This is a genomic window from Paraburkholderia sp. SUR17 (genome assembly GCF_029536165.1).
In the GTDB taxonomy this organism is placed as follows: domain Bacteria; phylum Pseudomonadota; class Gammaproteobacteria; order Burkholderiales; family Burkholderiaceae; genus Paraburkholderia; species Paraburkholderia kururiensis.
Genome location: NZ_CP120508.1, coordinates 3,712,466 through 3,827,808, shown reverse-complemented (window position 1 = coordinate 3,827,808; position 115,343 = coordinate 3,712,466). Strand labels below are relative to the sequence as shown.

The following is a 115,343-nucleotide window of genomic DNA, read 5'->3' as shown; positions in this document are numbered from 1 at the left end:
AGTGAATCTTGCCGCGAGCCTCGCAGCGCAGGGACAGCGGGTTCTGCTCATCGACCTGGACCCGCAGGGCAACGCCACCATGGGTAGCGGCATCGACAAGGCCGCCTGCGAAAACACGGTGTACGAGGTGCTGGTTGATGGCGTTTCGGTGGCCGACGCCCGTGTGCGTCCCGCGGCGGTTACGTACGACGTGTTGCCCGCCAACCGCGAGCTGGCCGGTGCGGAAGTGGAGCTCGTGACGGTCGAAAACCGTGAACGTCAGTTGAAGCAGGCACTCGCGAACGTCGAGCACGAGTACGACTTCGTGCTCATCGATTGCCCGCCTGCGCTCTCGCTGCTGACGCTGAACGGACTGTGCGCAGCGCACGGCGTGGTCATCCCCATGCAGTGCGAGTACTTCGCGCTGGAAGGCCTCTCCGACCTCGTCAACACCATCAAACAGGTTCACGCGAACCTGAATCGGGACTTGAAGGTCATCGGCTTGCTGCGCGTGATGTTCGATCCTCGCATCACGTTGCAGCAGCAGGTTTCCGACCAGTTGAAGGAACACTTCGGCGACAAGGTGTTCGACGCCGTGATCCCGCGCAACGTGCGGCTTGCCGAGGCGCCCAGCTACGGGCTGCCGGGCGTGGTGTTCGACAGCGCATCGCGCGGCGCGCAGGCGTACGTACAGTTCGGCGCGGAAATGATTGAGCGGGTGCGCGCACTATGACGCGCGGCCTTTCACCCAAAGCGGAGCGGGGAAGCACCATGAACGCAGTAGCAAGGAAGAAGGGACTGGGCCGCGGACTCGAAGCGCTGCTAGGCGGCAGCGCCGACATCACCGAGGCCGTGAAGATCGAGGGCGCGCCGAACACGCTGCCGCTTGCGAAGCTTCAGCCAGGCAAGTACCAGCCGCGCACACGAATGGACGAGGGTGCACTGCAGGAGCTTGCCGCCAGTATCCGCGCGCAGGGCCTGATGCAGCCGATCCTCGTGCGTCCGGTTGCAGCGGACAAGTTCGAGATCATCGCGGGCGAGCGGCGCTTCCGTGCGGCGCGCCTTGCAGGCCTCGACGAAGTGCCGGTGCTCGTGAAGGACGTGCCGGACCAGGCCGCCGCCGCAATGGCGCTGATCGAAAACATCCAGCGTGAAGACCTGAATCCGCTCGAAGAGGCGCAGGGTATCCAGCGCCTGCTCGACGAATTCAATTTCACGCACGAGCAGGCGGCCGAATCGGTGGGACGTTCGCGTAGCGCGGTGTCGAACCTGCTGCGTCTGCTGAATCTCGCCGCGCCTGTGCAGACCATGCTGTTGGCCGGCGATCTCGACATGGGCCACGCGCGCGCGCTGCTTGCCGTGGACGCCGCAACCCAGATCGCGCTCGCCAACCAGGTGGTGAACAAGCGGATGTCCGTGCGCGAGACCGAAAAGCTCGTGACGGCGACCACCAAGGCTGCGCCCGCCGTGAAGGCGCGTGCCAATCATGACGGTGGGCGCGACACGCGGCGTCTCGAGGAAGAGCTGTCTGACCTGCTCGCGTCGACCGTCAAGATCAAGCTGGGACGCCGCGGTCGTGGTCAGGTGACCATCGACTTCGGCGATCTCGACTCGCTCGAAGGCATTCTCGCGCGCCTGCGCGGGAACATGGCCGCCGCTTGAGGCGGTCTCCTGTCCGGCTGTCCAAAACGCCGCCCATCTCAGGTCGTTCCACCGTGCCAGTTTCCGAACCTACCGCGAAGACGCGGGGCGGCCCCGTGGGTGCCGCTCTTGCACTTGCCGCCAAAGAGCCGGTCCTCGCGATCCTCGTGATCGCGCTTGCCGCGCTGCAACTTTTCCATCCTCGTGAATGGGCGTCGCTGCCAGGCCTGATCGACTGGCAGACCGTGCTCACGCTGACGGGGCTGCTGATTCTCACAAAGGCCGTCGAATACTCAGGATTCCTGATGTGGCTCGCGCATCGCGTGGTGCATCACATCCACTCCGAACGCGCGCTCGCGTTTCTGCTGATCGCGCTTGCGGCCGCACTCTCGACGCTGCTCACCAACGACGTCGCCCTTTTCGTCGTCGTGCCGCTCGTGCTGTCGCTGAACCGGCTGACGCCGTTGCCCGTGCGGCGGCTCGTGATCTACATCGCGCTCGCGGTCAATGCAGGGTCGATCCTCACTCCGCTTGGCAATCCGCAGAACCTCTTTCTCTGGCAGACGAGCGGCGTGTCGTTCGGCCGCTTCGTGATTGCGCTCGCGCCACTGTGCGCCGTCCTGATGGCGATGCTCTTTGTGCTCACCGCAGTGGGGTTTCGCGCCAAGCCGCTCGATCTGTCGACGGATGTGGAGCCTCACGCCGTGGACCGGCGCGTCGCCGGCATGGCCGCCGTGCTGTTTGTGGCCTTCGTGCTGCTGGCGGACGCGCATCGCGCCGGCATCGCACTCGCCGGCGTGGCGGCGGGCTTCCTGTTCTGGCGCCCGCGCGTGGTGCTGAAGATCGACTGGCTGTTGCTGCTCATCTTCGTGCTGATGTTCATTGTGCTGCGCAGCGCGGCCGCGCTGCCGTGGGTGCACGACGCGATCGGACGCATCGGGCTTGGCACGCCACTGCGCGCTTATGTCGCAGGGGCGGTGCTGTCGCAGGGAATCAGCAATGTGCCCGCCGCGATCATGCTGGCCGAGTTCACCAAAGATTGGCGCGCGCTCGCGTTCGGTGTGAGCGTGGGCGGTTTCGGCATCGCCATCGGCTCGCTCGCGAATCTGATTGCCGTGCGCCTTTCCGGCGAGCGCGGCATGTGGCTACCGTTTCATCTCGTTTCTGTGCCGTTCTGGCTGGTGAGCGCAGTACTGGGCGGCTGGCTGCTGTTGCAGTTTTGAGGCGAGCAGATTGCCGGGACCGCGCACCGGCGTTGCCTGCGGGCCCGCGAACGTCTCTTATCGAAACGCTGCGACCGCCCCCGACCCATCGCGATTTCCCATGCAGCCAGCATGGGCGACGACGTTGCATAGAGTCCCAGGCAGGCGCCTGGGACGACGTCTTGCTACCGGTTGGCGAGCGGTTGACAGAGTCCCTTACAGTTGCCGCCGAGCCCCTGTTTTGAGGCTGCTTTTTCGCATCATGAAGCCTCGTTTCACGGGTTTATTGAACGACCTAAAATCTTGAATTGGCTGCAACTATCGCTTACAATCGCCCGGATTTATTTGGTAGGCAGCCACGTAAGCGCAGCGTAAGCGGGCGGGCTAAAACTCTGGACTTTTGCGGACATGGCGATGGCGGCTCACAGGCCAGAAGGAAGGCCGGGCCAAGCGTTGAACGGGCCGGGCGGAAAGAATTTTCCTGGCGGCACGCAAGACGGACCAAGCGCAGATTCCGCGTCCGGGCGCACCGATTACAACGCGCAGTGGGATGCCGACCAGCAGGATAACAACAACATCGTTCCGCTCACGCGGATCGAAGCCGAAAAGCTGTTCGGTCCCAATGTGAGTCGCCCATCGCGCGTCACGCCCTTCCGGGTTGTGGCTGCGCAAGTGGTTTTGTCCCTGGTTGCTACGCTGGTGTGGTGGCTGTTCTACAAGCCGCCGGGCGCTGCTGCGCTGTCAGCCTTCCTGGGGGGAGCGATTTGCTGGGTCCCGGGTGCACTGTTCGCCGCGCGGCTGAAGACGCCGGGCGCGGGTGCCACGGTGATGAACTGGATGCTCGGCGAAGCGTTCAAGATGGGCGCGACCATCGCGATGTTCGTTGCCATCGCGTTTTGGTATCGCGACGTGCAGTGGGTTCCGCTGCTCGTGACCTACCTGGTCGCGCTAAAGACGTACTGGATTGCGCTCGCATGGCGTTGAGCGTGAAGCGCACCGTGGCGCGGATAACCGCGACGCAATGCGCAGCAGAAGAGACAACAGGCCGGCGCCTCACGTTGCGGCGGCCATGAGGAGCGCGGGCCGGCCGGTGTGGTCAACATGACCCGCACGGTCCGCGGCGGCGCGCTTTCGTCACACATGTACGGACGAAAGCGGCCGGAAAACGATTTTCGACAATTTGGGTGGCGTTAATAATATGGCAGCTAGCGAAGGCACGCGCGCTCTGGATCCGTCCGAGTACATTGCGCACCACTTGCAGAACTTTTCCACCTCGCACCAGACGTCGATCTTCGACCTTCACGTCTGGAATCTGGACACGCTGTTCTGGTCCATTCTGTGCGGCCTCGTCACGATCCTGATCCTGCGTCTTGCTGCGCGCAAGGCGACGTCCGGCGTTCCGGGCCGCTTCCAGTGCGCCGTCGAAATGCTGGTTGAAATGGTCGAGGATCAATCGAAGGCGATGATCCACGGCAACCGCAAATTCATCGCTCCGCTCGCGCTGACCGTGTTCGTCTGGGTCGCGCTCATGAACTCCCTCGACTTCATTCCCGTCGACCTGCCGGGCCGTGTGATCGGCTGGCTGGGTCTGTCGGACGTCATCACGCACCACCGCATCGTGCCGACCGCCGACCTCAACGGCACCATCGGCATCGCGCTCGGCGTGTTCGTGCTGATGATCTATTACAACCTCAAGATCAAGGGCGCCGGCGGCTTCATCCACGAACTCGTCTCCGCTCCGTTCGGCTCGCATCCGCTGCTGTGGATTCCGAACCTTGCACTGAACATCATCGAGTTCGTCGCGAAGACGGTTTCGCTCGGCATGCGGCTGTTCGGCAACATGTACGCGGGTGAACTGCTGTTCCTGCTGATTGCCCTGCTCGGCAGCATCTGGACCTTCGGCGCGGACACGACGGTGCTTGGCTTCATCGGCCACGTGATCGCCGGCAGCGTGTGGGCCATCTTCCACATCCTGATCGTGCTGCTGCAGGCGTTCATTTTCATGATGCTGACGCTGGTGTACATCGGCCAGGCACACGACTCGCACTAACGCGCGCGTCAGAACCGCTTTGAGTTTCAGTTAATTTCCAAATCCCAGTTCCCAAGAACTTTCAACAAGGAGTGATCATGCAAGCTTTCATCGCCAACATCCAGGGTCTGACCGCCATCGGTATCGGCATCATCATCGGCCTGGGTGCAATCGGCGCCTGTATCGGTATCGGCCTGATGGGCGGCAAGTACATCGAAGCCTGCGCCCGCCAGCCTGAACTGATGAACCCGCTGCAGACGAAGATGTTCCTGCTGGCTGGTCTGATCGACGCGGCGTTCCTGATTGGCGTTGGTGTGGCAATGCTGTTTGCGTTCGCGAACCCCCTGCTCTCGAAGCTCGCAGGCTAAGGTTCCCCGGAAAGTTGCGCCTCGTCTATAACAGGGATGAGGCGCAGGGCGGAACGGGTGCCGGGGCGCTGATCGAGTTCGCATCGATGAGCGCCTTGCCGTTTCAATTCCCTGAAAAACGCAACGTTTAAGGAAACACCGTGAATCTCAACGCAACCTTGTTTGCGCAAATGGTCGTGTTCCTGATCCTCGCGTGGTTCACGATGAAGTTCGTGTGGCCGCCGCTGATCAACGCCCTCGACGAGCGCTCGAAGAAGATCGCCGACGGCCTCGCGGCCGCCGAGAAGGGCAAACACGAACTCGAAGCAGCGCACAAGCGCGTCGGCGAAGAACTCGCTGTGGCGCGCAACGAGGGTCAGCAACGTATCGCCGAAGCGGAAAAGCGCGCTGTCGTGGTCGCCGACGAAATCAAGGCGCAGGCCCAGGCCGAAGCCGCACGCATCGTCGCGCAGGCCAAGGCGGATGCCGAGCAGCAAGTCGTGAAGGCGCGCGAAACGCTGCGTGCCGAAGTGGCCGCACTCGCCGTGAAAGGCGCCGAGCAGATCCTGAAGCGCGAGATCGACCAGACGGCGCACGCCGAACTGCTCAATCAACTCAAAGCCGAGCTCTGATCATGGCCGAACTTGCAACCGTTGCCCGCCCGTATGCGGAAGCGCTGTTCGGCGTGGCCGAAGCTGGTGACATCGCCGCCTGGTCCACGCTCGTAGAGGAGCTGGCACAGGTTGCGCGTCTGCCCGAAGTGCTGTCGATCGCATCGAGCCCGAAAGTTGGCCGTCAGCAGGTGAGCGAGCTGCTGCTCAGCGCAGTGAAGTCGCCGCTGAAGGACAGCCCGCAGGCCAAGAATTTCGTGCAGATGCTCGTCGACAACCATCGGCTGCAGTTGTTACCGGAAATCGCGCAGCAGTTCGAAGAGTTGAAGAACGCCCGTGAAGGCGCGGCGGATGTGCTGATCGTCAGCGCTTTTCCGCTCGAGGGCGAGCCGTTGAACCAGCTGGTCGCCAGCCTCGAACGCAAGTTCCAACGCAAGCTGAAACCCACCGTAGAAGTCGATTCGTCGCTGATCGGCGGCGTGCGCGTTACGGTCGGTGACGAAGTGCTCGATACCTCGGTCCGCGCGCGGCTCGCCCGCATGCAGACGGCTCTTACCGCCTGACGCGCATGCCCGCTGGCACGCAACAGAATTGATTATCAGGAGCGAATAATGCAACTCAATCCCTCTGAGATCAGCGAGCTGATCAAGAGCCGGATCCAGGGCCTTGAAGCGAGCGCGGACGTTCGCAACCAGGGCACCGTGATTTCCGTGACCGACGGTATCGTGCGCATCCACGGCCTGTCGGACGTGATGCAGGGCGAAATGCTCGAATTCCCGGGCAACACCTTCGGCCTCGCACTGAACCTCGAGCGCGACTCGGTCGGCGCGGTGATTCTGGGCGAGTACGAGCACATCTCGGAAGGCGATATCGTCAAGACGACGGGCCGCATTCTCGAAGTGCCGGTGGGTCCGGAGCTGATCGGCCGCGTGGTCGACGCCCTCGGCAACCCCATCGACGGCAAAGGCCCGATCAACGCGAAGCTGACCGACGCGGTCGAAAAGATCGCCCCGGGCGTGATCTGGCGTAAGTCGGTGTCGCAACCGGTGCAAACGGGTCTGAAGTCGATCGACTCGATGGTGCCGATCGGCCGCGGCCAGCGTGAGCTGATCATCGGCGACCGCCAGACCGGCAAGACGGCGGTGGCTGTCGACGCGATCATCAACCAGAAGGGCAAGGACCTGATCTGTATCTACGTCGCGATCGGCCAGAAGGCTTCGTCGATCATGAACGTGGTGCGCAAGCTCGAAGAAACGGGTGCACTCGAATACACGATCGTGGTCGCAGCGTCGGCTTCGGAATCGGCAGCGATGCAATACCTCGCGCCGTACTCGGGCTGCACGATGGGCGAATACTTCCGCGACCGCGGCCAGGACGCGCTGATCATTTACGACGACTTGACCAAGCAAGCCTGGGCATATCGTCAGATCTCGCTGCTGCTGCGCCGCCCGCCGGGCCGTGAAGCTTACCCGGGCGACGTGTTCTATCTGCACTCGCGTCTGCTCGAGCGTGCTGCTCGCGTCTCGGAAGAGTACGTCGAGAAGTTCACGAACGGCGAAGTGAAGGGCAAGAGCGGCTCGCTCACGGCACTGCCCGTGATCGAAACGCAAGCCGGCGACGTGACCGCGTTCGTTCCGACGAACGTGATCTCGATTACGGACGGCCAGATCTTCCTCGAAACCGACCTCTTCAACGCAGGTATCCGCCCCGCCATTAACGCCGGCGTGTCGGTGTCGCGCGTGGGTGGTGCGGCGCAGACGAAGGTCGTGAAGAAGCTCTCCGGCGGTATTCGTACCGACCTCGCGCAGTATCGTGAACTCGCCGCGTTCGCGCAGTTCGCGTCGGACCTCGACGAAGCAACCCGCAAGCAGCTGGAGCGCGGCCGCCGCGTGACGGAACTGCTCAAGCAGCCGCAATACCTGCCGCTGCAGGTGTGGGAACTGGCTGTGTCGCTGTTCGCCGCGAACAACGGCTACCTCGACGACCTCGAAGTGAAGGACGTGCTGGCCTTCGAAAAGGGCCTGCGCGAATTCCTGAAGACGAGCCATGCCGACCTCGTGAAGCGTATCGAGGACACGAAGGACCTGTCGAAGGACGACGAGAGCGCGCTGCATGCCGCGATCAAGGACTTCAAGAAGTCCGGCGCATATTGATCCCCTGTCCGCGAGTCATCAACGATAAACGGACCTGGAGGCGCAGCGGGCGGCACGCAAGTGCACCCGCCGCGCTTCGATCAAGGAGCAAGCAATGGCTGGAATGAAGGAAATTCGCGGCAAGATCAAGAGCGTGCAAAACACGCGCAAGATCACGAAGGCGATGGAGATGGTGGCCGCGTCCAAGATGCGCCGCGCCCAGGAGCGCATGCGCGCTGCTCGCCCGTATGCCGACAAGGTCCGCGACATCGCTGCGCACATGAGCAGCGCGAACCCCGAGTACCGTCATCCGTTCATGGTGGCCAACACCGGGGCGAAGACGGCGGGCGTGATTCTCGTCACGACGGACAAGGGTCTGTGCGGCGGCATGAACACGAACGTGCTGCGTGCCACGCTGAACAAGTTCAAGGAACTCGAAGGCGAAGGCAAGTCGATCGAGGCAACGGCGATCGGTAGCAAGGGTCTCGGTTTTCTGAACCGTATCCGCGCGAAGGTGGTGTCGAACGTCGTGCAGATGGGCGACACGCCGCACCTCGAAAAGCTGATCGGCGCGGTGAAGGTGCAGCTCGACCAGTATTCGGAAGGCAAGATCTCGGCGGTGTATCTCGCGTACACGCGCTTCGTCAACACGATGAAGCAGGAGCCGGTGATCGAGCAACTGCTGCCGTTGTCGGCCGAGCGCTTCGAAAGCAGGGAAGGCGACGGTACGACGCCGAAGACTTCGTGGGACTACATCTACGAGCCGGACCCGCAGGCCGTGGTGGACGAACTGCTGGTGCGCTACGTCGAAGCGCTCGTCTACCAGGCCGTGGCCGAAAACATGGCTTCGGAACAGTCGGCGCGGATGGTGGCGATGAAGGCCGCTTCGGACAACGCGAAGACCGTGATCAACGAACTGCAGCTCTCGTACAACAAGAGCCGTCAGGCCGCGATTACGAAGGAACTGTCGGAAATCGTGAGCGGCGCGGCGGCAGTCTGACCGCGACGGTGCGGCCAGACAGGCGCGAGACGAAACGTCCCCGTAGCCGGGCGCTCGAGATGGCGCCCTAGCGCGAGTGAAGAATCAGGTATCTAAAGGAAAAGCGATGAGTACAACTGCTTTGGTAGAAGGCAAGATCGTACAGTGCATCGGCGCGGTGATCGACGTGGAGTTCCCGCGTGAGCACATGCCGAAGGTCTACGACGCCCTCATTCTGGAAGGCACGGAGCTGACGCTGGAAGTGCAGCAGCAGCTGGGCGACGGCGTTGTGCGTACGATCTGTCTGGGTGCATCGGATGGTCTGCGCCGCGGCATCATGGTCAAGAACACCGGCCACCCGATCTCGGTGCCGGTCGGCAAGCCGACGCTCGGCCGCATCATGGACGTGCTCGGCCGTCCGATCGACGAAGCCGGTCCGATCGAAAGCGAACACAAGCGCTCGATCCACCAGAAGGCTCCGGCGTTCGACGAACTGGCGCCCTCCACGGAACTGCTCGAAACCGGCATCAAGGTTATCGACCTGATCTGCCCGTTCGCGAAGGGCGGCAAGGTGGGTCTGTTCGGCGGTGCGGGTGTGGGCAAGACCGTCAACATGATGGAGCTCATCAACAACATCGCGAAGGAACACGGCGGTTACTCCGTGTTCGCGGGCGTGGGCGAGCGTACCCGTGAAGGGAACGACTTCTACCACGAAATGAAGGACTCCAACGTTCTGGACAAGGTCGCGCTGGTGTACGGCCAGATGAACGAGCCGCCGGGCAACCGTCTGCGTGTGGCGCTGACCGGTCTGACGATGGCCGAGCACTTCCGCGACGAAGGCCGCGACGTGCTGTTCTTCGTCGACAACATCTACCGTTTCACGCTGGCCGGTACGGAAGTGTCGGCACTGCTGGGCCGGATGCCGTCGGCGGTGGGTTATCAGCCGACGCTGGCTGAAGAAATGGGCAAGCTGCAGGAACGCATCACGTCGACCAAGACGGGCTCGATTACCTCGGTGCAAGCCGTGTACGTGCCTGCGGACGACTTGACCGACCCGTCGCCTGCCACGACCTTCGGCCACCTGGACGCAACGGTCGTGCTTTCGCGTGACATCGCGTCGCTCGGTATCTACCCCGCCGTGGACCCGCTCGATTCGACCTCGCGTCAGATCGACCCGAACGTGATCGGCGAAGAGCACTACACGATCACGCGCGGCGTGCAGCAAACGCTGCAGCGCTACAAGGAACTGCGCGACATCATCGCGATTCTGGGCATGGACGAACTGTCGCCGGAAGACAAGCTGTCGGTGGCGCGTGCACGTAAGATCCAGCGTTTCCTGTCGCAGCCGTTCCACGTTGCTGAAGTGTTCACGGGCTCGCCTGGCAAGTACGTGCCGCTGAAGGAAACCATCCGCGGCTTCAAGATGATCGTGGAAGGCGAGTGCGACCACCTGCCGGAGCAGGCGTTCTACATGGTCGGCACGATCGACGAAGCCTTCGAGAAGGCCAAGAAGATCCAGTAACGGTCGGGTGTAACGAAGCAGGGCGCCGCGTGGGTTTTCGTCTCGCCGCAGTCGTACACACGACGCGGCAAAGACGCGGACAACACGTAGCGCCCCGTCCTACGCTCAACCAGCTTTGCATGGACGAGAGTGAGCGCGAGCCGCTCGCACTCGTCGGCAGGAGTCGACACATATGGCAACGATCAAGGTAGACGTCGTCAGCGCGGAAGAGCAGATCTTCTCGGGCCAGGCGAAATTCGTCGCGCTGCCGGGCGAGGCGGGCGAGCTCGGCATTCTGCCGGGCCACACGCCGCTCATCACGCGGATTCGTCCGGGTGCGGTGCGCATCGAGGCTGAGAACGGCGAGGAAGAGTTCGTGTTCGTCGCCGGCGGCATCCTCGAAGTGCAGCCGGGCGCAGTGACGGTGTTGGCCGACACGGCGATTCGCGGCAAGGACCTCGACGAGGCGAAGGCCGAGCAGGCCCGCAAGCGCGCGGAAGAGGCGCTGCAGAACACCGGCTCGAACATCGAGTACGCCACCGCTCAGGCGGAACTTGCGTACGCGACGGCACAGCTCGCTGCGATCCAGCGTCTGCGCAAGCTGCGCGGTCAGCACTGATCGCTCGGCGACGACGGTCAAAGAAAGCAGCCTTCGTGGCTGCTTTTTTTTCGTCCACACTTGACGTTTACGGAAAGGTCAGCAAAATCGAGAGTCCGTCGCCGCTGACTGGCCGTGACCATCGTCATCGACATGGCCAGGCGCGCTGCGGGTAAGACTTGATGCCGTGGCGTCATCGAGCAGTGGCAGAATCGGTTTCAAATTCATTTCAATAGAGAGCTCACCTCTCACGGAGACATCACCATGGCAACGCAAGCTGCGGGCGGCGACGCGTCCGCATGTATTGAACCGAAAGACGGCCTTTCATACGTGCGCGGCGCAACCGATATTCCGCTCAGCGAGGCGACGATCGCGCAGTTCCTGCTCGACACTGTTGAGCGCTTTCCCGACCGGCCAGCCGTGGTGTTTCGCGAGCAGGACATTCGCTGGACGTGGCGCGAGTTCGCCGACGAGGTGGACGTGCTCGCCGCCGGGCTCGCATCGCTTGGCATCGTGAAGGGCGATCGCGTCGGCATCTGGTCGCCGAACCGCGTCGAATGGCTGCTCACGCAATTCGCCACGGCGCGCATCGGCGCCGTGCTCGTGAACATCAATCCGGCCTATCGGCTGCACGAACTCGAATACGCGCTGAACAAGGTGGGCTGCAAGGCCATCATTTCGGCGGAGCGCTTCAAGACGTCGATGTATCTGGAGATGCTGCAGGAGCTTGCCCCCGAACTCGCGAGCGCAACGCCGGGCGACCTGCATGCAGCCCGACTGCCGGATTTGCGCATGGTGATCCGCATGTGCGACACCGAAACGCCGGGCATGCTGACCTTCTCCGATGTGGTGGAGCGCGGCCGCGTGTGGTGCGAGCAGAACAGCAAGGCCACGCTAGACGGTATAGGCGCCACGCTCGACCGGTACGATCCCATCAACATCCAGTTCACCAGCGGCACGACAGGCAACCCGAAAGGCGCCACGCTCACGCATCGCAACGTTGTGAACAATGCGCGTTTTATCGCGATGGCGATGCGGCTCACCGAGCAGGACGCGCTCTGCATTCCGGTGCCGCTTTATCACTGCTTCGGCATGGTGTTGGCCGTGCTCGCGTGTGTTTCGGTGGGCGCCAATATGGTGTTTCCCGGCGAAGCGTTCGATCCGCGTGCCACGCTGGCTGCTGTTGCCGAAGAACGGTGCACGGCGCTGCATGGCGTACCCACCATGTTCATCGCGGAACTGGATCATCCCGATTTCGCGACGTTCGATCTCTCGCGTCTGCGCACCGGCATCATGGCCGGCTCGCCATGTCCTATCGAGACCATGAAGCGTGTGGTCTCGAAGATGCATCTGAGCGAAATCACCATCGCCTATGGCATGACGGAAACGAGCCCTGTGTCGTTCCAGAGTTCTACGCAAGATCCGCTCGACAAGCGCACGACAACGGTAGGCCGCATCCAGCCGCACCTCGAAGTGAAGATCGTCGATCCGCTGGGCAACATCGTGCCGGTTGGCGACACAGGCGAGCTGTGCACGAAGGGCTATTCCGTGATGCTCGGCTACTGGGGCGACGACGCAAAGACGAAGGAAAGCATCGTGGATGGCTGGATGCACACGGGCGATCTCGCAACGATCGACGCCGAAGGCTACTGCAACATCGTGGGTCGCCTGAAGGACATGGTCATTCGTGGCGGCGAGAACATTTACCCGCGCGAAGTGGAGGAGTTTCTGTTCCGCCATCCGAAGATCCAGACCGTGCAGGTGTTCGGTGTGCCGGATCAGAAGTATGGCGAAGAGCTATGCGCGTGGATCGTGCTGCGCTCGGGAGAGCAGGCCACGCCCGACGAGATTCAGGAGTTCTGCCGTGGTCAGATTGCGCACTACAAGATTCCAAAGTACGTGCGCTTCGTCGATGAACTGCCGATGACGGTGACGGGCAAGATTCAGAAGTTCGTGATGCGCGAGCGCATGATCGACGAACTGCATCTCACGGTGCAGAAGACTGCGTGAAGTTTTCCGGGCGAAGGAAGATGTTCTGGAGCCCGAAAAATGGCAAAAAAAAAGCGGGCCTGGAGCCCGCTAAAAACCACACGCTACGGGGTTAGCGCGAGGAGACCAATGAAGGAGCCGCTCGTGAAGGCCTGCAGGCCGTGTCACGGCTCCAGCAAGGATGCCCCTGCGAAGGGCTTCGGCTTACGCCGACCGGCCGATGAATCGTGTCCGCTCACACTTACACCTGGCCACATCCGTGTTGAAACCGTTAAAGCGTTGAAGGGCATTGTGGGCGAATTAACCCGGTAGCGCGGTAACAAAGTGTTTCAGGTTGTAACGCCCGCCAGATAAGGCTCTCCGCGATTTTTTTGCCGTCCTTATGACGTTTTTCGGTCGAATTTACCGGTATTTTTATCTCTTAATTAGAGGCTCAGAAACACTCGCATTCAGAGCGCATCGCACGCTATGCATACCGCAATCATTGCGCACGATGCGTCGTAAGAAACAGTCAGGAATCGCGCATTCGGGGCGCGGTTACGGTTACTTCAGCCACTTGTCCGAGATCGACTGGTACTCGCCCGTCGCACGCAACAGGTGCAGCCATTGATCGACGTACTGCTGGAAGACCACATCGCCGCGAGGCAGCAACCATGCCTTCTCACCGTACTGGAACGGCTTGTCGGGATGAACGGAGCATAGCCCCGGATTCAGCTTCTGCTGCAAAAGCGTTTCGGACGCGTCGGTCACCATCACATCGGCCTTGCCCGCGAGAATTTGCTTGAAGATCGTGACGTTGTCCGGATACACCGTGAGGTTGGCGTGCGGGAAGAACTGTTTCGCGAAACGTTCGTTCGTGCCGCCCGGGTTGACGATGACGCGTGTGGAGGGCCGGTCGATCTGCTCCACCGTCTGGTATCGGCTCACGTCGCTGCATCGCACGATAGGTGCCTTGCCGTCGATCTGATAAGCCTGCGTGAAGAACGCGCGCTTTTGTCTTTCGAGTGTGGTCGAGACGCCGCCCACACCCACATCGCACTTCGCGACGAAGTCGTTCATCAGGTTCGACCACGTTGTCTTCACGAACTCCGCCTTCACGCCAAGCGACTTCGCGAGCGATTGCGTCATGTCGATGTCGATGCCTTCGAACTGGCCGTCCGGCCGGTAGTATGAATAGGGCTTGTAGTCGCCGGTGGTGCAGGCGCGCAGCGTGCCGCGCGCGAGAATTTCATCCAGACGCGACGTGGCCTTCGCTTCGTTCTGCGGCGCTGCGGGATTCTGTGCGCAGCCCACCATGCCGGCGAGCAAGGCGCCGGCCAATGCGCTCGATGCGATGCTTGACGCGATAGCGGTGGTCCGATTTCTTCTCATGAGGTCTCCTCGTTTGTGAATGCCCGATGAATCGATGCGGCCCTTGATGATAGTACGCAGCGAGAGGCCGCAATAGCCAGGCGCCGTACGGGTAAAATGCGGCTTTGCCTTTCACGCGACAGACGCTCCGCAACGTGGCCCATCCCCTTCTGAACGACACTTTCCTGCGCGCGCTGTTGCGACAGCCCACCGAGTACACGCCGGTGTGGCTCATGCGCCAGGCGGGGCGCTATCTGCCCGAGTACAACGCCACGCGCAGCCGCGCCGGCAGCTTTCTCGGGCTTGCCAAGAATCCCGACTACGCGACCGAGGTCACGCTCCAGCCGCTCGACCGCTATCCGCTCGACGCCGCCATTCTGTTCTCGGACATCCTCACCGTTCCCGACGCGATGGGCCTCGGCCTCGACTTCGCCGCGGGCGAGGGACCGAAGTTCGCGCGCCCCGTGCGCACCGAAGAGGACGTGGCGCGGCTCGCCGTACCCGATATCGACGGCACGCTGCGCTATGTGACCGACGCCGTTCGCCAGATCCGCCGCGCGCTCGTCGACGCGCAAGGCCGCCAGCGTGTGCCGCTGATCGGCTTTTCGGGCAGCCCGTGGACGCTTGCGTGCTACATGGTGGAAGGCGGCGGCTCCGACGATTTCCGCACCGTGAAGACGATGCTGTACGCCCGCCCGGACCTGATGCATCGCATTCTCGACATCAACGCGAAGTCCGTGGCCGCGTACCTGAATGCGCAGATCGAAGCCGGCGCGCAAGCCGTGATGATTTTCGACACGTGGGGCGGGGCGCTTGCAGATGGGGTCTATCAGCGCTTCTCGCTGCACTACATCCGCGAGGTCGTGCAGCAGCTCAAGCGCGAGCACGATGGCGCACGCGTGCCCGTCATCACGTTCACGAAGGGCGGCGGGTTGTGGCTGGAAGAAATCGCGGCCACCGGCGTGGACGCCGTCGGGCTCGACTGGACCGTGAATCTGGGTCGTGCGCGCGAACTCGTGGGCGACCGCGTTGCGTTGCAGGGCAACCTGGACCCCACTGTGCTGTTCTCGCCGCCGTCGAGCATCCGCATCGAGGCGCGCGCGCTGCTCGACAGCTTTGGCGACCATCCGGGCCATGTTTTCAACCTGGGGCACGGCATCTCGCAGTTCACGCCGCCGGAGCACGTCGCAGAGCTGGTGGACGAGGTGCATCGGCACAGCCGGGCAATTCGCGGAACGGGGCTAACAGCGGGTCTGACGGCGGGCATGACCCCATCCGGCCCCGTTGTGTGACGGTTTTGTTGCGGTGCGATGAAGTGGGCTCCACGCCTCAGGGTGCCGGGGGACGCAGAAGGCCATCCACAGGCCCTTTTCGCGTTGTCAAGACTTGACTTATGCACACAGGTCACGTTGCGGCGCGGTAGAGCATTTCGTCGCTGCAAAGTCCTTGCCGGATCGCCGCGATTTTGATCAATCCCTTGACAGACAAGGCTTTTCGCGGAGCGGCCGTCAGGCCGGCCTTCCTGGCCGAATAGCGGCCAAACGCCGCGGGGCGGCCTTCCGGGCGAACTTCTTAACAAAGTTATCCACAGGCGCGCCGCGATTCGCGGCGCATTTGTTCAGCCGAATCCTTAACTTAGCGCCGAAAGTGAAGTTTTACTTTAAGTGTGGGCTGGACAACACTCGCCGCGACCGGCCCATGCTAAAGGCAGCCGAATGACGGACCGCTTTGTCCGCGTCGCGCTGGACCATCCGCTGTCCACGCTCTTCGACTATCGCTACCCGGGCGGCGGGCCGGCCCCACTGCCCGGGACGCTGGTCAACGTGCCGTTCGGACGACGCGAAGCGGTGGGGCTCGTATGCGAAGTGACCGCTCACAGCGACGTGCCGCCTGATCGTCTGCGCAACGTCACGAGCGTGTGCGGCGGTTGTCCTCCGCTTTCCGCCGATTGGCTCGCGCTCGCCGCCTTCGCCGCGGACTACTACCAGCGCGGCCTGGGCGAAGTCGCGTTGCCGGCGCTGCCCCAGGCACTGCGCGACGCGTCCCGCTGGGAACGCCTGTTCGCGCACGAGCCGCGCTACCGCGTGCTGCCCGCTGGCCGCGGCGCTCTACCGGACTCCCTGCCCGTGCGCGCCAATGCGCTGCGTCGACTGGCCGCGGCGTTGCTGGCCGAGGATGCGCTTTTCGCCTCCGACGCGCGTTCGGTCCATCCCAAAGCCGTGGCCGTGCTCGATGCCTGGTGCGAAACGGGCTGGCTTCAGCGCGAGGTGGTCGATCCGTTTGCGGCGGGCAATAGCGCGACCCCGCCCGTCACCACGGCCGGCCCCGTATCGCTCCCCGTTCTGACCGACGAGCAAACCATCGCGCTCGCCGCCATCACCGACGCCAGCGGCTTCGCGCCGTTTCTGCTCCACGGCGTGACCGGCAGCGGCAAGACCGAGGTCTATCTGCGCGCGCTCGCTCATCTGCTCGAGCGTCGTCCGGATGCTCAGGCGCTCGTCCTCGTGCCTGAAATCAACCTCACGCCGCAGTTCGAAGCGGCGTTCCGCGCGCGCTTTGCGTCCCTGGCGGAGGGCGCCATCGTCACGCTGCACAGCGGTCTCGCCGAGGGCGAACGCGCGCGCAACTGGCTCGCTGCACACACGGGCCACGCGCGCATCGTGCTCGGCACGCGGCTCGCGGTGCTGGCGTCGTTGCCGAAGCTCGCCATCATCGTGGTCGACGAGGAGCACGACCCCGCCTACAAGCAGCAGGAAGGCTTGCGTTACTCCGCGCGCGACCTCGCCGTGTGGCGCGCGAAGCAGCTCGACGTGCCCGTGGTGCTCGGCTCGGCTACGCCGTCGCTGGAAAGCTGGTGGCTCGCGGAGCAGGGCCGCTATACGCGGCTCACGCTGTCTCGCCGGGCCGTGACCGATGCGGCGTTGCCCGTCGTAAAGCTGATCGATCTCGAAGACGAGCACCGCCGCGGCCGTGCATCGTTCGAGGGGCTCTCCGGGCCACTCGTCGCCGCGATGAAGACGCGCCTCGAACGCGGCGAGCAGAGCCTCGTGTTTCTGAATCGCCGCGGCTACGCGCCCATCCTTTCGTGCGACGCCTGTGGCTGGGTGGCCGGTTGCCCGCGGTGCAGCGCCTACGTCGTGCTCCACAAGCCAGAGCGCGCGCTGCGTTGCCACCATTGCGGCTGGGAGTCACGCATTCCGCGCGCGTGCCCGGACTGCGGCAACGTCGATATCGCGCCGATGGGCCGCGGCACCCAGCGCATCGAGGAAGCGCTCGCCCAGGCCGTGCCCGGCGCCCGCGTGCTGCGCATCGACGCGGACAGCACGCGCCGCAAAGGCAGCGCCGAAGCGCTGTTTTCGGACGTGCACGCGGGCGAGGTGGATATCCTGGTGGGCACGCAGATGATCGCGAAGGGCCACGACTTCCAGCGTGTCTCGCTGGTGGGCGTGCTCAATGCGGATACGGCGCTCTTCTCGCACGACTTTCGCGCCAGCGAGCGTCTGTTCGCGCAACTGATGCAGGTGAGCGGGCGCGCGGGGCGCGCCGGCTTGCCGGGCGAAGTGCTGGTGCAGACGCGCTACGCGCGCCACGCGCTCTATCACGCGCTCACGCGTCACGACTACGTGGGGTTCGCGACAGCGACGCTCGCGGAGCGTCGCGACGCCCATCTGCCGCCTTTCGTCTACCAGGCGCTGCTGCGCGCCGAGGGGCGCACGCTCGATGCCGCACTTGCGTTCCTTCAGCAGGCCGCCGCGGCGCTGCACGAGATTCCGGCCGCGGAGCGCGTCACGGCCTACGACGCCGTGCCCATGACCATCGTGAAAGTGATGCACGTGCATCGCGCCCAGTTGTTGATCGAAAGCGGGTCGCGCGCCGCGCTGCAGGCCACGCTGCGGGCATGGCTGCCGGCGCTGCGTCAGATCAAAGGCGTGCTGCGCTGGAGTGTCGAGGTGGATCCGCTCGATATCTGAGGCTGTTGCCGGTCGAGCGTAGCGAAGGGAAGGCGCCTATCCGCGCGGGTCATATCGACAGCGCGAAAGGCGGGCTCATGAATGCGGGGGTGCGCTGTCGTAACCAATCGCGGTTAATACCGCCAGCGGTTACGCGCTGTCCGCGCACGTGCTCGCACCGTACTGGCATAGCCTCGCGCCGGGAACATGAGTGCCGGCGGACGCGCCGCCGCGCTGGCGCAACTGGACCGCGCGCGCTGCTGCGCGGCCTGCCGGTTGCGTGCGGACGATCGACATTCGATAGAGCAGAGCATTGCGGGTCTCGCTGTATTCGGTTCGGGTTTCGGAGATGCTGTCGCCTTGAAGCCGTCTCTGCACGCTGCACGATTCGCCGGGTCTCGCTTCGCGATACCTGCCCGCAGTTTCAGCCTTGGTTGGCCTCAGCATCGGCGTGACTGCCGCAGCTGCCGGGCGCCGCCTGGATGCCCTGTCCTCGCGCCCTGCTTGAGCGCCCGCTTTGTCAGCGGCCTCTTTGTCAGCGCACCCGCACGTCGCGCGCCTGAACGTGCGACGCGCGCGCCCGGCGAGGGCAACCCCTGTCGAGATCCGGGTTCGCCAGCTTCTCTTCAGCTTTCGTGGCGCTGTGCGTCGATGAGCCCGCGCGCGTCGCGTCCCGACGAATCCTTTACAGGAACGGGGCGGACCGCCGGGGACGAGGCCCCGCGAATAAACAGGATCGCGCACGTCGCGCACATCGCCCACACGCCAGCAATTACCATCCACTTTTCCATTTCGCCAATCCTTTTAGTCGAGCACCGTGCGACAGGGCGCATAGCTGTATAACGGCGGCGTCGGCGTTTCGATAAGGGCGGCGGCACAAAGAATCTCATCAGGGAAAATACCGATTCCGCATAGCGCGCCCCGGTTTGGTGCGATCGACTGAAAACCCTTGTGCCATAAGGCTTCCAAGGCGGTGCAACCCACGTTCCCGTTTGGTTGCACCTTTTTATTGGGAGGCGTACGATTCGGCCAACTTTTTTGGTATTGGCCGGTCGCACCGGCCCGTGAGCGAAATATGGCGAGCACCACCCTCGGCGTCAAAGTCGACGACCTCCTGCGTACCCGGCTGAAAGACGCCGCCGCGCGCCTCGAGCGCACCCCCCACTGGCTCATCAAGCAGGCCATCTTTGCCTACCTCGAGAAGATCGAGCACGGCCAACTGCCCGCCGAACTCACCGGTCACCACGGTGCAACCGACCTCGCCGACGGCGCCGCCGTCGACGCCGAGGAAGACAGCGCCTCGCATCCGTTCCTCGAATTCGCGCAGAACGTGCAGCCGCAGTCGGTGCTGCGCGCGGCGATCACGGCGGCGTACCGCCGGCCCGAGCCGGAGTGCGTGCCGTTCCTGATGGGTCAGGCGCGTCTTTCGCCCAGCCTCGGCGCAGACGTGCAGAAGCTGGCCGCGCGCCTTGTCGAAGCCTTGCGCGCGAAGCGCTCGGGCGGCGGTGTGGAAGGGCTGATTCACGAGTTCTCGCTGTCGAGCCAGGAAGGCGTGGCGCTCATGTGCCTCGCCGAAGCGCTGCTGCGCATTCCCGACCGCGCCACGCGCGACGCCCTGATTCGCGACAAGATCAGCAAGGGCGACTGGAAGTCGCACGTCGGCCACGCGCCGTCGCTGTTCGTGAACGCGGCCACCTGGGGCCTGATGATTACCGGCAAGCTCGTCACGACCAACAGCGAAACGGGCCTCTCGTCGGCGCTGACGCGCCTGATTGGCCGGGGCGGCGAGCCGCTCATCCGCAAGGGCGTGGACATGGCCATGCGCCTGATGGGCGAGCAGTTCGTGACGGGCGAGAACATCAGCGAAGCGCTCGCGAACAGCCGCAAGTTCGAGGCGCGGGGCTTCCGCTATTCGTACGACATGCTGGGCGAAGCCGCCACCACGGAGGCCGACGCGCAGCGCTACTACGCGTCCTACGAGCAGGCCATTCACGCCATCGGCAAGGCGGCGGGCGGGCGCGGCATCTACGAAGGCCCCGGCATCTCCATCAAGCTTTCGGCGCTGCATCCGCGCTACTCGCGTTCGCAGCAGGAACGCACGATGACGGAGCTGCTGCCGCGCGTGCGCTCGCTCGCGATCCTCGCGCGCCGCTACGACATCGGTCTCAACATCGACGCCGAAGAAGCGGACCGCCTCGAAATCTCGCTCGATCTGCTCGAAGCGCTCTGCTTCGACCCCGAGCTGCAAGGCTGGAACGGCATCGGTTTCGTGGTGCAGGCGTACCAGAAGCGCTGCCCGTTCGTGATCGACTACATCGTGGATCTCGCACGCCGCAGCCGTCACCGCATCATGGTGCGGCTCGTGAAGGGCGCCTACTGGGACAGCGAAATCAAGCGCGCCCAGGTGGACGGCCTGGAAGGCTACCCGGTCTACACGCGCAAGATCTACACGGACGTCTCGTACCTTGCGTGCGCGAAGAAGCTGCTCGCGGCGCCGGACGCCGTCTATCCGCAGTTCGCCACGCACAATGCCTATACGCTCTCGGCCATCTATCACCTCGCGGGGCAGAACTACTACCCCGGCCAGTACGAGTTCCAGTGCCTGCACGGCATGGGCGAGCCGCTCTACGAAGAGGTGACGGGGCCGGTCTCCGCAGGCAAGCTGAACCGCCCGTGCCGCGTCTACGCGCCGGTCGGCACGCACGAGACGCTGCTCGCGTACCTCGTGCGGCGCCTGCTCGAAAACGGCGCCAACACGTCGTTCGTGAACCGTATCGCGGACACCTCCGTGCCGGTGGCCGAACTCGTGGCCGATCCGGTCGAGGAAGCCGCGAAGGTTTCACCCGTCGGCGCGCCGCATTCCAAGATTCCGCTGCCGCGCAATCTGTATGGCGCAGAGCGCGTCAATTCGATGGGCCTCGACCTGTCGAACGAACATCGGCTCGCGTCGCTCTCGTCGGCGCTGCTGGCGAGTGCGCATCATCCGTGGCGCGCTGCGCCCATGCTCGACGACACCGAGACGGTGAGCGGCGTGGCACGCGACGTGCGCAACCCGGCCGATCATCGCGACCTCGTGGGCACGGTGGTGGAAGCCACCGCCGCACACGTGAACACAGCGCTCTCGCACGCCGTGGCCACCGCGCCGATCTGGCAGGCCACGCCCGTGGACGCCCGCGCCGATTGCCTCGCGCGTGCCGCAGACCTGCTTGAAGCGCAAATGCACACGCTGATGGGCCTCGTGGTGCGCGAGGCGGGCAAGTCGCTGCCGAACGCAGTGTCCGAAATTCGCGAAGCCATCGACTTCCTGCGCTACTACTCCGCGCAGATTCGCAGCGAGTTCTCGAACGACACGCACCGCCCGCTCGGTCCCGTGGTCTGCATCAGCCCGTGGAACTTCCCGCTCGCCATTTTCATGGGCCAGGTGGCGGCAGCGCTCGCGGCGGGTAACACCGTGCTCGCCAAGCCCGCCGAGCAAACGCCGCTGATCGCCGCGCAAGCCGTGCGCATTCTGCGTGAAGCCGGCGTGCCGGCCGGCGCCGTGCAACTGCTGCCGGGCGACGGCGAGACCGTGGGTGCCGCGCTCGTGGCCGACCCGCGCACGCGCGCCGTGATGTTCACGGGCTCCACCGAAGTGGCGCGGCTCATCAACAAGACGCTCTCGGAACGCCTCGACGCCGAAGGCCGCCCGATTCCGCTGATCGCCGAAACCGGCGGCCAGAACGCGATGATCGTGGATTCGTCGGCGCTCGCGGAGCAGGTGGTGGCCGACGTGCTGCAATCCGCGTTCGATTCGGCGGGTCAACGCTGCTCGGCGCTGCGCGTTCTTTGTCTGCAGGACGACGTCGCGGAACGCACGCTGGAAATGCTCACGGGCGCAATGCGCGAACTCACCATCGGTAACCCGGACCGCCTTTCGGTGGACGTGGGCCCCGTGATCGACGCCGACGCGAAGCGCGGCATCGACGCCCACATTGCCGCGATGCGCGAAAAGGGCCGCAAGGTGGCGCAACTGGACATGCCGGAAGGCTGCGCGCAAGGCACGTTCGTGCCGCCGACGTTGATCGAGATCGATAGCCTCGACGAACTCAAGCGCGAAGTGTTCGGTCCGGTGCTGCACGTGGTACGTTACCGCCGCGCGCAACTCGACCGGCTGCTGGAGCAGATCCGCGCGACGGGATACGGGCTCACGCTCGGCATCCACACGCGTATCGACGAAACCATTGCGCATGTGGTCGGCCGCGCGCACGTGGGCAACATCTACGTGAACCGCAACGTGATCGGCGCAGTGGTGGGCGTGCAGCCGTTCGGCGGCGAGGGTTTGTCGGGCACGGGGCCGAAGGCGGGCGGTCCGCTCTATCTGCAGCGGCTGCTCGCGACGCGGCCCGCGGGCTTGCCCGTGTCGCTCGCGCAGACGCTCGTGGTGGATGCGCCGCAAAGCGGTGACGGCAGCGACGAGGCGCAAGGCGCGGCGGGTTCGCCCGTGCCGCACTCCGCGCAGGCTGCGCTCACCGCGCTGCGCGACTGGCTGATCGCCGAGCGCGAGCCGGCACTGGCTGCTCGCTGCGAAAGCTACCTCGAGCACGTACTCGTGGGCGCCACCGCTGTGCTGCCGGGCCCGACCGGCGAGCGCAACACGTACACGCTCGGCGCGCGCGGCACCGTGCTCTGCGTGCCGGCCACGGCGGGCGGCGCGCGGGCGCAGTTCGCGGCGGCGCTGGCCACCGGCAACCGGGCGCTCTTCGACGGCGCCGCGGGCGAGGCGCTGGTCGGCGCGCTGCCGGCCGCGCTCAAGCCGTATGCGAGCGTGAAGAAGGGTGCGGATGCCGTGTTCAACGCGGTGCTGTTCGAAGGCGACAGCGACGAGCTGCTCGCCCTCGTGAAGGAAGTGGCGAAGCGGCCGGGGCCCATCGTCTCGGTGCAGGGCGTGGCGGCGCATGCGCTCGCGAGCGGCGACGAAGACTACGCGCTCGAACGCCTGCTCACCGAACGCTCGGTCAGCGTGAACACGGCCGCGGCGGGTGGTAACGCGAATTTGATGACGATCGGCTGAGCCATCCCGGACCGGTCGGCGCAAAGAAGGAGGGGCACGGCGATCCCGTAAGCCGCTCCATTCCATACCTGGTATCAAGGAGAAGATATGCAACACACGATGAAACAGCTGGCAGGCGCAACGCTGGTTGCTGCAATGTCGCTGGCGGGGACCGCGCATGCGCAGCAGGCAGACGACGTGAAGATCGGCTTCGCGGGCCCGATGACGGGCGCGCAGGCGCACTACGGCAAAGATTTCCAGAACGGCATCACGCTGGCCGTCGAAGACATGAACGCGACGAAGCCCGTGATCGGCGGCAAGCCGGTTCACTTCGTGCTCGACTCGGCAGACGACCAGGCCGACCCGCGCACGGGCACCACCGTCGCGCAGAAGCTCGTTGACGACGGCATCAAGGGCATGCTCGGCCACTTCAACTCGGGCACGACGATCCCGGCTTCGCGCATCTACGCGAACGCGGGCATTCCCGAGATCGCGATGGCAACGGCGCCGGAATACACGCAGCAAGGTTTCAAGACCACGTTCCGCATGATGACCTCGGACACGCAGCAAGGCTCGGTGGCCGGCGCGTTCGCGGTGAAGAAGCTCGGCATGAAGAAGATTGCGATCGTGGACGATCGCACGGCCTACGGCCAGGGTCTGGCCGACCAGTTCGAGAAGGCCGCGAAGGCGGCGGGCGCGACCATCGTCGATCGTGAATACACGAACGACAAGGCCGTGGACTTCAAGTCGATCCTGACCAAGCTGAAGGCTGCCAATCCGGACCTGATCTACTACGGCGGCGCAGACGCGCAGGCCGCACCGATGGTCAAGCAGATGAAGGCGCTGGGCGTGAAGGCTCCGCTGATGGGCGGCGAAATGGTCCACACGCCGACCTTCCTGCAGCTTGCGGGCGACGCGGCGAACGGCACGGTGGCATCGCTTGCCGGCCTGCCGCTGGACGAAATGCCGGGCGGCAAGACATACGTCGAGAAGTACAAGAAGCGCTTCGGCGAAGACGTGCAGACCTACTCGCCGTACGCGTATGACGGCGCGATGGCGCTCTTCACGGCCATGAAGAAGGCGAACTCGACCGACCCGGCGAAGTACCTGCCGTTCCTCGCGAAGACCGACATGCCGGCTGTGACGACGAAGCAGCTCGCCTACGACTCGAAGGGCGACCTGAAGAACGGTGGCATCACGCTGTACAAGGTTGTCGACGGCAAGTGGACGACGCTGGAAAGCGTGGGCGGCAAGTAAGCTGCGTGGTTGCCCCGCCTGGCTGATCGTTCGGCGAGGCGGCGCGCCAAAGGCAAGCTACCCGCAGGCGTCGCGACGAAGTAGACGCCATGAAAAAGCCCCGCAGGCCAATGCTTGCGGGGCTTTTCTTCGGGGCTCGCGCTATTGGTGGCGCGGTGCGGGCGGTGAATCGGCGCACTCGGCATACCCGGCGCACTCGGCGCACGGCACGCGTACGACGTACGCGGCCTCAGCCACCGCGCGCCTTCAGCGCCTGCTCGCGCAATTGACCGAGCGTAGCGGCGGGTGTGCTGGCGTCCTGCGGCACGCGCAGTTCGAGCAGCGCGGGCAGGCCCGAGTTGAGCGCGCGTTCCAGCGCAGGCAGGAAGTCTGCGGTGCGCTCCACCGTTTCGCCGTGTGCGCCGAATGCGCGCGCGAATGCGGCGAAGTCGGGGTTCGTCAGCCCCGTGCCATGCACGCGGCCCGGATACGTGCGCTCCTGATGCATGCGGATCGTTCCGTAATGGCCGTTGTTTACCACGATGAAGAGCACCCCGAGGCCGTATTGCATCGCGGTGGCCAACTCCTGTGCCGCCATCATGAAACAGCCGTCGCCTGCGAACGCCACGACGGTGCGCTGCGGATACAGCGACTTCGCCGCAATCGCCGCCGGCACGCCGTAGCCCATCGCGCCGCTCGTGGGCGCGAGTTGCGAGCGGAAATGGCGGTACGAGAAGTGCCGATGCAGCCACGTCGCGTAGTTGCCCGCGCCGTTTGTCACGATGGCGTCTTCAGGCAGCCGCGCGCGCAGTTGCTGCATGATCTCGCCCAGCTGGATCTCGCCGGGCATCGGCCGCGGCTTGCGCCATTCGAGGTAGGCGCTGTGTGCTTGTGCTGCGCTGCCCGACCACACGGGCTCCTTCGAAGGCTGCAGTTGCGCGAGCAGTTCGGCGAGTTCCGGCATGCCGGAGACGATGGGCAACTCCGGCGCGTAGACCCGGCCCAGTTCTTCGGCGCCCTGATGGACGTGAACGAGCGTCTGCTTCGTCTTCGGGATGTCGAGCAGCGTGTAGCCGCCCGTGGTGGCTTCGCCAAGACGCGGGCCGAGTGCGAGCAGCAGGTCGGCATCGCGGATGCGTTGCGCGAGCGCCGGATTCACGCCGAGCCCGACGTCGCCCGCGTAGTTCGGATGCTCGTTGTCGAGCGTGTCCTGGTAGCGGAACGCGAGGCCGATGGGCAGGCGCCAGTTTTCGATGAAGCGCTTGAGGTTCTCGCAGGCCGCAGGCGTCCAGCCGCTGCCGCCCGCCACCACGAACGGCCGTTGTGCCGCTTCGAGCAACTCGCGCAGCCGCTCCATCTGCGCACGCGACGGTGAGGCCGCTACGCGCTGATAAGCCGGCGCGGGCGGCTGCGCCGCGCAGATGTCGCTCAGCACGTCTTCGGGCAGCGCGAGCACGACGGGGCCCGGGCGGCCCGACGTCGCCGTGTGAAACGCATGGCTCAGGTACTCGGGAATGCGCCGAGCGTCGTCGATCTGCGCGACCCACTTGGCCATCTGCCCGAACATGCGGCGGTAGTCGATTTCCTGGAAAGCCTCGCGGTCCAGATGTTCGCGCGCCACCTGACCGATCAGCAGGATCATTGGCGTGGAGTCCTGAAACGCCGTGTGAACGCCGATGGACGCGTGCGTCGCGCCCGGCCCGCGCGTGACGATCGCCACGCCCGGCCGCCCCGTCAGCTTGCCGACCGCCTCCGCCATGTTGGCCGCCGCGGCTTCGTGGCGGCAGACCACGGTCTGGATACGCTCCGTCTCGTCGTGCAGCGAATCGAGTACGGCGAGAAAACTCTCGCCGGGCACGCAGAACACGCGGTCAACGCCGTGGCCGAGCAGCGCATCGACGATGAGGCGCGCACCCGTTGTCGTATCGGAGGAAGAAGGGGCGGGAATGTTCGGCTGCGGCATTGCAGTGAAGCCTCCTGGATGGTTGGTCCTGAGTGGGTTCTGATCGCGGACCTGAACAAGAGAACGAGTTCAGCAAATCATCGGACTTCGACAGCTTACGACGGCAAATCGCGCAGCGTCACGACGCGAATCACGCGCTCCCGCAAACGCGGCTCAGCACTCGACGATGTTCACCGCCAGGCCGCCGCGCGAAGTTTCCTTGTACTTCGTCTTCATGTCGGCGCCCGTTTCGCGCATCGTCTTGATGACCGAGTCGAGCGACACGTAGTGGCTGCCGTCGCCGCGCAGCGCCATGCGCGCGGCGTTCACGGCTTTCACGGAAGCCATCGCGTTGCGTTCGATGCAGGGAATCTGCACCATGCCGCCCACCGGGTCACAGGTGAGGCCGAGGTTGTGTTCCATGCCGATCTCGGCGGCGTTTTCCACCTGCTTCGGCGTGCCGCCCATGACGGCTGCGAGCGCGCCGGCCGCCATCGAGCACGCCACGCCCACCTCGCCCTGGCAGCCCACTTCGGCGCCCGAAATCGACGCGTTGAGCTTGTACAGAATGCCGACGGCGGCAGCCGTCATGAGGAAGTCGAGCACGCCTTGTTCGTTCGCGCCTGGCATGAAGCGCGTGTAGTAGTGGAGCACCGCGGGGATGATGCCTGCCGCGCCGTTGGTGGGCGCCGTGACCACGCGTCCGCCCGCGGCGTTCTCCTCGTTCACGGCGATGGCGTAAAGGTTGATCCAGTCCACCATCGAAAGCGGGTCTTGCAGTGCACGTTCGGGGTTGCCCGTGAGCGCGCGGTAAAGCTGCGGCGCGCGGCGCTTCACCTGGAACGGACCTGGCAGCGTGCCGTCCGCATCCGGATTGTTGATGCCGCAGCCGCGCGCCACGCACGACTGCATCACGTTCCAGATCTTCAAGAGGCCGGCGCGCGTTTCTTCGTCGGTGTGCCAGGCGCGCTCGTTTTCCCACATCAGCTGCGCGATGGTCTTGCCCGTGGCCGCACACATGGCGAGCAGTTCGTTGCCGGTGCGAAACGGATGCGGCAACTGGTCGACGGCGGCGAGCACTTTCGTGTTCGGTGCACCCGCTGTCACGACGAAGCCGCCGCCCACGGAGAGATACGTCGATTCGCGTAGCGTCGTGCCTTCGACGTCGAACGCGTGGAGCTTCATGCCGTTGGGATGCTCGGCGAGCGCCTGACGGAAGAAGCCGATGTGGTCCTTCTGCACGAACGGCACGGCGTGCCGGCCCAGCAGCGCAAGCGCGCGCGATTGCTTCACGGCTTCGAGGCGCGAGGCGATCGTATCGGGATCCACGGTATCCGGTGCGTCGCCCATAAGACCGAGCATTACGCCTCGGTCGGTGCCGTGGCCTTTGCCGGTGGCGCCCAGCGACCCGTACAGATCCACCTTCACCGATGCGGTCGCATCGAGCAGACCGTCGCGCTCGAGCCCCTGCGCGAACATCAGCGCCGCGCGCATCGGACCCACCGTGTGCGAGCTGGAGGGACCGATGCCGATTTTGAAGAGGTCGAACACGCTGACTGCCATTACTGCTCCTGGAACGAATGATTGAGTGAAAGTTTTCCGCCGCGACTCAGCGCGCCGGCAACGGCAAGCACACGGCGAGCCACGCGGGCGGCGTGGGCGCGAGCTTCAGCGCGATGGGCGCATAGCGTCCGTCGAGGCGCGCGGCCAGGTGGAACAGTTCGGCCGCGTTCTTCGGGTCCCATTCGCCCGAATAGCCCGGCAGCCCGGCTTCGCGACGCTTCGCATCGAAGGCGACCGTGGAGTGCACGAACTCCTCGTGTGTCTTCTGGCCGAGCGCATACGGCGTGAGCCAGTTAAGCGCGGCAGCGAGCGTCGCGCCGCTGGGCGCGCGCTCGGGTAGCCAGTTGCGGTTGTGCCGGCGTGCCGCAAGCGCGGCCGTGACGAGCGGCTGCAGGTCGTACGTAACGTAGTGCAGCGCGTCGCGCTCGGTGAAATCGACGGTGGAGCCGTCAGGCTCGATGTTGTCGCCGATGTGCTCCACGAAAAGCCGCTGCGCTGCCGCAATCATCTTGCGGTTATCCAGCGTGAACGCTGCCATCGCGATCAGTTTGATGCGGTGGCTTTGCCAGTTGTTCCTGAACGTGCCCGCGAGCGGGCGCGGCTGCGCGTCGATCTGCGCGATGTAGCCGTTGGCGAACTTCGTGAGGAAGGCCATCGTGGCGTTGCGCGTCTTCACGGGCAGCGCGCTCGCGGTCATGTCGTAGGCGAGAATCAGCCCTTCGAAATGCGTTTCGTCGATGGGGTTGAAGCTCGGTTGATACGTGGTGACCCATGCGTAGAGCAGGCGGTCGACAAGCTTGAGGAAGCGGTCGTCCGTGGTGGCGCGCCAGGCGAGCGCGGCGTTGCGCATCAGGTCGAGATCTTTTTCGGCTTCCACGCTCTGGTCGTAGATGCCTTCGTGCGGCAACGTGCCTTCGGTGTGCAGCCGCGGCACCGCGTGTGGTGTTTCGTTCACGCGCGCCTGCACGTCGGCCACCAGTGCTTTGACGCCCGGGTCCGTGCTTGTGCGTTCGCTGCTTTGCAGCGCGGGCGCCGCACAGAAATTCATGGCCGCCAACGCCGCAGCCGCTGGCCATGCGAGCGCGCCACCGGCCACAACCAGCGCGGCGACGCGAATCGCCCATGAGGAAGACGCATGCCGCGAGCCGTGTACGGGCCTTGTTGTTGTCGTTCGCACCTTTCGCACCATGCGGGACTCCCGAGTCGAGCTGACAGGTGTGTGATGTTAACGGTTTGCGAGGCGCGAAGGCGAGTTTCCCGCGTCGCTATTGCGGCTGCTGGGCGCGGGGTGAATCGGAAGCTAGAGCTGAAGCGCTGCGGCGACCCATGAACCGGGCCGCCGCATGCGGGTAGCGATTACGAATCGGCGTAGTCCGAAACCGGCACGCACGAGCAGAACAGATTGCGGTCGCCGTAGACGTTGTCCGCGCGGCCCACCGGCGGCCAGTACTTGTTGGCGAGCAGCGAAGGCAGCGGGTAAGCCGCCGCTTCGCGCGAGTACGCATGCGGCCACTCGTTCGCCGTAACGACGGCTGCCGTGTGCGGCGCGTGCTTGAGCGGGTTGTCCTCGCGGTCGGCGCGGCCTTCTTCCACGGCGCGAATCTCTTCGCGAATCGCAATCATGGCGTCGATGAAGCGGTCGAGTTCTTCCTTCGACTCCGACTCGGTAGGCTCCACCATCAGCGTGCCCGGCACCGGGAAGCTCATGGTGGGTGCGTGGAAGCCGAAGTCGGCGAGGCGCTTGGCCACGTCGTCCACGGTGATGCCGCTGGTTTCCTTGATGGGGCGCAGATCGAGAATGCACTCGTGCGCAACGAGCCCGCCAGGGCCCGAATAGAGCACCGGGTAATGCGGCGCGAGTTTCTTCGCGACGTAGTTCGCGTTGAGGATCGCGGTTTCCGTTGCGGCGGTGAGGTTCTTCGCGCCCATCATCGCGATGTACATCCACGAGATCGGCAGGATCGACGCCGAGCCATACGGCGCGGCCGAGACGGCGCCAATCCCGTGTTCCGCGCGCCGGTAGCCCGACGAAAGCTGGTTCGGCAGGAACTGCGCGAGGTGTGCGCCCACGGCGACCGGACCCACGCCCGGTCCGCCGCCGCCGTGCGGAATGCAGAAGGTCTTGTGCAGGTTCAGGTGCGACACGTCGCCGCCGAACTGGCCCGGCGCCGTGAGGCCGACCATCGCGTTCATGTTGGCGCCGTCCACGTAGACCTGGCCGCCGTGCGCATGCACGATCTCGCAGATCTCGCGCACGTTCTGCTCGAACACGCCGTGCGTGGACGGGTAGGTGATCATGATGGCGGCGAGCTTGTCCGCGTGCTGCGCCGCCTTCGCCTTCAGGTCTTCGATATCGACGTTGCCCTGCGCATCGCACGCCACGACCACGACCTGCATGCCGGCCATGTGCGCCGACGCCGGGTTGGTGCCGTGCGCGGACGCCGGAATCAGGCAGACGTTGCGATGCCCTTCGCCGCGCGACGCGTGATACGCGTGGATGACGAGCAGGCCCGCATACTCGCCCTGCGAGCCCGCGTTCGGTTGCAGCGAGACAGCGGCGTAACCCGTGGCCGCAACGAGCATCTGTTCGAGCTGGTCGATCATTTCGCGATAGCCGACCGTTTGCTCGGCGGGTGCGAACGGGTGAATCTGGCCGAACTCGGGCCACGTGACGGGCAGCATTTCCGAGGTGGCGTTGAGCTTCATCGTGCACGAGCCGAGCGGGATCATCGAGCGGTCGAGCGCGAGGTCCTTGTCGGCGAGGCTGCGCAGGTAGCGCAGCATTTCCGTCTCCGAATGGTGGCGGTTGAACACGTGGTGCGTGAGGTACGCGCTCGTACGTTCGAGGCCGGCCGGCACCGAGCCGAGTGCGCCCGTGGCGCTTGCCGCGAGTTCGGCGTCGAGCGCGTCGACTTGCGGCACGTCGTTCGCGAAGGCGGCTTGCGCGAACACGGCGAGCAGGTCGGCGAGGTCGGCGCGCGTGGTGGTTTCGTCGATGGAGACGCCCACGCGCGTTTCGCTCACGTGGCGCAGATTGATGCGGCGCGCGAGCGCGGCGTCGTGCAGCGCCTGCGTGCGGGCGCCGGTTTCGAACGTGAGCGTGTCGAAGAACGTTTCGTTGACGAGCGTGTAGCCGAGCTTCTTCGCGCCCGCCGCGAGCAGCGACGCGATGCGGTTCACGCGCAGCGCGATGGTCTTGAGACCACGCGGGCCGTGATAGACGGCGTACATGCTGGCCATGATGGCGAGCAGCGCCTGCGCCGTGCAGACGTTCGACGTCGCCTTCTCGCGGCGAATGTGCTGTTCGCGCGTTTGCAGCGCGAGGCGTAGCGCGGGCTTGCCTTGCGCGTCCACCGTCACGCCCACGAGGCGGCCCGGCATCTGACGCTTGAACTCGTCGCGCACGGCGAGGTACGCCGCGTGCGGTCCGCCGAAGCCGACCGGCACGCCGAAGCGTTGCGCGTTGCCCACCGCGACGTCCGCGCCCCATTCGCCAGGCGGCGTGAGCACGGTGAGCGCGAGCAGGTCGGCCGCGGCGACTACGTGGCCGCCCGCGGCGTGGATCGCTTCGGCAAGCGCGCGGTAGTCGCGCACGTCGCCGTTCACGCCGGGGTATTGCAGCAGCACGCCGAACGCGTTGGCGCTCGCGGCGTCGGCGGCGGGACCGACCTTCACCTCGATGCCCACGGGCGTGGCGCGCGTCTTCACGACTTCAATGGTTTGCGGCAGCACGTCGTCGGCCACGTAGAACACGTTCGACTTCGGCTTGCCCACGCGTTGCAGCAGCGTCATGGCTTCGGCGGCGGCCGTGGCTTCGTCGAGCAGCGACGCGTTCGAGATGGCGAGACCCGTGAGGTCCATCACCATCTGCTGGAAATTGAGCAGTGCTTCGAGGCGGCCCTGCGAAATCTCCGGCTGATACGGCGTGTAGGCCGTGTACCAGGCCGGGTTCTCGAGCACGTTGCGCAGGATCACCGGCGGCGTGTGCGCGTTGTAGTAGCCCTGACCAATGTACGTGCGGAACACCTGGTTCTTGTTCGCCAGTTCGCGCAGCGCGGCGAGCGCTTCGGCCTCGGAGAGCGGCTGGGCGAACGGGCCCAGCGGCAGCGGGTCGGCACGCCGGATCGCCTTGGGAATCACCGCGTCGATCAGCGCGGCGCGCGACGCGAAGCCGAGCGCGTCGAGCATCGCCTGCTGGCCGGCTGCGTCCGGGCCAATGTGGCGCTCGGCGAACGCGTCATGCACTTCGAGCGCCGCGAGTGAAAGAGGGGTGCGGTTCATCAGGTGATCCGGGTGGTCGAGCTTCATGAGGGTTCCTGCCGGCGCGGCGTTCCGGGGTCGCTACGTTGCTGCGAGATTGCTGCCACGTCGCTGCAATTTAGCAAAGGGCCGGAGGCGCCGCGCCTGTCGTGGTGACGGCTGTAAAAACTGCGCGAACTGCGCTTTAAGACTGCGCTTGAACTCAGGCGCCGATGGCTTTTTCGTAGCCGGCGGCGTCGAGCAGCTTGTCGGTGGACGCACCGGCAGCCGGCTTGATGCGGAAAAGCCAGCTGGTGTACGGTGCGCCGTTCACCTGGTCGGGCGTGTCGACCAGGCTCGTGTTCGATTCGACGATCTCGCCCGAAACCGGCGCGTAGATGTCCGAGGCGGCCTTCACCGACTCCACCACGGCCACGCCGTCGCCCGCCGAAACGGCCTTGCCGGCTTCGGGCAGTTCGAGGAAGACGATGTCGCCGAGCGCTTCCTGGGCGTGGTCCGTAATGCCGACGGTCAACGTGCCGTCAGCTTCGGTGCGGACCCATTCGTGCGATTCGGTGTATTTCAGTTCGGCCGGGATGCTCATTGGATGCTCCTGTGCTTGATTCGGTAATGGCTAAAAAGAGGGCGGGACGCGCGCCGCCGGTAGCTCGATCCGGCCGCTTCAGCCGGTGAGCACCTTGCCGTTGCGCACGAAGGGCAGTTTTACCACGCTTGCGGGAAACGCCCGGTCGCGAATCTGCACCTGAACGGCGTCGCCGGGCTGCACGCCTTTCGGCACGCGGGCGAACGCGATGGATTCCTGCATGGTCGGGGAGAACGTGCCGCTCGTGATCTCACCCTCGCCGAGCGACGTAATCACTTTCTGATGCGCGCGCAGCACGCCGCCCGCCTTGCCGTTTTCCTTTTGCAGGATCAGACCGACGAAGCCGCAGCGCGAAGCTTGCGCCTCGAGCGCTGTGCGGCCCACGAAGTCGCGCGGCGTGGCAAGGTCGACGGTCCAGGCGAGGCCGGCGTCGAGCGGCGAGACCTGTTCGTCCATGTCCTGGCCGTAAAGATTCATGCCGGCTTCGAGGCGCAGCGTGTCGCGTGCACCGAGCCCGCAGGGGCGCACGCCCTGGCGCACCAGCGCGCCCCAGAATTCGCAGACGAACGTGGCGGGCAGCACGATTTCGAAGCCGTCTTCGCCGGTGTAGCCCGTGCGCGCCACCATCAGCTCGCCGAACGGCGTGTTGTCGATTTTCGCGGCGTTGAAGGGCTTGAGCAGTTCGGTTGCGGTGCGCGTGGACGGCGCGACCTGCCAGACCTTGTCGCGGGCGTTGGGACCCTGCACGGCGACGATGGCGAGATCGCGGCGCGGCGTGATGGTGAGCCCGAAGCCGCGCTCGGCGTTGAGCGCTTCGAGCCAGGCGATGTCCTTGTCCGCCGTGCCCGCGTTGACGACGAGCCGGAAGCCGTCTTCGGCGAAGAAGTAGACGATCAGGTCGTCGATCACGCCGCCGTCGCGATTCAGCATGCACGAGTAGAGCGCGCGGCCCGGCGTTTGCAGCTTGCCGACGTTGTTGGCCAGTGCGTACTCGAAGAAGGCGCGTACGCGCTCGCCGGCAAAGTCGATGACGCACATGTGCGAGACGTCGAACATGCCTGCATCCGTGCGCACGGCACGGTGTTCGTCGATCTGCGAGCCGTAGTTGACGGGCATGTCCCAACCGCCGAAGTCGACCATGCGCGCGTTGAGCGCGCGGTGCGTGGCGTTGAGCGGAGTGCGTTTGAGTTCGGTCATGGGGCCTCAGGCTTGGCTTGTTGAACAAGCGGCAAAAACAAAAAGGGCCATGCAGCGAACCTCACGCGGCGAAATGCCGGCGGACGGTTCGGTGCATGGCCCCTCTGTCCTCGATACCTGAGAGATTGCGCTGCCGTGGCGATCCAGCGATACACGGCGAGGCGCGCGCCCCTTCGGTGGGCAGCCTGCCCGCGAGGCTTGCGCCGGGGCTACTGCCGCTCTCCAGAGTTCGGACGGTGTGCCAGTTTTGCGCCCGTTTCCGGGGGCGGGCTGGCGGTCCGGCGCGCACGGTCCTTTTGCCTGAGAGTTTGCGGGTTGCCCCTTCGGCGGCGCCGGCTCAAAAAACCGGCGCGCTCTCCCGGCGCGCGTGGCGATTGTGAGGGAGCCGCCGGGGTCGTGTCAATTACTCGCCAATTATCCGCGAGGCGCCGTCCAGTTCCTGATTCAGCACGCGCTGTTCGTCAGCGGAAACGCCGCCGCCGTGCTGCGCAGCCATGTCGTGCGCTTCCTCGCGGATCACGTCGAGCCGGTGATGCAGCGAGTCGCCTTGCGGCTGTGGATAGAAGCCCTTGTCGACGCGCGCATCGATGCGGCGATGCAGGATGTCGATGCGGCTATCCACTTGGTCCAGCCGGTCGAGACCGATGTCGCGGGGCGGCGGAGCCGGCGTGGGGGCCGGCGCAGGTCGCGGCTGGGATTGCGAAGGAGGCGGCGGGGGCGGTGCATGGGGTTTGCGCGGCGGCCGGAGCGCGACACAGGCGGCCAGAGCGGAAATCAGCGCGCAGGCGGCAAGCGCGCGGATCATGCGAGGCATTCCAGTTCTCCTTATGGCGATGATGGCGGTGGCTCTTATGGTTCTTCCCCGGAAGACGAACGGCCTTACGTACGTGAGGTGCATTAGGCGCATCACGCGCGTGCAAAGGCGAGCGTGCGGCCTTCTTCGGCGCTGCGATTGGCCAGTTCGATGATGGTCATAACGTCCACCGCGTCCTGCGCGCTGACGGGAAACGGCGCGCCGTCGCGAATCGAGGCCGCCAGCGCCCGATAGAAGCCGATGTAATCGCCGTCGCGCGTGGCGTGCGCGCGCTCCACTTCCTGTTCGCCTTCGATCACGTGCAAGAGCCCCGGTTCGTTGCCGCCGCCGAAGCCGGCGTCGCCGGGACGCAGGCCGGCCTTCAACTGGTCTTCCTGGGTGTCGAGCCCGTTCTTGCGGTAGCTGCCGCGCGTGCCGTGAATCACGAAACGCGGCGCAATGGCGGCGAGCGCGCTGGCGTGCAGCACCACCTGGTGCGCCGCGTAGCCGAGCTGCAGGTGTACGTAGTCGGGCGCGGTGCCGTGATCGCGATGCGTCTTCACGGTCGCGGTGACGGTTTGCGGCGTGCCGAACAGCACGAGCGCCTGGTCGATCAGATGCGGGCCGAGGTCGAACAGCAGACCGCCGCCGCGCGCCGCGTCTTCGCGCCAGCGCTGACGCACGAGCGGACGGAAGCGGTCGAAATGCGATTCGAAGTGCGTGATGCGGCCAAGCTTGCCGCTTTCCACGAGGTCACGAACGGTGAGGAAGTCGCCGTCCCAGCGGCGGTTGTGGAACGGGGCGAAGAGGCGGCCCTGTTTCGCCGCGAGGTCGGCGAGCGTGCGGGCTTCGGCAGCGGTCAGCGTGACCGGCTTGTCGACCACCACGTGCTTGCCGGCTTCCAGCGTGCGCCGTGCGAGGTCGAAGTGCGTGTCGTTGGGGGTGGCGATGACGACGCATTCGATGTCGCCGAGCGCGAGCATCGCGTCGAGGTCGGGCACCACGGTGGCCGAGGGGAAATCGGCGCGGGCACGTTCAGCCTGGCCCGTGGCGATGGCGGCAACGGTCGCGCTGCCGCAATGCGCGATGACCGGCGCGTGAAACGTCTGGCCGGCGAAGCCGTAGCCCATCACACCTGTTTTCAGCGGAGCAGTCATGAAAGCTTCCTGCAAAAAAACGGCGCGCTGTCTTGCCACCATGGCGGCAGCGCGAGACAGCGATTGTGACACGCTGAAAGCGCGGACGTTGCCGTATGACGCTGGGGCGCGGCTGTCTGACGCCGCGGGCGCCGCCGTCTCGGGCCGAAGGCGTCGATGTCCGAAGCCGAAGGCGCCTCCGTGTTAACATCGCGGGTCCAACTTACGCCGCCGCGCGTGACTCGCGCCCGCGGCGGTGCCACCTGTCATTCCCCATTCCAGCAACGATGTCCGCAGGCCTGAATTCCGCCCAAAGCGAAGCGGTGCGCTATCTCGACGGTCCCTGTCTCGTGCTCGCCGGCGCGGGCAGCGGCAAGACGCGCGTGATCACCCAGAAGATCGCGCATCTCATCGAGGCCAAAGGCTTCGAGCCGCGCCACATTGCCGCCGTCACGTTCACGAACAAGGCTGCCGCCGAAATGCGCGAGCGCGTGGGCAAGCTGCTCGAAGGCAAGACGCTCACCACGCCCGGCAAGGAAGGCCGCAAGGTGCCGGTGAACCAGCTCACCGTGTGTACTTTTCACTCGCTGGGCGTGCAGATCCTGCGCCAGGAAGCCGAGCACGTAGGCCTCAAGCCGCAGTTCTCGATCATGGATTCCGACGACTGCTTCGCCATGATCCAGGAGCAGGTGGGATCCACGGACAAGGGCTTCATCCGCAAGATCCAGACCATCATTTCGCTGTGGAAGAACGGCCTCGTCACGCCCGAAGAGGCCATGGCCACGGCGTCGAACGAGGACGAGCACCAGGCGGCTATCGTGTACCGCAATTACGTGACGACGCTGCACGCGTATCAGGCCGTGGATTTCGACGACCTCATCCGCCTGCCGACCGAGCTCTTCGCAAAGAACGAGCCTGTGCGCGACCGCTGGCAGAACCGGCTGCGTTATCTGCTGATCGACGAGTACCAGGACACCAACGCGTGTCAGTACGAACTGCTCAAGCTGCTGGCCGGCCCGCGCGCCGCGTTCACGGCCGTGGGCGACGACGATCAGGCCATCTATGGCTGGCGCGGTGCGACGCTCGAAAATCTCGCGCAGCTCGGCAAGGACTTCCCGAAGCTGCACGTCATCAAGCTCGAACAGAACTATCGGTCCACCGCGCGCATTCTCACGGCGGCGAACAACGTCATCGCGAACAATCCGAAGCTCTTCGAGAAGAAACTGTGGTCCGAGCACGGCATGGGCGATTCGATCACCGTGACCGGCTGCAACGACGAGGAGCACGAGGCCGAGTCCGTGGTGTTCCGGCTCTCGGCGCACAAGTTCGAGCGGCGCGCGCAGTTTCGCGACTACGCGATTCTCTATCGCGGCAACTTCCAGGCGCGCATCTTCGAGCAGGTGCTCAGGCGCGAGCGCATTCCCTACGTGCTCTCGGGCGGCCAGTCGTTCTTCGACAAGGCCGAGATTAAAGACCTCTGCGCCTACTTGCGCCTGATTGCCAATCCCGACGACGATCCCGCCTTCATCCGCGCCATCACCACGCCGCGGCGCGGCGTAGGCAACACCACGCTCGAAGCGCTGGGCGCATTCGCGGGGCAGGCGAAGGTGTCGCTGTTCGAGGCCGTGTACATGGGCGGCATCGAGGCGCGCCTTTCGGCGCGGCAGATCGAGCCGATGCGCACCTTCTGCGACTTCATGCAGCGCCTCACGGATCGCGCGGACAAAGACCCCGCCACCACCGTGCTCGACGACCTCATGGAGGCGATTCACTACGAGGCCTACCTGTACGACGCGTTCGACGAACGCCAGGCGCAGGCGAAGTGGCAGAACGTGCTGGAGTTCCTGGAGTGGCTGAAGCGCAAGGGCACCAAGCCCGAGCAGGCCATTTCGGAAGAAGGCGAGGCGACCGGCTACGACAACGCCGACGGCCTCGCGGACACCGGCAAGAACCTGCTGGGCCTGATCCAGACCGTCGCGCTGATGTCGATGCTGGAAGGCAAGGACGAAGACCCGGATGCGGTGCGCCTGTCGACCGTGCATGCGTCGAAGGGGCTCGAGTATCCGCACGTGTTCCTCGTGGGCGTGGAGGAAGGCATCATGCCGCACCGCGGCGGCGCGGACGACGAACCCATCGACGACGCGCGCATCGAGGAAGAGCGGCGCCTCATGTACGTGGCGATCACGCGTGCGCAGCGCAGCCTGCATCTGAACTGGTGCAAGAAGCGCAAGCGGGCGCGGGAGACTATCGTGTGCGAGGCGTCGCGCTTCATCGTCGAGATGGGCCTCGACGAGGCCCCGCCGCCCACCGAAGACGAGGCGCCGATGACGCCGAAGGACCGGCTGGCGAGTCTCAAGGCGTTGTTGCAGAAGGCTTGAGGGGGAGGCGGGCGAAAAAGGGAGAATAGGCGCCCATCGCAGCGCCGCTCGAATCGAAGACCCTGTGATCGAAGACCCTGAGCGGCCAGGGCTCATTGCCGGCGAGGCGCTGTTTGGGGGCTAGAGTGGCGCTCTGCCCCCACCGGAGAGGCCATGTGAAGATGCCCGCCGCCGACCGTTACCGCGCCCTGCTCGATGCGTACATCGACGCGAAAGACAACAACCGTCCGCAGCGAATCCACGATGTGTTTGCTCCAGACGCCGAACTCGTCTTTTCGCTCGCTACCGCAAATATCACGTTTCCCTCGCGCGTAACGGGCGCCGATGCCATTGCGAAGACGCTCGTGACCGACTTCGGTGCGCGCTACAGCCGGTGTCGAACCTACTACGTTTGCGATGCTCTGCAGCCGCGAAACGGAAGCATTGCGGCGCTGCCGTGGCTCGTCGTGATGCATGAACCCGAGGCCGGAACGCTGCGGATCGGGCATGGCGTCTACGACTGGACGTTCTCGCCTGCCGTTGGCGAGGCTGAGCCTCGCGTCACGCGCTTTCACATCCAGATTGCCCGTATGGATGTGATCGCGGACGGCGACGCGAGGTTGCTCGCGCAAGTGCACGGGCGACTTTCCTACCCCTGGCTTTCCCCGGTCGCGCTGCGTGACGAACTCGATTCATTGAGACGCGCCGCGCCTGCTTTCGCATTCGTGGCGCCGTTCATCGAGCCCGCGGCTCCGCTCGTTTCGCTTACTTCGCCGCACTGACCATGTAATCGACGGCGGCCTTCACGTCCGCGTCGGAGGCGTTCGAGCCGCCCTTCGGCGGCATCGCGCCCTTGCCGTGCAACGCGTAGTTGTAGACGACGTCCATCGGGTCTTTCAGGCGTGGCGCCCAGGCTTCCTTGTCGCCGAACTTCGGCGCATTGAGGACGCCCGCGGCGTGGCAGGCCTGACACACCTGCTGATAGAGCGCCTTGCCCGCCTGCGACGCGTCGGCACTCTGCGTGGCGCCCGACGCCGGAGCCGCGGCCTGCGGCGCGCTCGCGAGCGCGGCCATGGCGGCGGCCGCCTGCGCGCTGGCGGCCGATGCATCGGCGCCAGGTGCCGCCGCTGCCGTCGCGCCGCCCGATGCGGCTGCCGCAGCCGATGCGCCCTGTGCGCCAGCGGCCGGCTTCGGCGGATCCTGGAATTGCGCGCCACCGTGATTGGCCATGTAGGCGACGGCAAGGCCGATTTCGTAGTCGCTGTAGTCGTCGGGGCTCGTGCCGCCGCGCGGCGGCATGGCGTTCTTGCCGTTGAGGGCGTTGTGCCAGAGCGTGTCGAAGCCCTGCGAGATGCGCGGTCCCCAGTCGCCGGCGTTGCCGAACTTCGGCGCGCCGGCTGCGCCCGCCGCGTGGCACGCGGAACAGACCGCCTGATAGACCTGCTCGCCGGTCTTGTAGACGTGCGGCGCGTTGGCGTCGCGCAGGTTCAGCTGGGCGATGGGCGCGACGCGTTTGGCGACGGCGGCGTCGGATAGCTCGTCGGTGCCCGCGCCTGTGCGCGTCGAGTTATCGACGTAGTAGGCGAGCAGCACAATGACGATGACGGGAATGGCAAATCCGGCGATGACAGCGGCGATCAGCTGGCCGGGTGTTTTGATCGGGGCTCCGTGGGGTGCTTCGCTCATGCTTGTCTCGTCTCCGTTGATTTTGTGAGCGGTACAGCAGGACGGCAACGACATGATTCTGATCAAACACGAGCGATTATAGACGCAAGGTTTTGGCGACGGCGAGCGTGGGCGTCGGGTCTTCAGCAGGCGTTTACCCGAAAGAGGGCGGGAACGTCGAGGGTCCTTTCTCTAGCTGCGGACGGCTGAAAATCGTACCGCGGGCCGCCTTGGGACGCGGTCCCGTCACGGCTGCCCGGTGGACGCAGGCAGCGAAAGCGGTTATTCTCTCGGTCTCGCTGAGCGCTGCAACCCCCGGTTGCGGCGCTTTCGTGTTGAAGCGCCCGTAGCTCAATGGATAGAGTACTGCCCTCCGAAGGCAGGGGTTGCTGGTTCGATCCCAGCCGGGCGCGCCAAAATTCGAAGTGATACCAGGTCGGGTTGATGAAATCTGACCTGTCGAAATCAAGGCCCCTAAGGCAAATGCCGAGGGGCCTTTTTTCATTTCCGGCGCCGTCAGAAATTCCACTTTCTGCGTCACGTGGTGGAATAGCGGCGGAATTAAGAATAATCCAGACTCAACAAAAATTATTTAATTTCTGGAACAGCGATGGCAGAAATCTGGAAATGGGGCCGCTACTGACGAGCCGAGATTCGTCGTCAGGACTGCCCGTTCGGGTAAGATTCATCCTTTCCAAATATTTCGCGCGGAAAGAATGACGACAATAAAACGGTATAAGTCAATTCAAGTGCTCCGCGCACTCGCGGCACTCGGTGTTGTGGCATTTCACACGGAAGGGAACGTCGGTGCGTACGGATGGGCGCCCCGCGTATTCCCGCATTTTTCCCGATACGGCGAACTTGGCGTTGATGTGTTCTTCGTGATCTCGGGGTTCGTCATTGCTCTGGTCAGCTACGGGGAACCGCAAGGTTTTCAGGCAGCACGCAAATTTCTCGCGGCCCGGATCACGCGCGTTGTGCCACTGTATTGGGCCCTCACCTTGCTGTTCGTCGCGCTTCTCGCCATCGTGCCGTCCGCCTTCGGTCATGCCCGGCTCAATGTCTGGCATGTCATCACGTCGTTCCTGTTCCTGCCTTCGATCAATTGGTCCGGAGTTATCGCGCCGGTCATAAACGTGGGATGGACGCTCAACTACGAAGCGTGGTTTTACGTCGTGTTTGCCGCTGCCATGTGCATTACCAGTCGCCCGTTAATCGTGGTTGCGACGTTTCTCGGCATCACTTCGCTCCTTCGGCTGGCGCACGGTTCTGGCGTTCCGTTTCTCGTGTACACAGACCCCATCGTGCTTGAGTTTGTCGCGGGCTGCTGCATTGGCACCTACTGTGCGCGCGGAAAGCCAATTCCGCCTGGCGCGGCATTCGTCGTGTTGCTGGGCGTTCTGGTGCTTAGGAAGCTGTACGCGCCCACGCTCACTGACGATAACCGGTTTATCGTGTTTGGCGTGCCTGCATTCGGGATTGTGTTCGCTGCATTGGCACTGGAGGCACGCATCCGTTGGAGCAGTTTTCTCGGCAAACTCGGCGATGCCTCCTATTCGCTCTATCTGACCCACGTGCTGTCGCTGCCGTTTGCCCTGAAGGTGATCCAGATGGCGGACAGGCAGCACCGGCTCCCGGGCGACCTGGTTTGTCTACTTGTGGTCGCCTGCTCGATTGTCGCGGCGTTCGCCTGCTACCGCCTGTTGGAACGTCCATTGACGCGAGTGGCGGGGCGTTGGTTGGCGCGACCCGCTGATGCGAACAAGGTGGAGGGAACGATCGCTACCTGACGGAGTTTCTCTCGCGTGACTTCGCCCATACTCACGCGACGAGGTCTTTCTTCTTGTGGAATGTTCGGGTTTGGACGGGCATTTCTTTCCGCAGCCTTTTGCCGGATATGTTGTCGCCCTTTTGCCGGGGGCTTGCGGACCATTCCTGTCTGGTTACGTCGCGACCAACACTGCGACGCATGGGTTTGTGCGCAACGAGGTTGATACGCTGCAAGCGCGTTTGCAGGCCCACCGCAAGCCTTGCCAGAAAAGATCCTCAGCTTTCCGCGAATTGCGGTTTTGGAAACGGGAGGTTCCACCGGGTGAAGGTAATTGATGGTAATTTCTGGTAATTCAACGTCATCAAAGAGTTTGGCTGCTTATTCAGAAGGCGTCTCTGCAGGTTTTTATATTTTCATATAAGCTCTCATGCATCCAATTTTTGATTTCATTTCGCCATGCCTGTGGATAAGGAACGTATTGGAAGCTTCTACGAAAGGTATTTGGGTCGGCAGCCGGATATACCGGGGCTGGAGCACTTCCAGCAGTACGATGTGCCGATCGACGTCGAGCGTGCCATCATTGGTTCCGACGAGTTCAGGCGGAACGACCGGCTTGTCCGGTTTCCGGGCACGCTGGTGGCCTGGAAAATCTGCATCCTGGAAGAGGCGAAGCTTATATTCGTGCCGATCGCCAAGAATGCGCACACTTCTATCTTGTCAGCACTGCTGAAACTTAGAGGCATTGACTGGCGAGCCTTTCCCATCCACGACGAGCTATGCGCCCGATTTGGAACCGATGATGACAAGGTCCACGCGGTACTGGCTAGTCATGACACGGGACTGCTGCTCAAGGATTTATCGCCAGATCGCATCGACAAAATTCTCAGAGATCCCGAATACCTCCGCGTGACGGTATTCCGCGATCCATTGGATCGAATCGTCAGCGCATGTAATCACTTCTTCGTTCAGGAGGCGAAAAATCCGCTTGCTCAGCAGCACGCGGCGCAGGTTGTGAACGCCTTCGAGCACGCGCCCGATACGCACACGATAAGCAATCCGTGCGAATTCTGGCTGCGAAGACTAATAAAGTTTCTGGCGTTAAACCGGCATATTGAGCACGATCCGCACTGGGCGCCGCAATACGAATATATCAAGGGCTTGCGAATCGATCATATCGTGCCAATTGAACGGCTCGACATTCTGGAGAAGATCGTCGCGGCTCGGAGCGGTAAGCGTTTGCACATCGAGTCGCGCAACGCGAGAGGTAGTCGCGACGGCTCGCGCGACGCCATCAACCAGGAACTGCGCGACGCCATCGAGGAGTACTACTGGATCGATCGCAATCTGTACGAAGCGGCCAGAACAAATGCCAGTGAACTCGACCGTCAGTTCGGCGGTAGCCTTGAATACACAGGTCGCCAACCGACGCAGGTGACCCCACGCTAAGCGGCAACCGGGCGTCCGGTCAGAACGAGTGGCTCATTCCAGGGCGCTCAAGCGTCTGGCTGCGTGACGGCCTCTGACGGCGATGACAGGCCATTCCCCGCATCGCCGACCGAGGCGGTCGCGGCAATCACGTTCCCGTAGGCATCGAGCGTCGTGCCGCTTGCACGCTGATAACCCACGAGCGCATACAGTTCCGTGCGCTTCGGGAGATCGTAGAACGCAGCCAGGTTGCCTTGGTGTACGTTGCGGATGCCCAAGCCGAGCGAGCCCTGCTGCGTGAAGCTCCCCGCCACGCCGCCGAGCGCGTAAAGCGCCTCGCCAGTCCAACCACTAAAGGTCGGCGACCTGTACTTGATCGCGTTATTCACACGTGAGCTGTGGTCGAGGTTGTTCACGTCCTCCGGCGTTGCGGCCACGCCGCTCATCGACGAACCCGGCGACGAAGGTGTTGGCGGGCTCCCGATAGATAGTCTCCGGTGTGCCGAACTGTTCGATGCGTCCGCCTTGCATCAGCACGATGCGGTTGGCCATTCCCATTGCTTCGGTCTGGTCGTGCGTCACGTAGAGGGACGATCACGCGATGGCCCGGCTGAGCGGCCAGCGCAAGCTCCGCGCGTGAGCAGAGGCGAATGCCCGTTCCCGCGCGCCTTTGGAGGGCAGACGCTACGCCGCTATCGGGCTCAACGTGAAGGCCGCGTTACCCGTGTATGTGCGGCATGACCCGGTGATGAGGGGGGCGCGACCGGGTTCTCGACCCGCGTCGCCAGAACTGAATCTCTGTGGCTTCGCGCGGCTTCACCGCTTCGCCAGGACCTTCTCGATTGCGTCTTCAAATACGCCCGACGGCTGTGCGCCCACGATCAGAACGCCTTGCACGGTTCCGTTCTTTTGAGCACCCACCACGAAAGAGGGCGTGCCGGAAATACCCAGCGATTGGGCGTATTTGCTGTCTGCGGTGATGTCGGCCAGATACTTGTTGTCGGCCATGCACTCGCGATACTGCTCATCGTTCAGACCGAGACTGTGCGCATACGATGCGAGCGAATCGGTGTCGATCTTGTTCTGATTCTTGAAGACCAGCTCCTTCATTTCCCAGAACTTGTGCTGATCGCCGGCACAGCGCACCGACTGAGCAGCGTTGATGGCCAGAGGGTGAAAATCGAGCGGCACGTCGCGCAAGATATAACGCAGCTTGCCGGTATCGATGTATTTTCGTTTAAGTTCGGGAAAGGTAGTGGATTCGAATCGCGCGCAATACGGGCACTGGAAATCCGTGAACGCCACCAGCGTCACGGGTGCATCGGGCTTGCCGAGCACGTGCGCGGCCGTGGCTTTCACCGCCAACGTGCGCGGTGCTGGCCTCGCCGCCGCCGTGGGGGCGGCCTGCTTTGCCAGTAATTGCCGGATCTCGCGCAGCTCGCTGAGAATGGCTTCGCCTTGCTGCTTCGTCATGGGTTCGTCTGCAAATGCTTTGGCGCAAAGCAGAGCGCCGCACAGGCACAACAACGTGGTGGTCCAGAACTTCATGCAATTCCCTGCTTATAACGATTGAATCGCAGACGGACGGCAGCGCCCATCTGCGCATTGAGAGCGAGCCGGCTAATGACAGATGCCGCCTGAACAGACGCCTGACAGACAGTCGGTCGATACCAGGCAAGCGTTACCCGCGCTACAGGCGCCACATGCGCCGCCGCCGCAGTCCACGCCGGTTTCCGAGCCGTTTTTTACGCCGTCCGTGCAGGTGGCCGCCTGGCACGTTCCCGAAGTGCACACGCCTGATTGACAGTCGCTCGGTACAAGACAGCTGCTGCCCGCGGAACACGTCGAGCAGGTGCCTCCTCCGCAATCCGTAGCTGTTTCATTGCCGTCCTTCACGCCGTCGCTGCAGGTGGGCGCCTGGCAGGTGCCTCCCAAGCAGACATCGCCGCCCGTGCAATTGGCGTTGGTGGAACACGGCGCCGCCACGCACGACCCTGAACTGCACGCCTGGTTAGCCGCGCAGACAACACCGCACCCACCGCAATTCGACGCGTCGCTGGAAGTGTTGACGCATGCACCCGAGCACAGGTTGTAGCCCGAGGCGCACGAGCAACTCACGGACACGTCCGTCACATTGGTGCTCACGGTGCCCGAAGAATGGCTCACGGGGCAACTGAGGTTAGCGGGCTCGCTGGACACCGTGACGTTATACGGATTGCCGTAAGCAACAGCGGAGGGGAAGGTGAACCCGCCGTTTGCGCCCACAGAAAGACTGTCGCCGCCGTTGTTCTGCAATACCACGGTACCGCTGGAGAGGCCCGTCAAATTGCCGCCTACCGTGTAGGCGTTCGTGGTGCACGTGATGGCAACGTTGGTGATATCGGCCGTTCCCATCACGCCCGAGCCATTCGCCACGCTACAGCTTTGTCCCGCCGGATTGGCCTGCACGCTGACCGAAAAACTGCCGCCCTGTGCAACGGGCGACGCGAATACGAATGCGCCGTTCGCAGACCTTGCAAGGTTGTCGGTGCCGTTGTTCTGCAACACGACAGTGCCGTTCAATCCTGTGATAGCGCCGCTCACCTTATACGCGTTGGCAGAACAGACGACGGATACGCTGGTGACATTGGACCCGGATACGGAACCTGCGCCGTTGGCCACGGTACACGTCTGCCTGGCCGGCGCCGTCAACACCGACACCTTGTACGCTGCGCCGTTTGGCTCACGGGTTGCGAAGGTGAACACGCCGTTGGCATTGACGGTGAGGTTGTCACCGCCGTTGTTTTGCATCACCAACGATCCGGACAAGCCTGTCACAGAGCCGCCAATCGAATAGCCGCTTCCCTGCGAAGTCGTGGTGCTGGAGCTTCCGTTTCCGCCACAGCCCGCTGCAAGCGAGACGAAACCGCAGGCGAGTAGCCCGCGTGCAATGCGGGTCGCCCATCTCATATGGCCAACCCGCATTCTTGAGTGTTATCCGGCTGCCCTGCCGGGCCTCCTCGATCAAGAAGAGGACGTAGATCCGCTTGTAGCAACCCCGAACGCCGTCGCATGCCGAGCCTTTATTTGTAGTCGTTTTATAGCGCGGCATAGCCTACACATTGCAAGGATTCGTCGCAAGCGGTAATTCATACGCCGCCTTGCTTTGCTCGCCCGCGCTGAGCACGTCGCGGACCGGCCGCCGACGCCGACGGCAACACACGCCGCAGCACTTGCGGTGAAAGGCTATGTGCATGCTGATGAAGTGAATGTGTAATTTGTCCGCATACGCTGAGCACCACGTCCTTACCCGGCAAAAACGTTCAGGAATGCAGGACGTCCACCGCGCTCAAGTCCTTGTGAAAACGGCCGTAAAACATACTGACTGTCAGCCACAAAATATCAGCCACAAAAATGGCGCACGGCAGCGCCCAACATAACAACCCGGCTCAGCACGGACGCAACATGCACACTCTCGCGCACAGCATCAAGTTCAAGATCGTTCTCGCCTTCACCGTCTGCATCGGGCTCATCATCGCGGTTGGCGTGTTCGGACAAATCGGCCTCTCGCGGCTGAACGCGAACGTCAACGATACGTACACGGGCAATCTCATCCCGATCATCGATCTCTCGGATGTGCGCGCCGCGCAACTCGACGTCCGTCTGCAGGTCCGTCGCGCCGTGTCCTTTCGCGACGCCACGGCGACGAAGTCGGCCATCGATCTCATGCGTGCGGATCTGGAGCAAATCGACAAGAGCTGGCACGACTACTACCCGGCTCGCGTCACCAGCGCGAAGGAACATGAAATTGCGGACCACTTGAACAACGCGCTCTCGCAGTTCAAGGCCAGTACCGCCGAACAGGTCTCCGGGCTCGAGGCCGGCAACTACGACGCGGTCGCGGAACTTATCACCCGGAATGGGCAGTTGAACGCGGCGCTCGCCAAATCGATCGACGAGGACTTCGTCGAAAACGAGCACGAGACCAAGGAAGCCGTTACGGATAGCGAATCAACCTTCGGCACCATCCGTTGGATATCCGTCGCACTGATTGGCCTTGGAATTGTGGGCGCAACGGGCGCAATGCTCTACCTCTCGCGCGCCATCACGAAGCCGCTGGGCGAAGCCGTGGGCGTGGCGAACCGCATCGCCGGCGGCCAGCTCGAGAACCGCATCACCGTACATTCGCGCGACGAATTCGGCCAGTTGCTCGAAGCGCTGAAGACGATGGACCAGCAGTTGAGCGAGACCGTGCGTGGCATCAAGTCGAGCGCGGAGTCCGTGACAGTCGCGGCACGCCAGATCTCCGCAGGCAATACGGATCTTTCCGCGCGCACCGAAGAGCAGGCCGCATCGCTCGAAGAAACGGCATCCAGCATGACGGAGCTCACCGAAACCGTGAAGCAGAACGCCGACAACGCGAGGCAAGCCAACGGACTCGCCACGCGCGCCACCGATATGGCCGACGCAGGCAACGACGCGGTGCAATCGATGGTGGGCACGATCGAACGCATCAGCAGCAGCTCGACGAAGATTTCCGACATCACGGGCGTGATCGAAGGCATCGCGTTCCAGACCAACATTCTTGCGCTCAACGCGGCAGTGGAAGCCGCACGCGCGGGCGAGCAAGGCCGCGGCTTCGCCGTGGTGGCGAGCGAAGTCCGCAGCCTGGCGCAGCGCTCTGCTTCGGCGGCGAAGGAAATCAAGGAGCTGATCGGGACCTCGGTCTCGATGATCCACGACGGCGCGAAGCAGGCAGGCGACGTGGGCACCACGATGGCCGACGTCAAACAGGCCATCAAACAGGTATCCGATATCGTCGGCGAAATCGCGGCGGCCTCTGAAGAACAGAGCCGCGGCATCGAGCAGGTCAATCAAGCGGTCATGCAGATGGACGAAGTGACCCAGCAGAACGCGGCGCTCGTGGAAGAGGCCGCAGCGGCCGCGCATTCGCTCGAAGAGCAGTCGGTCAATCTGACCGGCACGGTTGCCGTTTTCAAGCTCGCCAATTCGGGCGCGGCTTCCACGTCTGCGGTCGCGGCATATAGCAAGCCGCGCGTTCAGGCTTCCGCGCCGAAGACCACGGCGCACAAGTCAGCAGCAGTCGCACGGGCGAGCAGGCCCGTCGAGAAGCGACCGGTTGTTGCTGCCAGTGCGGCAGCCGCACCCGCACCCGTGCCCGTTGCCGTGGCGGCAACAGTGGCATCGACGCAGTCGAATCAGGCCTGGGAGACGTTCTGATTCTGGACTTCGCAGAAGCGCGCTGAAGGGGCGCAACAACGCGCGACCTCGTGCGCTTCCGGCGCTTTCTCAGCCATCCTTACCATCGGCGCGCGCCGACGTCAGATAACCCGCGTACCTGAGCAGGTAGACCACCAGCGCCGCACACCAGCATCCAGCGGCCCCATCGATCCAGGCGCCCGTCATCGCGGGCACAAGCAGCGGGCCGAATACGCGCACCACGGCAGCGGCGATCATGAGCCAGTAAGCCGTGATCTCGTACGGTCCTGCGACGAGCCTGCGCCCCGTGTGGCCCAACGCCGTACGCGTAATCATGGCGATGATCGCGCAGCCCATCGCGCCCACTGTCAACGCGTGGATGGCGAGCGAATGGGGTAGCACGTCGAACGCGGCAAGCGCAAGCATCGCAAAGCCGATGGGCAGCCAGAAGTAAGCAACGTGCAGGATCCAGAGAATGGGCCGCGCACCCACGCGCCACGAGCGCCAGCCGTACATCCGTACGGCGTGGACCACGGCCGCTGCCGCGGCGCACACGCCCACGAGCCATGCCGGCGCACCGGCTGCGTCCGCAGCGAGCGTCACGACCACGAGGGGCGCAGCAAGCGTTTCGACGGGCTTGAAGCGGCGCACCGTGAAACCGGGGATGGCGTTTGTCGTGAACATCGGCACCACGCGGCCCGCTATCACGGCCACGAACATCACGGCGAGCCCGGTGGCCGCATAGGCGGCGCGCAAGGCGAGGTCGGCGCGACCGTCCCACGCCCACCAGTGAAAGAGCGCATTCAGTGTGCCGAGCAGCGCGAGCGCCACGGCGAGGAACATGTTGCGTCGATTGCCGGCCGCCTTGAGCACGCGCAGCAGCACCACGGCCACCACCGGAAGAAAGAGGGAATCGACCACCGCGGCCACGGGTTCCGGTCCCGACCACACCAACACGCGCCCCGCTGCCCACAGCAGCCAGAGCGCGGCAAGGGACGCGCCGCGCGGCGTATCGAGCTGCGTCCACGCGCGCACGGCCGTGAGCAGAAAGCCCACGACGATCGCCGCGACGAACCCGAAAATCATCTCGTGCGCATGCCAGATCACGCCGCTGATCGCCGACGAACGGCCCGCCACCGCGGTGCCGTGTAGCCCGAGCAGCCACAGTGCGATTGCGACCGCGCCGAACACGGCACCGCCCAGATAAAACGGCCGAAAGCCGAGGCGCAGAACAGGCAGTGCTGTTCCCGGCCGATGCGGGTGACCCGAAAAGGGCTCGCTGATTTTCATCATGTTGCTTCTCCTGATTCGCGGGTGCGATCCTGCTCCATCCCAGGTGGACCCGCCCACGCGACGACTACACGGCACCGCCGTGACGCGCCATCATCCGTTCCTGTTCCACGCGCGCGGTGACGTCGCGCGCGACCGCCACTGTTCCGCAGACCGCTCCTTGCCGGTCGTGCACCAGTGCAAAACTCATTTCGACGTAAAGCTTGCGCCCCGACTTGTCCACGGCACGCGTGACCGTGGCGCGGCCATGCAGACGCGTCGTGCCGCTGGCCATGGCTGCGTCGAAGCCGCGCCAGTGGGCAGCGCGCAAATGCTCGGGAATGATCAGGTCGAGCCGGCTGCCCAGCGCCTCGGCAGCGGTAAAGCCGAACAGCGCCTCGGCGGCGCGGTTCCAGCGCGCTATCACACCCGACCGGTTCGCGTAGATCATGGCGTCGGCCATGTCGTCGATGATTCGCTCGCTCAATGCAGTTGCCTCTTCCATCGTGCTGCTCCCGGATCGGTTTCGCGCCGTTGCCACTGTCATGGCTTACGTTGCTTCGCGAAGAAGCGGCTACTGCTTCGCCATCCTGACAAGTGGCTGAACCGTTGCCGCGCTTCCCAGCAGCCGCGCGAGCGTGCTGCGTTCCGCGGCGATGTCGGCAAGCGTGTACTTGTCCAGCTCTTCCATATAGGCGCGCAACGCACGCCCGAGGACGCCACGCAGGCCGCATGCCGCGGTAATCACGCACTTGTTGCCCTCGGTGTCGAAGCATTCGACCATGCGGAAATCGGGCTCCGTGGTGCGCACCACGGAGCCCACCGTGACGCGATTCGCGGGCCGGCCAAGGCGCAGTCCGCCAGTGCGGCCCCGAATCGTGTTCAGGTAGCCGGCGCGCCCCAGCGCGTGAACGATCTTGACGAGATGGCCGCGCGCAATGCCGAGCGTGTCCGAAATTTCCTGGATCGTCACCAGCTCGTCGTCGCGTACCGCCACGTAGATCAGCACGCGCAAGCTGTAGTCCGTAAAGTCCGTCAGTCTCATGGAACACCTTTAAGATATGCGAATACTATATCTTTTAAGCCACCGTCGCGCCAGTCTGCGTGGTAAGTCGCCATAACGAACTCTCGCAGAGAAACGCGCCACCATACTGATCGATATCAAGCCGTTGCAACCCTGTAGCGAGACAATCACCCAAGTGCGGCCCGCGTGCCGCGCAACGCTAAATGTTCTAACGGTGAGAAATCATATGGAGCAGGAGGCAGCGTCTCAACGTAACAGGGAGAAGTGACCAGATGGGCAACGAAAGAAAAGCGCTACCGCTTGTGTACTCGTGCTCGGGCTGTTCGAGCGCCGCGCAACTGGCCAACCATGTGGCGCTGCAGCTGGACCGCCGCGGCAAGGCCGAGATGTCGTGTATCGCGGGCGTAGGCGGGGATGTTCCCGCGCTGCTGAAAGTTGCCCATTCGGGACGACCCATTCTCGCAATCGACGGTTGCCCCCTCGTTTGCGTGAAGAGCGCGCTGGCCCGTCATGGCATCACGCCGGCGAAGCATCTCCAGCTTGACCAGCAGGGCGTGAGAAAGCGCTTCCACATGGACTTCGATCCCGCCGACGCCGAACGTGTACTCGCCGCAGCGGAGGACGTGGCACTCGAGCTTGCGGCAGATGCGTCGGTTGTGCAGGAGCACGACGTCGCCTGATTGATCGGCACCATCCGAAAAACGTAAGCGGCTGATGGGTCTTTAACGAGGCCCGTCAGCCGCTTTGCGCTTCATCTGCGTCGCCTGGCAGCGGCCTTCAACTGCGCTTTAGTGCCGCGATGCGACTGAGCCAGCAGCGTTCGCCGCTTCGCATGTATTCGCGACGATCGCCGCGCTCAGCCGCGCCACAAATCTCAGCTGCTGCACCCGCAGCCGCCGCCTCCGGCTCCGCCGGCACAACCCGCCGCTTCGCCCGCATCGTTTGCAGCCTGTGCGGCATCCAGCGCGACCACGAAGTCGATCACGATCTGTTGCGGCCGGCGCTCCACGTACTCGATGCGCACCTGTCCGCCGTAGCGTTGCTCGATCTGGTACAGCAGCGGGAGCGGATCGTGGTCGTTGACGAAGCGCATGCGCTCGCCATCCGCGAGCGATTCGATGGCGCCGAATATGGCGCCATGCCGCAGACGCTTCGCAATGCCGCGTGCGTCGAAGATGAATGTGTTGAGGCTCGAACTGTCGGTCATGAAAAGCTCCTTTGAGAAGGAAAAAGTTAGGATCGGGAAAGATCAGGACGCGTTCGCGCGGCGCGAGGGACGCAGCGCGAACGCGCGTTGTTCACCGTCGCGCGGACCGTGGGAGTCGTGCGGACCGCGCTTGCGATGCGGACCATCCGGGCCGCCTCGGCCGCGGGTGCGCTGCGCCGACACCACCGCCGCCAGCAAGGTCAGCGCAAAGGCAGCAATGGCCGCGCCGCTCGCTGCGCCGCCTGCCTGACGCAGTGCGAATACATCGGTGAGCCCGCCCGTTACGCGCAGCGCGAGTGCGCCGTGAAGCGCGACGAGGGGCAGATAGAACACGGGGTGGTACTTCACCGGCAGTCGCGTAAGCGCCGGCAAGATGATGGGTGCGTGGCCAAACACCATCGAAAACACGAAGCCGAGTGTGAGCGCGTGCAGCGCTGCGTCGTGCCACGGGTGGCCCGGCAACAGCGCGCCGCTGAAGCCGAGCACACCGCTCACCGCGAGCCATCCGTAGCCGCTCAAAAGACACACCGCGATGAACCGCGTGAGCCCGCGTTGACGTACGGTGTAGCGCGCAATGTCGTATCGCGCGAGCCACGCGGCAAGCAACACGAGGCTCGCAGCGAAGAGCCGCATGCCGTTTGCGGGTTGCCACAGTGACCACGGAAGGCTTGCGAGTAGTCCCGCCACCGGCATGCAGAAGCTGAGCCGCGCGAAACGCGGCAGACGCAGCATGCGCGTGAGTTCGAGGCGTTCGGCCGCGATGGTGAGCACGAGAAACGCGAGCCATGCGGGCACCGCGTCCAGCACGTCGCCTGTAGCGAACCAGACGACATTGCCGAACCATCCGCACAGCCCCGCCAGCGCGAGCACGTAGAGATGAAACGCGCGCTGGCGTTGCAGTACGCGAAGATTCGCCGCGAGCGCGACGGTGGCAGCCATCACGAGCAACACTTGAGCGACCACAGGCGACGCGCCCGCGACCAGCATGACGCCCGCGAGAATCGCCGCAGCAGGCGCCACGAAATAGAGGCGCCGTTGCAGCGCGACGGCACGCTCGAGACTCACGAGTCCACCGAAGAACACGGGCAGTATGAGCACGCCGTGCCAGGCCGCATTCGCCGCCGCGTGCGCGGGCACGCTTACGCCGAGCCGCGCGAGGCCGGCCAGCAGCGCGCACGCGAGCGTCAGCGCGATCACGACGGCAGCAAGCACCTTGGCGCAGCGAATGAGCAAACGCGTGACGTTCATGGTGTCAGCTCTCGAGCCAGCCCAGCGCGTCACGCGCCGCGTCGCTCATCATGGACGGGTCCCATGCGGGTTCCCACACCAACTCCACGTCCACCTGTACGCCGGCGGGCGCGGCGGCCTCGGCGGCGGCCTTGACCTCTTCGAGCATCATTTCGCCCATCGGGCAGGCGGGCGACGTCATCGTGAGGTCGACTCTGATTCGGCCGTCCGCAGGAACGATGTCGTAGACGAGCCCGAGGTCGACAACGTTCACGCCCACCTCGGGGTCTACCACGGTGCGCAGCGCCTCGCGCATCCCGGCAATGATCGTGTTCATGGCAATCCTAAATGCGATGCAATGCAATGCGAGCGCGTGGCGCGGGCCGCGCACAGCCCGCGCCGTGCTACTCAAACGCGTTGCGTAACCCGCTTCGCCGTTGCGACCGGTTGCAGTCGCGTAGGCTCCACACGGCGCAGCAGGCGCAGCGCGAACCAGCCCAGGTAGAGCACGCCCGCGGCGAACAGCACGTCGCCCGGCACACGCATCCACACGAGGGCCTGCATGATGGGCGCGTGCACGATCTCAGGCGAACGCGCGTACCAGAGCCCCTTGCTGACGCTCGCCCAGGCTTCGTAGATACCCGAGGGCAGAATCGAGAGGAACACCATCATGAAGAGCCCCACATTGAGCAGCCAGAAGGCGGGCTTGAGCAGCGTGTCGTCCCACGCGGCGCGCGGCGAGAGGCCACGCAGGCAGAACAGCATCAGACCGATGCCGAGCATGCCGTACACGCCGAAGAGCGCGGCATGGCCGTGGGCCGGCGTCATGTTGAGGCCCTGCACGTAGTAGAGCGAGATGGGCGGATTGATCGCGAAGCCGAGCAGGCCCGCGCCCACCGTGTTCCACACGCCCACGGCCACGAAGCAGAGAATCACCCACTTGTAGGTTTGCACCCACGGCGCGGCTTCCGTTCTGCGATACGTGTGCCAGCCTTCCAGGCCAATCAGCGCGAGCGGCACCACTTCGCACGCAGAGAACACCGCACCCACGGCGATCACGGCAGTCGAGGCACCGGTGAAGTACAGGTGGTGCAGCGTGCCCAGAATGCCGCCCGAGAGGAACACGATGGTTTCGAGCACGATGGCGCGATTGGCGCTTTCGATGCGAATCAGCCCGAGCCTCGAGAAGATCAGCGCGATTACTGCCGTGGCGAACACTTCAAAGAAGCCTTCCACCCAAAGATGCACGAGCCACCATCTCCAGTACTCGATCATCGAGTAGTGCGTGTGTTGACCCCACGCAAGCGACGACGCGTAGAAGAGCCCGATGCAGGTCGCGGAGAGGAACACCATGGCGATCAAGCCGCGTCCGCTCGTGTTGCGGTCCTTGAGTGCGGGCAGCAGCGCACGGCCCAGCAGAAACAGCCAGAACAGCAGGCCGACGAACAGCAGCAGTTGCCACACGCGGCCCATGCTCGTATAGGCGAGCCCTTGATTACCGAGCCAGAAGCTGAAGTTCGTGCCGAGATGCTGCAAAGAGCCGATCCAGCCCAGCGCCGTGGACCCGGCCACGATGAAGATCAGCGCCCAGAACAGCACGTCGACGCCGAGCTTTTGCAGCTTCGGCTCGCGCCCGGAGAGCAGCGGCGCAATGTAGAGACCGGTAGCGAGCCAGGCCGTGGCGATCCACAGCACGCCGAGCTGCGTGTGAATCGTGCGGCTCACCACCCAGGGCAGCACTTCGGCAAGCGGCAAGCCGAAGAAGCTGTGTCCTTCCACCGCGTAGTGTGCGGTGATGGCGCCCATGCCGACCTGCGTGAGCAATAGCGCGATCACCACATAGAAGTACTTCTTCGTCGCACGCATGGAAGGCGTGGGTTCCACGCTGAAGAGCGGATCTGTAGCGGGCGTTTGCGCCGGCGTTTCGTCGCTGTTGTGCGCCGTGTGGTACCAGATCATGCCGGCGATGCCGCCCAGCAGCAGGATCACGCTCGCAATCGACCACATGCCGTTCGCCACCGTGGGCGTATTGCCGACGAGCGGCTCATGCGGCCAGTTGTTGGTGTACGTGATGTCCGATTGCCCGGGCCGGTTCGTGGTGGCCGACCACGCCGACCAGAACACGAACGAGGCGAGCGCGGTGCGGTCCGCGGCATTCGGAACGGAGCCCGCGGTCATCGCGTATTGGTCGCGCAGCGTGTCGAGCGAGGCGTCCGTGCCGAACAGGCCTTCGTAGTGCGCGGCGACCTCGCGAATGGCGACCGCCCGCGCGTCGGATACCGTGAGCCGGCCCGAGGCTGCGTCGTACCGGTTGGCGCGCATTTCGCGCTGCAGCCGTGCGTCGAGCAAGCCTTGCTGGTCGGCGGGCAGCGCCTGCCAGGTTTTGCCGAACTGCTGTTGGGCCCAGACGTCGCGCAGCCGCAGCGCTTCGCGGTGCAGCCAGTCGGCGGACCAGTCGGGCGCCACATAGCTGCCGTGGCCCCACACCGTGCCCACCTGCTGGCCGCCCGCGGCGAGCCACACCTGCTGGCCGCGGCGGATCTGGTCGCCCGTGAAGAGCGGCTGGCCGCTTTCGGTCACCACTTCGTTCGGAATCGGCGGTGCCGACAGATAGATTTCCCTGCCCAACCACAGCAGGGCCCCAAATGACAGCAGGCAGACGAGCCCGAGCCATGTCCATAAACGACGCGTAGATTGCACTTTCTTCTCCTTCCCAGCGGATGCCGCAAATGTGTCTGCGATCGCGTTGGGCTCGCAGGCGTTAAACATTCATTTCTCGTAAATGTTATCGGCATCATAGGTCGCGCTCAAAAGGGATGTAAAGCGCGAAAAGCAAGCGTCGCGACGGCGCCGCCGGAGCAGTGCCGAAGGAAAAATATATTGAAAATATGTATTTAGGCGCGCTGACGGCCACAGCGCCGCAGGTGGGCTGCGCTGTTTGGCCGCAGCCTCTTGAAGCGACGCGCGTGGTGGAGAAACAGCGGAAGGCGGCGCCTGGGCGCTCTTATATAGAGGACGTGACGGAGGCCGCGGGCTCGAACGTTTTCGCGATGCAGTCGATCAGCGTACGCACACGCCGCGGCTGCACGGCGCTTGCCGGGTAGACGATGCGCAGATCGATGTCGCCCGCCGAATAGTCGCTGAGTAGCTCCACGAGCGCGCCCGAGGCGAGGTCCGCCTCCACGTCGAACAGCGACTTCAGCCCAATGCCGTGGCCGTCCAGGCACCATTGGCGCGCGAGCCCGCCGTCGTTGGCCACGCGGCGGCCGCGCACCATCACGCGCTGGATGGCGCCGTCGATGCGGAACGGCCATTCGCCGTAGAGATCCTGCCCGAAGCGCACCACGATGCAGTCGTGCGCCGTGAGGTCGTTGGGATGCTGCGGCGTGCCGTGTGCAGCGAGGTACGCCGGCGAAGCGCACACAAGCCGCCGATATCCGCCCAGCGACCGGCTGCGCAGCGAACTGTCGGCAAGCATGCCGTGGCGGATGGCGAAGTCGAGCCCCTGGCCCACCAGGTCGACGTAACCGTCGCTCAGGTGCAGGTCCACGGTGACGCCGGGGTGGTCGGCCATGAAGGCGTCGAGAATCGGCACGATGCGGCGTCGGCCCATGTCGAGCGGCGCGCTCAGGCGAATGGGCCCGGACAGTGTGTGCATACCCAGCTTGATGGTGCTTTCCACTTCCTCCGCCTCGGCCAGCAGCCGCCGCGCGCCGGCCACGAGCATGCGCCCCTCGTCGGTGAGGCTGATGGCGCGTGTGGTGCGCACGAGGAGCGCCGCCCCGTAGTACTTCTCGAGCGAAGCCAGCCGCTCGGAGACCGTGGCCGGCGAAAGCCCGAAGTCCCGCCCCGCCGCCGCGAGGCCGCCTTTCTCCACGATGCGCAGGAACAGCGCGAGATTTTCCAGAATCACTTTTCGGCACTCCCGAAATATTTTTTCGAAACCTACCCGATTATCAGGAAAAGCCGCAAGGGCTACAGTCTGCCGCGCAATTGCCATTCAACGGCATCAACGGACTCAACCAGGAAAGGAATCCGCCATGGACATGGAATATCGCGCGCTGGGACGTTCGGGACTCAAGGTGCCCGTGCTGAGCTTCGGGGCTGGCACGTTCGGCGGCGCCGGGCCGCTCTTCGGCGCGTGGGGCAATACGGACGCCGCCGAGGCCCGCCGTCTGATCGACATCTGTCTGGACGCAGGTGTGAATCTCTTCGATACCGCGGACGTGTACTCGAACGGCGCCTCCGAGGAAGTGCTGGGCGCCGCCATCAAGGGCCGCCGCGACCGCGTGCTGATCTCGACCAAGACCGGCCTGCCGACAGGCGACGGCCCGAACGACGCCGGCACCTCGCGCTTTCGTCTTGTCCGCGCGGTGGACGACGCGCTGCGCCGACTCGGCACCGACTACATCGACCTGCTGCAACTGCACGCCTTCGACGCGGCCACGCCCATCGAAGAAGTGCTGGCCACGCTCGACAGCCTCGTGCGCGCCGGCAAGCTGCGTTACGTGGGCGTGTCGAACTTCGCGGGCTGGCAGATCATGAAGTCGCTCGCGGTGGCGGACCAGCACGGCTGGCCGCGTTATGTGGCCAACCAGGTCTACTACTCGCTGATCGGCCGCGACTACGAGTGGGACCTGATGCCGCTCGGCGCGGACCAGGGCCTGGGCGCGCTGGTGTGGAGCCCGCTGGGCTGGGGGCGCCTGACGGGCCAGATCCGGCGCGGCGCGCCGCTGCCCGAACGCAGCCGGCTACACGAAACGGCGAGCTACGGGCCGCCGGTGGACGACGACTATCTCTACCGCGTGGTCGATGCGCTGGACGAAGTGGCCGCCGAGACTGGCAAGACGGTGCCGCAGGTCGCGTTGAACTGGCTGCTGCAACGGCCCACGGTGTCGTCGGTGATCATCGGGGCGCGCAACGAGGCGCAACTGCGGCAGAACCTGGGCGCCGTGGGCTGGGCGCTTACTGCCGAACAGGTGGCGCGGCTGGATGCGGCCAGCGCCGTTACGGCGCCTTATCCGTACTTTCCGTATCGACGGCAGGAGGCGTTTGCGCGGCTTAATGCGCCGATTTAATGTGCCGATGCGGGTGAGAGGGCGAAATGCCTTAATGAGGTTCGCCCGGCATCGCGTACAAGACCAGATCAGCGCCGTCGATGCCGTGATAGCGCATCGACAGCCGGTACCCGAGCCGATGCAACTGCAAGGGAATCTCGATCATGTCCGGCGCGTGGTGATAGATGCTCACGGCGAGCATGGGCTTCTTCTCGCGAAGAAGCTCCAGCGATTCGGTGATGATGGCCGACTCCGCGCCTTCCACGTCGAACTTGACGTAGCACGGGCCGTCCACGTCCTTCATGAAATGTTCGAGCGTATGGCAGCGCACCACGACCTGGCCGGTTTCGGACAGCCGCGCCGCCATGTCGCCGGTCGCATCGAACCGGAGTTCGCCTTCTTTGCCGTCCACCGCCGCGTGGTGCGCGACGTGATCGATGCCAAGCGCCGCGAGATACGCTCGCAGCTTCGCGAAATTCTGCGGGTCTGCTTCGATCGCGATGATCTTGCCCGGACGCGGAAAGTGCTCGACGAAGAGCTTCACCGTGTCGCCGTCGAAGGCGCCGGCGTCGATGAAACTGACCTTCTCCTCGAACGGTAAGCCGATGCCGTCCGGGAAATACGGCGTGGCCGAATGCTCCTCGAAGTTCCATTCGAGCGTGAGGCGAAACGTGAGTTGTTCCAGGAACGTGCGGCGCGAGGTTTCATCGGCCAGCGCTTCGTACAGCGCCAAGATGTCGTCCCGATAGCGGCGATAGACGTCCGGATGCGCGGCGTGTGCAAACGTCAGTTGCGGAAAGAGCCACGGTATATGCATGAACGACAGCGTGTTCGGACCGAATCGCTGCAGCGTCTTGAAGTAGTCGTGGCGCGGATTGTGGATGCACACGATCACCGTGGTCGAAGGGTCGGGCCGCTCGCCGAACACCGGCAACCCTTCGATCGTCGTGCCCCGCTTGCCGGGCGTGTCGTCGATGAATCCACGCGGCTCGACACCGATCTGCCTGAACTGCGCGAGCGCCGCGCGTCCCATGTTGCCCGCGCCGAGCAAACAGAAGTTGTTCGGATCGAAAGCGGCCGTCTTCGCTTCGAGTTCGCGGGCCGCGCGCTCGAACAGCGCGTCGATGGTTTCGTGGAGGGATGTCATAGCCTGTTGATCCTGCTTTGCCGCCATTCGATGGCAGACGGTGCCGTCTTTCGGCCCTGGCCGAAGAACACGCGCTCTTCGTTCGTTTTCAGGCGGTCGCCCAGCATGCCCATGAAGTCGTATTGCTGGGCCATGAACGGCGGCACGATGATGTGATTGACGGCACGCCGCTTCGCGTTCGACGAATTCTTTCCGGTGCGGTGAAACAGCATGCTGTCGAACAGAATCCAGTCGCCGGGCTGCGCGTGCACGCACAACTGGTTTTCCAGCACGTAGCGGTCCGACGGAAATTGCTCGACCTTGTGCGTGGCGGGCAGCACATAAGTGCCGCCCGTGACGTCGTCGAACGGATCCACGCAAAGCAGCGCGCTCAGTGCGAGGCAGCGCGACGAAGTCCAGTGCTGATAGTTCAGGTCGCGATGCCACGAGAACTGATAGTGGTTCGTCGTGGGCACGTTGATGATCGCGTTCTGGGAATACAGGATGTAGTTCCTGCCCAGTAGCGCGTTTGCCACGGCGTGCACCTTGGGGTCCATCGCGACATCGACGAACAGGTCGAAATCGGCGCAGGGCGCTCTCGCGATGTTCGCGTCGTTGATTCGAGCCAGGTTTTGCTCGCCGCCCAGAATCTCGCACTGCTTCTGGTACGACTTGTCCGAATACTCCGAGACAAGCGCGATCGTGGCGGCATCGAAGCTGCCTGGAATGATGCTATAGCCCTTCGTGAAAATCTCTTCGACGCAGAAGTCGATGTCCGTGGCCGATGTGTGCCGTTCGGTGATGCCGTGGCAGATAACGTGTTGGTCGAGCGTGCTCATTGTCTGGGCGAGATATCAAGCGATCGGATTCAAAGCGGCCACGAATAGAAATCGTGCACGACGGTGCGCGCGCCGAACGCCTCTTTCTGGGCGATGAGCCCCGCGTTCAGTTTCAATCCCTGCTCTTCGGTCGAAATGCCGAAGCTGAAAAACGTGCGGTCGCGATACTTCGCGATCAGTTCGGCCACCAGCAGATCCAGTGCGCCGATTTCGCGGCCGTCATCGGAATTCGCCATGTATTGCGTGTGGACGACGTGCCCGAAGTCGTACACGACGACACCGGCAAGCAGCGCCTCGTCCCGTTGCGCGACGTGCAGCGTGATGGCGTCGGGAAAGCGTCCCGACAGCAACTTCAGTTCAGCGCACGAGTGCGTGGGCTTCGCGCCGAACTTCCCGAGCACCTGCGAAAGCAGCGTGTGAAAGCCCTCGAAGTCCTGCGACTGCTGAACCGTGACGCCGCATTTCTTCGCCTTGTTGATGGCCCACTTGCGGCCCTTCGAAAACGAAAACGGCTCTTGCAGATGAATCACCGACGACGCATCGCGCCGAATCAGCTTCGCGCCGGCGCAGGTCAACGCATAGAGATCGTTCTGGCAAGGCAGGCTGTGAAATACCGCGGGAATCGCCTTGTAGACGATCGTCTGGATGCCGAGCGCGAGGTAGTGTTCCCGAATCGCGGCGAAGGCGAGCAGCGTGTCGTGCGTGCCCAGGTCTTCGGTGTGAAGCAGTCCGCCGTAGGTGAGCCCGCCGTGCGAACTCACCGTGTCGCTGCTGCGGCTCGCGGGAAACACGGCCACGGGTTTCTGGTTGCGCAACAGGATCAGCGAGCAGTCATCGAACCGGTCCCGGTGGTAATCCATGTAGCCGCGCAGATGCAGCAGATTGCCGTTGCACGACTGCCGCACCGTCTGGTCCCAGAGGGCAGCGTCTTCCGTCGAATAGGGCTTGAGCGAGATTGTCGTGTCCACGGCCGGTGTCGAGGTTCAACGTGGTTCGATCTCGTCGAGCGTTACGCCCGTCGCTTTTGCGCAGCCGAAGCCGTCGTAGCCCATGTTGTTGCCGTTGTAGAACATGTAGGTGTCGTCGCGTACGGTAATCAACGCGGGGTAGCAGAGCGTTTGCGCGTCCCAGCCGGTCGCGGAGAGCGCGATGCCGAGCTGATCGTCGTGCCGCGTCCAGCGCCTGCCATCGGGCGAGCGCGCAAGCCCGGGGAAGTAGTCGCCCTCGCGCGTGCCCTTCGTGTAATACATGACGTGCTCGCCGCCCATCACGTAGACGCGCGGCCGGCCGATGCGGTACTCGCTGTCGCGCACGTCGACGCAAAGATCGCCTTGCCGCGGCACGTCGAGCAGGTCGTCGGCTTCGACGTAGCGAATGTGATATTGCGGAAACGGCTTGCCGTCGATGATTTCCCAATCGTCGCCGGATGCGTACCAGAGCCGCCAGCGGCCGTTTTCGAAGCGCGCCGTGTGGATTGCGCCGATGGTGGACTGGCCTGCTGCGCGATCGAGAATCGGCGATTCGCTGATACGCGCAAACGAGTGGCCGCCGTCGGTGGAAAGCGCGACACCGCTGAAGGCGAGGAACTTGGCCTTCGCCACGAGCTGAAAGCCCACGTAGAACAGGTACACGCCGCGCGGGCCGCGCACGACGTCGCCCAGAATGACGCCGTTGTCGTCGAAGCAGCCGTTGCGGCCGATGTCGAGCACGGGTGCATCCGACACATGAACGACGCGTCGAGGGTCTTCGGCGTCCACATCCACGTAGCCGATGCGGCTCACGCCCGCTTCGTCGCGAAAGCCCGCATACACGCGAATCGTGCGGTCATCGAGCCTGAAGGGCGTGGGTGTGAGCGCCGAGTTCTTCATCCACGGCTTGCCCTGCGTCGCGGTATGAAAAACGGCGCCCAGTTTTTCCCAATGAATCGTCGTCATGTGCGTGCGGAAGAGGTCTTACAGGTCCACTTCGGTGGCGAGCTTGCCCGGCACCTGCTTCGCGCCGGTGGCAACGTAGACGCGGTTGGCTTCGGTGTCTTTGGTGATGAGGGCGCCCGAGCCGATCACGCATTGATCGCCCACCTTCACGTGGTCGTTGAACGTGCTGTTCACGCCGAGAAAGCAGTATTCGCCAATCTCGCAGTAGCCCGAGATCACCACGTGCGACGAAATGAACGTGTGGTCTTTGACAACGCTGCGGTGACCCACATGGTTGCCGCTCCACAGAATGCAGTTGTTGCCGATGGTCACGAACGGCTGAATCACGTTGTTCTCGAAGATGAACGTGTTTTCGCCGACCACCGCGTTGCGCCACACGAACGCACGCGAGCTGATGTAGGTGGCGAAGCGATAGCCCTTCTTCTTGGCGTCCAGGTAGAAACGCGTTCGCAGCGCGTTGAGCTGCGACGACGGAATCGCCACGAACACGGTGTATTCCGACGGCGGATAGAGCGTTTCGAGCTCTTCGTACGCAACCACGGGTTTGCCGTTGAGTTCCGGCTGGCGGATGTAGTCGCGCTCCACCGAGAACGCCACGACCTCATAGTCGGAATCGTGCGTGAAGTATTCGTCTGCGATCTCGGCCATTTCGCCGGCGCCGATCAATACGAGTTTCCTGGTCATCTTTGCTCCTCCTTCAAAGACCCGGCTATGGATAACCGGGTCTGCTCATACCGCGACTGCCTGTGCCGCGTTACTTGTATCTCAGCCTGCGGGAATGAATGCATGCCATTGCCCGAGGAAGCGGTCGTCGGCACCCGGCACGCCCGCCGCCAGTTCCCGCATCAACACGCTGAAGGGCGCCATGTCTGCCACATCCGCCATGCGGGTCGCGATCAGGGCGTCCACGGTCCGGTAGCACTGCGCGGCCTGCTCGTGCTGTAGCTTGCCGAGGCGCTGTCCTGCCACGCCCAGCGCGGCCCACGCGAGAACGGCGAGCTTGTACGCGTGGCTCGTCGTCTGCTGCGTGATCTGCTGCGGGCTCAGGCGAAAGTAGCCGAGCGGGTCGTTGATCACGCACAGCGGCTTGCGCAGGCTCGCCGTGAGAAAGAGCCCGATGTCCGCGAGACCGACGTACGAAATGCCGGCAAGCGTCGTGTCGAGCAGCAGGTTCGCAGCGTCGCGCGTGAATACCGCGTTCGAAAATTCACCGAGCCAGTTGTTGCACGCCGGCACCGTCAACGCGAAGGCAAGCTCGGGCGGCAGCGAAAACACGCGCTGCTGATGCTGGACGACCGCGTCCGGACGCGGCAACTGACTCACGGGCTGGCCGGACTCGAGCGCGGTCCACCGGCGGCTTACCGAGCAGTCGAACGAGCCGCCCGCGTGTACCGCGGCGTGGAACGCGTAGAACTCGGGATAGATGACGTCGTCGTCGAAGAGCAGATGGGCCAGCGGCGTTGCGCCATTCCACGTCCTCAGCAAATGCCGGCAGTTTTCGATCCCGCCCGCGCGCGGACCCTGGATCACTTCGATGTTCATGTCCGCCGTCGCGCTTTTGAGCGGTTCGCTTTGCAGCGCGGCGAGAAACGCGCCGTCGGGACTGTCGTCGGAAACGATGATGCGCGCCGGCTTCAGCGTTTGGTGCTTGAGCGCGATGAGCAGTTCGTTGAGGTACTTCGGCTTGTAAGCCGGAATGAGCGTCGTGATGGTCATGAATTTATGGGCGCGGCTTATGGGCCCGAAACGCCGCCGAAGTAGTCCATCACGGCCTGCGCGACGGTATGCACGTGCTCGGCCTGCAGATACGTGGCAAAAGGAAGGCTCAGCACTTCAGACTGCAAACGCGTGGCGATGGGCAGATCGGGCCACGTCTCGTTCGCGTAAGCGCGCTGATGGTGGCTCGCAATCGGGTAGTGGACGAGCGTGCCGATGCCGCGTTCGGTCAGGTGCGCCTGCAGCGCATCGCGATGCGGCGTCTGGATGACGAAGAGATGCCAGACCGGCTCCACATGCGGCAGCGCGACCGGCAATTGCAGCGGCGCCTGGCCGAGCGCTTCGGCATAGGCGCTTGCCAGCGCGGTGCGGCGCGCGTTGTCCTCGTCGAGATAGCGCAGCTTCACGCGCAGCACGGCCGACTGTATCTCGTCCAGACGCGAATTGACGCCGGCCAGATCGTGCCGGTACTTCACCTCGGAACCATAGTTGCGCAGCTTGCGCAACGTGGCGGCGAGTTCGGGGTCGTTCGTCGTCACGGCACCGCCGTCGCCCAGTGCGCCCAGGTTCTTGCCGGGGTAGAAGCTGAATCCCGCGGCGTCGCCCAGACCGCCTGCACGGCGGCCGCGATAACGGGCACCGTGCGCCTGCGCGGCGTCTTCGATCACGCGCAGGCCGTGCTTGCGCGCAATCGCGTTGATGGGGTCCATGTCGGCAGGCTGGCCGTACAGGTGCACCGGCATGATGGCGCGCGTGCGCGGCGTGATGGTGGCTTCGACGCGCTGCGGGTCGAGGTTGCAGGTCGTCGGGTCTGGTTCGACAGGGATGATGCGCGCACCGGCCTGGCTCACGGCGAGCCACGTCGCGATGAACGTGTTCGACGGCACGATCACTTCGTCGCCGGGGCCAATGCCGTAGGCGCGCAGAATCAGATGCAGCGCGTCGAGCCCATTCGCCACGCCGATGCAGTGCTCCACGCCGCAATACGCGGCGAATTCGCGTTCGAAGGCGAGGGTTTCTTCGCCCAGCACGTAACGGCCGGAGTCGATGACGCGGCCCACCGCGCTGCGTATCTCGTCTTCGTAGCGCGCGTTGGCCAGCTTGAGATTCAGGAAATCGATTTTCATGCGTCGTTGCCGGTGCGCCGGCAGCCAGAATGTGCCCGGACGGTTCGCTTCAGGCCGCGGCGGCTTCGGGGTTGCGCGCAAGACGCAGGAATTCGTCGTGGTCACGGATGTAGTCCGCGGGATCGAATGCTGCCGAGGCGAGCACCATGCAGACGCCGCCCGACGAGAAGTTGTCGAGCGTGCGCCACATCATCGGGCAGATGTAGAGGCCGTAATACGAGCGGTTCAGATGAAAGCGCCGCTGCCGGTCGCCGTCGTCGAGCACGATGTCGAAGCTGCCCGACATCGCGATCACGAACTGATGCAGGTTGCGGTGCGCGTGCGAGCCGCGGTCCGAGCCACCCGGCACGTCGTAGAGGTAGTAGACCCGCTTGATATCAAACGGGACGTGGTTGTCGCCTTCAACGAACGTGAGATTGCCGCGCGGGTCGGTAATCTTGGGCAACTCGATGATCCGGCAGTCGTTGAGTGGCATGACCACGTTCCTCCTGGCTCTATCCATTGACATTGAGCGCGCGTCGCGCGGGAGCCGCCGCGCACGGCTTTATGACTGGATAAAGCTTAGCCCTGTGGGCCGCCTTTCAATCCGCCAAACAGAATGGGCGTTTTGCCCCAATTCCGTGGGCGGGCTCTCCAGCGCGCTTACTGCGTGACCGCGCGCTTCGCTTCGATAGCGGCATCCACCAATGCGCCGCGCGTGCGTTCGAAAACTTCCAGGTAGCCGGCGTCGCCGGTTTCGATGGCCGCGAGCTTGAGCGCATCCAGCATGGCGAGTTCGCCCGGATAAGGGCACACGATCGAGCCGGACATCGGCAGACTCAACGGATCGAAACGCGCGGCGCGCCAGTGCGGCTCGGTGGCCAGCAGCAAAGACGCAATGCGCTCGATCACGAACACCTTGGCCGGCACCATCGTGCTGCCGTAGGCCACCGGCCCGTTGAGCAGCGCGGCAAGCTCGCCGTTGCCGCCTTCCGCCACGCCAAGGAGCATTTCGCAGGCAAGCAGCCAGCGACGCCAGAACGCGGGCGTGGCCACGAAGTAGTTGCAGAAGATGCTCGAGCGCGAGTCCATGGCGAGCGTGTGCGGGTCGAACCCGGGCGCGACATAGGGCACCGCGCTTTCGAACACGCGCCAGATGTCGGGGTGATTGGTGGCCGCCTGCTCGAAGGTGTTCAGATGGAACGCGCCCTGATCGAAGTAGGGCGAGAAGCTGATGACGTCCGTATTGGCCGGCACGCTCGCAATGAACGCGTTGACGGCGTTGGAGTCGAGCAGCGTCTTTTGCGCGAAGCGCGGCGAAAGGAAGCCGTAGAGCGTGTTTTCCTTCAGCGGACGCGAGAACAGGAACGTGCGAATGGGCCAGTATTCACGCCAGTCCGCACGGCCGTCGCGGTTGTCGAGCGGAATGAAGCCGGGGTCGAGCAGCAGGCGCGTTTCGTCCGAGTAAAAAATCTGGTGGATCTCGATGCGCCGGTTGCCGGCCGCCTGCCGTGAGGGTTCAAGCATGATCTGCCTCTGAAAGTTGCTCGCGGGTTTGCTCGTTTCGAGTCCGTGCGAGAGGGCCCATGGGGCCACACAAGGCAGCAGTTTGACTGCCGTGCGCCGATTCTTATCGCTGGAACAGCAAGCCAATTCCCGCCTATTTCGGGGCCAAGGCGGTGGCGGGGCGGACGGCTTGCGGCGCCGCAGCGCGCGAGGCGCGGTGCCGCAAACGCACGGCAGCCGGCCTTCACGCTCTCGCGTTGCTGTCCAAAATGGACTGAAAACAAGGTGCTTTTCCGTCGATTGAAAGCCGGGCGTCAGCGCTAAGCTCCTTTATCCGCCGGAAGGCCGCCAGTACGCGCCGGGCCGGGCCGTCTCCATTTTTTGTCTGTCTCCCATGAAGCCCATCCGCCTCGTCTGCGGCACCCGCCACAACGAAGCCGACTTCGTCGCGAACTCCGCGCTCGGTCGCTCGCTGAAGCTCTATCACCACACGCCGCCCGCGCAGTTGCTGCTGTTCGACAACAACACGACAGGCCTGTCCACCCTTTACAACCGCGCCATCGACCACGCCGCGCAGAACCCCGCGATTCTCGTCTTCATCCACGACGACATCTCGCTGTGCGACTTCTTCTGGCTGGAGCGCATCTACGAAGCGGTCCAACATTTCGACGTGGCGGGCCTTGCGGGCAACACGCGGCGCGTGCCGCGCCAGCCGGCGTGGGCCTTCGTCACGCCGGACTTCCAGTGGGACGCGCGCGAGTACCTGAGCGGCGTGGTGGGCCACGGCAAGGGCTTTCCGTGCACGAATGTGTCGCGCTTCGGTCCGGCGGGCCTGGAATGCAAGCTGCTGGACGGACTCATGCTGATTGCCGACAGCGAGCGCCTCGTGCAAAGCGGTGTGCGCTTCGACGAGCAGTTCGACTTCCACTTCTACGACATGGACTTCTGCCGCCAGGCCGAACTCAAGGGCCTGCGTATGGGCACCTGGCCCATCAGCGTCGTGCACGAGAGCGGCGGCGCGTTCGGCACGCCTTCGTGGCGCGCCGGTTACGAGCGCTATCTGCGCAAATACGGCGAATGAGCACGTTGCCTGGCGCTTCGTTTCCTCAAGGTGCGCCGGCGCCGGCAGGTGCCGTGCCGCCCATCGAAAGCGGCCTCGCGCTTCAGCACGCGGGGCGCTTCGCGGAAGCGGCGGCCGTCTATCGGCAGATTCTCGCGGTGCAGCCGACTCACCCGGACGCGTTGCATCTGCTCGGGCTTATCGCGTATCACGAAGGCAACTACGCGGGCTCGATGGAGCTCATCATGGCCGCGCTCACGCATCGCGCGAGCGAGATCTACTACAGCAACCTGGGCAACGCGCTGGGCGCCATGGGCAAGCGCGCGGCGGCGATGGAAAGCTATCGCCAGGCCATTGCGCTCAAGCCCGACTACATCCACGCGCACAACAACCTCGGCAACATGCTGCGCGACGACGGGAAGTTTGCCGAGGCCGTGCAGTGCTTCAAGACGGTGATCGCGCTCAAGCCCGATCACGCGGAGGCCTACAACAACCTCGCCAACGCGCAGGTGGATCTGGGCGACCTGGACGGCGCGATTGCGAGCTATCGCCGCGCCATTGCGTTGCGGCCCGATCTGGCGTCGGCGCGCAGCAATCTGCTGTTTATCTTGAGCTATCGCGAGGACTTGAGCCCGGCCGCGTATCTGGAGGAGGCTCGGGCGTTCGGCGAAGAGGTGAGTGCGCGGGCGCGTGCATGGACGAGCTGGAACGTGCCGCTCACGCCGCATCGTAACGGCCGCCCCTTGCGCGTGGGCCTCGTTTCCGGCGACTTCAAGGTGCACCCGACGGGGCACTTTCTGGAGAGCATCCTCGCGCATATCGATCCGCGCCGGCTCGAACTCGTGGCATACCCCACGCGCCGGCTCGAAGACGCGCTCACCGCACGCATCAAACCGCGCTTCGCCGCATGGACGAATCTCGCCGCCCTTTCCGACGAAGCCGCGGCGCAGCGTATTCGCGAAGATCGCATCGACATTCTCGTGGACCTCTCGGGCCACATGAACTTCAACCGGCTGCCGGTGTTCGCGTGGCGGCCCGCGCCGGTGCAGGCGAGCTGGCTCGGCTATTTCGCGAGCACGGGGCTGGCGTCGATCGATTACGTGCTGGGCGACCCGCACGTGTTGCCCGCAGGCAGCGAGGCGCAGTTCGTCGAGAAGCTCTGGCGTCTTCCCGACAGCTATCTCTGCTTCACGCCGCCCGCCGACCAGGTGGCCGTCGGCCCGCTGCCGATGCTTGCGCAGCAGCACGTCACCTTCGGCTGCTTCAACCATCTGATGAAGATGAACGATGCGGTGGTGGCCGTATGGGCGCGCGTGCTGCACGCGGTGCCGGGCGCGCGGCTCTTTCTCAAGGCGGCGCAACTGGATGCCGCGTTCGCGCGCGAGACCACGCTGCGCCGTTTCGCGGCGCACGGCATCGGCGCGCAACGGTTGATTCTGGAAGGCCGCTCGCCGCGCAACGAATACTTCGCGGCCTACAACCGCGTGGATATCGCGCTGAGTCCGTTCCCTTATCCCGGTGGCACGACGAGCGTCGAAGGGCTGTGGATGGGCGTGCCGGTGCTGTGCCGCCGCGGCGACCGTTTCCTCTCGAACATTTGCACGAGCATGCTGCATTCTGCGGGGCTGCCCGACTGGATCGCCGAAGACAACGACGACTATGTCGCGAAGGCCGTGGCGTTTGCGCACGACCGCGAACGGCTGGCTGCGCTGCGCGGCACGTTGCGTGCGTCCATGCTGGCCTCGCCGCTTTGCGATGCGGCGCGCTTCGCGCGCAACCTGGAAGCCGCGTTCGAAGGCATGTGGCAGGCGCGCGTGGCGAGCGCTTCGTGACCCCAGCGCCTGATCGCGAGCCTCATCTGACGAACCGCAGCGCTACTTGATACACGGACACCCCATGCATGACATCGGCCGGCTGCTGAATACGGCGCTCGCGCACCACCAGGCAGGGCGCCTGGGTGACGCCCACAGCCTCTATCAGCAAATTCTGCGCGTGCAGCCCAAGCACCCGGATGCGCTGCACTTCATGGGGCTGCTCGCGTGCCAGCTGGCGCAGCACGAGGCGGGCATCGTGCTGATTCGCGAATCGATTGCTGCGAACCCGAGCCCGATCTACTACAACAACCTCGGCAACATGCTGCGCGAGCATGGTCAATTGCCCGATGCCATCGACGCCTATCGGCAAGCCATTGCGCGCAAGCGCGACTACGCGGAAGCGCACAACAACCTGGGCAATGCACTGCGCGAGTCCGGCGACACGGCCGGCGCGATGCAAAGCTGCGCGCAGGCCATCGAGCTGCGGCCCGGCTACGCCGAGGCCTACAGCAACCTCGGCAACGCGCTGAAGGACATGGGGCAGCTGGACGCCGCAGCGGCGAGTTATCGCAAGGCGATTGCGGCGAAGCGCGATTTCAGCGAAGCGCACAACAACTTGGGCAACGTGCTGAAGGCGCAAGGGCAGATCGAAGCGGCGATCGCGTGCTATCGGGCCGCGATTGCGCTCTCGCCTCAACTGGCCGTGGCCCACGATAGTCTCGCCGGCGCGCTCATGCATCAGGGCGATATCGACGGCGCCATCGAAAGTTACCGGCATGTGGCGGCGCTTCAGCCGCAGGTGGCCGCGGCGCACAACACGCTGGGCAATGCGCTGAACGCGGCGGGTCGCGTGGGCGAGGCGGTGCCGTGCTACGAGCGCGCCATCGCGTTGCAGCCGGACTTTCCCGATCCGTATCACAACCTCGCGAATGCGCTCAAGCGCGTGGGGCGGCCGGAACAGGCGCTGCAGTACGCGCAGCGCGCCATTGCGCTGCGCCATGATTCGCCGTCGTTTCACAACAACCTGGGCACGATTCTCGCGGACCTCAATGCCTTCGATGCCGCTGTCGAGAGCTACCGCAAAGCGCTCGCGCTGAACCCCGATTTCGCGGAGTCGCACACCTGCGTGCTGTTCGGGCAGTCGTATTGCGCGGGATGGTCGGCGGCTGCGCATCTCGCGGACGCACGCTATTTCGGCGAACGCATGACGGCGCGGGCAAAGCCCTTCGACGCGTGGCCGGCGCTCGAGGACGGCGCGGATGCGGTGCAGGGCAAACGTCCGCTGCGCATCGGCTTCGTCTCCGCGGACTATCGCAAGCATCCGGTCGGCTACTTCCTCGAAAGCGTGCTGCGGCACCTGGACCGCACGCGCATCGAGCCGTTCGCCTATTCCAACGGCTTGCAGTACGACGAACTCACGGCGCGCCTGAAGCCGCAATTCGCGGCATGGCAGGCCATCAACGAGATGAGCGACGAAGCTGTCGCGCGCCTCGTTCACGACGACCGCATCGATATCCTCGTCGATCTCTCCGGCCATACCGGACGCAATCGCTTGCCCGCTTTCACGTGGCGCCCCGCGCCGCTCCAGGTGAGCTGGCTCGGCTATTTCGCGACCACGGGGCTCACGCAGATCGACTACATCGTGGGCGACCGCTACGTGTCGCCGCCCGAAGAGGAATCGCACTTCGTGGAGCGCGTCTGGCGGCTGCCGGACAGCTACCTCTGCTTCACGCTGCCCACGGGCGACGTGTCGGTGGGGCCGTTGCCCGCTCTCTCGGCGCCTGCGGGTGGCGTCACGTTCGGCTGCTTCAACAATCACAAGAAGCTCAACGACGGCGTGGTGGCACTGTGGTCGCGCGTGCTGCATGCGGTGCCGGGCTCGCGGTTGCTGTTGAAGAACCACCAGCTTGCCGAACCGAAGCTGCGCGAGCTGACGCTGGAACGCTTCGCGGCGCATGGCGTGGGCGCAGACCGGCTGCTGCTCGAAGGGCCGTCGCCGCGCGACGCGTATTTCGCCGCGTTCAATCGCGTGGACATCGCGCTCGATCCGTTTCCTTACCCAGGCGGCACGACGAGCGTGGAAGGACTCTGGATGGGCGTGCCCGTGCTGAGCCGTCGGGGCGACCGCTTCCTCTCGCATCTGGGCGAGACCGTGCTGCACACGGCGGGGCTGCCCGAATGGATCGCCACCGACGATGACGACTACGTCGCCCGCGCCGTGGCCTTCGCACGCGATCTGCCGGCGCTTGCGGCGCGGCGCGCGGGCTTGCGCGAACGCATCGTCGGCTCGCCGCTCTGCGACGCGCCGCGCTTCGCGAGAAACCTCGAAGCCGCGTTCGCCCAGATGTGGGAACGTCGGCTCGCGCAAGACACGGAGGGCGCGCAATGACCCCGGGTGTGACCGATACGCCTGCGCAATGGGTCGAAGCGGGCCTCGCGCTCCACCAGGCGGGCCGGCTCGATGAGGCGCGCGCACTCTACGAGCGCGCGCTTCAACACATGCCGCGGCATGCCGACGCCCTGCATCTGCTCGGCGTGATCGCGATGCAGCAGACGCGCTACGCCGACGCGCTCGACCTGATTGCGCGCGCCATCGAAATCAGCCCGCAGGCGATGTACTACGACAACCTGGGTTGTTCGCTGCGCGGCTGGGGCAAGCTGGAAGCAGCGGCGGAGAGTCATCAGCAGGCCATTGCGCTCGACCCCGGCAGCGCGAGCGCGCACAACAACCTCGGGCTCGTGCTGTTGCAGATGCGGCTGCCGGCCGCAGCGGCCGCGAGTTTTCGGCGTGCCGTGGAATGCCGGCCCAACTTCGCGGACGCGCATTGCAATCTCGGCAACGTGCTGCGCGAGATGGGCGACTTCGAGCGTGCCGCGGAGCACTGCCGCACGGCGATTGCGCTGAAGCCGACGCTGGGCGAAGCGCACAACAACCTGGGTAACGCGCTCAAAGAGCAGGGCAAGCTGGCCGAGGCCGCAGCGTGCTATCGGCAGGCGCTTGCATTGATTCCGCACGACGCGCAGGTACCGCTCAACCTCGGCATCGTGTTGCGCGAGCAGGGCCGGCATGAGGCGGCCATCGAATGCTTCAAGCAGGCGCTGACGTTGCAGCCCACGTGGCAAAACGCCTGGGGGAACCTGCTCTTCAGCCTGAGCTTTGCCGAAGGGGCGTCGCCCGAGCAATACCTCGCCACGGCCATCGAGTACGGCAAACGCACCGCCGCGCAGGCGCGGCCCTACACGGACTGGCTCACGCGCAGCGCCGACGCGGGGCCGCTGCGCATCGGTTTCGTTTCGGGCGACCTCAGAACGCATCCGGTCGGCTTCTTCCTGGAAGGCGTGCTCGGGCGACTCGATCGAACACGCGTGGAGCTGTTCGCCTACACGACGAAACCCAAGGAAGACGACCTCACGGCGCGCATCAAGCCGCTTTTCAACGGCTGGCGCAGCCTGACCGGACTCACCGACGAAGCCGCCGCACGCACCATTCGCGACGACGGCATCCATATCCTGCTCGATCTGGCAGGGCATACCGACGGCAGCCGCGTCTCGGTGTTCGCCTGGAAGCCGGCACCGGTGCAGGCGAGCTGGATCGGCTATTTCGCATCGACGGGGCTTACCGCCATCGACTACGTGATCGGCGACGATTGTGTGCTGCCCGCGAACGAGGCGCATCACTTCATCGAGCGCCCCTGGCGGCTGCCACGCGGGTATCTGTGCTTCACGCCGCCGGCCGATGTGGCGAGCGACGCGGCCGCGGAGAGCGCCCGTCCCCTCACCTTCGGCAGCTTCGGCGACCTCGTGAAGGTGAACGATCGCGTGACGGCGGTCTGGGCGCGGATTCTGCGCGAGGTGCCGGACGCGCGTCTTTTCCTGAAGGCGAAGCAACTCGGCGACGAAATCGAACGGCGTGCCACGCTGGCGCGTTTCGCGGCGCACGGCATCGATAGCGCACGCATCGTGATGGAAGGTGCTTCGCCGCGCGCCAGTTATCTCGCGGCGTACCGGCGCGTCGACATCACGCTGAGCACGTTCCCGTATCCGGGCGGCACGACGACGGCCGAAAGCCTTGCGATGGGCGTGCCCGTGCTCTGCCGTCGCGGCGACCGGTTCCTTGCGCATCTGTGCGAGACGGTGGTGACGAGCGCGGGACTCGAAGACTGGATTGCGGCCGACGACGAAGACTACGTCGCGAAGGCTGTCGCTCTCGCCCACGACCGCGAACGGCTCGCTGCGTTGCGGGCGGGACTTGCGGCGCGCGTGCTGGCTTCGCCGCTCTGCGACGCGCCGCGCTTTGCGCGCACGCTGGAGGCCGCGTTCGACGCGATGTGGCAGGCGCGCTCAGGCGGCGGCGCGCAGGGTGCGTAGGCGCGTTTGCTGTAGCTGACGCCTGCTACGCCGCTCGAGAAAAAGCCAAAAAGAAAAAAGCCGCATCGCTGCGGCTTTCAGGGTGAATCGACGTTCCCGCATTTCGTATGCGGTTGTGCTGGTTGTACGTGTTATGGCATGTCGGGCATGTTCGCCCCGACATCACCTCAAAGCTTTCCCGTCTGCTGATAGAAGCCCGCTGCGGCGATGCGCGTCAACGCGTCGCCCAGCTGGTTCGTCATGACGTCGCGGCCGGCCGTTGCGTGCCCGGTGATAGCGGCGTCGAATTGCTGGATCGCGCGGATCTTCGCCATTGCCTCGGGCGGCTGGTTCGCCGTGAGCGACATGATGAAGGGCGAACGTTCCTCGGCGAGTTGGGCCGCGCGCAGCCAGTCTCCGGCCGACGCCGCGGCGCTCATGGCCTCGGTCAGTTCGTAGGCGCGATCAAGCGTGTGCTGTGACATCTGTTTCGATCCTCGACGAGTCCGTCAGTGAGGCGGGGTAAGGCGTTACGCCTTGTTCAGCGTGCCGGCGCTGCCGTTGCCGCCGAACAGCTGGTTCAGGTACGTCGTGTTGCTCTGCATGGTCGTCATCAGCGTGTTCAGCGCCGTGAACTGCGCGTTGTACTGACTGGTGAGCGTGGCCTGGTACGCCGTCAGATCGCTCTGCTGTTGCGTCAGGTTCGAGAGGTCCGAATTGAGCGCCGACGTGCGCTGGCTGATCATGCCGCCAGCCTGCGTGTACTGGTTCGCGTAGGTGTTGAGCGTGGTGCCGATGCCGTTGGTCGTGTTGAACAGCGCCGACACCGTGGTCGGGCTGCTGGTGACGGCGGCCTGCAACTTCGAGCTGTCGATGCTGATCGTGCCGTCGGGCTGAAGATCGAGACCGATCGAGGCGAGGCTGTAGGTCGAGCCGCCCGTCGTGACGCCGCCGCTGATGATGCTCGCGAGGCCGTTCACGGCCGAGTTCGTCATGGCGTCGCCCAGCAGCGGACCCGCGGTTGCGCTGCTCGTGGACGAAGCGGCGCTGTAGGACGTAAGCGACGACGTGGTGGAGACCCACGAGTTATAGGCGTTGACGAAGTCGGTGATCGCGGTGACAGAGGCGTTCGTGTCGTTTGCGACCGTCAGCGTCTGGGTCGTGCCCACCGCCGCGCTCGTGAGGTTCAGCGTGACGCCGGTGAGTGCCGTGGTGTCGGTGTTGCTTGCGCTCGTGACAGCGTTGCCGTCGATGGTGTACTTCGCGTCCTGAGCGGCTGTGACCTGCGTGAAGCTCGCCGTGTTGAGCCCCGTGTCCACACCGCTGCCCGCCGAAATGGACACCGTGTTCGCCGCGCCCGTGGCGTTGGACGTGAGCACGAGGTGCTGGCCGTCCGCCGCGGTGATGACGGTGGCGGTGACGCCGGGGTTATTCGATGCGTTGTTGATCGTCGAGGCGAGGCCGCTCAACGTGTTGTTCGCCGACGTGAGATTCACCGTCATCGAGCTGCTGCCCACGCCGATGGTCACCGTGCCGGTGCCAAGCGTCGCGCTGCTCGCATAGGCGCCCGACGAAATCTTGTTGGCCGTCGCGATCTGCTGCACGTTGATCGAGTACGAGCCGGGCACAGCGACGCCGTTCTTGGGCGTCGCGGTGATGCCGGTACCCGAGAGGGTCGCCGTCAGCTGCGTGAGCGAGGTGCCGTCCGAGAGGCCGGAAAGCTTGGTTTGCAGCGCGGCAAGCGACGACTGGATCTGGCCGATGGCCGAGAGTTCGGTGTTGTCGCTCGTCTGCGCGCTCGTCAAGGTCGCGGCCTGGCCCGCGGTCTTCGCGGTTACGAGGGCCGAGACGAGCGAGTTCACGTCGAGCGTCGACTTGGTCGCGCCGCTGATGACGGACTGCGCCGCTTGCGCGAGCAGCGCGCTTACATCGGTGGAGGACGTCGTCGAGGTGGTCGTGGTCATGCGTAGCTCCGTTCGTAACGAGCGGGGTCAGGTCGCGGCGCCCAGATGGAGGCGGGAGCGTGCCCGTTTCCGGTCGAGTGCCAGCGGGTTGCTGTCATGCGGACAATGCACATCGGGAGGCCGTGCCTCCCGATGCCGCTCTCCGCGTTGTTCTTCGTGTTGTGTTGCGTGTGGTTCTTTCCACGCCGCCGCGCCCTGCATGCTGCAGCAGGCGCGGCGCCGGGCGCGGCCGCAAGCGGCGCGCGCCCGGCAGGTCATGCTTACTGCAGGAGCTTCAGCACTTGCTGCGGCAGCGAGTTCGCTTGCGCGAGCACCGAGATACCGGCTTGTTGCAGCACTTGCGCCTTCGAGAGGTTCGCCGTTTCCGAAGCGAAGTCCGCGTCGACGATCTGCGACTGGGCGGCGCTCAGGTTGGTCGATTCCGTCTGCGTGTTCGTGATGGCCGACTGGAACGTGTTCTGCGTTGCACCCAGCGTTGCCTGGAAGTTGTTGACTTGCGCCAGCGCAGCGTCGATTGCGGTGATCGCGTTCTGGGCACCCGAGGTCGTCGAGATGTCGATGCCCGAAACGCCGAGGCCCGACGCGTTCCACGTGGTCGAACCGAAGTTCGCCGTAATCGTCTGGTTGGCCGACGCGCCGATCTGGAAGTTCACGCTGCCGAGGCCACCCAGCACGCTCTGGCCGTTGAACGTGGTTTGCGTTTCAACGCGGTTGATTTCCGTCAGACGCGTCGTGACTTCAGTCTGCAGGTTCGCTTGCGCTGCCGAGCCGAGCGAGCCGTCGCCCGATTCCACGGCCAGCTGGCGGATACGCTGCAGGTTGGCCACGGTCGACGAGATCGCGCCCGAGGCGGTCTGCACCATCGAAATGCCGTTGTTCGCGTTCATCACGCCTTGATTCAGCGCGTTGATGGCGGCGGTCTGGCTGGTCGCGATCGCGAGGCCGGCGGCGTCGTCAGCGGCGGTGTTCACGCGCTTGCCCGACGACAGACGCGTAATGGCTTGCGACAGGGCGCTTTGCGAGCCCGAGAGGTTCGTCTGCGTCGTCAACGACAGAATGTTGGTGTTGATGTTCAGCATTTGCTTCCTCGTTTGGTATGTGCCTCGGATGTAGGCTGGTTCGGTTGTAGACGATGCGCTTCTTGGCTGGCGCTGACCGTCTTTCCTGGTTGTCGGCGGCGGTTGCGGAAAACTTTAGGGACGTGCTTTGCAAATCGGGGCGGGAACTTACGCCTTGCTTGCGGCGAGGTGGGCCGCCTGGGCGCGCGCAGCCTCGCTCGACGCGCCTCTCGCCCATTGCTGGCGCGGCTGTGAGGCTTGGCGAGGCGGCGTATGCTGAACGTTCTGTCAACGGGACTCGTGGAGTTGTGTCATGCAGAAACGCACCATTGGTACGTCGTCGCTGCAGGTCGCGCCGCTGATGTTCGGCGGCAACGTGTTCGGCTGGACGATCGACGAGGCGACCTCGTTCTCGATTCTCGACGCCTTCGTGGACGCGGGGCTCGACTTCATCGACACCGCCGACGTCTATTCGGCCTGGGTGCCGGGCAACGAAGGCGGGGAGTCGGAAACGATCATCGGCAAGTGGCTCGCGAAGAGCGGCAAGCGCGACAAGGTTGTGCTCGCGACCAAGGCGGGCAAGCACGCGAAGCGGCGCGGACTTTCGGCAGGCAACATCCTTCTGGCGGCCGAAGATTCGTTGCGGCGCTTGCAGACGGACTATCTCGACGTCTATTTTTCCCACGAAGACGACGGCGAGACGCCGCTCGCAGAGACGCTCGGGGCCTACCAGCGGCTGATCGAGGCGGGCAAGGTACGCGTGATCGGCGCCTCCAATTACAGCGGGGCGCGCCTGGAAGAGGCGCTCGACGTGTCGCGGCGCAACGGCCTGCCGCAGTATCAGCTGGTTCAGCCCGAATACAACCTGTACGACCGGGCGGGCTACGAGGCCGACATCGAGCCTGTCGCGCTGGCGCAACGGCTGGGCGTGGTGCCGTACTACAGCCTCGCGAGCGGGTTTCTGACAGGCAAGTACCGGTCCCGCGCGGATCTCGCGAAAAGTGCGCGTGGCGGACGGGTGGAACGGTATCTGGACCACCGCGGCATGCGCATTCTCGGCGCGCTCGACAACGTGGCCGAGCGCCGGGGCGCGACGCCCGCTGCGGTGGCGCTCGCGTGGCTGATGGCGCGGCCCAGCGTTACGGCCCCCATTGCGAGCGCGACCTCGCTGGGGCAGCTCGAGAGCCTGGTGGCGGCCGTTCACCTGAAGCTCGATCCCGCCGATATCCAGGCGCTGAATGACGCGAGCGCGTGACTTCCGTACCCGACATCGGCCCAGGCGCGACGCAAGTGCCTGAGCCGACTGACGAAAGTGTGGCCGGGGCTGGGTTTTTCTGCTATCCTACCCGGCGAATTGAGATCCTTGCCCGGTTTGGTGGCCCGCTGTTATATGTTTTGCCGGCCAGTTTTGCCAGCCAAACCGGCGGTCAGGCGTGGAGTTACGTGTAGTTGCAAGACGCGTCTGACCGCGTTCCGCAGTGAACTCCCCCACTTCTCTATTCCGGCCTCCGTGGCCGCCTTGCCTTTCGCTTCAATGTGGAACACCGCGCTGGAGCGACCGGAGGGCCGGTGCGTGGGCGGCTTTGCCGCCACGCCTTGAACCGTAAATTGACTCAGGAATGACATGACGACGATTGTTTTGAAGGAAAACGAGCCGTTCGAAGTGGCAATGCGCCGCTTCCGCCGCACCATCGAAAAGAATGGCTTGATCGCCGAACTGCGCGAGCGCCAGTCTTACGAAAAGCCGACCGCTGTGCGCAAGCGCAAGAAGGCGGCTGCGGTGAAGCGTCTGCACAAGCGTCTGCGCAGCCAGATGCTGCCGAAGAAGCTGCACTAAGCAGTCTTCGCCGGCCACGCCGGCAGGCGGAACGAAAACGGCGGTGCGAGCTCTGTAGCTCGCACCGCCGTTTTTTTATTGCTTCTCTCTTGGTGTTTGTTGCCCGGTGTCTTCTGGTGTGCCGCGAAGGGCGGATTCGCGCTGGTGTGTCGGCGTGGCTCGCCATGGACGGGCCGGCGCGCGAAGCGCGATTACGCGGCGCTTTTCACGCGGTCCGGCGAGAGCCCGAACTGGCGCGCGATGGAGGTGAATCGCTCCTGCCATTCCCATGTGCCGAAGACGTCGTGCACGTTCTGCAGGCAACTGAGCAGTTCGACCGTCGTGGGATCGTAGACGTTGATGCGTGCCCGCAGCAGTGCGCGTTTCAACGCGGCGACGCCGACATCCATGTAGGCGGGCGTTTCGTCGGACGACTTTCCGATGTAGCGCACGGGAATACCTTCCATGGCCGTCATGTAATCGCGCGGCTTGATGAAACTGCCCACAGGACAGCCTCCGCAGTAGCCCCGATAGGCGCCGCCTCCACGCGGCAGCAGCGCAGCGCGGCCCTGGCCGAATAGATGGCCAACAGCCTGATTGAAAATTTCCTGGTGCGTCAGGAAGTTCAGATTTGTCATTTGCTTGTTCCCTGCGCCGTGCGCCTGGCCATTGTTTGTGTGTAACGGGATGTGGTCAGTATCCCGCGATCGACACCGCGCAAAGCTTCGACGAAACGGACAAAAGTCCCTTAGTTCGACGCTTGGATGACGAGCCTCCGATTACGCGGCGCACACCGTCGCGACGGTCATAGTTATAGCGAGTTGTGGTACCGCAGATGAAGCGTTCGGTGAGGCGGCAAGCACGTGCTACGTGACGTTGCGGCAGTACAGATGCGTCGCCGCTGCCTGCAAGGCCTTGCAGGGCAGGCATTTGCCAGCATCGACGGAGCGCCTGTGAGGACTTTCCCGAATGTGGGCGTTCATCGGGCGAGAGTGTTGCGCAAACACCAAAGGCCTTGGCGCGGCATGTGAGGCACACACGCCTATACGCGGTTCTCTTCAAGTGCACGAGCGGCGGCGCGATCCGGATACAGTCCCGTGGGCCTGCTCGCGTTCACCCCGCCTTCTTCGTGCGCATTTTCTTGCCGAGCGCGGCGCAGGACGCGCGGCACGCACAGTTCCGCTGATGGTCGTTCACCATGCCCACGGCCTGCATGAACGCATAGCAGATGGTGGTGCCGACGAACTTGCAGCCGTAGCGTTTGAGCGCCTTGCTGAGCGCATCGGAGATATTGGTGGAAGCCGGCGCGTGGCCATAGGTCTCCCAGTCGTTCTGAACCGGAGTGTGATCCACGAACGACCACACGAAGTTCGCGAGCGAGCCGTGCTCGGCGCGAATCTGTTGTACGGCTCGCGCATTGACCACGACCGATTCGATCTTGGCGCGATTGCGCACGATCTCGGGGTTGGCGATCAGCGTCTCGATCTGCTTCGGCGTAAAGCGCGCCACCGCATCCACGTCGAACTGCGCAAACGCCTGGCGGTAGCCTTCGCGTTTGTTCAAAATCGTCGACCACGACAGCCCTGCCTGCGCGCCCTCCAGCACGAGCATTTCAAAGAGATGGCGGTCGTCCTGGGACGGCACGCCCCATTCGGTGTCGTGGTAATGCGCGAGCGCATCGCTTGTTGCCCAGTTGCATCGCTGTGTCACGTGGCGGCCTCCGTCCGTCTGCGCCGATCTCGCGGGGTTTGCGGATCGGGCGAACCAAGCATAGCGGATCGAGCCCGCAGCGCAACCCGGCCGTTCGGCCGATTGCCGGGACGTTTCGGAGCAGATAGTCTCTGCGGCACGGCTCGATATCGGGCTCAACCTGGCTTTGGCGAGCGGCTCTCGCGATGAACATGGAATCCACTCTCTATCTGGTTGGCGTCGACGGCGGCGGTACAGGCACGCGCGTCGTGCTCGGGAACGCGCAGGGCGTCGAGCTCGCGCAGGCGTCCAGCGGACCGTCAGGTCTCGGGCTGGGCATTGGGCTCGCGTGGCAAGCCATCGAGGCCGGCTGTCGCGATGCCTTCGCGGCGGCGAACCATCCGCTCGATTGGTCGCGTTGCGTGCTGGGCTGCGGTCTGGCCGGCGTCAACAATCGCGACTGGCTTGCCGCGTTTCATGCGCAGGCGCCGCAGGTGGCGGCACTCGCGGTAGAAAGCGATGCGTACACCACGTTGCTTGGTGCCCACGGTGGCGCGCCCGGGGTAGTGGTGGCGCTGGGCACCGGCAGTATCGCGGCTGTACTGGACGAGGCGGGCGCGTGCCGTATGGCCGGCGGTTATGGCTTTCCCTCCGGGGACGAGGCGGGCGGCGCGTGGCTGGGTCTGCACGCGATCAGTTACGCGCAGCACGCACTCGATGGGCGCGCGCCCGCCGACGCATTCGCTGCCGCATTGCTCGAAAAGGTGGGCGCGCACGATCGCGACAGTCTGATCGTATGGCTGTGCGAGGCCAACCAGACAGCCTATGCGCGTCTCGCGCCCATCGTGCTTGCGCATCGCACGCATCCCTTTGCTGCGAGTCTGCTTGCGCAGGCGGGCGAGGAAATCGGCAAGCTCATTGCGGCGCTCGATCCGTCGGGCAGTCTGCCGGTGGCGCTATCCGGTGGACTGGCCGGGCCGCTCGCGCAATGGGTGCCCAAAGCGTTTGGCATGCGCTTGCGCGCGCCGTTTGCCGATTCGGCCCGTGGTGCGCTGCGCCTCGCACAGCAGGAGGCGGCAAGGCTCGGTATGGCGTGAGCCCGGAGACGCCGGCGCAGATCGGGACGCTGAGCGGCGAGCGACCGGCGCCGCGCTCTGAGAACGCCGCCCCTCGGTGCTACCATTTTTGTTTTCCAAACTGCCGGACGTTTTTCATGTATCAGGTTATCGCCACCGATCTCGACGGAACCCTGCTCAACGCCGATCACCAGGTGGACCCGTTTACCGTGGAAACCGTGAACCGGCTGGAGGCTAAAGGATTGCAGTTCGTGATCGCGACCGGCCGGCACTATGCCGACGTGGCGGGTATCCGCGATGTGCTCGGCATCCGCTCCTATCTCATTACCTCCAACGGCGCGCGTGTGCACGCACCCGACGATACGGTGATTCACGCACGCGATCTGGATGCCGGTACAGTGCGACGCATCGTGCAGCCCGAAATCGTGGGCAAGCATGGACGTGTGATCGTGAGTCTTTTCGCCGACGACGCGTGGTTGATCGACCGCGAAGCGCCGAAGCTTCTGGCTTTTCACCAGGACTCCGGTTTCACGTATCAGGTGATGGACCTGACGGGCCACAGCGGCGAGGACATCGCCAAGGTGCTTTATGTCGGCGAGCCGGCGGATCTGGCCGAAATCGCCGCGCGTATCGAACGTGAATTTGGCGACGCCGTGTACGTCACCTATTCGCTGCCCGATTGCCTGGAAGTCATGGCCGCGGGCGTATCCAAAGGGCGCGCGCTTCAGGCTGTGCTGGCTCGCCTCACCGTTGATGCATCGCGTTGTGTCGCGTTCGGCGACAACCTGAACGACATCGATTTGCTAGAGACCGCGGGGCATCCGTTCATGATGAACAACGCCAATCCGAAGCTGATTGCCCGTCTGCCACACGTACCGCGTATCGGCAACAACTTCGAAGCTGGCGTTGCACACCATCTACGCAAGCTCTTCGAACTGGATGACGAACTGGCGTCGTAGGGAAGCGGCCGGCTGGGCGTCCGCAGCGCAAAAGGATCGGCAGCGACCAGCCATCAGTTGCGAAGAGGACCGAACAGCAGGACGGGGCAACAGATCAAGCTGCCGCGAGCGCGAAAGCGCATCGCACATGGCTCACGCTGCTCCGTCCTGTTCGAGACAATTCAGCACCGCTTACCCGCGCCAGCCCCATCCACGGCCGCGGTCGTGATCCCAGCCGCCGCGATCGCCGTCACGCCAGCCGTGGCCGTCGCGATCCCAGCCCCTGCGATCCCAGCCGCGATGATCCCAGTCGTCGTGCCAGCGCGGGCGTCCGTAATAGACAGGCTGTGGCGCGCTATAAACCGGTGCTGGTGCCACATAGGCAGGCGCGGGCTGCACATAGACGGGCGCCGGTGCGCCCAGCGAAAGGCCGATGCTGAGATCCGTGTGCGCTTCGGCGACACCGCACGCTCCAGCCGCGAGACCTGCTGCAACAAGCACTTGAGTGACGATGCGCTTCATGATTGTTCTCCTGTGACGCGACGTGTTTGTCGCACAGGTTCAATCTACGCGCGGCGAGCTGGGCGTTCTGCGACGAGATGTTACGGGGTGCAAGCGTACGTCGCGGTGTCGAATAGCAGGTCTATATCGAACCGACGATGTTCCGGGCGTGCGGGGTAGGGGCGAAAGTGCCGCGCTCCGCGGCGCAGCGCGGGGGCGTGGCGATGTGGTGACGCGTCGGCGATCGGGCCATAACCCACATTGTCTACGGCTGCCGTAAACCGGCCTTACATCTGTACCAATTCTTTAAATGCGATCGGATGTGGGCTTGCTGGTGCGCCCGAAAAGCAGCGCGGATGCCGGGCCAAGGCGTCCTCATGGTGCCGATGCCGCCGCAGAACCCGACGCGGACGACTGAACCGCATCACCGCCTGGCAGCGCCGCACAGGGGCAGTCGGTCGCCCTACCGTCCAGTCCCTCGTGGTCATGCTTGAAAGACGCCTGTGGTGAGCCATTGCGCCAGTCGAGTTTGAGAACGTAGATGCTGTCGAAATCGTTGCTCGCCCACTTCGGCACGTCCTTGGGATTGCCGCCATGCGCGGTCACCATCCGACGCACGAGCTGTTCGATGAGGCGGTGTTCCCACGCCACAACGACGGTCTTGTTGCGCCACGAGGGATCCACCAGCGTGTTGCCAAGCTGCTCGATCTGCGAATAACCGTAGGGCGTTTGAACCGGCATGCCGAAGGCGATTGCGGTGGGCTCGATGGTCGCGAGCGGGCGCACGTAATTCCATGCGCGTCCGTTGTCGTCTTTCTTTTCGCCGGGATCGGGCGCGTAGATGGCGTCCGGCTTGCCGAATTTGGCCGCGATGACGGCGGGTAATGCGAGCGCGCGGTTGAGGCCCTGGCAATTGAGTTGTCCGAGTCCTTCCGCAGGCTTTTCGCCGTGGCGCACGAACACGAGCGTCTCTACATCGCCCGACGCGGCCCATGCTGCGACAGGCACTATTGCCGCGCCAGCGGCGACGGCAAGGCATAACGCCATAGCGGCCAGAAAGGCGGTCGAACGGGGCATGGTGGGCACCAGAGGTCGGATCAAGGTCGAACGATTCTAGCAGCGCGATTCGGCACTTCTTTCAGCCTATTGGTGCCCGTCAGCGCCTGTGTATTCGCGACCACGACGAGCGCTGCCAACCGGAGCGGAAGAGCGGCGAAAAAGCAAACGGGCGCCGAAGCGCCCATTCATACACATAAGTTCAATCTGCCGCGAGAGCCCCTTGGCGCCTCGCTAAAGCCGCCTCGAGTCGCGGCTCACATGGCTTGGGTCACGCAGCCGAAGCAGCGGACACTGCCTGGCTTTCCGGCTTCTTGCCCGCCACGAGCGGATAAATCACGCCGGCAATCACGGCGCCGATGATCGGCGCCACCCAGAACAGCCAAAGCTGGCCGATGGCATCACCGCCGACGAACAGCGCGGGACCGGTCGAGCGTGCCGGATTCACCGACGTATTGGTGACCGGAATGGAAACAAGGTGAATGAGCGTGAGGCACAGGCCAATCGCGATCGGGGCGAAACCGGCCGGCGCGCGCGTGTCCGTAGCACCCAGAATCACGAAGAGGAAAAACGCCGTCATCACCACTTCACAGAGAAACGCGGCAGCGAGCGTGTAATGGCCCGGCGAGTGCTCGCCGTAGCCGTTGGTCGCGAAGCCGCTTGCGACAAGGTCGAAGCCTGGCTTGCCCAGCGCGATTTGCGACAACACGAATGCGGCCAGCACGGCGCCCACCACCTGTACCGCGATGTAGGGAATCACGTCCTTGGCGGGGAAGCGCCCGGCGACGGCAAGGCCGACGCTCACGGCCGGGTTCAGATGGCATCCCGAAATATGCCCGATAGCGTAGGCCATGGTCAGTACGGTGAGGCCGAAGGCGAGCGAAACGCCAACGAAACCGATGCCAAGGCCATGAACCGGACCTGCGAAATTGGCGGCGAGCACAGCGCTGCCGCAGCCGCCGAAGACCAGCCAGAAGGTGCCAATGAGTTCGGCCGCGAGTCGTTTGGAGAGGTGCATGGTGCGTGATCTCAAGTAAGGTCGATATGACGGCATCGCAAAATGCCAATGCCAAGTGCGCAGGGGATTCTACGGAGATTGCACGCTGCGGGATGTCAAGGATTGTAAATTCCAGAGAGAAAGCGTTTACTATTTTGCGGATGCCCTTCAGTAAATTTAACACTTGCCGATAACCAATAAATTATCTGACGATATCGGCGGTGCGGTATTATCGTGCATTGCGAATTCCCTTATTTGCGGTTAATCTGCCGCCAACCTGTTTCAAAGAAAAGGGAGAATGGAAATGTCGCAGTACGCAGAACTCAAGGCTCAGATCGCCCAGCTCCAGGCTCAGGCCGACGAGGCACGGCGAACTGAAGTGGCGGACGTGATTGCGTCGATTCGCCAGAAAATCACGGAATACGGCCTGACCGCGCAGGACCTGGGGTTCCCCACGGGCGCCCGCCGTGGCCGCCCGCCGAAGAAGGCACCCCTGCCGCCGCGGTACCAGGATCCGAAGACGGGCAGCACGTGGAGCGGTCGGGGCAAGCCGCCGAAGTGGATTGCCGGCAAAAATCGCGAGCGCTTCCTGATTACCCAGTAATTAGTGTGCGGCTGCGCACGCAGCGGATGGCATCCGGGCCGCTTCGCCTCTTCGGGCGGAGCGGCTTTTTCATGTTGTCATGCAACCGCGGCAATGAAAAAAGCCGTCCTTGATGGACGGCTTTTCATGAAATATCGACAATCTTTGTCATTTAACGCCAGGCAAACGATTCACTGCGGCAATCTCCCGGTATTTACATGACAGCCCAAGGCGGCGAGGGGCGGCAGCATTGCGCCGCCCGCAAGACTTCTTTTTGAACCGTAATATGCCGCAAGCTAAAAGACGGGAGCGCGCGGCTGCATTTGGGTATGCCGGCGGTCACGCCGGCCCGTCCCCTCAACCTGCCGCCACCCGCCGCAACACCGGCCGGCGCGTAGCCTCGAGCAAAGTAGCGTAGCTATCCAGGTAGTTCTGCGCCATCGTCTTCGACGTGAACCGGCGCTCGAACTGTTCGCGGATGGCATCGCGCGAAAGCTCGTCGATATGCGTCAACGCCGCCACGGCGCCCTGCACGTCCTCGACGATATAGCCCGTCAGTCCCTGGTCGATCACTTCGGGCACCGACCCGCGGTTGAACGCGATCACCGGCGTCCCGCAGGCCATCGACTCGATCATCACGAGGCCGAACGGCTCCGACCAGTCGATCGGGAACAGCAGCGCCTTCGCGCCGGAGAGAAACTCCGGCTTCTGCGCCTCGTTGATCTCACCGACGAACTCCACGTGCGCCTGCGAAAGCAGCGGCTCGATATCGCGCTTGAAATATTCCTCGTCGACCTTGTCGACTTTCGCCGCAATCTTCAGCGGCAGGCCGCTTTGGGCCGCAATCTTGATGGCCGTGTCGACGCGCTTTTCCGGGCAGATGCGCCCGAGAAACGCGAGGTACTCCGGCTTGCGATGCGCCTGCGGCGTCAGCAGCTGCGACGGCAGGCCGTGATAGACCGTGTTCAGCCAGTTCGCCTGCTTGAGCGGCTGGCGCTGCGAATCGGAAATCGAAACGACGGGCGCTTCGGAAAAGGCATCGAAAACGGGCTGCAATTCCGGCAGATCGAGCCGTCCGTGCAGCGTGGTCACGAACGGCGTATCGAGCGACGAGAACAGCGGGAACGGCAGGTAGTCGAGGTGAAAGTGCAGCACGTCGAACTCGTGTGCGACGCGGCGCACCTGCTCGAGCAGCAGCACATGCGGCGCCATGGCGTCGCGAATGGTCGGGTCGAGCCGCAGGGCGCGCGGCCACGCCGCTTCCAGCTTCGCGGAAGTCACCGAATCGCCGCTCGCAAAAAGCGTCACGTCGTGACCCAGTTCCACCAGGGCTTCGGTCAGATAGGACACGACACGCTCGGTGCCGCCATAGAGCTTCGGCGGAACGGCTTCATATAGCGGCGCGATTTGTGCGATTCGCATTCTGTGATCTCCTTGAGAGGGCGATTGTGCCGCGACAGTGTGCGTTCGCACGGCAAAGCAACCGGATAAAAGGGGATACAACGCAGGCGACACGGAGCAAAAAGCTTGCCGCGGTTGCTGGCGCAGGCCAGCCCGTGTCCGATGCAATGTCGGGTTATCCCTTAAGGCTCATTATCGGGATTGAGCCGCCCAATTCGAGGTATTTTGCATTCGCTTAATGTTGTTACAGCGCGAAATGGCGTCCCGGCCACCCCCGCGCGACGTCGGCAAACGCACGCACAACAAGGCACGAAGGGGCACCCGACAAGGCGCCGGCGCGCTCGCGTCCTGGCCGGCCGCTGTTACAACAGACGGATGTCCGGCCCATGAAAAATCTCTATAATTCGTGCGCCGCGCGCCGAAATTCCAACGCAAATTCGGCCAAAAATGCCTTTTGCATCTGCTTTATCTTCGCCTGACTCCCCAATCCTTTCCTAGCATTACCTTCCAGCCCGCGTGTAGGAAAAAATCTGACAGCATTTATGGAGTTTTCCGGCAAAGCGCCGGGGCGTCTGTCCGATTTCCGATCCATTTCCCTTTGGCCACAATGCTCCCACGACCATAAACGGGCCGTTCGCTCTGTATTGCGCAGAAGCGGGCGAGCAAACGTTTCCGCTAGAGGCCTGACCAGCCAGCTTCGATTTCGGGGGAACCATGAGCGCCACCACGACCAGTGACATGCTCACTGAGATCAAGGAAGTGAATCTGTCGTACCTGTTGCTCGCCCAGCGCCTGTTGCGCGAGGACAAACCGATGGGCATGTTCCGCATGGGCATCTCCGAGCAGCTCGCCGACGTTCTGGCCAACCTCTCGCTCGCGCAGACGGTGCGGCTGGCGGCCTCGAACCAGATGCTGTGCCGCTTCCGCTTCGACGACCACGCCATTCTTTCCTCGCTCGCCGACAAGGGCAAAACGCTTGCGCACGCGCAAACGCATTCCGCCATTCTGATGGCGGGCCAGCCGGTCGAGCAGATCGGTTGATGCGCGCTCCACGCGCGCACCACCCGCATACGGGACACGAGGCGCATGGCCTATAAGAGTGTGGTACTCGAGGTTCGCGAGATCACGCTCGCGATCGAGCTGATCGAGCTGGGCGCACGCCTTCAGTTGCTCGAAGCCGAGACAGGCCTGTCGCGCGACCGGCTCATCAAGCTCTACAAGGAGCTGAAGGGCGTCTCGCCCCCCAAGGGCATGCTGCCGTTCTCGACGGACTGGTTCATGACCTGGCAGCCCAACATCCACTCGTCGCTGTTCTACAACATCTACCGGTTCATGATTGACCACGGCGGCTGCGAGACCATCCAGTCCATCGTGAAGAGCTACCGGCTCTACCTCGAACACGTGCAGTTGCAGGGCGAAGAGCCGGTGCTGAGCCTCACGCGCGCGTGGACACTCGTGCGCTTCTTCGACTCGGGCATGCTCCAGACAACCGGTTGCGTGCGCTGCGGCGGGCATTTCGTCGCGCATGCGCACGATCCCCAGCAGGGCTTCGTCTGCGGCCTGTGCCAGCCGCCTTCACGCGCGGGCAAGACGAAAAAGCCGGCCATGGCGGCCGAAACCCCGCTGCTCGCCTCCTGAGCCAAAGCCCACCAGTCCTTACGCCGGTAAGGCTTTCGCGCCACGGCGCCTCAAGTTCGCGCCCAGTGACGCCGTAAAGCAGATACCGCCTGTCGCCCCCGACGGGCGGGCCGATGCACCGGTCAAGTGCATCGGCAGGTCAGCCTTGACTGGCGGCGCGCCCGGATCGCCCGGAAGCCGCCGCCGCCTCTGGGTTTACACCGGCGCGACGGTCCCCTTTTCCACCAAAGTTTTCCGCTGCACTGCCGTAAACCGGGTAAACGACGCGGCCAACGACGGCCTCGGTCGATTCTTGTGAGGGCTCGGCAGTGCTGATTTTCGTGGGAACACTCGTAACGCTGTTGTCCGTCTTCGGCGGCTACGCGCTGGAGGGCGGTCATCTGGCCGCGCTGGTGCAGCCGGTCGAAGTACTGATGATCGCGGGCGCCGGTTTCGGCGCGTTCATCCTCGGCAACGGCATCAAGACCATCAAGGCAACGGCACGCGTTATTCCGACCCTTTTCAAAGGGTCGAAATACAACAAAGACGTGTACATGGAGCTGATGGGCCTGCTTTACGTCCTGCTCGCCAAGGCGCGCAAGGAAGGCACGCTCACGCTCGAAGCCGACATCGACGATCCGGACAAGAGCCCGATCTTCACGCAATACCCGAAGATCCTGGCCGACCGCCACATCGTGGAATTCCTGACCGATTACCTGCGCCTCATGGTGGGCGGCAACATGAACGCTTTCGAGATCGAAAGCCTCATGGACGAGGAGATCGAAACGCATCACTCCGAAGGCGAGGCGCCCGCGCATGCGCTCGCGAAGGTGGGCGACGCCATGCCCGCGTTCGGTATCGTGGCCGCGGTGATGGGCGTGGTGCACACCATGGCCTCCGCCGACAAGCCGCCTGCGGTGCTGGGCGAGATGATCGCGCAGGCGCTTGTCGGTACGTTCCTCGGCATTCTGCTTTCGTACGGTCTGATCGGCCCGCTCGCGAGCCTCGCGGAGCAGCGCGTGACCGAGTCTACGAAGATGTTCCAGTGCATCAAGGTGACGATTCTCGCGAGCCTGAACGGCTACGCCCCGGCCATTGCCGTGGAGTTCGGCCGCAAGGTGCTTTTCTCCACCGAGCGTCCCTCGTTCGCCGAGCTCGAAGAGCACGTGCGTCGCGTGAAGGCGAAGTAACCAGGGCGCGCCGGAGCATCCAATGAGCAAGGACAAGGACCGCGCCATCGTCGTCAAGCGTGCTGCCCCCGCGAAGAAGGGGCATCACGGCGGCGCGTGGAAGCTCGCCTACGCGGACTTCATGACCGCGATGATGGCGTTCTTCCTGCTGATGTGGCTGCTGAGTTCGGCGTCCACCACGCAGCTGAAGGGCATTGCCGAGTATTTCAACCAGCCGCTCAAGATCACGCTCTGGGGCGGTGACCGCAGCGCGGAGGACTCGAGCATCCTGCGCGGCGGCGGCCGCGACATCTCGACGGACCAGCAAGGCATTACGCGCATGAGCGACGGCTCGACGTCGCGCGCGCAGCATAGCCAGCCGCACGCCGAAGACCAGACCATGAAGCAGCTGCAAGGCGAGCTGGAGCGCCGCGAGCAGGCTCGTCTGCACGACCTGCAGGTGAAGCTGATGGCCGCCATCGAGGCGAACCCGGTGCTGCGCCAGTTCAAGCAGCAGATTCGCATCGACTCGACGCTCACGGGCCTGCGCATCGAGATCGTGGATACCCAGAAGCGGCCGATGTTCGCGACCGCGAGCGACGAGGTCGAGCCGTACATGCGCGACATCCTGCGCGAAATCGGCAAGACCTTGAACGACGTGCCGAACCGCCTCGTCGTGCAGGGCCACACCGACGCCGTGCCGTACGCGGGCGGCGAGAAGGGCTACAGCAACTGGGAGCTTTCGGCGGACCGCGCGAACGCGTCGCGCCGCGAGCTGATTGCAGGCGGCATGGACGAATCGAAGGTGCTGCGCGTGCTCGGCCTCGCCTCCACGCAGAACCTGGTGAAGGACGATCCGCTCGCGCCGGAAAACCGCCGTATCAGCATCATCGTGCTCAACAAGAAGTCGGAAGAGGCGCTGATGCGCGACGACACGACCACGACGACGCTCTCGGACGACGCCGCGGGCTCAGGCCGGCAGCTGATTCCGAAGATCGCGCCGGATGCGGCGCCGGCACCGGTGCAGGCGCGGCCGCAGCCGCCGCTGATACAGGGGCAGCAGCCGGCGCAGCAGTAACGGACGCAGACGCAGGAACAGGCAGGAACAAGCAGGAACAAGCGGGCACAAGCAGGAACAAGCGCAGCAACACGAACAGGCAGGGCAGTGAGGACTTCATGATCAGGAACATTCTGGCGATCGACGATTCGGCCGCGATGCGGCAAATCATCTCCGCCACGCTGACGGCGGCCGGCTATGAGGTCACGGTGGCGTCGGATGGTGAAGAAGGGCTCGAAAACGCGCTGGCGGTCCAGTTCGACCTTGTGCTCACGGACCAGCACATGCCGCGCGTGAGCGGTCTCGACCTGATCGGGCGGCTACGCAGGAATCCGGCGTATCAGACCACGCCGATCCTGCTGCTGACGACCGAAGACAGCGAGCCGTTCAAAGACGCGGCGCGCGCGGCGGGCGCGACGGGCTGGATCGAAAAGCCCGTGGACCCGGACCTGCTCACGGACCTCGTCGCGTCGCTGTCGGAGCAGGAAGCGTCCTGACGCGAACGGCCCGGCCGGGAAGGGTTGGGGCCGGCCAACAGACAGCAACAGACAGCAACAGACGGCATACGAAGCACAGACCAGATATTTCGCGGTGACCCAGGCATGACACTCGACATCACACAGTTCTATCAGACGTTCTTCGACGAAGCGGACGAACTGCTCGCGCAGATGGAGCAGCTGTTGCTCAATCTGGACATCGGCCGGCCCGACCCCGAAGACCTCGCAGCGATTTTCCGCGCGGCGCACTCCATCAAGGGCGGTGCGGCCACGTTCGGTTTCACGGCGCTCACCGAAACCACGCACATTCTCGAATCGCTGCTGGATCGCGCGCGCAACAACGAACTCGTGCTGCGCAAGGACATGATCGACACGTTCCTCGAAACGAAGGACGTGCTCTCGGGCCAGCTCGCCGACTACCGCGCGAGCGCCGAACCGGACGCCGCCGCGGCAGCCGCCGTGCGCGCGAAGCTGGAGCGGCTCTACGCCGAAAGCCGCGGCACGCCCGCGCCCGAAGCGGCGCAGCCTGCCGCAGCGGCACCGGCACCTGCGCCGGCAGCGCCCGCACCCGCACCGCAAGTCGCGGCGGCCGAACCGGCCGCGAGCGGGCCTGGGTCGGCCAACGGCGTGCCCGACCACGTTGTCGATGAAGCCATTCAAGCCGCACCGTCGAGCGCAGGCGCAGCCGCCGGCGCCGGCGCCGACGCGGCAGAAGGACCCCACCTGAAAATTACGCTACGGGGCGTAGGGGAAAAGGACCAGGAACTGCTCGTCGAAGAACTGGGCAACCTCGGTCACATTGCCGGACAGGTAAAAGAAGGAAACGACCTCACACTGTGGGTCGACACCGACGTACCGTCCGACGACATCGTTGCCGTGTGCTGTTTCGTGATCGACGAAAGTCAGATCTCGATTGGCCGCGGCTCCGCGCCGGGACAGGGCGAACAGCAGGGCGAACCTGGAACGCCTGCCGCTGCCGCTCATGAACCGGCGTTGCCGGCGGCGGCCGCCACGCAACCCGTTGCGCCGCCGCCCGCCACTTCTTCGAATCAAACCGATGCCGCAGCGAGCGCGCCGGCGAGCCAGCCGGCCGCGCCCGCAGCATCGGCACCCGCTGCTGTTCCCGCGCCGGCACCGGCCGCCGCGCCGGCCGAGCACGCTGCGGCGGCCAACAAGCCTGCCGCCGCCACGGCCGAAGAGCGCAAGGCGCGCCCCGCCGCCGCCGCTGCGGGCAGTGAAGGCAGCTCCATCCGCGTGGGCGTCGAGAAGGTCGACCAGCTCATCAACCTCGTCGGCGAACTCGTCATTACGCAGGCCATGCTGGCCGAAACCACCAGCACGTTCGACCCGGCGCTGCACGACCGGCTCTTCAACGGCATGGCGCAGCTCGAACGCAATGCGCGCGACCTGCAGGAAGCGGTGATGTCCATCCGCATGATGCCGATGGACTACGTGTTCAGCCGCTTCCCGCGTCTCGTGCGCGACCTCGCCTCGAAGCTCGGCAAGGAAGTGGAACTGGTCACGTTCGGTCAGGCCACGGAACTCGACAAGAGCCTGATCGAGCGCATCATCGACCCGCTCACGCACCTCGTGCGCAACAGCCTCGACCACGGCATCGAAACGGTGGAAGCGCGCCGCGCCGCGGGCAAGGACGGCACGGGCCAGCTCGTGCTCTCCGCCGCGCACCACGGCGGCAACATCGTGATCGAGGTGAGCGACGACGGCGCCGGCCTGCGCCGCGACAAGATTCTCGCGAAGGCGGTCAAGCAAGGCCTGCCCGTCTCCGACACGATGAGCGACGACGAGGTCTGGCAACTCATCTTCATGCCGGGCTTCTCCACCGCCGAGCAGGTCACCGATGTCTCGGGCCGCGGCGTGGGCATGGACGTCGTGAAGCGAAACATCCAGGCCATGGGCGGCCACGTCGAGATCACCTCGCACGCGGGCAAGGGCACGACCACACGCATCGTGCTGCCGCTCACGCTCGCCATTCTCGACGGCATGTCGGTGAAGGTGGGCAACGAGATCTTCATCCTGCCGCTCAACTTCGTGATGGAGTCGCTCCAGCCGCGCAACGAAGACATCTACACGGTCGCCAACGGCGAGCGCGTGGTGCGCGTGCGCGGCGAGTACCTGCCGCTCGTGGCGCTGCACGAAGTGTTCTCGGTGGAAGGCGCGCGTACGGATCCGACGCAGGGCATCGTCACCATTCTGGAGACGGAAGGCCGGCGCTTCGCGATGCTGATCGACGAACTGGTCGGCCAGCAGCAGGTGGTGGTGAAGAACCTCGAAACGAACTACCGCAAGGTGCACGGCATTTCCGCCGCGACCATTCTGGGCGACGGCAGTGTCGCCCTGATCGTGGACGTGGCGGCATTGAACCGCGAGACGCGCGCCGCGCACGGTTCGCTCGCGGCGCTCGCATAAGCAGACCTATTAACTGAACCTTTTCCCAACCGTTTGGGGGCTAACGTGGCAGAAGTCCAATCCATCCAGAACAGCGGCGCGGGCGGCGGCGCCCTCGCGCATCGCCGCGACGCGCAGCAGGCCGAGGCGGGCGGTCAGGAATTCCTCGTCTTCACGCTGGGCGCGGAAGAGTACGGCATCGACATCCTGAAGGTGCAGGAAATTCGCGGCTACGAAAGCGTGACGCGCATCGCGAACGCGCCCGACTTCATCAAGGGCGTGATCAACCTGCGCGGCATCATCGTGCCGATCGTGGACATGCGCATCAAGTTCCACCTGGGCCGCGTCGAGTACGACCACCAGACCGTGGTGATCATCCTGAACGTCGCGCATCGCGTGGTGGGCATGGTGGTGGACGGCGTCTCCGACGTGCTCACGCTCCAGACCGACCAGATCATGCCGGCGCCGGAATTCGGCGCGACGCTCACGACCGAATACCTCACGGGCCTTGGCACCGTGGACGGCCGCATGCTGATCCTGATGGACATCGAAAAGCTGATGACGAGCCGCGAAATGGCGCTCATCGAAGCGCTGGGCGTATAAGCCGGGCGCATTAAAAGTTACGCCGGGGGGCGCAGTCGGCGGTGACGGATGCCTGCGGGCTCGCAGCAGGCGGGCGTTCGTTGCCTGACCGGGGAAAAGCAGTGAAAAAGGGTGCAAGCCGCCAGAACGCAGTTCATGAGAAGCGGCGCAACGCCCACATGGAATGAACGGGGTATGGACACGCGCACGTGCGCGCACGGTTTTCAGGCAGGGCAACTGCAGCTCAGGCAAGGAGTATGACGATGTTGCAGAAGTGGTCGATCCGCACGACCTTGACGGTGGTCGGACTCATTCTGGTCGCGCTGACCCTGGTGGTGGGCGCGCTGGGGCTCGTCGCGCTTTCGCGCGCGAACGGCTCCATCGAAACGATCGCGCACGGCGACCTCGTGGCCATTCGCGCGCTGAACGATGCGTCTTCATTGATGCTGCGCACGCGCGTGGCGATCGACCGCGTCAGCACGCTGACGGCGGGCGGCAACACGGACGAAGCGAAGAAGGTGCTGGACCGTGCCCAGGAGCTGTACGGCAAGTCCAACGAAAACTGGAAGACATTCCTCGATACGCCGAAGGCCGGCATCGAACAGGCAACGCTCGACGAACTCGCCACCAAGCGCACGTCGCTGCTGCGTGACGGCGTGGACGCCGAATTCGCCGCGCTGCGCGCAAGCGACCTCAACGCGTACCACGCCATTGCCGACACGAAGATCAGCCCGATGTTCGTCTCCTACGACAACACGGCCGCGCAGATCGTGAAGGCGCTTCAGGACCACGCCGAGAACCAGCAGGCGGGTGCGCAATCGCAGATCAGCCTGATGCAGACGCTGATCGGCGCGGTAATCGCGGTGGCGCTCGTGATGGTGGTGGCGATTCGCCTGATGCTGCGCGGCCTCATCGTGCAGCCGCTCGCCGACGCCGTGAACTGCTTCGAGCGCATGGCCTCGGGCGACCTCACGCAGCCCGTTGAAGTGCGCAGCGACAACGAAATCGGCCGGCTCTTCGGCAGCATTCGCCGCATGCAGGACAGCCTCACGACGATGGTGAAGTCCGTGCATACGAGCACCGAATCCATCGACACCGGCGCGCGCGAAATCGCGATGGGCAATACGGACCTCTCGCAGCGCACCGAGCAGCAGGCGGCCTCGCTGCAGGAAACGGCGTCCAGCATGGAACAGCTCACCGGCACGGTGAAGCAGAACGCCGAGAACGCGCGCCAGGCGAGCCAGCTTGCCGTGAACGCGTCGGACATCGCCACGCGCGGCGGCGAAGTGGTGAGCCAGGTGGTTCACACCATGCAGGACATCGCGACGAGTTCGAGCAAGGTGGTGGACATCATCGGCGTGATCGAAGGCATTGCGTTCCAGACCAACATCCTCGCGTTGAACGCGGCGGTGGAAGCCGCACGCGCCGGCGAGCAGGGCCGCGGCTTCGCAGTGGTGGCGGGCGAAGTGCGCAGCCTCGCGCAGCGCAGCGCGAGCGCCGCCAAGGAAATCAAGGAACTCATCAGCGACGCGGCCGGGAAGGTGGATAGCGGCTCTGAACTGGTGGGCCGCGCGGGCACCACGATGGACGAAATCCTGCAGGCCGTGCGCCGCGTGACGGACATCATGGGCGAGATCAGCGCCGCGTCCGAAGAGCAGTCGAGCGGCATCGAACAGGTGAACCGCGCCGTCGTGCAGATGGATACGGTCACGCAGCAGAACGCGGCGCTCGTGGAGCAGGCCGCAGCCGCGGCGGCATCGCTCGAAGAACAGACGCGCCAGCTTCAGACCGTAGTGGGCGGCTGGCACGTGACGGGCGGCCAGCGCCAGCAGGCGTCGTACAGCGCGCGGCCGGCAGCGGCCGTGACGTCGGCGAAGGGTTCGAACACGAGCGGCGCGTTGGCGACGTCGGCGAAGGCTGTATCGACGAAGGCAAAGGCTGTGACGACGTCCGCGACGGCGACGACGTCGCGCCCGGCGACGAGCAAACGTAACGCGGCGGCATTGGCGGCGGCATTGGCAGCAGATAAGGCAGCAGACAAGCCCGCAGCGGTCGAAGCGCATGGCGCAGCCGCGGCAGGCGAAGTCGCAACCGAGGCCGCAATCGAGGCCGCGACTGAAGCCCGGAGCAGCGCAGCCGGCAGCGCGACCCGCGCCGTCACGGCCCGCGCTACCCGCGCAGCTGCCGCACCGGCCGCCAAAGCGGCGCTGGCGCCTCGCGCCGAGCCGCTCTTGAGACCGAAGACAGGTGCATCCGCCGCCGCGTCGCGCGCAAGCGAGACGAGCGCCTCGGATGCGGATTGGGAAACTTTCTAGCAGGCATGCTGCGTTGCAGGCAATTCACCAGTAGTTGCAGGCAACTGCAAGGCATGTCCCCACGAACGTGAACAGGCGCAATGCCTTGCATGACAGGCACGAAACATCATGATGGCAAGGCGCACACCACAGTCCGCACAGCCCGATCTGTCTGACCGGCAGAAAATGGGCGAGCCCGGTCGGGACTTCGAGTTCACGTCGGCGGATTTCGCACGCATTCGCGAGCTGATTCACCGCCGTGCGGGCATTTCGCTCTCGGACCACAAGCGCGACATGGCGTACAGCCGCCTCGCGCGGCGTCTGCGGGCGCTCGGGCTCGACACGTTTCGCGACTATCTCGACCGGCTGGAAGCCACCAACGATCCGGCCGAGTGGGAAGCGTTCACGAACGCGCTCACCACGAACCTCACGGCATTCTTCCGCGAGGCGCATCACTTCCCGATCCTCGCGGACTTCGTGAAGCGCCGCCAGCAGCCCGTTTCGGTGTGGTGCTCGGCGGCGTCCACGGGCGAGGAGCCGTATTCGATCGCGATGACGCTCGTGGAAGCGCTCGGCGAGCAGGCCGCGCGCCACGCCACCATCCTTGCCACGGACCTGGACACCCAGGTGCTCGCCAAAGGCGAGGCCGGCGTCTACGCGTTCGACCAGGTGAAGCATCTTTCGCAGGAGCGCCTGAAGCGCTTCTTCCTGAAGGGCACCGGCGCGCACGCGGGGCTCGTGAAGGTGCGGCCCGAACTGCGCGCGATGATCCGCTTCGAACAGCTCAATCTGACGGATGCCGACTACGGCTTGCGTACGCAGTTCGACGCGATCTTCTGCCGCAACGTCATGATCTATTTCGACAAGCCGACGCAGTCGCAGGTGCTTTCGCGCTTCGAGCCGCTCGTCAAGCCGGGCGGGCTGCTGTTTGCCGGCCACTCGGAGAACTTCACCTACGTCACGCAGGCGTTCCGCCTGCGCGGCCAGACGGTCTACGAACTCACGCGCGACAGCGCCGACCACGCGCGCAGCAGCGCGCGCGCCGGCACCGCGGCAACGAGCGGAGCGATCGCATGAGCACGACCTTGCCGGTTGCCACCAACCTCTACTACGACAACCACTTTCAGCGCCCCGGCGTGAAGCTGCTGCCGAACGAGTTCTACATGACGAGCGAAGACATGGTGCTTGTCACGGTGCTGGGCTCGTGCGTGGCGGCGTGCATTCGCGACCGCACCGCGGGCATCGGCGGCATGAACCATTTCATGCTGCCCGACGACGGCGCGGATGCCGGGCACGCCGCGTCGGACTCCATGCGCTACGGCGCGTACGCGATGGAAGTGCTCATCAACGAGATGATCAAGGCGGGCGGCCGGCGCGAGCGGTTCGAGGCGAAAGTGTTCGGCGGCGCCGCAGTGCTGGCGGGCATGACCACCATCAACATCGGCGACCGCAACTCCGAGTTCGTGCGCCGCTACCTCGCGCTGGAAAAAATTCCCATCGTGGCCGAAGACCTGCAGGGAGAGCATCCGCGCAAGGTGGCGTTCCTGCCGCGCACGGGCCAGGTCATGGTGAAGAAGTTGCGCCTGCAGCAGGACCCGAGTGTGGCCGAGCGCGAACAGGCGCTCGCGCGGCATACCGCCGAAGCCCGCGCCGAGCGCCTCGCCAGAGCGCGCGCCCACATGGAACTCTTCGCCGGCGCACAGACGGGCGCCGCACGTCCCGACCTGCCGCGGGCCGGCCCCGCCGGTGCGCCTGCGCGCCCGGGCGGCGCCGCGAAGCCGCGCATCGAGCTGTTCGGTGCGCGCCCCCGCCCCAACAACCAGGACAACAACGCCAAGACAGTAGAGGAGGCGTGACAGCTGTGCAAAAGATCAAGGTTTTGTGTGTGGACGACTCAGCGCTGATCCGCAGCCTGATGACGGAAATCATCAACAGCCAGCCGGACATGACGGTGGTGGCGACGGCGCCGGATCCGCTCGTCGCGCGCGAGCTCATCAAGCAGCACAACCCCGACGTGCTCACGCTCGACGTGGAAATGCCGCGCATGGACGGTCTCGACTTCCTCGAGAAGCTGATGCGTCTGCGGCCCATGCCGGTGGTGATGGTGTCGTCGCTGACCGAGCGCGGCTCGGAAATCACGCTGCGCGCGCTCGAACTGGGCGCCGTGGACTTCGTGACCAAGCCGAAGGTGGGCATTCGCGACGGCATGCTCGAATATTCCGAGAAGCTCGCCGACAAGATTCGCGCAGCAGCCCGCGCGCGGGTTCGCCAGGCCGCGCCCGCGCACGTCGCGGCGGCGGCTGCGGCGGCAGGTGCCGGCGCGGCGGCGCCGCTCATCAACAATCCGCTCGTGAGTACGGAAAAGCTCATCATCGTGGGCGCCTCCACGGGCGGTACCGAAGCCATTCGCGAAGTGCTCGTGCCGCTGCCGCCGGACGCCCCCGCGGTGCTGATCGCGCAGCACATGCCGCCCGGTTTCACAAAATCTTTTGCGCAACGGCTCAATGGTTTGTGCCGGATTACCGTTAAAGAGGCTGAGCACGGCGAACGCGTGCTGCCGGGCCATGCTTATATCGCGCCGGGCCACGCGCACCTGCTGCTCGCGCGTAGCGGCGCGAACTACATCGCCCATCTGTCCGACGACCCGCCGGTGAACCGGCACCGTCCGTCGGTGGACGTGCTGTTCCGCTCCGCGGCCCAGCATGCGGGCAAGAACGCGATCGGCGTGATCCTGACCGGCATGGGCCGCGACGGCGCGGCGGGGCTGCTCGAAATGCGCAAGGCGGGTGCTTACACGCTCGCCCAGGACGAAGCGAGCTGCGTCGTGTTTGGCATGCCGCGCGAGGCTATTGCGATGGGCGCCGCCGACGAGATCGCGCCGCTTGCCGACATGAGCCGCCGCGTGATGGCACGCCTTGCGTTGATGGGCGACCGCGTGCAGCGCGTATGATGCCGTTCGGCTGCGACGCGAACGGGCGCGCGCACGCCGCACACACAATTTGCACAGAGGAACCAAGATGGATAAGGGAATGAAAATTCTGGTGGTGGACGACTTTCCGACGATGCGCCGGATTGTCCGCAACCTGTTGAAGGAACTGGGCTACGCCAACGTCGACGAGGCGGAAGACGGCGCGGCCGGGCTGTCGCGCCTGCGCGGCGGCGGCTACGACTTCGTGATCTCGGACTGGAACATGCCGAACCTGGACGGTCTCGCCATGCTCAAGGAGATCCGCGCCGACGCGAGCCTCTCGCACCTGCCGGTGCTGATGGTGACGGCCGAGTCGAAGAAGGAAAACATCATCGCGGCAGCGCAGGCAGGCGCCAGCGGCTACGTGGTGAAGCCCTTCACGGCGGCTACGCTCGACGAGAAGCTCAACAAGATCCTCGAAAAGATGGCGAAAGCCGGGAGCTGACGTGAACCAGCCGACCAGTGCGCAAGCCGCCATGCCGCGCGAGGGCGGCCAGGAGGACGCGGGAGAATTCGCGACCGACCGCATTCTTGCCCGCATCGGACAATTGACGCGCACGCTGCGCGACTCGATGCGAGAACTCGGGCTCGACAAGCACGTGGAACGCGCCGCCGAAGCCGTGCCGGACGCCCGCGACCGCCTCAAGTACGTGGTCGCGATGACCGAGCAGGCCGCCGAGCGCGCGCTCAACGCCATCGAAATCGCCAAGCCGTTGCAGGAGCGCCTCGAGCGCGACGCCGGCGCGCTCAACGAGCGCTGGGCGCGGTGGTACGAAGCGCCGCTCGGCCGCGACGAGGTGCGCACGCTCGTGGACGACACGCGCGCGTTCATCACCACGGTGCCCGACGCTACTTCGGCGACCAGCCAGCAGCTGCTCGAAATCATGCTCGCCCAGGACTTTCAGGATCTGACGGGCCAGGTGATCAAGAAGATCATGGACGTGGTCTACGTGATCGAGCAGCAATTGCTGGGCGTGCTCGTGGAGAACATCGCACCGGAGCGCCGGGAACAGTTCGCGGCCACGGCTGCGGCGCTGGCCGCCGCGGAGTCGTCGACCGGCAGCCCCGAAGGGTTGCTCAACGGCCCGCAGATCAATCCCGAAGGCAAGGCCGACGTCATGCAGGACCAGTCGCAAGTGGACGACCTGCTCGCGAGCCTGGGCTTCTAGTCCGCTTTCACGTCCCCTCGTAGCCGGACCTTCGGCCGGGTCAGGCCGGTTCCCGACCGGCTTCCGTTCTCTCCCGTTCCTCCTTCCCGCAAGCCGGGGCGGCCGCCTGTGCGGCACGCCCCGTGCTTCGCTTGCACGGCCTTGAGCGCGGACGGTGCGTTTGGCCGCCCGTCCCAAGCGCAGGCATACTACGCCGTAAGCCCGGCCCCGCGCGGCGCTCATGCCGCAGCGCATCGCCCGCCGCCCGGCGCGGGACCGAGGCCGCCGCGGCACAGCGTCGTCTGTCTGGCCGGCGTTGCGCCCCCTCATCACAGCGGCCACCCTGGCCGTGCATCGGGAGGACTATGAGCGCGCTGAACCGAATCCGAATGACGCGCGGCGTCGCAGCGACGTCGCTCGCGCTTGGCTGGCTCGTCGCCAGCACGAACGCCTTTGCGGGCCTGGGCGCGGCGCCCATGACGACGCCCGCGGGCGCCGCCGTAACGGGCGTAACGACACGCTCGCCCGGCGCGGGCGCCGCCTCTACCTCCACCGTCGCACGCGCCGCGACGCAGGCTTCGTCGTCGGGCATGGCGGCCAGCAGCGGCACCGCCGCTTCCACCTCCTACACCGTGCGCGAGACGAGGCTTGCCAGCGGCACCGTGGTGCGCGAGTACGTCGGGCAAGACGGCACCGTGTTCGGCGTGGCATGGCAGGGCCAGCAGATGCCCGACCTCTCGGCGCTGCTCGGCACGTATTTCCCGCAGTACATAGCGGGCCTCAAGGCGAACCGGGCGGCGGGCGCCGTGCGCGGCCCGGCCGCGGTGGAACAGAGCGGCCTCGTCGTGCATTCGGGCGGCCACATGGGCGCGTTCTCGGGCGAGGCGTGGCTGCCGCAGGCGCTGCCCGCAGGCGTGAGCACGTCCGACATCCAGTGAAAATGAGGCATAAGCAGGTTCAAGCAGATTCAAGCAGGCCATCGAGCCAGGGAGACATAACGTGCGCATCGGACTTCGCAGCGGATTCGCCGGGCAGGTCGCGGCCCGGTTCGTCAAATGGGGGCAGGTGGCCACGTTCGTCGTGGCGGCAGGCATCGTCGCGGCTTGCGGAGGTGGCGGCGGAGGCGGTGGTGGAGGGGGCGGAGGCGGCACGCCGAGCGCGGCCAACACCGTGCCCGTCACCGTGGACCGCGGGCTCTTCGGCGTGGTCAACATTCCCAGCGTGAGCGTGACGATCTGCGTGCCGGGCACCTCGACGTGCCAGACCATCGATCACGTGCAGCTCGACACCGCGTCCTACGGGCTTCGCGTGGTCAACACGGCGCTCAATTCCACGATGCTCGCCCAGTTGCAGCAGGCGAGCGTGGGCGGCCAGCCGCTTGCCGAATGCCCGCACTTCGCCGACGGCTACACCTGGGGCTCCATCCGCAACGCCGACGTCAAGCTGGGCGGCGAGGCGGCCGGCAACATCCCGATCCAGGTGATTGGCGACATGGGCAGCGGCACGGTTCCGCAGGCGTGCCAGAACTTCGGCGTGGGCAACAACACGGCGCAGGATCTGGGCGCGAACGGCATTCTCGGCGTGGGTGTGGCGCCCGCGGATTGCGGCGCCACCTGCGTCGGCTCGGCGGCGAGCAGCAATTACTACACGTGCCCAGGCGGTTTGACCTCGACCACCTGCACCGCGACCGCCGTGCAGATCTCGCAGCAGGTCGCCAACCCCGTGCCGCACTTCGCCACGGACAACAACGGCTTGATTCTGGAACTGCCGCAGATCTCGGACTCGGGCCAGGCGTCGGCGAGCGGCACGCTCGTGTTCGGCATCGGCACGTCGGCCAACAACACGATGACGGCCTCGCAGCAGTTCCAGACCACGCAGTGGGGCGACCTGGTGGGCAGCACGTTCAACGGCGCAACGGTGACGGCGTTCCTCGATTCGGGCTCGAACGGGCTCTTCTTCGAGGACAGCGCGTTGCAGCAGTGCGGCAGCAACTTCCAGGGCTTCTACTGCCCGTCGTCAACGCAGACGCTCAACGCCACGCTGCTAGGCGCCAACGGCGCGAAGGCCACGGTGAGCTTCAACGTGGCGAGCGCCTCCGCGCTGTTCGGCAACGGCAGCAACTTCGCCTTCAACGACCTGGCGGGCACGATCGGTTCGTCCACGACGCTGGACCTGGGCTTGCCGTTCCACTTCGGCCGCAACGTCTTCGTGGGCATGGACCGCACAGGCTCGGGCGGCTCGGCGCCGTTCGTGGCCTTCTAGTCCAACGGGCCGCTGGCCGGGTCGCCGCGCAGGCGGCCCGGCCACTCGGGCGGCCAGCCTGGGGGGCTTACAGCCTGAGCGCCCGCCTGCGGCGGCTTACCGGGCGGCCGAAGCCGCCCGCTCAAGCCGCTCCGCTCGAAGCAGCCCGCCCAAAGCAGCCCGCCCAAAGCAGGCCGCCCAAGCAGGCCGCCCAAAGCCGCCCCGCCCAAAGCCGCCGCCCAAGCCGCCCGCCCAAAGCCGCCCCACCCAAAGCCGCCCCCGCCACCGCAGGCTCCCCGCCAAAGGCACTCCGCCGTAACAACCGCACGCGCCCACCTCGCCTCATCCGCCGAAATACCCCCGTTTCTCCGTCTTTATCCGTCGATCGTCCATTGCGCAGCGCGGGAATAATCGCTCTCACTGAAAAAGGGCATTGCGCCGCGATCGACTGGAGAACCTGTGGCAGAGGACAGCGACCTCGAAAAAACCGAATCAGCCACTCCCAGGCGCCTCGAAAAGGCGCGTGAGGAAGGGCAGGTGGCGCGTTCGCGCGAGCTCGCGACGTTCGCGCTGCTTTCGGCGGGGTTCTTCGGCGTCTGGGCGATGTCCGGGCCTATCGGCCAGCATTTCCAGACCATTCTGCGCAGCTCGCTCACCTTCGACCACGCCACCGCCTTCGACACCGGCCGCATGCTGGTGGGCGCGGGCGGCGTGGTCCGCGAGGCCGCCTGGGTGCTGCTGCCGGTGCTCGGCCTGACGGGCCTGGCTGCGCTGCTTGCGCCCATGGCGCTGGGCGGCTGGCTCTTTTCCACCCAGTCGATCGGCGCGAATTTCAGCCGGCTCGACCCCGTGGCGGGCCTCGGCCGCATCTTCTCGATCAACGGACCGATCCAGCTCGGCATGTCGCTCGCGAAGACGGCGGTGGTGGGGCTGATTGGCGGCGTCGCGATCTGGCGCCATAAGGACGACATCCTCGCGCTCGCCACCCAGCCGCTCTTGACGGCATTCGCCAACGCCACGCACTTGGTGGCCGTCTGTTGCGCGATGACGGTGGCCGGCATGTTCGTGGTCGCGGCGCTCGACGTGCCGTACCAGATGTGGAGCTACCACAAGAAGCTGCGCATGACGAAGGAAGAGGTGAAGCGCGAGCACCGCGAAAGCGAGGGCGATCCGCACGTGAAGGCGCGCATCCGTTCGCAGCAGCGCGCCATGGCCCGCCGCCGCATGATGAGCGAGGTGCCCAAGGCCGACGTGGTGGTGACCAACCCGACGCACTTCGCCGTGGCGCTCCAGTACACGGACGGCGAGATGCGCGCGCCGAAGGTGATCGCCAAGGGCGTGAACCTGGTGGCGGCGCGTATCCGCGAAATCGCCACGGAAAACAACGTGCCGCTGCTCGAAGCGCCGCCGCTTGCGCGTGCGCTCTATCACAACGTGGATCTGAACCGCGAGATTCCGGGCCCGCTTTATGGCGCGGTGGCCGAGGTGCTCGCGTGGGTTTATCAGCTGCGCCGCTTCAAGACCGAAGGCGGCGAGGCGCCCGTCGCGCCCACCGAATTCGACGTGCCGCCCGAACTCGACAAGGGCGGCGTTTCCGACGAAGACGCCGCCGAGGAAGCCGCCGAAACGCTTTCGGGCGAAGGCGACGGCGAAGGCTCACCGGGCGCCCCGTCCGGCGGCCGCAACAAACGTGGTAACGAAGGAGCTTCTGCATGAACGCCCGCACTGGTTTGCTCGCGCGACGCCCCGACGTGCTTCAGGGCACGAACCTGCGCGCGCTGGCGGGGCCGATCCTGATCTGCATGATCCTCGGCATGATGATCCTGCCGTTGCCGCCGTTCCTGCTCGATCTGCTGTTCACCTTCAACATCGCCCTTTCGGTGATGGTGCTGCTCGTGTCCATGTACACGATGAAGCCGCTCGACTTCGCCGCCTTCCCGAGCGTGCTGCTGTTCTCCACGCTGCTGCGCCTCTCGCTGAACGTGGCCTCCACGCGGGTCGTGCTGCTGGAAGGCCACACGGGCCCGGACGCGGCGGGCAAGGTGATCGAGTCGTTCGGCCACTTCCTCGTGGGCGGCAACTTCGCCGTGGGTATCGTGGTGTTCATCATCCTGATGGTCATCAACTTCATGGTGATCACCAAGGGCGCGGGGCGTATTGCCGAAGTGGCGGCGCGCTTCACGCTGGACGCCATGCCCGGCAAGCAGATGTCCATCGACGCCGACCTGAACGCCGGCATCATCAACGAAGAGCAGGCGAGAAAGCGCCGCTCCGAGGTGTCCCAGGAAGCCGAGTTCTACGGCTCCATGGACGGTGCCAGCAAGTTCGTGCGCGGTGACGCCATTGCCGGTCTGCTCATCATGGTGATCAACATCATCGGCGGGCTGATTGTGGGCGTCGTGCAGCACGACATGAGCTTCGCCGCGGCGGGCAAGAACTACACGCTGCTCACCATCGGCGACGGCCTCGTGGCGCAGATTCCGTCGCTCGTGATCTCCACGGCGGCGGGCGTGATCGTCTCGCGCGTGGCGACCAACGAGGACATCGGCACCCAGCTCACCGGCCAGCTCTTCACGAATCCGCGCGTGCTGATGATTACGGGCGTGATTCTCGTATTGATGGGCCTGATTCCGGGCATGCCGCACTTCGCGTTTCTGGTGCTGGGCGGCGGCGCCATCCAGCTGGGCCGCGTCATGAAGAAGCGCGGCGAGGAAAAGAAGACCTCCGCGGCACTCGTGGACGTGGCGCCCGCGGCGCTCGCGCCCGCCGAGAACACCGAAGCCAGCTGGGACGACGTGGCGCTCATCGACACGCTGGGCCTCGAAGTGGGCTACCGCCTGATTCCGCTCGTCGACAAGAATTCGGACGGCGAGCTGCTCAAGCGCATCAAGAGCATCCGCAAGAAGTTCGCGCAGGAAATCGGCTTCCTGCCGCCTGTGATTCATATTCGCGACAACCTCGAACTGCGGCCCAACGCTTACCGCATCGCGCTCAAAGGCGTGGAGGTGGGCACGGGCGAGGCGTATCCGGGCCAATGGCTCGCCATCAACCCGGGGCAGGTCACGGCCGCGCTGCCGGGCACGCCCACCCAGGACCCGGCTTTCGGCCTGCCCGCCATCTGGATCGACACCAACCTGCGCGAGCAGGCGCAGGTGTACGGCTACACGGTGGTGGATTCGAGCACCGTGGTCGCCACGCACCTGAACCACCTCGTGGTGACGCACGCGTCCGAACTGCTGGGCCGCCAGGAAGTGCAGGCGCTGCTCGAGCGCATGCAGAAGGACACGCCCTCGCTCGTCGACGACCTCGTGCCGAAGGCGCTGCCCGTCACGACGCTGCAGAAGGTGCTGCAAAACCTGCTGGACGAGGCGGTGCCCATCCGCGACATGCGCACCATTCTCGAAGCGCTGGCCGAACACGCGCCGAAGATCAGCGACCCGCACGACCTCACGGCCATCGTGCGCCTCGCGCTGGGCCGCGCCATTACGCAGCAGTGGTTCCCCGGCAACGGCGACATGCAGGTGATGGGTCTGGACGCCAATCTTGAGCGCGTGTTGTCCCAGGCGCTCACCACGGGGGCGAACCCGGGCCTGGAGCCGGGGCTCGCCCATACGCTGCTCGAACAGACCCAGAAGGCGATGACGCGCCAGCAAAGCCTGGGGCTTGCGCCCGTGCTGCTCGTGCAGCACTCGCTGCGCGCCATGCTCGCGCGCTTCCTGCGGCGCAGCCTGCCGCAGCTGAAGGTGCTCTCCTACGCAGAAGTGCCGGACACGCGGCACGTCAAGGTGGTCAATCTGATCGGCACGGCTTGACGGGGCGGGCGCCGGTTGCGGCGCTTGCCGTCTTCGCTGTGCCAGGGGCGGGGCCGGGCATGGCTTGGGTTGGCGCGGCGCCGGCCTGTCCGGTGTGCCGTTCGGCGCCGCGGCGGGTACGTCCGCAGTACTCTCGCAGTGCCTTCGCGGTGCCTTCGCAGTACTCCCTCAGTGTTTCCGCAGTACCTCCGCAGTCTCCCCTCAGCGCCTCCCCGCAGCCCCCCTTTCGGCCCGATCAAACGAATTGCCTGCTTTTCCCCGCGCTGATCCATCGATAGTCCGGCGTTCACCTCCTCAATAATTTCACCATCGGCAAAGGCTTTGCCGCGCACCAGGTTCCTGCGGAGCCACCGCGCAACGAAGCCGGCGCCTCGCAATTGAAACGCCACGTCAGGGTCGTCAACCTCATCGGGGGTCAGCTTGAACATCCGCAAATTTATCGGTGCCACCAGCCGCGACGCGCTGCGCCAAGTGCGCGAAGTGCTGGGTCCTGACGCAGTGGTGCTGTCGAATCGCACGCTCGACGACGGCAGCGTCGAGATCGTCGCCGTAGCCGACCGCGAACTCGCGGCCATCGCGCCTGCCGCGGGTGAAGGCGCCAACGCGGGTGCTGCTTCGCGCGGCTTGCCGCGCAGCGCCGCCGCGCCGGTTGCGGGCAACCCCTACGCGAACGGCATGCCGGACGTGTTCTCGTCGGTGTTCGGGGCAAGCCCGGAAGCGGGCGCGGACCGCCCTTCCGCAGCGGACGACGAAGACGACGCCTCTCCCTACATGAACGCCGCCGCGCAACCGGTGGCCAAGCCCGAAGCGCAAGCAGGCGGCGCCCTCGCCACGCGCGGTGCCGCGCTGGACCGCCCGGGCGCGTTTATGGCTCAGTCTGCGGCCCAGTCCGCAGGCCAGGCCGATACCGGTGGCGGCGCGGACCGCTTCGCCGCCGAACCCGCGACTATCCAGGCGGGTGCACCGGCTCGTCCGGCTGCGCGTCCCACGCCGACGCACGCTCCCGCTCATCCGGCCGCTCATGCGCCGGCGGCGAGCCGCGCCGCAGGGTTCGCGACGCCGGCCGCAGGCGTGACCATGCCGGCATCGGCTGTGCCGTCGTACTCGGACAAGACACACGCTCCGCGCACCATGGCCGAAACGAACCCCTGGCTCATCGACCACGCGCGCCGCATTGCCGACAAGGACAGCGAAGGTCAAGGCGCGGGTCACAGCGCGGGTCACAGCACGAAAGCCGCAGGTATGACGCCCGCCGACGCCATGGCCAAAGGACTCGGCATGCCCGCCGACCCGCACGCCGAACACGGCCAGCATCGCGGGCAAGGCGAGGGCGTGCTCAACGTCAGCACGCCGGACTGGGCGCGCGAAGCGGCTCAACTGGCGGCGCGCCGCGCCACGCAGCGCATCGCACCGGCCTTCGATCTGCCGGGCAACAGCCAGCCGCCGACGCAATCGGCCACGCCCTCGGGCAACGCCAGGACCGCCGCCGATGCCGCAGGCGCGAACGCCTCGGCCAGCGTCACGGAAGCCATCAAGGCCCGCATCGAACAGGTCGTGAATGAAACGGTGATGAGCGAGCTGGCCTCCATGCGCGGCATGATGGAAGAGCAGTTCGCCGGACTCCTCTGGGGCGAGCGCCAACGCCGCAGCCCCACGCACGGCGCGCTCACCAAGCAGCTGTTCGCCGCCGGCTTCTCGGCCCAGCTCGTGAAGATGGTGGTGGACAACCTGCCCGAAGGCAAAGACCCGGAAGGCGCGCTGGAATGGGCGCAGTCGGTGCTCGAATCGAACCTGCCCGTGCTCGAAAACGAAGACGCGCTCATGGAGCGCGGCGGCGTGTTCGCGCTGATGGGCCCCACGGGCGTCGGCAAGACCACGACCACGGCGAAGCTCGCGGCGCGCTGCGTGATGCGCTTCGGCGCGAGCAAGGTGGCGCTGCTCACCACGGACAGCTACCGCATTGGCGGCCACGAGCAACTGCGCATCTTCGGCCGCATTCTCGGCGTGTCGGTGCACGCGGTGCGCGACGGCGCCGACCTGCAGCTCGCGCTCACCGAACTCAAGAACAAGCACATCGTGCTGATCGACACGATCGGCATGAGCCAGCGCGACCGCGCCGTGACCGACCAGATCGCCATGCTGTGCAGCGCCGGCCAGCCGGTGCAGCGCCTCTTGCTGATGTCCGCAACGAGCCACGGCGACACGCTCAACGAAGTGGTGCAGGCCTACCAGAGCACGCCGGACAAGGCGCCGCTCGCGGGCTGCATTCTCACCAAGCTCGACGAGGCCACCAACCTGGGCGGCGCGCTGGACACCGTGCTGCGCTACCGGCTGCCGGTTCACTACGTGTCGACCGGCCAGAAGGTGCCGGAGAACCTCTATGTGGCGACGAAGCGTTTCCTGATCCGCAGCGCGTTCTGCATTCCGCGCGAGCACTCGCCCTTCGTGCCGCACGAAGACGACATCCCGGCGCTGCTCTCGGCGCTGTCCACGCGTTCGAATGCCGACCTGCACGAGGTTCGCTTTGGATAAATTCGTAGCCGACCAGGCGGAGGGGCTGCGGCGGCTGCTCGCCCGCAGCGGCTCGCGAGTGATCGCGGTGACCGGCGGCTCGGAGAGCGTCGGACGCACCACGACAGTAGTGAACCTTGCAGCGGCATTGGCCGAGCAGGGCAAAGACGTGCTCGTCATCGACGAGTGCCTGGGCGACCGGTCGGTGAGCGCCACGCTTGGCGGCATGCAACGCGTGGGGAATCTCGCCGGCGTGATGCGCGGCGAGGTGTCGCTCGCGGCGGCCGTGAGCCGGCATCCGCTCGGCTTCGGCGTGCTCTCGGCCTGGCGCGGCAGCCAGGAAGGCTATAGCGCCGAACAGTACGGACTCGTGCTGAACGGCCCCGCCGACGTCGTGCTGATCGACGCCGGGCTCGACAGAAACGGCGCGCTCTCCGGGCTCGCCATGCGCTCGCACGACGTGATGGTCGTGACGCGCGTCTCGGCGCAGGCCATCACCGATGCCTACGCCGCCATGAAACGTCTTCATTTCGCGCACGCAATCGCGCAGTTCCGCGTGCTCGTCAATTACGTCCAAAGCGCGGCCGATGCCCACACGGCATTCGAGAACCTCGCAGGCGTGGCGGGTCGTTACCTCACCGTCTCGCTCGAAAACGCAGGCTGCATTGCGGCTGACCCACACATGGCGCGGGCCGTCGAGCTCGCACGCTGCATCGTGGATGCTTTTCCGTCCACGGCCGCCGCGCGCGACTACCGGCATGTCGCCGCAGAACTGCAGTACTGGCCCATGCGGCCAGCCATGTCGTCGCGCGCGGCCATGACGCGCCCGACCGTAACAACGTCGGCCCCATCGCCATCCATGTGGCAGGCCGACCCGGCCGCCGAATGGCCGTCGGCGCAGCATGCGTGACGCCACTCGGGGACTTCAGGCAGGAGAGCACGATGTATAACGCTCAGGGAAAGATTTCGCAGGACGAGGTGCTGGCGAAGTACGCGCCGCTCGTAAGACGTCTCGGTTTGCAGCTCGTAGCCAAGATGCCGGCGAGCGTGGATCTGGACGATCTGATCCAGGCCGGCATGATCGGTCTGCTCGATGCGGCGAGCCGCTACAAGGAAGATCAGGGCGCGCAGTTCGAAACCTACGCGAGCCAGCGCATTCGCGGCGCCATGCTCGACGAGCTGCGCAGCAACGACTGGCTGCCGCGCAGCCTGCGGCGCACGTCGCGCGAGGTGGAGAGCGCGGTGCACCAGGTGGAGCAGCAATTGGGCCGTTCGGCGAGCGAGACGGAGATCGCCGGGCATCTCAAGATGCCGCTCGACGAATATCAGTCCATGCTGCAGGACCTGCATGGCAGCCAGCTGATCTACTACGAAGACTTCGACCGGTCCGCGGACGACGAGCCGTTTCTCGACCGCTACTGCGTCGATCACTCGGATCCGCTTTCCGCGCTGCTCGACGAAAGCCTGCGCGCGGCGCTGGTGGAAGCCATCGACAAGCTGCCTGAGCGCGAGAAGCTCTTGATGTCGCTCTACTACGAGCGCGGCATGAACCTGCGCGAAATCGGCGCGGTGATGGAAGTGAGCGAATCGCGTGTGTGCCAGCTGCACAGCCAGGCCGTGGCGCGTCTGCGCACGCGTCTGCGCGAACTGGCCTGGGCGGGCGCCGAGGCCGACTGAGAAACCCGAGCGGGGTGCGTTCGAGGGGCGTTCGCGCCTTTCCGGGCGGGTGGCGCTGTTGTTGGCGTTAGAGGGCGCCGGGTAGCGGACCCCGGACCCCGGGGCCCAAGGCGCCGGGCCTCGGGCGGGATCGGTTCGGCCGGCGCTGCGCTGGCTTGTGTGGGGCGGCTGCTTTGCTGCTGCTTTGCTGCCACTTCACCGCTGCTTGAGCGGCACGTCATTCGCACCCTGTCCGCTTGCTGTTCGCGCGTCCTCCAATTCTTCGGCGGCTTTTTCGCCTTCTTTCGGGCCGGCTTCCCGGCTCGTTCATCGGGCCGCTTCAGGCCGTAACACCACTAACATTTTCTTACACCACCCTTTCTGACGGGTGGCTACACTTGCGCCGCGTTATTACGAAGACAATGGGGTTAAACCAGATGCTCAAAAAAATCGCAGGAATCGCCGTGTTGACCGCGGCTTCGGCCGCTGTATCGCTGCCCGCTATGGCGGGTGACCTGAACAATGCGCTCGGCGGGGGCCTCGGCGGGGTAGCGGGTGCCGCGGTGGGCGGCGCGCTGGGCGGCAGCACGGGCTCCGTGATCGGCGGTGCGGTGGGCGGCGGCGCAGGCGCTGCGGTCACGTCGAACCGGCGCGAACGTACGGGCGCCATCGTGGGCGGTGCGCTGGGCGGCGGCGCGGGCACGGCGGCAGGCAACGCGATGGGCGGCCGCACGGGCGGGCTGATCGGTGCGGGACTGGGCGGTGGTGCCGGCGCGGCACTGGGCGGCAACATCTCGCGCAGCAACTCCTACGCGGACGAGGGCGAGCGCGGCTATCGCAGCACCGGCCACCACCGCAAGCATCGCAAGCACTGGGATTGAGCCGCGAGCAGCAAAGGCAAGAGGATCGAGAAAGGCGCAACGACGCCTGAGGTTGAAGGCCGGGGTTGAAAACCGGTCTTGAAAACCGGTTTAAAAACCAGCGTTTGAAAACACAACGGGCCGCACATTCGCATGGATGTGCGGCCCGTTGGTTTTTGGTGCGGCTGGCCGGCGAATTCAGCGGTGGCGCTGCGCCCGGATCATCGCGCCGCGCGCCTCAAAACCCGGCTCCGGGGAAATCGATCAAACTCGCCCGAACGCAGGAATTCGCCCATCCGGCCCGTACAAACCGGCCTTATGCTGCGCGCCCTTGAGCACGTCGAGGGCGCGGCGGTTGTATTCCATGCGAGTGTGGATCAGCACGCCGTTGGTGGCGTTGGAGCGTTTCGCGCGTTCGGCCGCCTTTTGCAGCAGCGCCCATTGCGTGGCGAGCCGCGGGTCGGCGCCGGAGGCCAGCTCCATGCCGCGCCAGCCCGGCGGAAAGCCCAGCTCCGCAAGCTGCGCGTCGCGCTGCTTTTCCAGCGCCGAGAGCTTTTCGACCAGTTCGGTCTTCATCTCGATGATGGGCGGCAGCTGTTCGAGCGGAGAGACGGCGGTCAACGCCTTCTCTTCGCACGCGAGCACCGAAGCGAACGCTTCGACGGCGGCATATTCGTCGATGACGGTGGCAAGGAGGGCGTCTTTCATCACAATCACTCAACTCGCAGTCGGCTTGCCGCGCCCTGACTGGGGCGCACAAGCCGTGGTCAATTGGCTGCTGCACGTGCGCGCTTCGCCCGAAGGTGCGGCGAGGCACGCTGAACGCGCTGGCCAACCGGGGTTAGCTCCCCGCCGACCCCGCGCGCGTTTGCAGCAGGCTACGTGCCGTTTCGAGAACGGCGTCGGCAATCTTGCCGGTATCGATACTCAAGGTGCCGTCGCGCAGCGCCTGCTTGATCGACTCGACGTGTGCCGTATCGATGTCCGCCGCGCCGGACGCGGCGAGGCCGCGCAGTTGCGCCGACAGCGCCGACAGGTTCACGTTCGCGTCGCCGGATGCGCCGCCGCCGGTGGACGGTACGGGGCTGCTGGCTGCGCCTTGCGCGCCAGACGCGGCCGTTTCGCCTTGCTGGGTACGCTGCAGCCCGTCTTTTAGCGACTGCAGGCTCGAATTGCTGGTGGAATCGACTTTCACGATTGGCTTCCTGAACGGTTGACCGCGGTGCCCGGATTCGACTGAGGAATCCGGCTTCCGCGTGGCCTTCTTCGGCCACGGTGGGGCGCGTCATGGGCGCCGCTTTGCCCGGATTAACGGCAGGTACCAATCAAACTTTAGTGCATGGACGGCAAGGCCGCCAAAGCGCCGCGAGGCGCGACGGCTGCACGCAAGGGGCCATAACAGCCCCGGTCGAAACCACTTCACATCATTCGAGGCGCAGCAGGCGCCGGTCCAATCTCCTGTTCAAATCCACCCAACCTGCAACGCTCAAAGCTGGATCTCCACGGTGCCGCCTTCTTTGACGATGCCGCTGATGATCTGGCCGCCCGCCGTCTTCACACGGACCTGCTGGCCGGGCGACGCGTTGTTCATGGCGCTGCCCTCGGACGAAATCGAAAAGCCCGGGCCCTGTGCGACCACGCGCACGGTTTGCCCGATCGTCACGGAACTCGCACTGCGCAGCATGTCCTGGCGCAGCGGCAGCCCGGCAGGCACGCGGACCAGCGCCACGGCGCCGATCGCCTGCGACGGGTCGGTGACCACCGCCTGCGGCAGCAGCGTGAGGTCGCCGTCGCGTGCCACCAGGTCGGCGGCGCTGAGCGGCTCGCCCGGGGCAATCGCGCGCGACGCCGTGTAGTAGGTGGCCTGAACCGAGATCTTCGCCTGAAGGTAGAGCGTCCACGGACGCTCGCCCGCGCAGCGCACGCCCACCGTGGTGCGGCCCCACATGCGGGTGCCGGCGGGCGCGAACGGCTGCATCGTCGTGCAGGCCGCAAGGCCGCGCGGAAATACGTTGGCCACGGTGATGTTGACCTTGCCGGGAAGGCCCACGGCCTGCTGCTGAAGCCAGGCGAGCGCAGCGCGCCGGATCGACTCGCCGTCCTGCTGGCCTTCGGGCACGGCGGCTTGCGCGACTGTGGCGGCCTGAGCCGACTGGGCCGGTTGCGCGGGCTGAACGTTCGATGCAGGCGCCTGCGCCGGCTGCACACGTTGATACGGTTGTGCCGCCTGGGTTCCCTGGGCCGGCACAGCGCGCGGCACCATGCGCTCGAAGCGCGGCGCGGCGGCTGCGTAGCCGCCGCTGGCGGGCGGGTTCATCGCGATGGCCTGCGGCGCGAGATTCGCCTCGCGGCCGCGCGCCGGGATGGTCGCCACAGCGGGTGTCACGACCACCGGCATGACCTGGCTGGCCGCCACGGGCAGGTTCACGCGCGTCAGGCCAGATGCCATGCCGGGCCGGGCCGCCGACGCTTCGCCCGTCCCCGCGATCACGATGGCGCCGTCGGCCTTCGCTGCCTGCTCGAAGCGGTCGCCGGCAGCGGCGGCCGGTCGCATCGACGCGGCGAGGGCGGCTGGGGTGGGCTGCATCCCGGCGTTCGCGCGTTGCGCCGTCACGCCGGCAGGCGCGGATGGGCTCGTCACCATCTTGCTCATGGCGGCCAGTGCATCCGGGTTCTTTTCGCCCGGACCCGGAATCACGATCGGCTCGCCCGTGCCTTGCGCATGCGCGGCATTCGAAGCGAGCAGGGCCAGCGTGCCGGCACTCACCGAGAGCGTCCACGCAAGCGCGACGAAGAGCCCGCGCAGCGCAGGCGCGCGCCTCGCTCGCGCCGGAGCAGCCGGTGCGTGCGAAGTGGTCGATGTCGATGCGCCTCGCGCGGGCGAAGCATCGAAAGCCGTTTCAGCAGCGGTTTCAGCGGTCAACAAGGCGGTCGGAGCATTTGAAGCGGGCTCGTTCATCGCCACTCTCCACGGCCCCCGGGGGACCAGACAGGCGCCAGGCAAGAAGCCGGACAAGAAGCAAGACAAGAAGAAGCCAAACAAGGCGGCCAGACAAGGGCTAACCCAAGGGCCAACCAGGGGCCAACCAAGGGCCAACAATACGAGAGGCATTCTAGAGACACCCCCCTTCGCGCAAACGTTGAATAGAGGCCCCCTTCCCCGGCTATTCCTCCGATTGCTGCTTGCGTCCCAGACCTAAGATGCTCCACAAGCAAAAAGGCCTTCCACGCAGCCGCTACTGCAAGCGTGACGCAAGGAAGCGTTTTTTCGGAGAACCGCAATGCTGGACAAACTCGATGCCGAATTCGCCTTTGGGCGCGAGGCGCTCGATGTGCGCGCATACCGTCAGGAACTGCTCTCGTCGAACATCGCCAACTCGGACACGCCGGGCTACAAGGCACGCGACGTCGATTTCGCGTCGTCGCTCGCCGGTGCGCTGAGGAAGAGCGGCGCTGCGACCGGAACGGCCACCTCGAACGCGGCACCGCTCGCCATGGCGCAGCCGGCCGGCGTGACGAGCGGCATGACCATGGCGACGACCGAAGCGGGCCACATGGCCGGCAAGGCGCGCTTGACGCCCACGGGCGGTTCCCCCGACGACTACGGCCAGCTCCAGTACCGCATTCCCACGCAACCGGCGCTTGACGGCAACACCGTCGACCTCGACAGCGAGCGGGTGCAGTTCGCCGACAACACGCTGCACTTCGAGACCGGCATGACCGTGCTCACGCAGCAGATCAAAGGCATGC

The 115,343-nt window shown here is 65.0% G+C and carries 96 protein-coding genes, 1 tRNA gene, 2 pseudogenes and 2 riboswitches (2 of these 101 running past the window's edge); of the genes and pseudogenes, 56 read left to right on the top strand and 43 right to left on the bottom strand.

The window, feature by feature from the left end; all coding sequences use genetic code 11:
• The 13 genes from P2869_RS17125 to P2869_RS17065 form a co-directional block, all read left to right on the top strand.
• Positions 1 to 712, top strand: the 3' portion of a protein-coding gene (locus P2869_RS17125) for a ParA family protein (protein WP_017772251.1). It extends 59 nt beyond the left edge of the window; only the last 712 of its 771 coding nucleotides appear in the window; its start codon lies off the left edge, out of view; the stop codon is at positions 710 to 712.
• Positions 713 to 750: 38 nt separating this feature from the next.
• Positions 751 to 1,641: a ParB/RepB/Spo0J family partition protein gene (locus tag P2869_RS17120; RefSeq protein WP_017772250.1), complete on the top strand. Its 891-nt coding sequence runs from the start codon at positions 751 to 753 to the stop codon at positions 1,639 to 1,641.
• 95 nt (positions 1,642 to 1,736) lie between these two features.
• The gene (locus P2869_RS17115; RefSeq protein WP_277598166.1) at positions 1,737 to 2,843 is read left to right on the top strand and encodes an SLC13 family permease; all 1,107 of its coding nucleotides are present in this window, start codon (positions 1,737 to 1,739) and stop codon (positions 2,841 to 2,843) included.
• A 387-nt stretch (positions 2,844 to 3,230) separates the two neighbouring features.
• Complete coding sequence (locus P2869_RS17110) at positions 3,231 to 3,806, top strand: ATP synthase subunit I (RefSeq protein WP_233425626.1); 576 nt, start codon at positions 3,231 to 3,233, stop codon at positions 3,804 to 3,806.
• Positions 3,807 to 4,020: 214 nt separating this feature from the next.
• Positions 4,021 to 4,872, top strand: a complete 852-nt coding sequence (atpB, locus tag P2869_RS17105; RefSeq protein ID WP_017772247.1) for a F0F1 ATP synthase subunit A — start codon at positions 4,021 to 4,023, stop codon at positions 4,870 to 4,872.
• 77 nt (positions 4,873 to 4,949) lie between these two features.
• Positions 4,950 to 5,219, top strand: coding sequence for a F0F1 ATP synthase subunit C (gene atpE, locus P2869_RS17100; protein ID WP_007180033.1), 270 nt, complete (start codon positions 4,950 to 4,952; stop codon positions 5,217 to 5,219).
• A gap of 140 nt (positions 5,220 to 5,359) precedes the next feature.
• Entirely contained in the window at positions 5,360 to 5,830 is a 471-nt protein-coding gene (locus P2869_RS17095) for a F0F1 ATP synthase subunit B (protein ID WP_017772246.1), read from the top strand.
• 2 nt (positions 5,831 to 5,832) lie between these two features.
• Positions 5,833 to 6,372 (top strand): F0F1 ATP synthase subunit delta, encoded by a 540-nt coding sequence (locus P2869_RS17090; protein ID WP_017772245.1) that lies wholly within the window; start codon positions 5,833 to 5,835, stop codon positions 6,370 to 6,372.
• Between the two features lie 48 nt (positions 6,373 to 6,420).
• A complete protein-coding gene (gene atpA, locus P2869_RS17085) occupies positions 6,421 to 7,962 on the top strand; it encodes a F0F1 ATP synthase subunit alpha (RefSeq protein WP_017772244.1) in 1,542 nt (513 codons plus the stop codon).
• A 94-nt stretch (positions 7,963 to 8,056) separates the two neighbouring features.
• Entirely contained in the window at positions 8,057 to 8,941 is an 885-nt protein-coding gene (gene atpG / locus P2869_RS17080) for a F0F1 ATP synthase subunit gamma (RefSeq protein WP_026120934.1), read from the top strand.
• Between the two features lie 106 nt (positions 8,942 to 9,047).
• The gene (gene atpD / locus P2869_RS17075) at positions 9,048 to 10,442 is read left to right on the top strand and encodes a F0F1 ATP synthase subunit beta (RefSeq protein ID WP_026120933.1); all 1,395 of its coding nucleotides are present in this window, start codon (positions 9,048 to 9,050) and stop codon (positions 10,440 to 10,442) included.
• Between the two features lie 172 nt (positions 10,443 to 10,614).
• Positions 10,615 to 11,040: a F0F1 ATP synthase subunit epsilon gene (locus P2869_RS17070; RefSeq protein ID WP_017772241.1), complete on the top strand. Its 426-nt coding sequence runs from the start codon at positions 10,615 to 10,617 to the stop codon at positions 11,038 to 11,040.
• A 243-nt stretch (positions 11,041 to 11,283) separates the two neighbouring features.
• Positions 11,284 to 13,029: an AMP-binding protein gene (locus tag P2869_RS17065; RefSeq protein ID WP_277597062.1), complete on the top strand. Its 1,746-nt coding sequence runs from the start codon at positions 11,284 to 11,286 to the stop codon at positions 13,027 to 13,029.
• 522 nt (positions 13,030 to 13,551) lie between these two features.
• Here the strand turns inward: P2869_RS17065 and P2869_RS17060 are convergent.
• On the bottom strand, positions 13,552 to 14,304 hold the full coding sequence (locus P2869_RS17060; RefSeq protein WP_277598165.1) for a transporter substrate-binding domain-containing protein: 753 nt from the start codon (positions 14,302 to 14,304) through the stop codon (positions 13,552 to 13,554).
• A gap of 209 nt (positions 14,305 to 14,513) precedes the next feature.
• On the opposite strand from P2869_RS17060, the gene hemE reads away from it, so the two are divergent.
• The 4 genes from hemE (at position 14,514) to P2869_RS17040 (ending at position 24,594) form a co-directional block, all read left to right on the top strand.
• The gene (gene hemE, locus P2869_RS17055; protein WP_277597061.1) at positions 14,514 to 15,650 is read left to right on the top strand and encodes a uroporphyrinogen decarboxylase; all 1,137 of its coding nucleotides are present in this window, start codon (positions 14,514 to 14,516) and stop codon (positions 15,648 to 15,650) included.
• 423 nt (positions 15,651 to 16,073) lie between these two features.
• Positions 16,074 to 18,329, top strand: a complete 2,256-nt coding sequence (locus P2869_RS17050) for a primosomal protein N' (protein ID WP_277597060.1) — start codon at positions 16,074 to 16,076, stop codon at positions 18,327 to 18,329.
• 1,054 nt (positions 18,330 to 19,383) lie between these two features.
• A complete protein-coding gene (putA, locus tag P2869_RS17045) occupies positions 19,384 to 23,358 on the top strand; it encodes a trifunctional transcriptional regulator/proline dehydrogenase/L-glutamate gamma-semialdehyde dehydrogenase (RefSeq protein WP_199544462.1) in 3,975 nt (1,324 codons plus the stop codon).
• Between the two features lie 87 nt (positions 23,359 to 23,445).
• A complete protein-coding gene (locus P2869_RS17040) occupies positions 23,446 to 24,594 on the top strand; it encodes a branched-chain amino acid ABC transporter substrate-binding protein (RefSeq protein ID WP_017772234.1) in 1,149 nt (382 codons plus the stop codon).
• Between the two features lie 229 nt (positions 24,595 to 24,823).
• On the opposite strand, the gene P2869_RS17035 is transcribed toward P2869_RS17040, so the two are convergent.
• The 8 genes from P2869_RS17035 to P2869_RS17000 form a co-directional block, all read right to left on the bottom strand.
• Entirely contained in the window at positions 24,824 to 26,536 is a 1,713-nt protein-coding gene (locus tag P2869_RS17035; RefSeq protein ID WP_277597059.1) for a thiamine pyrophosphate-binding protein, read from the bottom strand.
• A 153-nt stretch (positions 26,537 to 26,689) separates the two neighbouring features.
• Entirely contained in the window at positions 26,690 to 28,078 is a 1,389-nt protein-coding gene (locus P2869_RS17030) for an L-serine ammonia-lyase (protein ID WP_277597058.1), read from the bottom strand.
• Between the two features lie 46 nt (positions 28,079 to 28,124).
• On the bottom strand, positions 28,125 to 29,267 hold the full coding sequence (locus P2869_RS17025; protein WP_277597057.1) for an alginate lyase family protein: 1,143 nt from the start codon (positions 29,265 to 29,267) through the stop codon (positions 28,125 to 28,127).
• Positions 29,268 to 29,434: 167 nt separating this feature from the next.
• A complete protein-coding gene (gene gcvP, locus P2869_RS17020; RefSeq protein ID WP_277597056.1) occupies positions 29,435 to 32,386 on the bottom strand; it encodes an aminomethyl-transferring glycine dehydrogenase in 2,952 nt (983 codons plus the stop codon).
• A 154-nt stretch (positions 32,387 to 32,540) separates the two neighbouring features.
• Positions 32,541 to 32,921, bottom strand: a complete 381-nt coding sequence (gene gcvH / locus P2869_RS17015; RefSeq protein WP_126878990.1) for a glycine cleavage system protein GcvH — start codon at positions 32,919 to 32,921, stop codon at positions 32,541 to 32,543.
• 78 nt (positions 32,922 to 32,999) lie between these two features.
• Complete coding sequence (gene gcvT, locus P2869_RS17010) at positions 33,000 to 34,118, bottom strand: glycine cleavage system aminomethyltransferase GcvT (protein WP_277597055.1); 1,119 nt, start codon at positions 34,116 to 34,118, stop codon at positions 33,000 to 33,002.
• A 94-nt stretch (positions 34,119 to 34,212) separates the two neighbouring features.
• A riboswitch (glycine riboswitch) is annotated at positions 34,213 to 34,354 on the bottom strand.
• A gap of 43 nt (positions 34,355 to 34,397) precedes the next feature.
• Positions 34,398 to 34,489: riboswitch (glycine riboswitch) on the bottom strand.
• A gap of 32 nt (positions 34,490 to 34,521) precedes the next feature.
• Complete coding sequence (locus P2869_RS17005) at positions 34,522 to 34,932, bottom strand: hypothetical protein (RefSeq protein WP_277597054.1); 411 nt, start codon at positions 34,930 to 34,932, stop codon at positions 34,522 to 34,524.
• A 92-nt stretch (positions 34,933 to 35,024) separates the two neighbouring features.
• A complete protein-coding gene (locus P2869_RS17000; RefSeq protein ID WP_277597053.1) occupies positions 35,025 to 36,068 on the bottom strand; it encodes an oxidoreductase in 1,044 nt (347 codons plus the stop codon).
• Between the two features lie 266 nt (positions 36,069 to 36,334).
• Between P2869_RS17000 and P2869_RS16995 the strand changes: the two genes are divergently transcribed.
• Positions 36,335 to 38,425, top strand: coding sequence for a UvrD-helicase domain-containing protein (locus P2869_RS16995; protein ID WP_277597052.1), 2,091 nt, complete (start codon positions 36,335 to 36,337; stop codon positions 38,423 to 38,425).
• A gap of 161 nt (positions 38,426 to 38,586) precedes the next feature.
• Complete coding sequence (locus P2869_RS16990) at positions 38,587 to 39,186, top strand: hypothetical protein (protein WP_277598164.1); 600 nt, start codon at positions 38,587 to 38,589, stop codon at positions 39,184 to 39,186.
• On the opposite strand, the gene P2869_RS16985 is transcribed toward P2869_RS16990, so the two are convergent.
• Positions 39,170 to 40,090 (bottom strand): c-type cytochrome, encoded by a 921-nt coding sequence (locus P2869_RS16985; RefSeq protein ID WP_199544480.1) that lies wholly within the window; start codon positions 40,088 to 40,090, stop codon positions 39,170 to 39,172. The genes P2869_RS16990 and P2869_RS16985 overlap by 17 nt on opposite strands.
• A gap of 319 nt (positions 40,091 to 40,409) precedes the next feature.
• Here P2869_RS16985 and P2869_RS16980 point away from each other — a divergent pair.
• The 3 genes from P2869_RS16980 (at position 40,410) to P2869_RS16970 (ending at position 43,286) form a co-directional block, all read left to right on the top strand.
• Positions 40,410 to 40,485: transfer RNA gene (locus P2869_RS16980), tRNA-Arg, on the top strand.
• A gap of 300 nt (positions 40,486 to 40,785) precedes the next feature.
• On the top strand, positions 40,786 to 41,859 hold the full coding sequence (locus tag P2869_RS16975; protein WP_277597051.1) for an acyltransferase: 1,074 nt from the start codon (positions 40,786 to 40,788) through the stop codon (positions 41,857 to 41,859).
• A gap of 437 nt (positions 41,860 to 42,296) precedes the next feature.
• A complete protein-coding gene (locus P2869_RS16970) occupies positions 42,297 to 43,286 on the top strand; it encodes a sulfotransferase family 2 domain-containing protein (RefSeq protein ID WP_277597050.1) in 990 nt (329 codons plus the stop codon).
• A gap of 47 nt (positions 43,287 to 43,333) precedes the next feature.
• Here P2869_RS16970 and P2869_RS16965 read toward each other — a convergent pair whose 3' ends face one another.
• The 4 genes and pseudogenes from P2869_RS16965 to P2869_RS16950 form a co-directional block, all read right to left on the bottom strand.
• Complete coding sequence (locus tag P2869_RS16965; protein WP_277597049.1) at positions 43,334 to 43,681, bottom strand: hypothetical protein; 348 nt, start codon at positions 43,679 to 43,681, stop codon at positions 43,334 to 43,336.
• Between the two features lie 31 nt (positions 43,682 to 43,712).
• Positions 43,713 to 43,859, bottom strand: a pseudogene (gene ugpC / locus P2869_RS16960) (sn-glycerol-3-phosphate ABC transporter ATP-binding protein UgpC); the annotation flags it as partial.
• Between the two features lie 222 nt (positions 43,860 to 44,081).
• Entirely contained in the window at positions 44,082 to 44,813 is a 732-nt protein-coding gene (locus P2869_RS16955) for a DsbA family protein (protein ID WP_277597048.1), read from the bottom strand.
• 72 nt (positions 44,814 to 44,885) lie between these two features.
• Positions 44,886 to 46,082, bottom strand: a complete 1,197-nt coding sequence (locus P2869_RS16950) for a hypothetical protein (RefSeq protein ID WP_277597047.1) — start codon at positions 46,080 to 46,082, stop codon at positions 44,886 to 44,888.
• Positions 46,083 to 46,709: 627 nt separating this feature from the next.
• Between P2869_RS16950 and P2869_RS16945 the strand changes: the two genes are divergently transcribed.
• Entirely contained in the window at positions 46,710 to 48,485 is a 1,776-nt protein-coding gene (locus P2869_RS16945; RefSeq protein WP_277597046.1) for a methyl-accepting chemotaxis protein, read from the top strand.
• Positions 48,486 to 48,554: 69 nt separating this feature from the next.
• Here P2869_RS16945 and P2869_RS16940 read toward each other — a convergent pair whose 3' ends face one another.
• The 3 genes from P2869_RS16940 to P2869_RS16930 form a co-directional block, all read right to left on the bottom strand.
• Complete coding sequence (locus P2869_RS16940; protein WP_277598163.1) at positions 48,555 to 49,754, bottom strand: NnrS family protein; 1,200 nt, start codon at positions 49,752 to 49,754, stop codon at positions 48,555 to 48,557.
• Between the two features lie 67 nt (positions 49,755 to 49,821).
• The gene (locus P2869_RS16935; protein ID WP_277597045.1) at positions 49,822 to 50,238 is read right to left on the bottom strand and encodes a PAS domain S-box protein; all 417 of its coding nucleotides are present in this window, start codon (positions 50,236 to 50,238) and stop codon (positions 49,822 to 49,824) included.
• A gap of 69 nt (positions 50,239 to 50,307) precedes the next feature.
• Positions 50,308 to 50,778 carry an Rrf2 family transcriptional regulator gene (locus tag P2869_RS16930; protein WP_277597044.1) on the bottom strand — a complete coding sequence of 157 codons (471 nt, stop codon included), beginning with the start codon at positions 50,776 to 50,778 and terminating at the stop codon, positions 50,308 to 50,310.
• A gap of 251 nt (positions 50,779 to 51,029) precedes the next feature.
• Between P2869_RS16930 and P2869_RS16925 the strand changes: the two genes are divergently transcribed.
• A complete protein-coding gene (locus P2869_RS16925; RefSeq protein WP_017772196.1) occupies positions 51,030 to 51,437 on the top strand; it encodes a putative zinc-binding protein in 408 nt (135 codons plus the stop codon).
• Positions 51,438 to 51,724: 287 nt separating this feature from the next.
• Here the strand turns inward: P2869_RS16925 and P2869_RS16920 are convergent.
• The 5 genes and pseudogenes from P2869_RS16920 to P2869_RS16900 form a co-directional block, all read right to left on the bottom strand.
• Positions 51,725 to 51,964: pseudogene (locus P2869_RS16920) on the bottom strand (DUF2249 domain-containing protein); the annotation flags it as partial.
• 42 nt (positions 51,965 to 52,006) lie between these two features.
• Complete coding sequence (locus P2869_RS16915; RefSeq protein WP_277597043.1) at positions 52,007 to 53,212, bottom strand: hypothetical protein; 1,206 nt, start codon at positions 53,210 to 53,212, stop codon at positions 52,007 to 52,009.
• A 4-nt stretch (positions 53,213 to 53,216) separates the two neighbouring features.
• Positions 53,217 to 53,528: a metal-sulfur cluster assembly factor gene (locus P2869_RS16910; protein ID WP_017772193.1), complete on the bottom strand. Its 312-nt coding sequence runs from the start codon at positions 53,526 to 53,528 to the stop codon at positions 53,217 to 53,219.
• 71 nt (positions 53,529 to 53,599) lie between these two features.
• A complete protein-coding gene (locus tag P2869_RS16905; RefSeq protein ID WP_042302097.1) occupies positions 53,600 to 55,891 on the bottom strand; it encodes a nitric-oxide reductase large subunit in 2,292 nt (763 codons plus the stop codon).
• Positions 55,892 to 56,195: 304 nt separating this feature from the next.
• A complete protein-coding gene (locus tag P2869_RS16900; RefSeq protein ID WP_017772191.1) occupies positions 56,196 to 57,104 on the bottom strand; it encodes a LysR family transcriptional regulator in 909 nt (302 codons plus the stop codon).
• A 133-nt stretch (positions 57,105 to 57,237) separates the two neighbouring features.
• Between P2869_RS16900 and P2869_RS16895 the strand changes: the two genes are divergently transcribed.
• Positions 57,238 to 58,269 carry an aldo/keto reductase gene (locus tag P2869_RS16895; RefSeq protein WP_277598162.1) on the top strand — a complete coding sequence of 344 codons (1,032 nt, stop codon included), beginning with the start codon at positions 57,238 to 57,240 and terminating at the stop codon, positions 58,267 to 58,269.
• Positions 58,270 to 58,300: 31 nt separating this feature from the next.
• On the opposite strand, the gene P2869_RS16890 is transcribed toward P2869_RS16895, so the two are convergent.
• From P2869_RS16890 to P2869_RS16850, 9 genes are all read right to left on the bottom strand, one after another.
• On the bottom strand, positions 58,301 to 59,395 hold the full coding sequence (locus P2869_RS16890) for an FkbM family methyltransferase (RefSeq protein ID WP_277597042.1): 1,095 nt from the start codon (positions 59,393 to 59,395) through the stop codon (positions 58,301 to 58,303).
• Entirely contained in the window at positions 59,392 to 60,213 is an 822-nt protein-coding gene (locus P2869_RS16885; protein ID WP_017772188.1) for a phytanoyl-CoA dioxygenase family protein, read from the bottom strand. Before P2869_RS16885 ends, P2869_RS16890 begins: the two co-directional genes overlap by 4 nt.
• Before the next feature lie 29 nt (positions 60,214 to 60,242).
• Positions 60,243 to 61,181, bottom strand: coding sequence for a GNAT family N-acetyltransferase (locus P2869_RS16880; protein WP_277597041.1), 939 nt, complete (start codon positions 61,179 to 61,181; stop codon positions 60,243 to 60,245).
• Positions 61,182 to 61,196: 15 nt separating this feature from the next.
• Positions 61,197 to 62,147 carry a hypothetical protein gene (locus P2869_RS16875; RefSeq protein ID WP_277597040.1) on the bottom strand — a complete coding sequence of 317 codons (951 nt, stop codon included), beginning with the start codon at positions 62,145 to 62,147 and terminating at the stop codon, positions 61,197 to 61,199.
• Positions 62,148 to 62,165: 18 nt separating this feature from the next.
• A complete protein-coding gene (locus tag P2869_RS16870) occupies positions 62,166 to 62,831 on the bottom strand; it encodes an acetyltransferase (RefSeq protein WP_277597038.1) in 666 nt (221 codons plus the stop codon).
• Between the two features lie 81 nt (positions 62,832 to 62,912).
• Positions 62,913 to 63,863: a glycosyltransferase family A protein gene (locus tag P2869_RS16865; protein WP_277597037.1), complete on the bottom strand. Its 951-nt coding sequence runs from the start codon at positions 63,861 to 63,863 to the stop codon at positions 62,913 to 62,915.
• A 17-nt stretch (positions 63,864 to 63,880) separates the two neighbouring features.
• A complete protein-coding gene (locus P2869_RS16860; RefSeq protein WP_277597036.1) occupies positions 63,881 to 64,990 on the bottom strand; it encodes a DegT/DnrJ/EryC1/StrS family aminotransferase in 1,110 nt (369 codons plus the stop codon).
• Between the two features lie 49 nt (positions 64,991 to 65,039).
• Positions 65,040 to 65,465, bottom strand: a complete 426-nt coding sequence (locus P2869_RS16855; protein WP_017772182.1) for an FdtA/QdtA family cupin domain-containing protein — start codon at positions 65,463 to 65,465, stop codon at positions 65,040 to 65,042.
• Between the two features lie 167 nt (positions 65,466 to 65,632).
• Positions 65,633 to 66,496: a hypothetical protein gene (locus P2869_RS16850; RefSeq protein ID WP_277597035.1), complete on the bottom strand. Its 864-nt coding sequence runs from the start codon at positions 66,494 to 66,496 to the stop codon at positions 65,633 to 65,635.
• A gap of 373 nt (positions 66,497 to 66,869) precedes the next feature.
• On the opposite strand from P2869_RS16850, the gene P2869_RS16845 reads away from it, so the two are divergent.
• The 4 genes from P2869_RS16845 (at position 66,870) to P2869_RS16830 (ending at position 73,717) form a co-directional block, all read left to right on the top strand.
• A complete protein-coding gene (locus P2869_RS16845) occupies positions 66,870 to 67,556 on the top strand; it encodes a glycosyltransferase (protein ID WP_277597034.1) in 687 nt (228 codons plus the stop codon).
• Positions 67,553 to 69,367 carry a tetratricopeptide repeat protein gene (locus tag P2869_RS16840; protein ID WP_277597033.1) on the top strand — a complete coding sequence of 605 codons (1,815 nt, stop codon included), beginning with the start codon at positions 67,553 to 67,555 and terminating at the stop codon, positions 69,365 to 69,367. Before P2869_RS16845 ends, P2869_RS16840 begins: the two co-directional genes overlap by 4 nt.
• Before the next feature lie 64 nt (positions 69,368 to 69,431).
• Positions 69,432 to 71,738 carry a tetratricopeptide repeat protein gene (locus P2869_RS16835; RefSeq protein WP_277597032.1) on the top strand — a complete coding sequence of 769 codons (2,307 nt, stop codon included), beginning with the start codon at positions 69,432 to 69,434 and terminating at the stop codon, positions 71,736 to 71,738.
• Positions 71,735 to 73,717: a tetratricopeptide repeat protein gene (locus P2869_RS16830; RefSeq protein WP_277597031.1), complete on the top strand. Its 1,983-nt coding sequence runs from the start codon at positions 71,735 to 71,737 to the stop codon at positions 73,715 to 73,717. Before P2869_RS16835 ends, P2869_RS16830 begins: the two co-directional genes overlap by 4 nt.
• A 167-nt stretch (positions 73,718 to 73,884) precedes the next feature.
• Here P2869_RS16830 and fliT read toward each other — a convergent pair whose 3' ends face one another.
• The 3 genes from fliT to P2869_RS16815 all read right to left on the bottom strand — a co-directional run bounded on the left by fliT (position 73,885) and on the right by P2869_RS16815 (position 76,739).
• Entirely contained in the window at positions 73,885 to 74,181 is a 297-nt protein-coding gene (gene fliT / locus P2869_RS16825) for a flagellar protein FliT (RefSeq protein ID WP_017772176.1), read from the bottom strand.
• Between the two features lie 45 nt (positions 74,182 to 74,226).
• Complete coding sequence (gene fliD / locus P2869_RS16820) at positions 74,227 to 75,660, bottom strand: flagellar filament capping protein FliD (protein WP_017772175.1); 1,434 nt, start codon at positions 75,658 to 75,660, stop codon at positions 74,227 to 74,229.
• 260 nt (positions 75,661 to 75,920) lie between these two features.
• The gene (locus P2869_RS16815) at positions 75,921 to 76,739 is read right to left on the bottom strand and encodes a flagellin domain-containing protein (RefSeq protein ID WP_017772174.1); all 819 of its coding nucleotides are present in this window, start codon (positions 76,737 to 76,739) and stop codon (positions 75,921 to 75,923) included.
• 292 nt (positions 76,740 to 77,031) lie between these two features.
• On the opposite strand from P2869_RS16815, the gene P2869_RS16810 reads away from it, so the two are divergent.
• Together P2869_RS16810 and rpsU are read left to right on the top strand one after the other, a co-directional pair.
• Positions 77,032 to 77,973: an aldo/keto reductase gene (locus P2869_RS16810; RefSeq protein WP_277597030.1), complete on the top strand. Its 942-nt coding sequence runs from the start codon at positions 77,032 to 77,034 to the stop codon at positions 77,971 to 77,973.
• 369 nt (positions 77,974 to 78,342) lie between these two features.
• Complete coding sequence (rpsU, locus tag P2869_RS16805; protein WP_017772172.1) at positions 78,343 to 78,555, top strand: 30S ribosomal protein S21; 213 nt, start codon at positions 78,343 to 78,345, stop codon at positions 78,553 to 78,555.
• Between the two features lie 191 nt (positions 78,556 to 78,746).
• On the opposite strand, the gene P2869_RS16800 is transcribed toward rpsU, so the two are convergent.
• Together P2869_RS16800 and P2869_RS16795 are read right to left on the bottom strand one after the other, a co-directional pair.
• Positions 78,747 to 79,172 (bottom strand): hypothetical protein, encoded by a 426-nt coding sequence (locus P2869_RS16800; protein ID WP_017772171.1) that lies wholly within the window; start codon positions 79,170 to 79,172, stop codon positions 78,747 to 78,749.
• 475 nt (positions 79,173 to 79,647) lie between these two features.
• Positions 79,648 to 80,244: a DNA-3-methyladenine glycosylase I gene (locus P2869_RS16795; RefSeq protein ID WP_277597029.1), complete on the bottom strand. Its 597-nt coding sequence runs from the start codon at positions 80,242 to 80,244 to the stop codon at positions 79,648 to 79,650.
• Positions 80,245 to 80,435: 191 nt separating this feature from the next.
• Between P2869_RS16795 and P2869_RS16790 the strand changes: the two genes are divergently transcribed.
• Together P2869_RS16790 and P2869_RS16785 are read left to right on the top strand one after the other, a co-directional pair.
• On the top strand, positions 80,436 to 81,320 hold the full coding sequence (locus P2869_RS16790) for a BadF/BadG/BcrA/BcrD ATPase family protein (protein WP_277597028.1): 885 nt from the start codon (positions 80,436 to 80,438) through the stop codon (positions 81,318 to 81,320).
• A gap of 116 nt (positions 81,321 to 81,436) precedes the next feature.
• On the top strand, positions 81,437 to 82,258 hold the full coding sequence (locus P2869_RS16785) for a Cof-type HAD-IIB family hydrolase (RefSeq protein WP_277598161.1): 822 nt from the start codon (positions 81,437 to 81,439) through the stop codon (positions 82,256 to 82,258).
• 171 nt (positions 82,259 to 82,429) lie between these two features.
• On the opposite strand, the gene P2869_RS16780 is transcribed toward P2869_RS16785, so the two are convergent.
• The 3 genes from P2869_RS16780 to aqpZ all read right to left on the bottom strand — a co-directional run bounded on the left by P2869_RS16780 (position 82,430) and on the right by aqpZ (position 84,812).
• Positions 82,430 to 82,759 (bottom strand): hypothetical protein, encoded by a 330-nt coding sequence (locus P2869_RS16780; protein ID WP_277597027.1) that lies wholly within the window; start codon positions 82,757 to 82,759, stop codon positions 82,430 to 82,432.
• Positions 82,760 to 83,113: 354 nt separating this feature from the next.
• Positions 83,114 to 83,785, bottom strand: a complete 672-nt coding sequence (locus P2869_RS16775; protein ID WP_346833747.1) for a histidine phosphatase family protein — start codon at positions 83,783 to 83,785, stop codon at positions 83,114 to 83,116.
• Between the two features lie 280 nt (positions 83,786 to 84,065).
• Positions 84,066 to 84,812 (bottom strand): aquaporin Z, encoded by a 747-nt coding sequence (gene aqpZ / locus P2869_RS16770; RefSeq protein WP_277597025.1) that lies wholly within the window; start codon positions 84,810 to 84,812, stop codon positions 84,066 to 84,068.
• A gap of 283 nt (positions 84,813 to 85,095) precedes the next feature.
• Here aqpZ and P2869_RS16765 point away from each other — a divergent pair, with 283 nt between their 5' ends.
• A complete protein-coding gene (locus P2869_RS16765; protein WP_026120917.1) occupies positions 85,096 to 85,395 on the top strand; it encodes an H-NS histone family protein in 300 nt (99 codons plus the stop codon).
• A gap of 336 nt (positions 85,396 to 85,731) precedes the next feature.
• Here P2869_RS16765 and P2869_RS16760 read toward each other — a convergent pair whose 3' ends face one another.
• Complete coding sequence (locus P2869_RS16760) at positions 85,732 to 86,796, bottom strand: glycosyltransferase family 4 protein (protein ID WP_199544516.1); 1,065 nt, start codon at positions 86,794 to 86,796, stop codon at positions 85,732 to 85,734.
• 693 nt (positions 86,797 to 87,489) lie between these two features.
• On the opposite strand from P2869_RS16760, the gene flhD reads away from it, so the two are divergent.
• From flhD to P2869_RS16655, 21 genes are all read left to right on the top strand, one after another.
• The gene (flhD, locus tag P2869_RS16755) at positions 87,490 to 87,816 is read left to right on the top strand and encodes a flagellar transcriptional regulator FlhD (RefSeq protein WP_026120916.1); all 327 of its coding nucleotides are present in this window, start codon (positions 87,490 to 87,492) and stop codon (positions 87,814 to 87,816) included.
• A gap of 45 nt (positions 87,817 to 87,861) precedes the next feature.
• Positions 87,862 to 88,413, top strand: coding sequence for a flagellar transcriptional regulator FlhC (gene flhC, locus P2869_RS16750; RefSeq protein WP_017772161.1), 552 nt, complete (start codon positions 87,862 to 87,864; stop codon positions 88,411 to 88,413).
• A 308-nt stretch (positions 88,414 to 88,721) separates the two neighbouring features.
• Entirely contained in the window at positions 88,722 to 89,582 is an 861-nt protein-coding gene (gene motA, locus P2869_RS16745; protein WP_017772160.1) for a flagellar motor stator protein MotA, read from the top strand.
• Between the two features lie 22 nt (positions 89,583 to 89,604).
• Positions 89,605 to 90,639, top strand: a complete 1,035-nt coding sequence (motB, locus tag P2869_RS16740; RefSeq protein ID WP_017772159.1) for a flagellar motor protein MotB — start codon at positions 89,605 to 89,607, stop codon at positions 90,637 to 90,639.
• Positions 90,640 to 90,737: 98 nt separating this feature from the next.
• Entirely contained in the window at positions 90,738 to 91,115 is a 378-nt protein-coding gene (locus P2869_RS16735) for a response regulator (protein ID WP_017772158.1), read from the top strand.
• A 105-nt stretch (positions 91,116 to 91,220) separates the two neighbouring features.
• Positions 91,221 to 93,542 (top strand): chemotaxis protein CheA, encoded by a 2,322-nt coding sequence (gene cheA, locus P2869_RS16730; protein WP_277597024.1) that lies wholly within the window; start codon positions 91,221 to 91,223, stop codon positions 93,540 to 93,542.
• 45 nt (positions 93,543 to 93,587) lie between these two features.
• Positions 93,588 to 94,124: a chemotaxis protein CheW gene (locus P2869_RS16725; protein WP_017772156.1), complete on the top strand. Its 537-nt coding sequence runs from the start codon at positions 93,588 to 93,590 to the stop codon at positions 94,122 to 94,124.
• A 242-nt stretch (positions 94,125 to 94,366) separates the two neighbouring features.
• Positions 94,367 to 96,418, top strand: coding sequence for a methyl-accepting chemotaxis protein (locus P2869_RS16720; protein ID WP_277597023.1), 2,052 nt, complete (start codon positions 94,367 to 94,369; stop codon positions 96,416 to 96,418).
• Between the two features lie 108 nt (positions 96,419 to 96,526).
• Entirely contained in the window at positions 96,527 to 97,474 is a 948-nt protein-coding gene (locus tag P2869_RS16715) for a CheR family methyltransferase (protein ID WP_026120915.1), read from the top strand.
• Positions 97,471 to 98,253, top strand: coding sequence for a chemoreceptor glutamine deamidase CheD (gene cheD / locus P2869_RS16710; RefSeq protein WP_277597022.1), 783 nt, complete (start codon positions 97,471 to 97,473; stop codon positions 98,251 to 98,253). The genes P2869_RS16715 and cheD overlap by 4 nt, the downstream gene beginning before the upstream one ends.
• Positions 98,254 to 98,258: 5 nt before the next feature.
• A complete protein-coding gene (locus tag P2869_RS16705; RefSeq protein WP_017772152.1) occupies positions 98,259 to 99,347 on the top strand; it encodes a chemotaxis response regulator protein-glutamate methylesterase in 1,089 nt (362 codons plus the stop codon).
• A gap of 67 nt (positions 99,348 to 99,414) precedes the next feature.
• On the top strand, positions 99,415 to 99,810 hold the full coding sequence (cheY, locus tag P2869_RS16700) for a chemotaxis response regulator CheY (RefSeq protein WP_026120914.1): 396 nt from the start codon (positions 99,415 to 99,417) through the stop codon (positions 99,808 to 99,810).
• A 31-nt stretch (positions 99,811 to 99,841) separates the two neighbouring features.
• Positions 99,842 to 100,534 (top strand): protein phosphatase CheZ, encoded by a 693-nt coding sequence (gene cheZ / locus P2869_RS16695; RefSeq protein ID WP_026120913.1) that lies wholly within the window; start codon positions 99,842 to 99,844, stop codon positions 100,532 to 100,534.
• 368 nt (positions 100,535 to 100,902) lie between these two features.
• Positions 100,903 to 101,451 (top strand): DUF2844 domain-containing protein, encoded by a 549-nt coding sequence (locus P2869_RS16690; protein WP_026120912.1) that lies wholly within the window; start codon positions 100,903 to 100,905, stop codon positions 101,449 to 101,451.
• 61 nt (positions 101,452 to 101,512) lie between these two features.
• Positions 101,513 to 102,775: a DUF3443 domain-containing protein gene (locus P2869_RS16685; RefSeq protein WP_199544508.1), complete on the top strand. Its 1,263-nt coding sequence runs from the start codon at positions 101,513 to 101,515 to the stop codon at positions 102,773 to 102,775.
• 438 nt (positions 102,776 to 103,213) lie between these two features.
• Entirely contained in the window at positions 103,214 to 104,470 is a 1,257-nt protein-coding gene (gene flhB / locus P2869_RS16680; RefSeq protein WP_277597021.1) for a flagellar biosynthesis protein FlhB, read from the top strand.
• Positions 104,467 to 106,566 carry a flagellar biosynthesis protein FlhA gene (flhA, locus tag P2869_RS16675; protein ID WP_017772146.1) on the top strand — a complete coding sequence of 700 codons (2,100 nt, stop codon included), beginning with the start codon at positions 104,467 to 104,469 and terminating at the stop codon, positions 106,564 to 106,566. Before flhB ends, flhA begins: the two co-directional genes overlap by 4 nt.
• 420 nt (positions 106,567 to 106,986) lie before the next feature.
• Complete coding sequence (gene flhF / locus P2869_RS16670) at positions 106,987 to 109,098, top strand: flagellar biosynthesis protein FlhF (RefSeq protein ID WP_277597020.1); 2,112 nt, start codon at positions 106,987 to 106,989, stop codon at positions 109,096 to 109,098.
• Positions 109,091 to 109,987, top strand: a complete 897-nt coding sequence (locus P2869_RS16665) for an AAA family ATPase (protein ID WP_017772144.1) — start codon at positions 109,091 to 109,093, stop codon at positions 109,985 to 109,987. The genes flhF and P2869_RS16665 overlap by 8 nt, the downstream gene beginning before the upstream one ends.
• A 32-nt stretch (positions 109,988 to 110,019) precedes the next feature.
• Complete coding sequence (locus P2869_RS16660) at positions 110,020 to 110,754, top strand: RNA polymerase sigma factor FliA (protein WP_017772143.1); 735 nt, start codon at positions 110,020 to 110,022, stop codon at positions 110,752 to 110,754.
• A gap of 416 nt (positions 110,755 to 111,170) precedes the next feature.
• Positions 111,171 to 111,614, top strand: coding sequence for a hypothetical protein (locus tag P2869_RS16655; protein ID WP_126878133.1), 444 nt, complete (start codon positions 111,171 to 111,173; stop codon positions 111,612 to 111,614).
• 243 nt (positions 111,615 to 111,857) lie between these two features.
• On the opposite strand, the gene P2869_RS16650 is transcribed toward P2869_RS16655, so the two are convergent.
• The 3 genes from P2869_RS16650 to flgA all read right to left on the bottom strand — a co-directional run bounded on the left by P2869_RS16650 (position 111,858) and on the right by flgA (position 114,552).
• Positions 111,858 to 112,301, bottom strand: a complete 444-nt coding sequence (locus P2869_RS16650; RefSeq protein ID WP_017772141.1) for a flagellar protein FlgN — start codon at positions 112,299 to 112,301, stop codon at positions 111,858 to 111,860.
• Positions 112,302 to 112,434: 133 nt separating this feature from the next.
• Positions 112,435 to 112,788, bottom strand: a complete 354-nt coding sequence (gene flgM, locus P2869_RS16645; RefSeq protein ID WP_017772140.1) for a flagellar biosynthesis anti-sigma factor FlgM — start codon at positions 112,786 to 112,788, stop codon at positions 112,435 to 112,437.
• A gap of 291 nt (positions 112,789 to 113,079) precedes the next feature.
• Positions 113,080 to 114,552: a flagellar basal body P-ring formation chaperone FlgA gene (gene flgA, locus P2869_RS16640; RefSeq protein ID WP_277597019.1), complete on the bottom strand. Its 1,473-nt coding sequence runs from the start codon at positions 114,550 to 114,552 to the stop codon at positions 113,080 to 113,082.
• Positions 114,553 to 114,874: 322 nt separating this feature from the next.
• On the opposite strand from flgA, the gene flgB reads away from it, so the two are divergent.
• Positions 114,875 to 115,343, top strand: partial view of a flagellar basal body rod protein FlgB gene (flgB, locus tag P2869_RS16635; RefSeq protein WP_017772138.1) — the 5' portion only. It continues 26 nt past the right edge of the window; 469 of the gene's 495 nt are visible here — the first part of the coding sequence; the start codon lies at positions 114,875 to 114,877; the stop codon falls past the right edge of the window.

Excerpts from the sequence above, each read along its gene's own strand:
- P2869_RS17120 (WP_017772250.1), top strand. The coding sequence starts at position 751 with ATGAACGCAGTAGCAAGGAAGAAGGGACTGGGCCGCGGACTCGAAGCG.
- P2869_RS17110 (WP_233425626.1), top strand. The coding sequence starts at position 3,231 with ATGGCGATGGCGGCTCACAGGCCAGAAGGAAGGCCGGGCCAAGCGTTG.
- atpB (WP_017772247.1), top strand. The coding sequence starts at position 4,021 with ATGGCAGCTAGCGAAGGCACGCGCGCTCTGGATCCGTCCGAGTACATT.
- atpE (WP_007180033.1), top strand. The coding sequence starts at position 4,950 with ATGCAAGCTTTCATCGCCAACATCCAGGGTCTGACCGCCATCGGTATC.
- P2869_RS17090 (WP_017772245.1), top strand. The coding sequence starts at position 5,833 with ATGGCCGAACTTGCAACCGTTGCCCGCCCGTATGCGGAAGCGCTGTTC.
- atpA (WP_017772244.1), top strand. The coding sequence starts at position 6,421 with ATGCAACTCAATCCCTCTGAGATCAGCGAGCTGATCAAGAGCCGGATC.
- atpG (WP_026120934.1), top strand. The coding sequence starts at position 8,057 with ATGGCTGGAATGAAGGAAATTCGCGGCAAGATCAAGAGCGTGCAAAAC.
- atpD (WP_026120933.1), top strand. The coding sequence starts at position 9,048 with ATGAGTACAACTGCTTTGGTAGAAGGCAAGATCGTACAGTGCATCGGC.
- P2869_RS17070 (WP_017772241.1), top strand. The coding sequence starts at position 10,615 with ATGGCAACGATCAAGGTAGACGTCGTCAGCGCGGAAGAGCAGATCTTC.
- P2869_RS17065 (WP_277597062.1), top strand. The coding sequence starts at position 11,284 with ATGGCAACGCAAGCTGCGGGCGGCGACGCGTCCGCATGTATTGAACCG.
- P2869_RS17060 (WP_277598165.1), bottom strand. The coding sequence starts at position 14,304 with ATGGTGGGCTGCGCACAGAATCCCGCAGCGCCGCAGAACGAAGCGAAG.
- P2869_RS17050 (WP_277597060.1), top strand. The coding sequence starts at position 16,074 with ATGACGGACCGCTTTGTCCGCGTCGCGCTGGACCATCCGCTGTCCACG.
- putA (WP_199544462.1), top strand. The coding sequence starts at position 19,384 with ATGGCGAGCACCACCCTCGGCGTCAAAGTCGACGACCTCCTGCGTACC.
- P2869_RS17040 (WP_017772234.1), top strand. The coding sequence starts at position 23,446 with ATGCAACACACGATGAAACAGCTGGCAGGCGCAACGCTGGTTGCTGCA.
- P2869_RS17035 (WP_277597059.1), bottom strand. The coding sequence starts at position 26,536 with ATGCCGCAGCCGAACATTCCCGCCCCTTCTTCCTCCGATACGACAACG.
- P2869_RS17030 (WP_277597058.1), bottom strand. The coding sequence starts at position 28,078 with ATGGCAGTCAGCGTGTTCGACCTCTTCAAAATCGGCATCGGTCCCTCC.
- P2869_RS17025 (WP_277597057.1), bottom strand. The coding sequence starts at position 29,267 with ATGGTGCGAAAGGTGCGAACGACAACAACAAGGCCCGTACACGGCTCG.
- gcvP (WP_277597056.1), bottom strand. The coding sequence starts at position 32,386 with ATGAAGCTCGACCACCCGGATCACCTGATGAACCGCACCCCTCTTTCA.
- gcvH (WP_126878990.1), bottom strand. The coding sequence starts at position 32,921 with ATGAGCATCCCGGCCGAACTGAAATACACCGAATCGCACGAATGGGTC.
- gcvT (WP_277597055.1), bottom strand. The coding sequence starts at position 34,118 with ATGACCGAACTCAAACGCACTCCGCTCAACGCCACGCACCGCGCGCTC.
- P2869_RS17005 (WP_277597054.1), bottom strand. The coding sequence starts at position 34,932 with ATGCCTCGCATGATCCGCGCGCTTGCCGCCTGCGCGCTGATTTCCGCT.
- P2869_RS17000 (WP_277597053.1), bottom strand. The coding sequence starts at position 36,068 with ATGACTGCTCCGCTGAAAACAGGTGTGATGGGCTACGGCTTCGCCGGC.
- P2869_RS16995 (WP_277597052.1), top strand. The coding sequence starts at position 36,335 with ATGTCCGCAGGCCTGAATTCCGCCCAAAGCGAAGCGGTGCGCTATCTC.
- P2869_RS16990 (WP_277598164.1), top strand. The coding sequence starts at position 38,587 with ATGCCCGCCGCCGACCGTTACCGCGCCCTGCTCGATGCGTACATCGAC.
- P2869_RS16985 (WP_199544480.1), bottom strand. The coding sequence starts at position 40,090 with ATGAGCGAAGCACCCCACGGAGCCCCGATCAAAACACCCGGCCAGCTG.
- P2869_RS16975 (WP_277597051.1), top strand. The coding sequence starts at position 40,786 with ATGACGACAATAAAACGGTATAAGTCAATTCAAGTGCTCCGCGCACTC.
- P2869_RS16970 (WP_277597050.1), top strand. The coding sequence starts at position 42,297 with ATGCCTGTGGATAAGGAACGTATTGGAAGCTTCTACGAAAGGTATTTG.
- P2869_RS16955 (WP_277597048.1), bottom strand. The coding sequence starts at position 44,813 with ATGAAGTTCTGGACCACCACGTTGTTGTGCCTGTGCGGCGCTCTGCTT.
- P2869_RS16945 (WP_277597046.1), top strand. The coding sequence starts at position 46,710 with ATGCACACTCTCGCGCACAGCATCAAGTTCAAGATCGTTCTCGCCTTC.
- P2869_RS16940 (WP_277598163.1), bottom strand. The coding sequence starts at position 49,754 with ATGAAAATCAGCGAGCCCTTTTCGGGTCACCCGCATCGGCCGGGAACA.
- P2869_RS16935 (WP_277597045.1), bottom strand. The coding sequence starts at position 50,238 with ATGGAAGAGGCAACTGCATTGAGCGAGCGAATCATCGACGACATGGCC.
- P2869_RS16930 (WP_277597044.1), bottom strand. The coding sequence starts at position 50,778 with ATGAGACTGACGGACTTTACGGACTACAGCTTGCGCGTGCTGATCTAC.
- P2869_RS16925 (WP_017772196.1), top strand. The coding sequence starts at position 51,030 with ATGGGCAACGAAAGAAAAGCGCTACCGCTTGTGTACTCGTGCTCGGGC.
- P2869_RS16915 (WP_277597043.1), bottom strand. The coding sequence starts at position 53,212 with ATGAACGTCACGCGTTTGCTCATTCGCTGCGCCAAGGTGCTTGCTGCC.
- P2869_RS16910 (WP_017772193.1), bottom strand. The coding sequence starts at position 53,528 with ATGAACACGATCATTGCCGGGATGCGCGAGGCGCTGCGCACCGTGGTA.
- P2869_RS16895 (WP_277598162.1), top strand. The coding sequence starts at position 57,238 with ATGGAATATCGCGCGCTGGGACGTTCGGGACTCAAGGTGCCCGTGCTG.
- P2869_RS16890 (WP_277597042.1), bottom strand. The coding sequence starts at position 59,395 with ATGACATCCCTCCACGAAACCATCGACGCGCTGTTCGAGCGCGCGGCC.
- P2869_RS16885 (WP_017772188.1), bottom strand. The coding sequence starts at position 60,213 with ATGAGCACGCTCGACCAACACGTTATCTGCCACGGCATCACCGAACGG.
- P2869_RS16875 (WP_277597040.1), bottom strand. The coding sequence starts at position 62,147 with ATGACGACGATTCATTGGGAAAAACTGGGCGCCGTTTTTCATACCGCG.
- P2869_RS16870 (WP_277597038.1), bottom strand. The coding sequence starts at position 62,831 with ATGACCAGGAAACTCGTATTGATCGGCGCCGGCGAAATGGCCGAGATC.
- P2869_RS16865 (WP_277597037.1), bottom strand. The coding sequence starts at position 63,863 with ATGACCATCACGACGCTCATTCCGGCTTACAAGCCGAAGTACCTCAAC.
- P2869_RS16860 (WP_277597036.1), bottom strand. The coding sequence starts at position 64,990 with ATGAAAATCGATTTCCTGAATCTCAAGCTGGCCAACGCGCGCTACGAA.
- P2869_RS16855 (WP_017772182.1), bottom strand. The coding sequence starts at position 65,465 with ATGCCACTCAACGACTGCCGGATCATCGAGTTGCCCAAGATTACCGAC.
- P2869_RS16850 (WP_277597035.1), bottom strand. The coding sequence starts at position 66,496 with ATGCTTGAACCCTCACGGCAGGCGGCCGGCAACCGGCGCATCGAGATC.
- P2869_RS16845 (WP_277597034.1), top strand. The coding sequence starts at position 66,870 with ATGAAGCCCATCCGCCTCGTCTGCGGCACCCGCCACAACGAAGCCGAC.
- P2869_RS16840 (WP_277597033.1), top strand. The coding sequence starts at position 67,553 with ATGAGCACGTTGCCTGGCGCTTCGTTTCCTCAAGGTGCGCCGGCGCCG.
- P2869_RS16835 (WP_277597032.1), top strand. The coding sequence starts at position 69,432 with ATGCATGACATCGGCCGGCTGCTGAATACGGCGCTCGCGCACCACCAG.
- P2869_RS16830 (WP_277597031.1), top strand. The coding sequence starts at position 71,735 with ATGACCCCGGGTGTGACCGATACGCCTGCGCAATGGGTCGAAGCGGGC.
- fliT (WP_017772176.1), bottom strand. The coding sequence starts at position 74,181 with ATGTCACAGCACACGCTTGATCGCGCCTACGAACTGACCGAGGCCATG.
- fliD (WP_017772175.1), bottom strand. The coding sequence starts at position 75,660 with ATGACCACGACCACCTCGACGACGTCCTCCACCGATGTAAGCGCGCTG.
- P2869_RS16815 (WP_017772174.1), bottom strand. The coding sequence starts at position 76,739 with ATGCTGAACATCAACACCAACATTCTGTCGTTGACGACGCAGACGAAC.
- P2869_RS16810 (WP_277597030.1), top strand. The coding sequence starts at position 77,032 with ATGCAGAAACGCACCATTGGTACGTCGTCGCTGCAGGTCGCGCCGCTG.
- rpsU (WP_017772172.1), top strand. The coding sequence starts at position 78,343 with ATGACGACGATTGTTTTGAAGGAAAACGAGCCGTTCGAAGTGGCAATG.
- P2869_RS16800 (WP_017772171.1), bottom strand. The coding sequence starts at position 79,172 with ATGACAAATCTGAACTTCCTGACGCACCAGGAAATTTTCAATCAGGCT.
- P2869_RS16790 (WP_277597028.1), top strand. The coding sequence starts at position 80,436 with ATGGAATCCACTCTCTATCTGGTTGGCGTCGACGGCGGCGGTACAGGC.
- P2869_RS16785 (WP_277598161.1), top strand. The coding sequence starts at position 81,437 with ATGTATCAGGTTATCGCCACCGATCTCGACGGAACCCTGCTCAACGCC.
- P2869_RS16780 (WP_277597027.1), bottom strand. The coding sequence starts at position 82,759 with ATGAAGCGCATCGTCACTCAAGTGCTTGTTGCAGCAGGTCTCGCGGCT.
- P2869_RS16775 (WP_346833747.1), bottom strand. The coding sequence starts at position 83,785 with ATGGCGTTATGCCTTGCCGTCGCCGCTGGCGCGGCAATAGTGCCTGTC.
- aqpZ (WP_277597025.1), bottom strand. The coding sequence starts at position 84,812 with ATGCACCTCTCCAAACGACTCGCGGCCGAACTCATTGGCACCTTCTGG.
- P2869_RS16765 (WP_026120917.1), top strand. The coding sequence starts at position 85,096 with ATGTCGCAGTACGCAGAACTCAAGGCTCAGATCGCCCAGCTCCAGGCT.
- P2869_RS16760 (WP_199544516.1), bottom strand. The coding sequence starts at position 86,796 with ATGCGAATCGCACAAATCGCGCCGCTATATGAAGCCGTTCCGCCGAAG.
- flhD (WP_026120916.1), top strand. The coding sequence starts at position 87,490 with ATGAGCGCCACCACGACCAGTGACATGCTCACTGAGATCAAGGAAGTG.
- flhC (WP_017772161.1), top strand. The coding sequence starts at position 87,862 with ATGGCCTATAAGAGTGTGGTACTCGAGGTTCGCGAGATCACGCTCGCG.
- motB (WP_017772159.1), top strand. The coding sequence starts at position 89,605 with ATGAGCAAGGACAAGGACCGCGCCATCGTCGTCAAGCGTGCTGCCCCC.
- P2869_RS16735 (WP_017772158.1), top strand. The coding sequence starts at position 90,738 with ATGATCAGGAACATTCTGGCGATCGACGATTCGGCCGCGATGCGGCAA.
- cheA (WP_277597024.1), top strand. The coding sequence starts at position 91,221 with ATGACACTCGACATCACACAGTTCTATCAGACGTTCTTCGACGAAGCG.
- P2869_RS16720 (WP_277597023.1), top strand. The coding sequence starts at position 94,367 with ATGTTGCAGAAGTGGTCGATCCGCACGACCTTGACGGTGGTCGGACTC.
- P2869_RS16715 (WP_026120915.1), top strand. The coding sequence starts at position 96,527 with ATGATGGCAAGGCGCACACCACAGTCCGCACAGCCCGATCTGTCTGAC.
- cheD (WP_277597022.1), top strand. The coding sequence starts at position 97,471 with ATGAGCACGACCTTGCCGGTTGCCACCAACCTCTACTACGACAACCAC.
- cheY (WP_026120914.1), top strand. The coding sequence starts at position 99,415 with ATGGATAAGGGAATGAAAATTCTGGTGGTGGACGACTTTCCGACGATG.
- cheZ (WP_026120913.1), top strand. The coding sequence starts at position 99,842 with ATGCCGCGCGAGGGCGGCCAGGAGGACGCGGGAGAATTCGCGACCGAC.
- P2869_RS16690 (WP_026120912.1), top strand. The coding sequence starts at position 100,903 with ATGACGCGCGGCGTCGCAGCGACGTCGCTCGCGCTTGGCTGGCTCGTC.
- flhA (WP_017772146.1), top strand. The coding sequence starts at position 104,467 with ATGAACGCCCGCACTGGTTTGCTCGCGCGACGCCCCGACGTGCTTCAG.
- P2869_RS16660 (WP_017772143.1), top strand. The coding sequence starts at position 110,020 with ATGTATAACGCTCAGGGAAAGATTTCGCAGGACGAGGTGCTGGCGAAG.
- P2869_RS16655 (WP_126878133.1), top strand. The coding sequence starts at position 111,171 with ATGCTCAAAAAAATCGCAGGAATCGCCGTGTTGACCGCGGCTTCGGCC.
- P2869_RS16650 (WP_017772141.1), bottom strand. The coding sequence starts at position 112,301 with ATGAAAGACGCCCTCCTTGCCACCGTCATCGACGAATATGCCGCCGTC.
- flgA (WP_277597019.1), bottom strand. The coding sequence starts at position 114,552 with ATGAACGAGCCCGCTTCAAATGCTCCGACCGCCTTGTTGACCGCTGAA.